The following is a 114,046-nucleotide window of genomic DNA, read 5'->3' on the forward strand; positions in this document are numbered from 1 at the left end:
AGCTGCAGTGGGGAGACAGGCATGAAGGGATCACGATATTGTTAAGCCCACCATGGACTAAAACCTAATCAATTAATGGAGAGCAGCAGTTGACCATGATTAACACCACTTGCTAACGGTCCGCTTCAGCTGAAAAGCTGCCTTACAGCAGCTGCCGAATAAACCATCCCTTCAGATCGTTAGCAGTCCCCAGAAAAAGAAAAAGGCGAGGAGTAATCCTCGCCTTTTTGTCTGCACCGGGCCGCAGCCCGAATGCTTTCCGCTTAGAAGTGCAGCGGGCGCTTGTCGCAGGCCAGGGCGGCTTCGTGCACTGCTTCCGACAGGGTCGGGTGGGCGTGGCAGATGCGGGCCAGGTCTTCGGAGGCGCCGCCAAACTCCATGGTCACCACGGCTTCGGCGATCAATTCGGAGGCATTGGGGCCGATGATGTGCACGCCCAGGATGCGGTCGGTCTTGGCGCAGGCCAGCATCTTGACGAAGCCGGTGGGGTCGCCCATGCCCAGGGCCCGGCCGTTGGCCAGGAAGGGGATCTTGCCGACCTTGTAGGCCACGCCGTCAGTCTTGAGCTGCTGTTCGGTCTTGCCGACCCAGGCGATCTCGGGGCTGGTGTAGATGACCCAGGGGATGGTGTCGAAGTTGCAGTGACCGGCCTGGCCGGCCATCAGTTCGGCAACCATGACGGCCTCTTCCATGGCCTTGTGGGCCAGCATGGGGCCGGACACCACGTCGCCCACAGCCCAGACGCCGGGCAGGTTGGTGCGGCAGTGGCCGTCCACTTCGATCTGGCCGCGCTCGTTGAGCTTGAGGCCGATCTTTTCGGCGTTGAGGCCGTCGGTGTTGGGCACGCGGCCGACGGAGACGATCAGGCGCTCCGCATCCAGCTTCTGTTCCTTGCCGTCCTTGTCGGTGTAGGCGATGGAAACGCCCTTCTTGCTGACCTTGGTCTCGCCCAGCTTGACGCCCATCTGGATGTTGAGGCCCTGCTTGGTGAACAGCTTGAGGGCTTCCTTGGCCACGTCCTGGTCGGCGGCGGCGAGGAAATCGGGAGAGGCTTCCAGGATGGTCACTTCGGAACCCAGACGACGCCACACGGAGCCCATTTCCAGGCCGATGACGCCGGCGCCGATGATGGCCAGCTTCTTGGGCACGGACTGTTGTTCCAGGGCGCCTTCGTTATCCAGCACGATTTTCTGGTCCACGGCGATGCCGGGCAGATGACGGGCCTTGGAGCCGGTGGCGACGATGACCTGCTTGGCCTCGACGACTTCGTCGCCGACCTTGACCTGCCAACCGGCGCCGCCCTGACCGACGAAGGAACCGTGGCCGTTGAGCTGGGTGACCTTGTTCTTCTTGAACAGGCCCTTGATGCCGGAGGTGAGCTGGGTCACCACGGCGGTCTTGCGGCCGATCATGGTGGGCACGTCGATCTTGGGCGCGCTCACCTGGATGCCCTGGGCGGCGAAGGCGTGGCCGGCTTCCTCGAACAGGTGGGAGGTGTGCAGCAGGGCCTTGGAGGGAATGCACCCCACGTTCAGGCAGGTGCCGCCGAGGCGGGGCTCACCCTTGGGATCGGCGTAGGGATTGGATTCGCAGCAGGCGACGGAGAAGCCCAGCTGGGCGGCGCGGATGGCAGCCACATAGCCGCCGGGGCCGCCGCCGATGACGAGAACGTCGAATTGTTTGGACATGGTCAGAACCTTTCGTTCATGAAAAGAACGCAGAGGGCGAAGGCTGGTGGCCCCGCGGCTCTGCGTTCCTTGGATCAGTCAGTCAATGCGCATTAAACGCCGAGCAGCAGGCGGGCGGGATCTTCCAGGGCTTCCTTCATGGTCACCAGACCCAGCACGGCTTCGCGGCCGTCGATGATACGGTGGTCGTAGGACATGGCCAGGTAGTTGATGGGGCGCACCACCACTTGACCGTTCTCGACCACGGCGCGGTCCTTGGTGGCATGGATGCCGAGGATCGCGGACTGGGGCGGGTTGATGATGGGGGTGGAGAGCATGGAGCCGAACACGCCGCCGTTGGAGATGGAGAAGGTGCCACCGGTCAGTTCTTCGATGGAGATCTTGCCGTCCTTGGCCTTCTGACCGTATTCGGCAATCTTCTTCTCGATGTCGGCGATGGACATCTGGTCGGCATCACGCAGGATGGGCACCACCAGACCGCGGGGGGAGCCCACGGCGATACCGATGTCGATGTAGCCGTGATAGACGATGTCGTTGCCATCGACGGAGGCGTTCAGGATCGGGTACTTCTTCAGGGCAGCCACGGCGGCCTTGACGAAGAAGCCCATGAAGCCCAGACGCACGCCATGTTCCTTCTCGAACTTGTCGCCGTACTGCTTGCGCAAGGCCATGACCGGGGCCATGTTCACTTCGTTGAAGGTGGTGAGGATGGCGTTTTCGTTCTTGGACTGCAGCAGGCGCTCGGCGATGCGGGCGCGCAGGCGGGTCATGGGAACGCGCTGTTCCGGACGGTCACCCAGGGGGATGGACACGGCAGGGGCAGCCACGGCGGGCGCGGCGGCCTTGGCCTGGGCGCCCACGGCATCTTCCTTGGTGACACGGCCACCACGGCCGGTGCCGGAGACGTCGGCGGCAGCGATGCCCTTCTCGTCCAGGATCTTGCGGGCGGCGGGGCTGGCGGTGCCGGCAGCAGCAGCCGGAGCAGCGGCAGCAGCCACCGGGGCCGGCGCGGCAGCGGCGGGAGCAGCGGCGGCAGCCGGAGCGGCGCCGGCGGCAGCCTTGGCTTCGGTGTCGATCTGGGCGATGACTTCGCCGGAAACCACGGTGTCGCCGTCGCCCTTGATGATCTTGACGATCACGCCGGCATCGGGAGCGGGCAGTTCCAGGACCACCTTGTCGGTTTCGATATCGATGAGGTTCTCATCGCGGCTGACAGCTTCGCCTGCCTTCTTGTGCCAGGACACCAGGGTGGCTTCGGCAACGGATTCGGACAGTTGCGGGACTTTGACGTCGATAATCATGATCTACGTTTCCTTTGTCTCTCGGTTTTAGTTCAGTTTGCCCAGTGCTTCTTCCAGCAGGGCTTTTTGTTGCTCCACGTGCTTGGCCAGGTAACCCACGGCCGGCGCAGCAGCAGCAGGACGGGCCACCACGTGCAGGGTCTGACCCTTCTTCAGGGCGACTTGCAGGCGGTGAGCCTTGGCGTACCAGGCACCCTGGTTCAGGGGCTCTTCCTGGCACCACACCAGTTCCTTGGCGTTGGGGAACTTGGACAGTTCCTCATCGAAGCGCTTGTCGTCGAACGGATACAGCTGCTCGACGCGCAGGATGGCGATGTTCTCCAGCTTGCGTTCCTTGCGGGCGGCCACCAGGTCGTAATAGACCTTGCCGGCGCAGGCGATGACACGGGTGACCTTCTTCGCTTCCAGCTTCTCGGTTTCGCCGATGATGGTCTGGAAGGTGCCGTTGGCCAGCTCGTCCAGGGAGCAGGAAGCGCTGGGGTTGCGCAGCAGGGACTTGGGCGTCATCACCACCAGGGGCTTGCGCTGCTTGCGCACCATCTGGCGACGCAGCAGGTGGAAGATCTGGGCGGCGTTGGAGGGGTAGCAGACTTCCCAGTTGAACTCGGCGGAGAGCTGCATGTAGCGTTCCAGGCGGGCGGAGGAGTGCTCCGGACCCTGGCCTTCGTAGCCGTGGGGCAGCAGCAGGGTCAGACCGCAGGCACGACCCCACTTGGCCTCGCCGGAGCAGAGGAACTGGTCGATCACCACCTGGGCGCCGTTGGCGAAGTCGCCGAACTGGCCTTCCCACACCACCAGCTCATTGGGCTCGGCGGTGGCGTAGCCGTATTCGAAGGCCAGCACGGCCTCTTCGGACAGCACGGAGTCGAAGCTCTGGAAATTGCCCTGGTCTTCCTGCAGGTTGGCCAGGGGGATGTAGGAACCGGCGTCCCACTTTTCCCGGTTCTGGTCGTGCAGCACACCGTGACGGTGGAAGAAGGTGCCGCGACCCACGTCCTCGCCGGAAATGCGCACGCCGTAGCCCTGGGCCAGCAGGGTGGCGTAGGCCAGGTTCTCGGCCATGCCCCAGTCCACCGGCAGCTTGCCCTCACCCATCTGGGCCCGGTCTTCGATGATCTTCTTGACGCGGGAGTGCATGGTGAAGTTTTCGGGAATGGCAGTCAGGCGCTTGGCCAGACGCTGCAGTTCCTTCTTCGGCACCTTGGTGTTGCCGAGCTCGGTGTACTTCTTGTTGGTGTAGGGCGCCCAGTCGTTGGCGTGCTGACGCTTGTAGTTGGACAGCACGGGGTCGGACAGCAGCTTGCCCTGGTCCAGGGCGGCGCGGAAGTCCTTGATGATCTGGTCGGGACCGTCGGCGGAGAGCACGCCCTGGGCCACCAGCTTGTCCGCATACAGCTTGCGGGTGCCGGGGTGGGCCTGGATCTTCTTGTACATCAGGGGCTGGGTCACCATCGGCTCGTCCTGCTCGTTGTGGCCGAGCTTGCGGAAACAGATGATGTCGATGACCACGTCCTTCTTGAAGGTCTGACGGAATTCCAGGGCCAGCTGGGTGACCAGGGCCACGGCTTCCGGATCGTCGCCATTGACGTGGAAGATCGGGGCTTCGACCATCTTGAAGATGTCGGAGCAGTACAGGGAGGAACGGTAGTCCCGGGGATCGGAGGTGGTGAAGCCGATCTGGTTGTTCACCACGACGTGCACCGTACCGCCGGTGCCGTAGCCGCGGGTCTGGGAGAAGTTCAGCATTTCCTGGTTCACGCCCTGGCCGGCAACGGCGGCATCGCCATGGATCAGGACGGGCAGGATCTGGGCCTTGGCCGCATCGTCACCGCCGCGACGACGCTGGCGGGCATAGACGGAACCTTCCACCACCGGGTTCACGATTTCCAGGTGGGAGGGGTTGAAGGCCAGGGTCAGGTGCACCGGACCATGGTCGGTGGACACGTCGGAGGAGAAGCCCATGTGATACTTCACGTCGCCGGAGGACAGGTCCTGGGCCTTCTTGCCTTCGAACTCGTCGAACAGCATCTTGGGCGCCTTGCCCAGGGTGTTCACCAGCACGTTGAGGCGGCCGCGGTGGGCCATGCCGATGACGATTTCCTGGACGCCGGTGGCGGCGCCGGTGCGGATCACTTCGTCCATGGCGACGATGAGGGACTCGCCGCCTTCCAGGGAGAAGCGCTTCTGACCCACGTAGCGGGTGTGCAGGTAGCGTTCCAGGGTCTCGGCCACGGTCAGGCGGTCGAGCAGGCGCTTCTTGCGCTCGGGCGTGTAGTTGCCATTGCCGCGGCTGGGTTCCAGGCGCTCCTGCAGCCAGCGCTTCTGGGCAATGTCGCTCATGTACATGTATTCGACGCCGATGGAACCGCAGTAGGTTTCCTTCAGCGCCTCGATGATCTGGCCCAGGGGAGCGCGATCGGCGCCGAACTGGAAGGAGCCGGTATTGAAGGGCTCGTTCAGGTCGGCGGGCGTGAAGCCGTAGAAGGACGGCTCCAGTTCCTGGATTTCGGGGCGTTCCTGGCGCTTGAGCGGGTCCAGATTGGCCCAGCGGTTGCCCAGGAAGCGGTAGGCATTGATCAGCTGCAGGACGGCAACCTGCTTCTTGTCGTCAGCGGCGGCCACCACGGTACGCACCGGACCCCGCTTGCCCTGTTCGGCAAAGGCGGCGATCACGGGGAAGTGGGGAACATCGCGGGCAGCGGCACCCGGCTGCTGGGCCAGCTTGTCGAAGTATTCGCGCCATTCGTCGGGAACGGACGCGGGATTGTCGAGGTAGTTCTCGTACAGCTCCTCCACGAACGGGGCATTGCCGCCGAAGAGGTAGGAGGTGCCGAAGTTTTGCATCATCATGGCAATCACCTGTGGTGTGGTTTTATTGTTGGAACGTCTGTCTCTCACTGCAATCGGCGGAATTTTCCGCCGACCATTGAAAAAAAGGGCGGCCACGCCGCCCCTTTTCTCGTCTTACTTACGGCTGGCCAGCGGCGCGACGTCGCGCTTGGCGGCGCCGATGTACAGCTGACGCGGACGACCGATCTTGTATTCCGGATCGGTGATCATCTCTTCCCACTGGGTCATCCAGCCCACGGTACGAGCCAGGGCGAAGATGCAGGTGAACATGGAGGTGGGGATACCGAGGGCCTTCTGCACGATGCCGGAGTAGAAGTCCACGTTCGGGTAGAGCTTCTTCTCGACGAAGTACGGATCTTCCAGGGCGATCTTTTCCAGTTCCATGGCCAGCTTGAACAGGCGATCGTTTTCCAGGCCCAGTTCCTTCAGAACGTCGTTGCACACCTGGCGCATCAGCTTGGCGCGGGGGTCGAAGTTCTTGTAGACGCGGTGACCGAAGCCCATCAGCTTGAAGGAGTCGTTCTTGTCCTTGGCGCGGGCGATGTATTCGCCGACGCGGGAGACGTCGCCGATCTCTTCCAGCATCTGCAGGCAGGCTTCATTGGCGCCGCCGTGGGCAGGGCCCCACAGGCAGGCGATACCGGCGGAGATGCAGGCGAAGGGGTTGGCACCGGAGGAGCCGGCCAGACGCACGGTGGAGGTGGAGGCGTTCTGCTCGTGGTCGGCGTGGAGGGTGAAGATGATGTCCAGGGCGCGGACCAGCACGGGGTTCGGCTTGTAGGTCTCGCAGGGGGTGCCGAACATCATGTGCATGAAGTTGGCGGTGTAGTCCAGGTCGTTGCGCGGGTACATGAACGGCTGACCGGTCGTGTACTTGTAGGCCATGGCAACGATGGTGGGCATCTTGGCGATGATGCGGTTGAAGCTGATGCTGCGATGCTCGGCATCGGAGAAGTCCATGGCTTCATGGTAGAAGGCGGACAGAGCACCGACCACACCGACCATCACGGCCATGGGGTGGGCGTCGCGGCGGAAGCCGCTGAAGAACTTGGCCAGCTGTTCGTGCACCATGGTGTGGTTCTTGATGGTGTCTTCGAAAGCGGTCTTCTGGGAAGCGTTCGGCAGTTCGCCGTTCTTCAGCAGGTAGGCGACTTCCAGGAAGTTGCAGTTTTCGGCCAGTTGCTCGATGGGATAGCCGCGGTACAGCAGCTCGCCCTTGTCGCCATCGATGAAGGTAATCTTGGATTTGCAGCTGGCAGTGGACAGGAAGCCGGAATCGTAGGTGAAGAGACCGGTTTTGCCGCCCAGGGTACGAATGTCGATACAGTCGTTGCCGTGGGTGGGAGACATGATCGGGAAATCGACCGGCCCTTGGCCTTCGATATTGAGAGTAGCCTTGCGTTCGCTCATTTTGCAGCCCCTGTGGTGGTGGTTGTCATCACTACTTTTTTAGCGAAGGACGAGGCGCCATGGTGGCGCCCCTTCCTTACTCAGCACTTACGCAATTTGGCCAGTACGGCAGCCTCATGCGGGTCGGAAAGTTCCTTGCCCCCAACAATCAGGCCAAGGAAATCCCAATCTTCTAATTCCGCCAGCTTTTTGAAGGCTTCGACCTCCGGTTCCGTCAGCTTGTCGAATTCCTGGTCGAGGAATTTGGTCAGCGTCAGGTCCAGCTCCAGGAGGCCGCGGCGGATGCAGCGCCAGCGAAGGCGCTCGTATTCAGCACGATCCATTAAACAGCACGCCGAACCATCATTTCCTTGATCTTGCCGATGGCCTTGGTGGGGTTCAGGCCCTTCGGACAGACATCAACGCAATTCATGATGGTGTGGCAACGGAACAGGCGATACGGGTCTTCCAGGTTGTCCAGACGTTCATTGGTGGCCTGGTCGCGGGTATCGGCGATGAAGCGGTAAGCAGCCAGCAGGCCGGCCGGACCGACGAACTTGTCGGGGTTCCACCAGAAGGACGGGCAGGAGGTGGAGCAGCAGGCGCATAGGATGCACTCGTACAGGCCGTTCAGCTCTTCACGCTCTTCCGGAGACTGCAGACGCTCGCGCTCGGGAGGAGGATCGTTGTTGATCAGGTACGGCTTGATGGAGTGGTACTGCTTGAAGAACTGGGTCATGTCCACGATCAGGTCGCGCACCACGGGCAGACCGGGCAGGGGCCGCAGCACGATGGGCTGGGGCAGCTCGTCCACGTCGGTGAGGCAGGCCAGACGGTTCTTGCCATTGACGTTCATGGCGTCGGAACCGCACACGCCTTCGCGGCAGGAGCGGCGGAAAGCCAGGGAATCGTCCTTGACCTTCAGGCGCACCAGAGCATCCAGCAGCTTCTTGTCGGACTGTTCCAGTTCGACGGTGATGTCCTGCATGTAAGGTGCGTTGTCCTTATCCGGATCGTAGCGATAGATCTTGAATTGAACGGTACGTTTGGTATTGGCGCTCATTTGCGTAATTCCTTCCTGGCCTTAGTAGGTCCGCTTGGCGAGAGCGATGGACTCGACGTCGGCAGACATCGGCTGCAGGTTCACCGGCTTGTAGTCGAGGCGGTTGCCTTCGGAGTACCACAGGGTGTGCTTGAGCCAGTTCTTGTCGTCGCGGCCGGCCGGGGTCTCGGCGGTATCCAGGGCATCGTCGCGCACGTGGGCGCCGCGGGATTCCTTGCGGGCTTCGGCGGAGATCATGGTGGCCTTGGCCACTTCGATCAGGTTGTCCAGTTCAAGGGCTTCGGTACGGGCGGTGTTCCAGACCTTGGACTTGTCCTTGATCTCGGTGGTCTTGGCCCGTTCGGCGACCTTCTTGATTTCCTCGACGCCAGCCTTGAGCAGGTCGTTGAAGCGGAACACGCCGGCATGCTTTTGCATGGTGCGCTGCATGGCCAGACGGACTTCATGCACGCTCTCGCCGTTCTTCTGGTTGTCCAGACGGGCGATACGGGCCAGGGAAACGTCGGCGGCGTTGGCCGGCAGGGGCTTGTGGGCGCGGGGATTGCCCTTCAGGTCTTCCACCACGGACTCGCCGGAGGACTTGCCGAAGACCAGCAGGTCCAGCAGGGAGTTGGTGCCCAGGCGGTTGGCGCCATGCACGGAAGCGCAGGCACATTCGCCGGCGGCGTAGAAACCGCCCACGGGAACGGACTTCTCGTCGCCCTTCGGCACAATGACCTGGCCCTTGTAGTTGGTCGGAATACCGCCCATCTGGTAGTGGCAGGTCGGCACCACGGGGATCGGGGCCTTGATGGGATCCACACCGGCAAACTGGATGGAGATTTCACGAATGCCGGGCAGGCGCTTCATGATGGTCTCGGGGGACAGGTGGGTAATGTCCAGCAGCACGTGATCCTTGTCGGGACCGCAGCCGCGGCCTTCGTTGATCTCGGTCACCATGGAACGGGACACCACGTCGCGGGAGGCCAGATCCTTCAGGTTGGGGGCATAGCGTTCCATGAAGCGCTCGCCGGAAGCGTTGCGCAGAATGCCGCCTTCGCCGCGCACGCCTTCGGTGATCAGCACACCGGCACCGGCCACGCCGGTGGGGTGGAACTGCCAGAATTCCATGTCTTCCAGGGGGATGCCGGCACGGGCAGCCATACCGACGCCGTCACCGGTGTTGATGAAGGCATTGGTGGAAGAGTAGTAGATGCGACCGGCACCGCCGGTGGCGAAAATGGTGGCCTTGGCGTGGAAGATGTGGACTTCGCCGGTTTCCATTTCCATGGCGGTCACGCCCAGCACGTCGCCGTCTTCGTCACGGATCAGGTCCAGGGCCATCCATTCCACGAAGAACTGGGTGTTGGCCTTGACGTTGCGCTGGTACATGGCGTGCAGCATGGCATGACCGGTACGGTCGGCAGCGGCACAGGAGCGGTTCACCGGCTTCTCGCCATAGTTCTGGGAGTGGCCGCCGAAGGGGCGCTGGTAGATTTTGCCGCTGTCCAGACGGTCGAAGGGCATGCCGAAGTGTTCCAGTTCCACGACCACTTCGTTGGCCTTCTTCACCATGAATTCGATGGCGTCCTGGTCACCGAGCCAGTCGGAACCCTTGACGGTGTCGTACATGTGCCAGTGCCAGTTGTCCTCGGTCACATTGCCGAGGGAGGCGGCCACGCCGCCCTGGGCGGCAACCGTATGGGAACGGGTGGGGAACACCTTGGACAGCACGGCGGTCTTGAGACCGGCTTCGGAAACTTGCAGTGCGGCGCGCAGACCGGCACCGCCGGCACCCACGATCACCACATCATACTTATGCACGGGGATAGTCATTACTTACAGTCTCCACAGAATCTGAGTGGCCCAGCCGGCGTAGCCGAGCAGGGCGAAAATGGTCAGGACATGCAGCACCAGGCGGATGCCGGTGGGCTTGACGTAGTCCATCCAGATGTCACGCACGCCGATCCAGGCGTGGTAGAACAGGGAGATGAAAAACAGGAAGGTAATGAACTTCATGAAGCCGTTGGCGAACAGACCGCGCCAGGCTTCGTAGGTATTGGGGCCGATAGCACCGACGGCGGCCAACAGGATGACGGAATAGACGGCCATGATGACGGCCGTGGCGCGCTGGGCAATCCAGTCCTTCAGGCCGTAATGGGCGCCAACAACAATGCGATTTACCATAGCAGGGCAACTCCCAGGATGACGGTCAGCGCGATGCTGACGGCGAAGACGATCTTGCTGGTCAGACGGGCGGATTCGAGATCAACGCCCATGTGCACATCCAGGAACAGGTAGCGGATACCGGCACAGAAGTGGTGACAGAAGGCCCACAGCAGGCCCAGCAGGATGATCTTGACCAGGGGATGGGCTGCGACGGCCTTGAAGGTGGCAAACGACTCGGGCGTCGCCAGGCTGCTTTGGAACAGCCACAGCAGCAGGGGCAGACACAGGAACAGGCCGGCGCCGCTGACGCGGTGGAGAATGGAAAGAATACCCGGTAGGGGCAGGCGGATCGTTGTCAGGTCCAGATTTTTCGGACGCTTCTTTTTGATACTGAGTTCTGCCATGAACGTCATCCCTCTTGCTTGTTGCGAAACGGCGACTGAACTGCCACCGCACCCTTATGAAAGTTATAAATTATAGTGTTTTTCGACTTCCCTTTGTTTCCGAATTTCCGTTGCCGCCGACCTCCTTGCCTCAGCCTAGTTCATTCAGATAATGGTGTTTCTGGGTCGAGTAAAAGCCGCGGCGCCACTCGACCGGCTTGTTGCCGTAGGTAAATGCCACCCGCTCCACCAGCAGCAGGGGACTACCTTCCGGCACCCGCAGCAAATCCGCATTGCTCTTGTCCGCAGCCACGGCACGAATGCGCTCTTCGGCGCGGATCATGCGCACGCCGTAACGGGACTCGTACATGCTGTAGAGGGATTGATCGCTGCCCTTGAGGATTTCCAGGGAGAGATCGGGAAAGAGATCGCTGGGCACATAGATTTCGTCCAGCACCACCGGCTCGGCATCAAAGCTCAACAACCGGCGCACGATGGTGATGGGCTTGCCGACTTCGAGACCGAGAACCCGCGCCACATCCTGACCGGCCTTGGCACGCCAGCATTCGATGGGTTCGCTGTGGGATTGCTGCAGGCCGCCTTCGTTGGGAACGAGGCGCAAAAAACGGAAGAAGGAACGGGGATCGTTGTGGGTGGCGACGAAAGTGCCCTTGCCCTGACGACGCACCAGGAGATTTTCGGCAGCCATCTCGTCGATGGCCTTGCGCACCGTTCCCTGACTCACACCAAAGCGCAACGCCAGCTCGGATTCGCTGGGAATGGCATCGCCGGGACCCCACTCCCCCGCTTCCAGGCTACTCATCATCAACTCCTTGATCTGACGATACAAAGGGCTGAAGGTGGGCGACAGTGACGTAACTTGGCGGGTCATAATCTGGTTATTTCAGCACAAAAAACGTCAATAGTCTATTCTAATACTTACATCTTATATAAGACATAAGTTGCAACATTGACACCCCGGAAACGAGGGCATACTATTTCAAAGCTTGGCGCGGAGAGCCTGCGCCGGCGACGAATTCACGAATTTTGTTCAACGACTGTACTCACAGGAGTCGCACCATGTCCAAAGCCCCCATGCGCGTAGCCGTTACCGGCGCCGCCGGCCAGATCGGCTACAGCCTGCTCTTCCGCATCGCCTCCGGCGAAATGCTCGGCAAAGACCAGCCCGTCATTCTGCAGCTGCTCGATCTGCCGCAAGCCCAGCAGGCCGTCAAGGGCGTGATGATGGAACTGGAAGACTGTGCTTTCCCGCTGCTGGCCGGCATGGTTGCCACCGACGACCCCAACGTCGCCTTCAAGGATGCCGACGTCTGTCTGCTGGTGGGCGCCCGTCCCCGCAGCAAGGGCATGGAGCGTGCCGACCTGCTGACCGCCAACGGTGCCATCTTCACCGTTCAGGGCAAGGCCATCGCTGAAAACGCAAAGGAAGACGTGAAGGTCCTGGTGGTGGGCAACCCCTGCAACACCAACGCCTACATCGCCGCTTCCGCCGCCAAGAAGGTTGGCCGCACCAACCCCCGCAACTACCACGGCATGCTGCGCCTGGACCACAACCGCGCCCTGTCCCAACTGGCTGCCAAGACCGGCCGCGCCGTTTCCTCCTTCAAGCAGATGGTCGTCTGGGGCAACCACTCCCCCACCATGTACGCCGACTACCGTTTCGCCACCTCCAACGGCGACAACGTCAAGGGCCTGGTGAACGATGCCGTGTGGAACAACGACGTCTTCCTGCCCACCGTGGGCAAGCGCGGCGCCGCCATCATCGAAGCTCGGGGCCTGTCCTCCGCCGCTTCCGCTGCCAATGCCGCCATCGACCACGTGCGTGACTGGGTCCTGGGCTCTTCCGAATGGGTCACCATGGGCGTGCCTTCCGACGGCTCCTACGGCATCCCCGAAGGCGTGGTGTACGGCTTCCCCTGCGAGTGCAAGAACGGCGACTACAAGATCATCCAGGGCCTGGAGATCGACGAGTACAGCCGCGGCAAGATGAACGCCACCCTGGCCGAGCTGGAAGAAGAGCGCGCCGCCGTGGCTTCCATGCTGTAAGCAACAGCAAGCCACTTGCTGCAAAGGCCGCGGTAAAATGCCGCGGCCTTTTTCTTTGGAGCTTTGCCCATGACCCTGCGTCATCCCAACGACGTTCTCTTCGCCGGTGAAAAGCCCTTCCCCGTCCTGCCTGTGGTGGACCACTACGCCGGATCGGAAAAGCTCATGAAGAAGGCCCTGCAGCTGCAGCAGGAACTGGCCCATAACAACCAGCCCGTTTTCGACATCACCTGCGACTGCGAAGACGGTGCCCACGCCGGTGCCGAAGCCGAACATGCGGAAATGGCCGCCGGCCTCATCAGCGGCAGCGACAACCGCTTCGGCCGGGTCGGTGCGCGCATCCACGACATCACCCACCCCCACTGGCGCCAGGATCTGGAAATCCTGGTCTACCACGCCGGCCAGCGCCTCGCTTTCCTGACCATTCCCAAGGTTCGCTCCGTCGACGATGCGCGGACCCAGATCGATGCCCTGCGCAGCATCGAGGCCCAGTGCCGAATCAGTCGCCCCATTCCGGTCCACGTGCTGATCGAAACCCACGGCGCCCTCAAGGACGCCTGGGAAATTGCCGCCCTGCCCGGCGTCGAAAGCCTGGACTTCGGCCTCATGGACTTCGTCTCCGGCCACCACGGTGCCATTCCCGGCAGTGCCATGAAGAGCCCCGGCCAGTTCGACCACCCCCTGGTGGCCCGGGCCAAGGCCGACATCGCCGCCGCCGCCCTGGCCAACGGCGTGGTGCCTTCCCACAATGTCACCACCGAAATCAAGGACACGACCGTGGCGGCCGACGACGCCCGCCGTGCCCGCCGGGAGTTCGGCTATCTGCGCATGTGGAGCATCCACCCCAACCAGATCATGCCCATCGTCGAAGCCATGCGCCCCGACTTTTCCGAAGTGCAGGAAGCCACGGAAATCCTGGAAGCCGCCCAGGACAAGGACTGGGGCCCCATCCAGCATGCCGGCCGACTGCACGACCGGGCTTCCTACCGCTACTACTGGGAACTGCTGCAGCGGGCCCAGGCCACGGGCATGGACATCCCCGCCGGCGCCGCCCGGCGGTTTTTCAGCCAAAGCTGACAGGCATCAAAGCGCATCGAGCATCGGGGCTCCTATTCTGGAGCCCCTTTTCATGTCGGGCCGGCCAGTTGCCGCTGCCTGGCCCAAGCGGACACACCATCGTGAAATTTGCCGAACACCCGCTGTGGCTGGTGGGCTTTCGCCCCTTCTTCGCCCTCGCCTGCCTGGCTGGCCTGAGCCTGCCCTTGCTGTGGGCCGCCGTCTTTTCCGGCGCCCTCGCCCTGCCTGCCGCCTCCATTACCCCGCTGCAATGGCACGCCCACGAAATGTTCTTCGGCTTCGGCTGGGCCGTCCTTGGCGGCTTCCTGCTCACGGCCACGAAAAACTGGGTCTCGGTGCGAGGCCATCACGGCGCTTCCCTGGCCTACCTGGCTGCCGCCTGGCTGCTGGAACGGGTGGTCATGGCCACCGCCGGGTCATGGCCCGGCTGGCTGTTCCACCTGGGCAGCAACCTCTTCATCGGCAGCATCATCGTCATGCTGCTGCATACGCTGATCCGCTACCGGGCCCAGGACAGCTACCGGGACAACTACTATTTCCTGCTGGTGCTGCCGGCCTTTCTCGTGGCCAAGCAATTGCTGCTGCAGCCGGAGACCTTCGCCATCGGCGTCGGCATCACCCTGGGCCTGTTCCGCATGGCCTTCCTGGTGATGTTCGAACGGACCCTGACCCAGTTCATGAAAGGCGTGTTCCAGGTCGCCATCCTCCGCCATCCGCGCCTGGATGGCGCCATCAAGGGGCTGGGGCTGCTGCTGGTGCTGCAACCCCTGCTGCCGGCGCCGGCCGGCGCCGTCCTGGCCCTGCTGCTGGCCGCCCTGCTCCTGCTGCGCCTGGCATTCTGGAAGCCCCTGCTGGGTCTCAGCCGCATCGACATCGGCGTCATGTACCTGGGCTATCTGGCCATCACCGCCCAACTGCTGCTGGAGAGCCTGCATTACTTCAGCCCGGTGCCCTGGATCGGCTCCCTGTCGCTCCACGTATTCACCTTCGGCGCCATGGGCCTGGTGATTCCGGCCATGCTGATCCGCATCGCCAAGGGACATACCGGCCGCAAGGTGGTCTTCGAGACCCTGGACAAGCTGGCCCTGGGGCTGATGCTGCTGGGTTTTGTCCTGCGCATCGTCATGCCCCAGTTTTTCCCGGCAGCCTATGTGCATTGGATCTATCTGGCTGCCGCCTGCTGGCTGGGCTGTTTCGGCCTGCTCGGCTGGCGCCTGATCCCCTTCCTGCTCGCTCCCCGGGTGGACGGCAAGGTGCATTAGCCTGGAAGGGCGCCATGGCGCCCTTCCAGGCCGAGGCGGCCCACTAGCCGCGGTAGCCGCCGGCCTTCAGCATCCGGTCGTACAGCACCACATTGACCGTCGCTGCCAGGTTCATGCAGCCGTGGGTCGGGATGTAGACGATATCCTGGCACCAGGAGGTGACGTTCTTCCTCAGGCTGCCATCCTCCGGGCCAAAGATGTAGAAGGCCCGCTCCGGGTGGCGGTACTCGGTCAGGGGCTTGGCCTCCGGCACCAGTTCGATGGCCACCGGCACACAGCCCAGGGGGATCACCTGCTGCAGATCGTCCACGCCGATCAGGGGCAGCTGCTGATGCACCTGCTTGGTGTCGGTGCAGAATTCCTTGGCCGTGTCATAGCGCTTGCCGGTGTAGAAAACCGTATTGACCCCATAGCAGCCGGCAGCCCGCATGATGGAGCCCACGTTGCCCGGGCTTTTGGGGTTGTACAGGCCGATGCAGGAATAGCCGCTGCAGGTTTTGATGGCCTGCTTTTTGGTGATGATTTCCATTGTTTCCCTTAACACGGCAAAGCCGGCGACTGGTCATGGCGCCGTTGCCCGGAGCCGGAGCATAACCGATCCCGGCCGGCATTCCATAGCAGTCAGCCGTGCCACCGTGGCTGCCAACAGCGGGATCGGCACGCCAAAGGAAAGGTGTCGCTGCAAAAAAAAACGGCCCCGCCGAAGCGGGGCCGCATCTCCTCGTGTTGCTTCCTTTGGTTTTGTCTTGCGCCGTACCGCTCAGACGGTAACGGTTTCCGCCACTTCCACGAACTCGGGGATCTGGTCGAAGTTCATGTAGCGGTAGATGTCGGCAGCCTTGGCGTTAACCACCTGGATGTATTCCATGTACTCGGCCACAGTCGGGATCTTGCCCAGCAGGGAGCACATGGCGGCCAGTTCGGCGGAGCCCAGGTATACCCGGGTGTCGATGCCCAGACGGTTGGGGAAGTTCCGGGTGGAAGTGGACATGGCGGTGGAACCCTTGCGGATCTGGGCCTGGTTGCCCATGCACAGGGAGCAGCCCGGCATTTCCATACGGGCACCGGCCTTGCCGAGGACGCTGTAATAGCCTTCTTCGGTCAGGATCAGGGCATCCATCTTGGTGGGCGGAGCGATCCACAGGCGGGTCGGAATGTCGGACTTGCCATCCAGCACCTTGCCGGCAGCGCGGAAGTGACCGATGTTGGTCATGCAGGAGCCGATGAACACTTCGTCGATCTTGTCGCCGGCGACTTCGGAGAGGACCTTCACGTCATCCGGGTCGTTGGGGCAGGCGACGATGGGTTCCTTGACGTCGGCCAGATCGATCTCGATCACGGCGGCGTACTGGGCATCGGCGTCGGCCTTGAGCAGGGTACCGTTGGCGATCCACTCTTCCATGGCCTTGATGCGGCGCTTCAGGGTACGGGCGTCCTGGTAGCCTTCGGCAATCATCCACTTCATCAGGGTGATGTTGGAGCGCAGGTACTCGACGATCGGCTCCTTGTTCAGGGCGATGGCGCAAGCAGCGGCGGAACGCTCGGCAGCGGCGTCGGAGAGCTCAAAGGCTTGTTCCACCTTCAGATCGGGCAGACCTTCGATTTCCAGGATGCGGCCGGAGAACACGTTCTTCTTGCCCTTCTTCTCCACGGTCAGCAGGCCCTGCTTGATGGCGTACAGGGGGATGGCGTTGACCAGATCGCGCAGGGTGATGCCGGGCTGCATCTTGCCCTTGAAGCGCACCAGCACGGATTCGGGCATGTCCAGGGGCATCACGCCGGTGGCGGCAGCGAAGGCCACCAGACCGGAACCGGCCGGGAAGGAGATGCCGATGGGGAAACGGGTGTGGGAGTCACCACCGGTACCCACCGTATCGGGCAGCAGCAGACGGTTCAGCCAGGAGTGGATGACGCCGTCACCAGGACGCAGGGCAACGCCGCCGCGGGTGCTGATGAAGGAAGGCAGTTCGCGGTGCATGCGCACGTCCACCAGCTTGGGATAAGCGGCGGTGTGACAGAAGGACTGCATCACCAGGTCGGCAGAGAAGCCCAGGCAAGCCAGGTCCTTCAGCTCGTCGCGGGTCATGGGACCGGTGGTGTCCTGGGAACCCACGGTGGTCATCTTCGGTTCGCAGTAGGTGCCGGGCAGGATGCCCTTGCCTTCCGGCAGACCGCAGGCACGGCCCACCATCTTCTGGGCCAGGGAGTAGCCCTTGCCCGGATCGTTGGGCTGCTGGGGCAGGCGGAACAGGGTGGAAGGAGCCAGGCCCAGGGCTTCGCGGGCCTTGGTGGTCAGGCCGCGACCGATGATCAGGGGAATGCGGCCGCCGGCGCGCACTTCGTCCAGGATCACGGGGGTCTTCAGCTGGGCTTCAGCGATGACGGCACCGTTCTTCAGGGCGGTGACCTTGGCGGTGGCCTGGTCGATCTTCAGCTCGATCTCGTCGCCCATGTCCATCTGGCCAACGTCCAGCTCGATGGGCAGAGCGCCGGCATCTTCCATGGTGTTGAAGAAGATGGGAGCAATCTTGGAGCCCAGGCAGACGCCGCCGAAGCGCTTGTTCGGCACGAAGGGGATGTCTTCGCCGGTGAACCACAGCACGGAGTTGGTGGCGGACTTGCGGGAAGAACCGGTACCCACCACGTCGCCCACGTAGGCGATCAGGTTGCCCTTCTTGGCCAGGGCTTCCAGTTGCTTGACGGGACCGCGCTCGCCAGCCTTGTCGGCTTCGATACCCGGACGGGGGTTCTTCAGCATGGCCAGGGCATGCAGGGGGATGTCAGGACGGGACCAGGCATCCGGAGCGGGAGACAGGTCGTCGGTGTTGGTTTCGCCGGTGACCTTGAACACGGTCAGCTTCTGGGAAGCGGGGACTTCGGGACGGGAGGTGAACCACTCGGCATCGGCCCAGGACTGCATCACGGCCTTGGCGTTGGCGTTGCCACCCTTGGCCAGCTCGGCCACGTCGTGGAAGAAGTCGAACACCAGCAGGGTCTTCTTCAGGCCTTCGGCGGCCACGGCGCCGACTTCGGCGTCGCCCAGCAGGTCGATCATGGGCTTGACGTTGTAGCCGCCGAGCATGGTGCCCAGCAGTTCGGTGGCCTTGGCGCGGGAAATCAGGGCACAGGAAAGCTCACCCTTGGCCACCTTGGCCAGGAACTCGGCCTTGACCTTGGCGGCATCATCAACACCGGCGGGAACACGGTAGGTAATCAGCTCCACCAGGGCCTGCTCCTCGCCCTTGGGCGGGTTTTGCAGCAGGGCGACCAGATCCTTGGTCTGGGCGGCGGACAGAGGCAGGGGGGGGATACCGAGTGCGGCACGCTCGGCGACGTGTTGGCGGTAGGCTTCAAGCACGGCTGGTTCCTCTCGACAGGTGGAATTCAGTGATCTGGGGACAGGGGAGCTGCCCGAAATACGCAACTGCATTCGCAGTCGCCGGAAGCTCCTTAAGTCTTATATATGATATCAGACATCACAGCGGATTTGTGCGACGCCAGAACGCAAAAAAATAGCGCAATACGGGACAAAGGAACAGGGGCGCCGATCAGCGGGCGGACTGCTGCTCCCGGCGACGATGGGCGCGCACCGCCGGCACCAGCAGGCCCGCCAGCGCCAGGAGCAGGAGGGCCAGGGGCCAGCGCACGGGCTGGTTCCATTCCCGCTGCCGGGCCACCCGGTCGGCGCCATCGACGCGCTGGTACTTGAGGGTGTTGTTGCCCACATCCGTGGGCTTGCGGTTGTAGAGCCAGCGGTGGCCGAGGGTGTAGTTCTTGGGGTGGAAGCCGAAGACCCAGGGGGCATCCTGCTGCACCAGATGCACCATCTGGCGGATGATCTTTTGCCGCTCAGGCCCGTTCTCCATGTTCTTCATGCGTTCGAAGAGGCGGTCGAACTCCGGGTTCATGTAATTGGCGGAGTTCTCTCCCCCGTGCTTGACCCGGGTTTCGCTGCCGTGCAGCAGGAAGAAAAAGTTCTCCGGATCCGGATAGTCCGCATTCCAGCCCAGATAGAACATCTGCACCGCGCCCTTGCGCAGCTTCTCCTGAAAACGGTTCCAGTCGGTGGAACGGACCACCAGCTGGATATCCAGCTTGGCGAACTGGCGGGTCAGCCAGTCCAGCCGCGACTTGTCGCCCATGCCGCCGCCGGTAGTGTCCAGATTCAGCACCAGGGGTTCACCGGTGCGGGCGTTGCGCCCGTTGGGCCAGCCGGCCTCGGCCATGAGGCGGCGGGCGCTCTCGATGGACTTGCGCCTGGGAGCGCCGTCCCGCCAGTCGTAGACCACCGGATTGATACCCCCCTGCCCTTCCTCGAAGCCGAAGATTCCGGGCGCCAGGGGGCTCATGGCAGGAATGCCACGGCCATTCATGAAAATGGAAATGAACTCTTCCTGGTCGATGCCGATGGAAATGGCTTGGCGCAGCTTGCGCCCCCCATCGCCCAGGCCGCCGACCAGGCTGTCCTGCATGTTGAAGCCCATGTAGAAAATGGAAGCCCGGACGCTGGTGAGGAGGCGGATGCCCTTTTCCTGCATTTCCTCGGTGAGCTGCACATCGCCCCCCACATTGAGGCGCACCGCCTGATCGAAACTGTCGGAGGAAATCCCCGAAGCGTCGTAATAGCCCTGGAGGAACTTGTTCCAGTAGGGAATGCTTTCCTTCTCCCGGGTGAACACCACCTTGTCGATGAAAGGCAGCGCCTTGCCGCAATCCGCCAGCAGGCCCTTCTCCCGGTCACCCGGATCACCTTCACAAGGATAGGTTTCCCCGTGGAAATTGGGATTGCGCTCCAGCACCATGCGGCTATTGGGATTATTCTCCGTCAGCATGTAGGGGCCGGTGCCGACCGGATACCAGTCCAGGCTCAGGTTCTTTTCCGCCATGCCGGGCTGGCTGTAAAAGCGGTCCGCCTCCCGCGGCACCGGGGCGAAGAAGGGCATGGCCAGCCAGTAGAGGAACTGGGGATACTTGCCCTTGAGGCGAACCCGCCAGGTATAGCGATCCACCTTCTCCACCCCGGCGAGGGGATAGCGGTCCAAGTCCAGCCACCCGCCTGCCGGCGCTTTGGCCGCTTCGGCCTGCAGGATCTTGCCCAGCGCGGCCAGGCCTTCGATGCGTTCGGCCATCATGCCGAAAATGGGGGAATGGAGACGGGGATGGGCCAGGCGCTTCATCTGGTAGATGTAATCGTCGGCCGTCAGCTCGCGGCTGCCGGTCTCGGCAAAGTCGGCCAGGCGCCGTACATCCTGCAGCTTGAGGGGATCGAGATCGCCATAAACGGGGGTGCCGTCGGCCTTCAGGGCAAAGGCCGGATGGGGCTGGTAGCGGATGCCGGGTTTGATGCGGATTTCGTACACGCTGCTGGCAATCAGGCTCTCGTCGGCAGTGGCCGGCAATTGACGGCCGGCGGCATCGTAATAGCGGGGCACCGGCACGCTCTCGGCCGTGGCGGGAATGAGGGTGTAGGGACGCTTCAGATAGTGGTACTGGAGCGGCGGCTCGTAGATCTGGCCGGTAAAGACGCTCTCGTCCTCGGCGTAGGACTGGACCGGGTCCAGGTGTTTGGGGCGCTCGGTGAAGGCCGAATAGAGCACGTTGCGACCGGCTTCCGCCACAGGATAGGGGTCGTTCCAGGGGCCTTCACCGCATCCGGCCAAAAGCAAGGGGAGCAGGGAAACCACGAGGGAGACGATCCCGGAAAGAGAGCCTTTGCGCATGGCCCGGAGTTTAGCGGAAGCGCCTGCGAGCGTCATTAAGGAGCCCCCGGCCCTTAACCTCCCGTGACGCACTGCGGTAAAATGCGCCCCGTTTCCGCTATAATCCCGCGGACTTTCAACTTAGGGGCATGTATGGGCTTTCTTGCCGAAAAACGCATCCTGATCACCGGGCTGCTCTCCAAGCATTCCATCGCCTATGGCATCGCCAAGGCTTGCCATCGTGAAGGCGCCCAGCTGGCTTTCACCTACCAGAACGAACGCTTCCAGGAGCGGGTCGCCAAATTTGCCGCCGAGTTCGACAGCACCCTGGTGCTGCCCTGCGACGTCGCCAGCGACGAGGAAATCACCAACCTGTTCGTCGAACTTGGCAAGCACTGGGACAGCCTCGACGGCCTGGTCCACTCCGTTGCCTACGCGCCGTCCGAATCCCTGGAAGGCGACTTTCTCGATGCCATTTCCCGCGATGCCTTCCGCATCGCCCATGACATTTCCTCCTACAGCTTCCCGGCCCTGACCAAGGCCGCCCGCCCCATGCTGAAGAAGGCCAACGGCTCCGTGCTGGCCCTCTCCTACCTGGGCGCCGAACGCACCATGCCCAACTACAACGTGATGGGCCTGGCCAAGGCCAGCCTGGAAGCGGCCGTGCGCTACATGGCCACCAGCCTGGGCCCCGAAGGCATGCGCGCCAACATCATCTCTGCCGGCCCGATCAAGACCCTGGCCGCCTCCGGCATCGGCAGCTTCGGCAAGCTGCTCTCCTACAACTCCCACCACGCCCCCCTGCGCCGCAACGTGACCATCGAGGAAGTGGGTAACGCCGCCGCTTTCCTGCTGTCCGACCTGGCCAGCGGCATCACCGGCGAAGTGCTGTACGTGGACGGCGGTTTCAACACCACCGCCCTGGGCAACGCCGAACCGATGGGCGCCTGACGAGAAAGCCCTTCTCCGGCGGCCCGTCAGCCGCCGCAATAAAAAAGCCGACCGTTTTCACGGTCGGCTTTTTTGTGCCTCGGATAATGCGGATCAACGATCCTTGTTATCCTCCAGGGCGGCCTTGTTCACTTCGACCTTGTAGCGGGCACGCAGGCCAGCCAGGTAGGCGGCGAAATCTTCCTGGGCCACCAGGGAGGTGTATTCCTTCTGCAGTACCTTGCGCTTGCCTTCATCGAGGGACGAGGGCTGGCTGACCTTCATGATCTTGTACAGCACATAGCCCCCGTTGTTGGGGAACTCCACCCCGGTATAGGCAGGCAGCTTGCCGGCGTCGGCTTTGAAGATAGCCTGCAAGGCCGCAGGCGGCACCTGGCGGCTGCCTTCCATGCGCGACACATTCTTCACTAGAGCCCAGCCCAGCTTGTCCTCGCCGGCCTTCAACTGGGCCAGCTTCTCCTCGCCGGCCTTCTTGGCCAGGGCGTTGCTCTCCTGGATCTTGAGGATTTCCTCAATCTGGCCCTTGACCGTATCGAACGGCTTCAGGCTGGCCGGCTTGTGTTCGACGATACGGGCAGCCACCAGGGTGTTGGGGGCGATTTCAACAGCTTCGGTATTGCGCTTGTTCTTCAGCACATCTTCGCCGAAGAGGGCGGCCAGCGCCTTCTCGTTGCCCAGGACTCCGGCGTTCTGACCGCCGCGACGGGAGAACCAACCTGTCTGCTGCAGCGGCAGCTTGAAGCGGTCCGCCGCCGGCTTGAGGCTGTCGGACTGTTCATAAACCGTGTTGCTGAAGGCCTCAGCCGCTTCGGCAAACTTGCGGGAGGCTGCCTGACGCTTCAGTTCGGCTTCGATCTCCGGCTTCACCTCGTCCAGGGTTTTCAGCTTGCCGCCCTTGATGCCGGTGACCTTGATGATGTGGAAACCGAAATCGGATTGAACCAGGCCGGACAGTTCGCCTTCCTTCTGGCTGAAGACCGCATCCTCGAAAGGCTTGACCATGCTGCCCTTGCCGAAGAAGCCCAGATCGCCACCCTTGCTGGCAGAACCGGGATCCTTGGATTCGCGCTTGGCGATATCGGCGAACTTGGCGGGGCTCTGCTGCACTTCCTTGAGCACGGCTTCGGCCTTGCTCTTGGCCTGGGCCACGTCGCTGCCGCTGGGAATAAGGATGTGGCTGGCGCGGCGCTCTTCGGACTGCTGGTAGCGGTCCTTGTGACCTTCATACCAGGACTTGATCTCTTCCGGCGTCACGACCAGCTGGGCCAGCAAGGCATCGACCGACAGCTGCACGAACTCGGCCCGCACCTGCTCCGGAATTTCGAAGCTGGCCCGGTTTTCCTCATAGAACTTCTGCATGGCCTCGGCACTGGGCTTAGCCTGGGCCGCAAACTGCTCGGGCACAATACGCAGCTCTGCCACTTGCCGCTCTTCCGCCTGAATGCGCAGCATGGCTTCCGCGGCTGCAGCCGCCACCATGCCCGTATCGCTGACGGAGCCGACCAGCTGCTGCAGCGTCAGATCCTGACGCAACTGGGCTTCGAAACCGGTCTGGGTCAGACCCTGGGCCTTGAGGGCGGTTTCGTAACGTGCGGCGGAAAACTTGCCGTCTTCCTGCAGGGCGGGAATCTTGCTGATCACATCGCGCAGCAGGTCGTCGCTGGCCATGAGGCGGCGCTTATTCGCCTCCAGCAGCAGCACCCGCTGATCCACCAGGGAATTAACCACCGCCAGGCGAGCCTCGGGAGACTCCATCAGCGCCGGATTGTAGTTGGGTCCCAGGGCACCCCGGAGCCGCTCCTGCTGGTTGCGCCAGGCCTGCTGATACTGCTGCAGGGTGATGGGCGTGCCACCGACAGTCGCCACATCGCGACTGTCGCCCGCATTGCGGATGTAGGATTCGACCCCCCAGAAAGCGAACGGCAGGGTGATCAATCCGAGAAATACCTGAACGATGCGTTTGTTGTTGCGGACGGCGTCAAACATAAGAAGGCTTCCGTTGTTTGGCTCACTGAAATAAAAAAAGGCGAACTTTCGTTCGCCTTTTTGCTTACTGGCGGAGTGGACGGGACTCGAACCCGCGACCCCCGGCGTGACAGGCCGGTATTCTAACCGACTGAACTACCACTCCTGACTAACTCTGTACGCTCTTTTTCTGGTGGGTGCTGACGGGATCGAACCGCCGACATCCAGCTTGTAAGGCTAGCGCTCTACCAACTGAGCTAAGCACCCGTGCCGTTTGGCTAAGCGCGAAAGACCGTTAGTTTACCGCATCCTTGAGCGCTTTACCAGCGCGGAACTTCGGCACCTTGGCTGCCTTGATCTTGATGGTGGCGCCGGTGCGCGGGTTGCGGCCGGAACGGGCAGCACGCTTGCCAACATAGAAGGTGCCAAAACCCACCAGGGTCACCATGCCGCCCTTCTTCAGGGAAGTCTTGACGGCACCGATGGTGGCATCAAGCGCACGGCCGGCTGCAGCCTTGGAGATATCCGCAGACTTGGCGATTTGATCGATCAGTTCAGATTTGTTCACGTAAGCCCCCTTACATAAAGGTTGTTAACAGGAAAGTCCTGCACGCACTTTTATAACAAGCCGGAAAACCTTGTGTCAAGCGGTTTCTAGCCGATTTGGGGGATATTCTGAGGGGGTGTTGCCATGCCGGAAGAATTGCATCCGGCATGGCAAAAATGGCATCAGTGGGTGATGACGCCGGAATTGGCGGAATCATCCGCCTGGGCGGCGACCGGCGCCGCTGCTTGATCTACAGCTGGCAGAGGCTCGGGCATGCGCTCCAGGGCGTGCTGCAGCACCTGGTCGATCCAGCGCACGGGAACGATCTCGATCTTGCCCTTGATGCTGTCGGGAATCTCGGTCAGGTCCTTGACGTTCTCTTCCGGGATCAAAGCCTTCTGCAGGCCGCCGCGCACCGCGGCCAGCAGCTTTTCCTTGAGACCGCCGATGGCCAGCACCTCACCCCGCAGGGTGATTTCGCCGGTCATGGCCACGTCGCAACGCACCGGAATGCCGGTCAGCACGGACACCATCGCCGTGCAGATGCCGATGCCGGCGGAAGGACCGTCCTTGGGAATGGCGCCTTCGGGCAGGTGGATGTGGATGTCGGTCTTCTGGTAGAAGTCGTCCTTGATGCCGAGGGACTGGGCCCGCTGGCGCACCACGGAAACGGCCGCCTGGATGGACTCCTGCATCACCTCGCCGAGCTTGCCGGTCTTGATGGTATTGCCCTTGCCCGGCAGGGCGGCGGTTTCGATGGTGAGCAGTTCGCCGCCCACTTCGGTCCAGGCCAGACCGGTCACCTGACCCACCTGGTTTTCCTTTTCCGCCATGCCGAAGGTGTAGCGGCGCACACCGAGGAACTTGTCCAGATTGCGTGCCGTGACGGCCACCTTGGTCTGGCTCTTCTTCAGCAGCAGGGTCTTCACCACCTTGCGGCAGATCTTGGAGATTTCACGCTCCAGGCTGCGCACGCCGGCTTCCCGGGTGTAGTAGCGGATGATGTCGCGCAGGGCGCTTTCGGCCACGGCGATCTCGGTCTTCTTCAGACCGTTGTTCTTCATCTGCTTGGGCAACAGGTAGCGCAGGGCGATGCTGACCTTCTCGTCTTCCGTGTAGCCGGAGAGGCGGATCAGCTCCATCCGGTCCAGCAGCGGGCCGGGGATGTTGAGGGTGTTGGCCGTCGCCACGAACATGACCTCGGACAGGTCATATTCCACTTCGACATAGTGATCCACGAAGGTGGAGTTCTGCTCCGGGTCCAGCACCTCCAGCAGGGCGGAGGAAGGATCGCCGCGGAAGTCCATGCCCATCTTGTCCACCTCGTCGAGGAGGAACAGGGGGTTCTTCACCGCCACCTTGGTCATGTTCTGCAGAATCTTGCCCGGCATGGAACCGATGTAGGTACGGCGGTGGCCGCGAATCTCGGCCTCGTCCCGCACGCCGCCAAGACTCATGCGCACGAACTTGCGGTTGGTGGCCTGGGCGATGGACTGGCCGAGGGAGGTCTTGCCCACCCCGGGAGGTCCGACCAGGCACAGGATCGGCGCCTTGAGCTTGTCCACCCGCTGCTGCACGGCGAGATACTCGAGAATGCGTTCCTTGACCTTCTCCAGACCCCAGTGGTCCTTGTCCAGAATCTTCTGGGCTTCGGCCAGGTCCTTGGAGACCCGGGTCTTCTTCTTCCAGGGCAGCCCCACCAGGGTCTCGATGTAGTTGCGCACCACGGTGGCTTCGGCCGACATGGGCGACATCAGCTTGAGCTTCTTCAGTTCAGACTGGGCCTTGGCGACGGCTTCCTTGGTCATGCCGGCAGCCTTGACCTTCTTTTCCATCTCTTCCAGGTCGGCCCACTCTTCGCCTTCGCCCAGTTCCTTCTGGATGGCCTTGACCTGTTCGTTCAGGTAGTACTCGCGCTGGCTCTTTTCCATCTGGCGCTTGACGCGGCCGCGGATGCGCTTCTCCACCTGCAGGATGTCGATTTCGGACTCGAGCTGGGTCAGCAGACGCTCGATGCGCCCCTTGATGTCGAACAGCTCGAGGATTTCCTGCTTCTGTTCGAGCTTGAGCGGCAGATGGGCAGCGATGGTGTCGGCCAGTCGGCCGGCCTCTTCGATGCCGGCAATGGAGGTGAGGATTTCCGGCGGAATCTTCTTGTTCAGTTTGACGTACTGGTCGAACTGGGCAATCACGGCCCGACGCATGGCCTCCACTTCATGGTTGGGGCCGTCTTCGCCGGCGATGGGCGTGGCGGTGGCGAAGAACATGGTCTGCTGGTTGTCCACCGCCGTGATGCGGGCGCGCTGGGTGCCTTCCACCAGCACCTTCACGGTACCGTCGGGCAGCTTCAACATCTGCAGGATGTTGGCAACGCAACCGATCTCGTAGAGGTCCTCGGGAGCGGGATCATCCTTGGCAGCGGACTTCTGGGCCACCAGCAGAATGCTCTTGCCGGCCTCCATGGCGGTTTCCAGAGCCTTGATGGACTTCGGGCGCCCCACGAACAGGGGAATAACCATGTGGGGGAAGACCACCACGTCCCGCAGGGGCAGCAAGGGCAGATCCACGGGCTCGGAAGGTAATAGGGTAATGCTGGACATGGTGAGTCCTTATGAAAAGCAATCACCCCTGAAGATAGGGGCGATGGAAGGATTCTTCAAGCCCGGGGAGTCACCAAATTTGGCGACTCCCCGGCTTGCAGGCAATGCGCGGGATCAGTTGGAGCCGGAAACCTTGGGCTGCTCGGCGTAGATGAGGATGGGCTTGGCTTCGCCGGAGATCATGCCTTCGTCGATCACCACCTTGGAGACATTGTCCATGCCCGGAAGTTCATACATGGTTTCCAGGAGCACGCCTTCCAGGATGGAACGCAGGCCCCGGGCGCCGGTCTTGCGCTCCAGCGCGCGGCGGGCGATGGCAGTGAGGGCCGCGGGACGCACTTCCAGTTCGGCACCTTCCATGGCGAAGAGCTTCTGGTACTGCTTGATCAGGGCGTTCTTCGGCTCGATCAGGATTTCCACCAGGGCAGCTTCGGACAGTTCGTCCAGGGTGGCGATCACCGGCAGGCGGCCGACGAACTCGGGGATCAGGCCGAACTTGATCAGGTCCTCGGGCTCCACGGTGCGCAGCACTTCGCCGACGGCCTTCTTGTCTTCCTTGCTCTTCACTTCGGCGCCGAAACCGATGCCGCCGCGGGTGGAACGGTTGCGGATGACCTTTTCCAGGCCATCGAAAGCGCCGCCGCAGATGAAGAGGATGTTGGCCGTATCCACCTGGACGAAGTCCTGGTTGGGATGCTTGCGCCCGCCCTGGGGCGGCACGCTGGCCACGGTACCTTCGATCAGCTTGAGCAGGGCCTGCTGCACGCCCTCACCGGAAACGTCCCGGGTGATGGAGGGGTTGTCGGACTTGCGGGAAATCTTGTCGATTTCGTCGATGTAGACGATGCCCTGCTGGGCCTTCTCGACTTCGTAGTCGCACTTCTGCAGCAGCTTCTGGATGATGTTTTCCACATCCTCGCCAACGTAGCCGGCTTCGGTCAGGGTGGTGGCATCGGCCATGACGAAGGGCACGTTGAGCAGGCGGGCCAGGGTCTGGGCCAGCAGGGTCTTGCCGGAGCCGGTGGGACCGATCAGCAGGATGTTGCTCTTGGCCAGTTCCACGTCATCGGCGCTCTTGCCCTGATGGCGCAGGCGCTTGTAGTGGTTGTACACGGCCACGGAGAGGATTTTCTTCGCCACTTCCTGGCCGATCACGTACTGGTCCAGGATGCTGCAGATTTCCTTCGGCGTCGGCAGGTCGTCCTTGCCGCCCTTGCCGCCGACGTCACCAGCGATCTCGTCGCGGATGATGTCGTTGCACAACTCGATGCACTCGTCGCAAATGAACACGGACGGTCCGGCGATGAGCTTCTTCACCTCATGCTGGCTCTTGCCGCAGAAGGAGCAATAAAGCAGCTTTTCGGCGCTGCCGCTTTTCTTTTCCGTCATATGTCGTCCCCTGCCTTATTTTGCTTCCTGGGCGTCGGCACGGCTGCTCAGAACCTTGTCGATCAGGCCGTATTCCATGGCTTCGGCTGCAGAAAGGAAGTTGTCGCGATCCGTATCCTTCTCGATACGATCCACGGGCTGGCCGCTGTGCTTGGCCATGATCTCGTTCAACTTGGCACGCAGGGAGAGAATTTCCTTGGCGTGGATTTCGATGTCGGAGGCCTGGCCCTGGAAACCGCCCATGGGCTGGTGAATCATGACACGGGAATTGGGCAGCGCAAAACGCTTGCCCTTGGCCCCGGCGTTGAGCAGGAAAGCGCCCATGGAGGCAGCCTGGCCCATGCACAGGGTGGAGACGTCGGGCTTGATGAACTGCATGGTGTCGTAGATGGACAGGCCAGCGGTCACGGAACCACCCGGGGAATTGATGTAGAAGAAGATGTCCTTGTCGGGATTGTCTGCTTCCAGGAACAGCAACTGGGCCACCACCAGGTTGGCGGAGGCGTCGTTCACCGGCCCGACCAGGAACACGATGCGTTCCTTGAGCAGGCGGGAATAAATGTCAAAAGCCCGTTCACCGCGGCCGCTTTGCTCAACCACCATGGGGACCAGCCCCAGGGCTTGGGGATCCCACTGGCTGCCGTTATCGATCTTCATGCGCATCCTCTGTTTTTTGGTTGGGGGAGTCGAAGGTTTGGGACGTTGCGGTGACTTATTATGACGCAGGGGCCGCAAAAACTTGCAGCCCCCACGTTACTTCTTCTGCGGATGCGAAGCGCGTCTTAGGCGCGGCGACCCATCAGTTCGTCGAAGTCGGCGGTCTTGTCGGTAACCTTGGCCCGTTCCAGGACCCAGCTTACCACGTTATCTTCGACCACGACGGCCTCGACCTCGGCCAGACGCTGGGGCTGGGCGTAGTACCACTTCACCACTTCGTCCGGGTTCTCGTAGGACTGGGCAGCCTCTTCCACCATGGCCTTGATCTGCTCGGGCTTGGCGTACAGGTTTTCCACCTTCACCAGCTCGGCCAGCACCAGACCCAGGGTGACGCGGCGCTTGGCCTGTTCGCCGAACCACTCGGGCTTGACCGGCAGGTCCTTGCCCTTGAAGCCGCGGGCTTCCATGTCAGCCTTGGCGGCCTGCATCAGACGCTCCACTTCGCCTTCGATGAGGGCGTTGGGCACGTCGATGGGGTTGGCCTTGAGCAGGGCTTCCATGACCTGATCCTTGGTCTGGGCCTGGATGCGCTTCTTCACTTCGCGACCCAGATTGGTCTGGATCTCGGCGCGCATCTTTTCCACGTCGCCGTCGGCGATGCCCATCAGCTTGGCGAATTCGGCATCGACCTCGGGCAGCTTGGCGCCCTGGACTTCCTTGACGGTGATCTCGAACTGCACAGACTGGCCGGCCAGGTCCTTGGAGAAGTAGTCAGCCGGGAAGGTCATGTCGAAGGTCTTGGACTCGCCAGCCTTGAGGCCTTCCACGTTGTTCTCGAAATCGGCCAGCATCATGCCTTCGCCCAGGACGAAGGGGTAATCGGTGGCCTGGCCACCCTGGAAGGCAACGCCGTCCTTCTTGCCCAGGAAATCGATGACCACGCGGTCGCCCTTGGCGGCGGCGCGCTCGGCCTTGTCGAAGGTGACGCGCTGCTTGCGCAGGATGTCCAGGGTCTTGTCCACTTCGGCAGCGCCGACTTCGAAGGACAGACGCTCCACGTCGGTGGTGGAAACGTCGCCCAGGGTGATTTCGGGATAAACCTCGAAAATGGCGGAGAATTCCAGCTGGGTGTCGCTCTCGGTCTTCTTGGCCTCGATGCGGGGATAGCCGGCCACACGCAGCTTCTGGGCGGTCACGGCTTCGCCGAAGGCCTTGTCCACAGCGTCGGCCAGGGCTTCGTGGCGGGCCTGGGCACCGTACTGCTGCTTGACCATGTTGAACGGCACCTTGCCGGGACGGAAGCCGGGCAGCTTGACGCTCTTGCCCATGCGCTTCAGACGCTCGTCCACGTCCTTATCCAGATCGGCGATGGCAACGGCGATATCCAGGCGACGTTCCAGGGCGCTGGAGACTTGGGAATTCTCTTGCATGCGTTTTCCTTAGTGACAACAAGGGCAGCCTAGGCCGCCCGATCCGTGGTGCGAGAGAAGGGACTCGAACCCCCACGCCTTGCGGCGCTGGAACCTAAATCCAGTGCGTCTACCAATTCCGCCACTCTCGCGCAAACGAGCTATTTTACCCGAGTTGCCTCTATACTGTAAGCCTTGCCCCACGCCGCGAATCCGCTGGGGCCGCAACCGCCAGAGACGACGCCGGCCTGGCCCGGCAAGCGTCCGCCACGACCGCATGCCCATGCCCGTCGATCACTACGAAAATTTCCCTGTCGCCTCCATCCTCCTGCCCCGGCACCTGCGCCGCCCGGTGGAAGTCATCTACCGTTTCGCCCGCAGCGCCGACGACATCGCCGACGAGGGCGAGGCCGGCGATGCCGAGCGCCTGCAGGCCCTGGCGGCCTACGGCGCCGAACTGGAGCGCATCGAGGCCGGCATCACCCCGGAAACGCCCCTGTTCCAGGACCTGGCCCCCATCCTGGTGGCCCACGATCTGCCCCTGCAGCCTTTCCACGACCTGCTCTCGGCCTTCGCCCAGGACGTCACGGTCAAGCGCTACGCCGATTACCCCGCCCTGCTCGACTACTGCCGCCGCTCCGCCAACCCGGTGGGGCGCATCATGCTGCACCTGTTCGAAGCCGCCACGCCGGAAAACCTGGCCCACTCGGACGCCATCTGCACCGCCCTGCAGCTGATCAATTTCTGGCAGGACGTGGCCGTGGACTGGGAGAAACAGCGGGTCTACCTGCCCCAGGAGGACCTGCTGTGCTTCGGCCTCGACGAAAAAGCCATCGCCGCCGGACAGGTCGACGAGGCCTGGTGCTCCCTCATGGATTTCCAGGTGCAGCGGGCCCGCCAGCTGATGCTGGACGGCGCCCCCCTGGCCCTGGACCTGCCCGGCCGTTTCGGTTGGGAAATACGCCTGACGGTGGAAGGGGGCCTGCGCATCCTGGAAAAAATCGGGCAGGTAGGGGGCGACGTTTTCCGCCGGCGCCCCCGCCTCGGCGGCGGCGACTGGTTGCTCCTGGCCTGTCGTGCCGCCCTCTTCCGCCACGGATGCCGCTAGAATCCCGCCCATGAATCCCCACGACTACTGCCAGCAGAAGGCAGCCGCCAGCGGCTCCTCCTTCACCATCAGCTTCACCCTCCTGCCCCGGGAGAAGAAACAGGCCATGACCGCCCTCTACGCCTTCTGCCGGGAGGTGGACGACGTGGTGGACGAAGTCGAGGACCCCCAGGTGGCGGCCATCAAGCTGGCCTGGTGGCGCCAGGAGGTGGAGCGGCTCTACGATGGTACGCCCCAGCACCCGGTGGCCCAGGCCCTGACTGAGGTGATCAAGACCATTCCCCTGGACAAGGAACTGCTGCTGGAAATCATCGACGGCATGGAAATGGACCTGACCCAGGCCCGCTACGCCGACTTCAAATCCCTGCAGCTCTACTGCTACCGGGTCGCCAGCGTGGTGGGCCTGCTCTCCGCCGAAATCTTCGGCATGACGCAAAGGGCCACGCGCAAGTACGCCCACGACCTGGGCATGGCCTTCCAGCTCACCAACATCATCCGCGACGTGGGCGAGGATGCCCGCCGCGGCCGCATCTACCTGCCCATGGACGAACTGCAGCGCTTCAACGTGCCGGCGGCGGACATCCTCAGCAGCCGCCCGACGGAAGCCTTCGCCGCCCTCATGCAGTTCCAGATCGAACGGGCCCGTGGCTTTTACGAGCAGGCCTTCGCCGCCCTGCCGGCGGCGGACCGCCGCCAGCAGAAGCCGGGGCTGGTGATGGCCGCCATCTACCGCAGCCTGCTGGAAGAAATCGCCGCCGAGCCCGGGCTGGTCCTCACCCACCGCATTTCCATCCCGCCCGGACGCAAGGCCTGGCTGGCGCTCAAGGCGTGGATCAAGGGCTGACGCCGTCCGGCACCGGGGCACCGGCCCGGGTCGCCATTGTCGGCGCCGGCTGGGCCGGCCTGGCCTGCGCCGTGGCCCTGGTCCGCCAGGGCATCCCCGTCAGCATCTTCGAATCGGCGCGCCAGCCGGGCGGTCGCGCCCGCCTGGTCCAGGTCGAAGGCCTGGCCCTGGACAACGGCCCCCACCTGCTCATCGGCGCCTACGGCGCCACCCTGGAACTGATGGGCCAGATCGGCAGCGCCGGGCACCTGCGCCGGACGCCCCTGGCCCTGCTGACGCCACCCCACTTCAGCCTGCGCCTGCCGCGCCTGCCCGCCCCCCTGCACCTGGCCTGGGGCCTGCTCACGGCCAAAGGCGTCGGCCTGGGCGAGAAGTTCGCCGCCGCCCGCTTCATGCAAGCCCTCAAGGCCGGCGGCTACCGGCTGCCCGCCGACTGCAGCGTCAGTGAACTGCTGCAACGGTACCGCCAGGGCCCCCGGTTGACCCGCTTCCTGTGGGAGCCCCTGTGCCTGGCTGCCCTCAATACCCCGGCCGCCGCCGCCTCGGCCCAGGTCTTCGCCAACGTTCTGCGCGACAGCCTGGGCGGCCCGGGAGGCGCGACGGACATGCTTTTGCCGACCACCCACCTGGGGGGCCTCGTCCCTGAACCCGCTGCAACCTGGCTGGCTGAAAAAGGCCAGCCGGTGCGCCTCTCCAGCCGGGTACGCCGCATTTCGGCCAGCAGCGCGGGCTGGCGGCTGGAGTGGGAAAACGAAGGGCAGACGGGCAGTGCCGAATTCAGCCAGGTGGTGCTGGCCACCGCCCCCCAGCACGGCGCCGCCCTGCTGCCGCCGGCACCGGCCCTGGACGCCCTGCGCCGGCAACTGGCCGCCTTCGCCTACGAGCCCATCGCCACGGTGTATCTGCAGTACGACGCAGACGTGGCCCTGCCCTTTCCCCTGCTGGGCCTGGCCGGGCCTATCGGCCAATGGGTCTTCGACCGGGGCCCCCTCGACGGCCACCGGGGCCTGCTGGCCTGCGTCCTCAGCGCCCACGGCCCCTGGGAAGCGCTGGCCCCCGAGGCCCTGGCCCAGTCCCTGCACCGGGAGCTGGAAAGCGCCCTCGGCCGCCCCCTGGCGCCACCCCGCTGGCAGCGCACCATCCGGGAGGCCCGGGCCACCTTCGCCTGCCGGCCCGATCTGGAGCGCCCCGCCAACGCCACGCCCATGCCCGGCCTGTGGCTGGCCGGCGACTACACCGCCGGCGACTATCCGGCCACCCTGGAAGGGGCCGTGCGCAGCGGCCATACGGCCGCCCGTCTGATCGCCGCCAACCTGGCTTAAGTGCCCCGCCTCAGGGCCGGCCGGGAAGCCGGGGCAAGTCGCCCGGCACCGCACACAGGCGCTGCACCATGGCCGCTTTTGGCACCTCCACCTCTCCCGCCTCGTAGGCAACCACCTGCAGCCCCTGCTGCCGGCAGACCTCCAGCAATTCCCCCGGCTGCAGCAGGAAATCCGGCCGGCTCGGCTTGCCGAAACGCTCGTTGCCCGCCATGAAGGTCTCGTAGAGCAGCATCCCTCGGGGCGCCAGGGCTGCCGCCAGCAGGGGCCACAGGGGCCGGTGCAGATAGTTGGTGACGACGATGCCGTCAAAGCGGCGTCCGGCCAGAGGCCAGGGAGCACCTTCCAGGTCCGCCGCCAGGGCTTCGATGCCCGGCAGCCCCGCCAGGGCAGCAATAGCTTCGGCATCCCGATCCACGGCCGTCACCGCCAGGCCCCGGGCCGCCAGCCAGCGGGCATGGCGGCCGCTGCCGCAGGCCAGGTCCAGCACGCTGCCGCCGCCGGGCAGGAGGTGGGCAAAACGGGTGATCCAGGAGGATGGCGGCAGGACGGAAACAGGGGCGGACATGGGAGCTCCGGACGAAGGCTGGGCGAAAGCCGGGAGCAAGGGCTCCGGCCAAATATGGTGCAATGCAACATGGCGTACGGGTGAAACAGGGCGCGCCCGAATCAACCCCGGCAAGCGGCCGGCAATCGGCCCGACAGGCAGACTATAGGTTTAATTGTCACTTTCCTGACCTGGATCAAACGGCAACCGGGGGCTGCGGTTTTCCCCATGAGACACCTTCTGACTTTTGTGCTAGATTTTTGCGTCGCACAATATCAAACTGGAACTCGAATCAGCACCGGCCAAGCCGGGCTGGTCCAAAGCTCGGGGACAAGTCATGCACGAAGAAGAACACTACCTTACCAGCCTGTTCGAACCCAAGTCCGTCGCCGTCATCGGCGCCTCGGACCGGGAAAACTCCGTCGGCAACATCATCTACCGCAACATCGTGGCCGCCGGCTACAAGGGCCGCCTCTACCCGATCAACCCCAAGCACGACACCGTGCAGGGCGTACAGGCCTACAAGTCCATCGAGGAGATCGGCGCCCGCGTGGACCTGGCCGTGATCGCCACCCAGGCCCGCACCGTGCCGGCCATCATCGAGCAATGCGGCCGCAGCGGCGTCAAGAACGTGGTGGTCATCACCGCCGGCTTCGCCGAGGCCGGCCACTCCGGTGCCGCCCTCGAACGCAAGATGGTGGAAATTGCCCGCAGCTACGGCGTGCGCATCCTGGGCCCCAACTGTCTCGGCCTGATCCGCCCGGTGCAGGGCCTCAACGCCACCTTCGCCAACATCTCCGCCAACCCGGGCAACCTGGCCCTGGTCTCCCAGTCCGGCGCCCTGTGCACCGCCATTCTCGACTGGGCCAAGGTCAATGACGTGGGCTTCTCCTCCGTCATTTCCACCGGCGGCTCCGCCGACATCGATTTTGGCGAGATTCTCGACTACCTGGTTTACGACAACCGCACCCACTACATCCTCATGTACGTGGAAGGCATCCGCAACGCCCGCCGCTTCATGAGCGCCATGCGTTCGGCCGCCCGCATCAAGCCCATCCTGCTGCTCAAGGCCGGCCGTTACGAATCCGGTTCCGTCGCCGCCCAGGTGCACTCGGGCATGGCCCTGGGCTCCGACGCGGTGTTCGACGCCGCCCTGAAGCGGGCCGGCGTGGTGCGGGTGCGCAACATCGGCCAGCTGTTCTACGCCGCCAAGGGCCTGGCCTCCAAGTTCCGCCCCGACGGCAACAAGCTGCTGATCATCACCAACGGCGGCGGCCCCGGCGCCATGGCCGCCGACCGGGCCGCCGAACTGGGCATCCCCCTGGCCGACCTGTCCCAGTCCACCATCGCCTCCCTCAATGCGGTGCTGCCGCCCACCTGGTCCCACGCCAACCCCATCGACATCGTCGGCGATGCCACCCCGGAACGCTACCGGGACGCCATCCTGGCCGGCACCCAGGACCCGGAGGTGGACGGCATCCTGGTGATGCTGACGCCCCAGGCCATGACCCAGCCCGAGGAAGTGGCCAAGGCCGTGATCACCGCCAGCGAGACCTGTACCAAGCCCATCGTCGGCTGCTGGATGGGCGAACAGCAGACCTACCCGGCGCGCAAGATGCTGACCGAAGCCGGCATTCCCGCCTTCCGCATGCCGGAAACGGCGGTGGACCTGTTCTCCCATCTGTCCACCTACTACCGCAACCAGAAGCTGCTGCTGCAGACGCCGGAACCCATCTCCCGCCAGGCCAAGACCGCCACCGAAGGCGCCAAGATGCTGATCGAGGCGGTGCTGTCGGAACGGCGCAAGGTGCTCTCCGAAATGGAGTCCAAGTCCGTGCTGCGGGCTTTCAAGATTCCCGTGGCCCAGACCATGGTGGCCCGCACTCCCACCGAGGCCCTGCTGCTGGCCGAGCAGATCGGCTTCCCGGTGGTGATGAAGGTGGATTCCCCCGACCTGCCGCGCAAGTCCGAAGTGGGCGGCGTGCGCCTCAACATCATCTCCGCCGCTGCCGTGCGCAATGCCTACCACGACATTCTCGACACCGTGGGCCGCAACGCCCCCAGCGCCCGCATCAACGGCGTTTCCATCGAGCCTTTCGTGGCCCGTCCCAACGGCCGGGAACTGAAGGTGGGCGTGATCCGGGACCGGGTCTTCGGCCCCGTCATCACCTTCGGTGTCGGCGGTGCCGAGTGCGAGGTCTTCAACGACACCGCCGTGGCCCTGCCGCCCATGAACAGCTACCTGGTGGAGGACCTGATCCGTTCCACCCGGGCCGCCAAGATCCTGGGCGACTACCGCAACATGCCCGCCGCCAACATGGAGGCCCTGGAGGACGTGCTGCTGCGCATCTCCCAGATGGTGTGCGAACTGCCCTGGCTGCAGGAGCTGGACCTCAACCCCCTGATCGTCGATGAAAACGGCGCCATCGCCGCCGATGCCCGCATCGTCATCGACTTCGCCCCCTCATCCGGTGACCGCTATTCCCACATGGCCATCCACCCCTACCCGGCCCACCTGGTGGAGGACTGGGTCCTGCCCGACGGCCAGGTGGTGGTGATCCGCCCCATCCGTCCGGAAGATGCGGAAATGGAGAAGGAATTCGTCGCCCACCTGTCCGACGAATCCAAGTACTTCCGTTTCATGGACACCCTGCGGGAGCTGACCCAGTCCATGCTGGTGCGCTTCACCCAGATCGACTACGACCGGGAAATGGCCTTTGTCGCCGTCACCGAGGAGGACGGCAAGGAAGTCCAGGTGGGCGTCTCCCGCTTCGTATCCAACCCGGACGGCGAGACGGTGGAATTCGCCCTGGCCGTGGCCGACGGCTGGCAGAAGCGCGGCGTCGGCCGCAAGCTGATGAGCGCCATCATCGAGTGCGCCCGGGCCAAGGGCTACCGGGCCGTGGTGGGCGACGTGCTGGCCCTCAACTCCAAGATGTTCAAGCTGATGACCAGCCTGGGCTTCACCATCCACCCCCACCCCGAAGATCCGGCCGTGAAGCGCGTCATCAAGCCCCTCACCGACTGATCCGCGCGGCGCCCCTCAAAAGGGGGCGGGGTCCGGGCCGGACCGCCACCAGGGACGGCCCCGGAAATCCCTGCCCTCGCCAACAAAGCAAAAGGGCCAGGCATCACGCCTGGCCCTTTTGCTTGGTATGGTTGCCGTAACCGGCTTACTTGCTGTTCACATCGTAGGGGTAGGACTTCTGGGCCACCTTGGCGGCCTTGAAGCCTTCCTGCTCTTCCTGGGGCAGTTCCTTGTCCCACCAGATGGCCCGGCCCTTGCGCTGGTCTTCCACCCACTCCGGGTTCTTAGCCAGCATTTCGCGCATGAATTTGGTGTGATCGGATTCGTACAGGGCCATGCCAGGGACTCCCAATGATTGGAGGGTTGAACGCAAGGCCTGGATTATAGCCCAACTCCCCGGAAATTCTGCGGCCGCCCCCGTGGGCCCGCCCCGCCTTGACACTGGCGATTTCATTACGTTAACGTCAACGTCAATAAACAATATAAAACGCGTTACGCGATCCGGGCAGGGGGGAGTCGGGCCGTCGTCGGCCGCTTCTCGATCTCAGGACCACCTGACCACACAGGCCGGTCCGTTCTCCCTGTTCTGTCGCGGGTTGTACCGGAGCAATCCGGCGTTGCCTTTTCACACTGAACGACAAAACAGAGGAGAACAAGTTGTCTGCTACTGAAGCCTTTCTCAAGGCCCGCGACTTCCTGCTGGCCCACCGCACCGACTACACCACCGCCTACAACGGCTTCCAGTGGCCCCAGCTGACCGAGTTCAACTGGGCCCTGGACCACTTCGACGTCATGGCCAAGGGTAACGACAAGCCCGCCCTGTGGATCGTTGAGGAAGACGGCACCGAGCACAAGATTTCCTTCGCCCAGATGTCCGCCCGTTCCAACCAGGTGGCCAACTGGCTCAAGGCCCAGGGCGTCAAGCGAGGCGACCGCATCCTGATGATGCTGGGCAATGAAGTGCCCCTGTGGGAAACCATGCTCGGCTGTATCAAGCTGGGCGCCGTGCTGATTCCCGCCACCACCCTGCTCACCCCCGAAGACCTGCGCGACCGCCTGGACCGGGGCCAGGTCAAGCACGTCATCATCGGCGCGGCCCACACCGACAAGTTCACCGACCTGGCCGGCGACTACACCCGCATCTGCGTCGGCGGCGAACCCGCCGGCTGGAAGTCCTTCAAGGACAGCCACACCACCTCCGCCGAGTACACCCCGGATGCCGCCACCAAGGTTTCCGACCCCCTGCTGCTGTATTTCACCTCCGGCACCACCTCCAAGCCCAAGCTGGTGCTGCACACCCACCAGAGCTACCCGGTGGGCCACCTGTCCACCATGTACTGGATCGGCCTGCAGCCCGGCGACATCCACCTCAACATTTCCTCCCCGGGCTGGGCCAAGCACGCCTGGAGCTGCTTCTTCGCCCCCTGGAATGCCGGCGCCTGCATCTTCCTCTACAACTACAGCCGCTTCTCCGCCAAGTCCATGCTCAATGTGCTGGAGAAGTACCAGGTCACCACCATGTGCGCTCCCCCCACCGTGTGGCGCATGATGATCCAGGAAGACCTGGCCGCCTATAAGGGCCGCCTGAAGATCCGCGAACTGATCGGTGCCGGTGAGCCCCTCAACCCGGAAATCATCGAGCAGCTGCAGAACGCCTGGAACATCACCATCCGCGACGGTTTCGGCCAGACCGAAACCACCGCCGAGATCGGCAACACCCCGGGCCAGCCTCTCAAGCCCGGTTCCATGGGCCGCCCCCTGCCGGGCTACCAGGTGGTGCTGGTGGATAGCGAAGGCAACGAGGCTGCCGAGGGCGAGATTTCCCTCAAGCTCAACCCGCGCCCCCTGGGCCTGATGGTGGGCTACTCCGGCGACGCCGAGAAGACCGCCGAAGTGATGCGCGACGGCGTCTATCACACCGGCGACGTGGCCACCAAGGACGAGGACGGCTACATCACCTACGTGGGCCGGGCGGACGACGTGTTCAAGGCCTCCGACTACCGCATCTCCCCCTTCGAGCTGGAATCCGTGCTGATCGAGCACCCGGCCGTGGCCGAGGCAGCGGTGGTTCCCTCCCCCGATCCGGTGCGCCTGGCCGTGCCCAAGGCCTACGTCATCCTGCGCAACGGCGAGAAGCCGTCCAAGGAACTGGCCAAGGACATCTTCACCTTCCTGCGCGCCAACCTGGCTCCCTACAAGCGCATCCGCCGCCTGGAGTTCTCCGACCTGCCCAAGACCATCTCCGGCAAGATCCGGCGCGTCGAGCTGCGGGCCAACGAGGCCAAGCGCCGCAATGCCAACGAAAAGGGCGAGTGGGAATTCTTCGAGGAAGACTTCCCCGACCTGAAGGGCTGAGCCCCCCCGGCTACGGCAAAAAAACGGCGGACCCGCGGGTCCGCCGTTTTTCATTCAGGACTGTTCCGGTCTACTGGAACACGATGGGCTGGGCGGCACCGGCACAATAGTCGGCGAGAAAGTCGTCCACGGTTTCCGTGTCCGTCCCTTCGCCCACCACTTCCCGGATGGCCCGGTGGAACTGCTCCGCCCGCACGCCCTGAATGAACAGGGAGCGGTTCCCGGTCTTGTCTACCAACTCGAAACCGTACTGGGCCGGGTAGGCCAGAACCGAATACTCGTCGCTGCTGTAGAACGTGTCCATGATCGGGTCCTCTCGTGTTAAAACGAAGGGCGGCCATTCATCCTTTCCGCATCTTCATCTCCCACATGGGAGTGCCACCCGCCGTTTTCAAGAGTATGAACCTTCCCGGGGCGAAAAAGTGCCCCGCCCCGGTGTTTTCCCCAGGTCGGGGCGTTACACTGCCGGCTCATCCCGAGGAGCCGACCATGCCCTGCCGCTGCGCCTGGGTCAGCGATGACCCGCTCTACCAGCATTACCACGACACCGAGTGGGGCGTGCCCCTGCGGGACCCCGCCCGGCTCTTCGAATTCCTCCTGCTGGAAGGGGCCCAGGCCGGTCTCTCCTGGATCACCGTCCTGAAAAAGCGGGAAACCTACCGCCTCGCCTTCGACCAGTTCGATCCCCGGCGCATGGTGGCCTACGACGAGGCCAAGGTGGCCAGCCTGCTGGCGGACCCGGGCATCGTGCGCAACCGGCTCAAGGTGGCCGCCTTCATCCAGAACGCCCGGGCCTGGCTGCAGCTATGCGAGGAAGAAGGCGATGCCGCCGCCTACCTGTGGCAGTTCGTCGGCGGCGCGCCGCGGCAGAACCGCTGGGCCAGCATCGCCGAGGCGCCGACCCGCACCGCCGAATCGGACGCCATGAGCAAGGCCCTGGCCAAGCGCGGTTTCAAGTTCGTCGGCTCCACTATCTGCTACGCCTTCATGCAGGCCACGGGCATGGTGAACGACCACACCACCGACTGTTTCCGCCACGCCGAAGTGGCGGCCACGACCTAGGCCCGGCGGTCACGCCGCTGTCATGTGGGGGTGCTAAAAAAGGAAGCCCCCCAACCAGGAGACAGCCGCCATGTACGACCTGCAACCCGCCACCGCCGCCCTGCACCAGGGCTCCCTCAACGCCTTCTCCAGCATCGCCGGCCTGCTGCTCGATTCCGGCCACCGCACCCTGGACATCTGCAGCGCCGCCCGCCAGGACCTGCTCGAATCCTTGCAGGCGGACGATGGCGCCCTGCCCCGCCTGGACGCCGGCAAGACCGGCGACACCCTGCACCGCCACTCCCTGGCCCTGACCCAGGAAGGCCTGGGCGCCCTGATGGCCCTGCAGGAAGAGGCCATCCGCTTCTTCGAAGGCCACAGCCACGGCCTCAGCGCCTTCGTCGCCCACAGCATCGAAAAGGCCGGCAAGGGCCTGCCGGCGGAAATCCTGCCGGCGGTGAACCTGTTCCAGCAGAGCGTCACCCAGCTGGACCACACCCTGGGCCACCTGGCCGCCAACGCCTCCCACACCGCCGCCCAGGCGGCCACCCAGATCGAGGCCAGCCTGGCCGAGGAAAGTGCCGCGAACGAAGACAACGGCAGCAAGCCCCGCAGCGCCTCCCGCCGCAAGGGCGCCTGAAACACCGCACCGGGCGCCGCCAGCAGCCGCGCCCGGCGCCCCGCTACAGGCCGCCGGGCGGAGCCGCCGCCGCCCGGCTACAATAGCGCCCCGCCCTTTCTCCCAGCGCTCCCCATGTCGGCATCCCAGAAACTCGGCAACACCACCTTCCACGGCCTCGACGCCGTCCGCCTCACCCTGCCCGACGGCAGCACCGCCGTCATCAGCGCCTTCGGCGCCCAGGCCCTGTCCTGGGTCCCCGCCGGCGGCGGCGAGCGCCTCTATCTCAGCCCCCAGGCCGACTTCGGCGGCAGCGTCCCCATCCGTGGCGGCGTCCCGGTGATCTTTCCCCAGTTCGCCGAGCGCGGCCCCCTGCCCAAGCACGGTTTCGCCCGCACCGCCACCTGGACCCTGGAAGAGTGGCGCGAACAGCCGGAAGCGGAAGAAGGCGGCTTCGCCTGCGCCGTCTACAGCCTCACGGCCGACGACGCCAGCCGGGCCCTGTGGCCCCACGACTTCCGCGCCGAGCTGACCGTGGCCCTGACCCGCGACCGCCTGGACATCGAACTGGAAGTGGAGAATCCGGGCAGCGAACCCCTGGAATTCACCGGCGGCCTGCACACCTATCTGCGCGTCAAGGAAGTGGAGAACGTCACCCTCACCGGCCTCCACGGCAGCCGCCGCCAGCTTCCCGGCAGCCAGGAGACCAAGGTCGAGACCGGCCCGGAACTGATGGTGGATGACGAGGTGGACCAGGCTTATCTGGACGTGCCCCGCCCCCTGCTGCTGAAGGACGGACGCCAGGCCCTGGCCATCGCCAGCGAGGGCTTTCCCGACGTGGTGGTGTGGAACCCCTGGGAACACCGCTGCGCCAGCCTCAAGGACATGCCGGCCAACGGTTTCCGCCACATGCTGTGCGTCGAGGCCGTGGCCGTGGGCAAACCGGTGGTGGTGGCCCCCGGCGCCTCCTGGTGGGGCCGCCAGACCCTGGTGACCCTGGACGCCTGATCCCGAAAAACAGGCAGGGCGGAGAGGCAATATCCACGGACCTCTCCACCTGCATCAGGCCAAGATGGCCGTCCCTTCTGCCGTTCCGGCCAGGCCTCTGAACCGGGCCTGGCCAGTCACACAACAGCCCCATCCCTGCGATGACCGCTGAGGCCTCTGTGGCCCGGCGACTCCAGTTTTTTCAAACCTGGCGCCGCCCCACCCCCAGAGCCGTCAGCACGGCGATGGACTGGAGGATGGCCACCCCCACCAGCACGCTGGCGAAATGGCCGGCATCGAGCATGGGCCCGAACAGCAGGGGCGACAGGGCCAGCCCCGTATCCAGCCCCGAATAGACGAAACCGTAGACCCGGCCGAAAGCCTGCTGGCCGAAACGGGCCGCCGCCGCCCGGCGCACCAGCAGGTCCCGGGAAGGGCCAGCCAGGCCGTTGCAAAAGCCGATGCAGGCCATCAGCAGCGGCACCAGGGCACCAGGCACGGCACCGCTGGCCAGCAACAGGGCCAGCAGGGCCGCCGTGGACAGGATCAGGGCGATGCGCCGGTCGTGGGCCATGGCCTTGCCGGCGAGAAAGCCGCCCAGGGCCATGCCGCCGGCCCCGCCCAGGAGAAAGGCGGTGATGGCGCTGGCCGCCAGGCCCACGGAAAGACCATAAACCTGCTGCAGCACCGGCGAGCCGAAATTCTGGAAGGCGCCGAAGGCGGTGGTGGTAAACAGGAAGAAGCCAAAGCACAGCCACACGGGGCCGCAGCCAAGGAAGGCGAAGGGGGAGCCGGCAGCCCCGTCGTGCCGGCTTGCTCCATGGGGCGGATCGGCCAGCAGATGGCGGAAGCAGACCAGCAGGCCGAGGGCCAGCAGGGCCACCGCGCCGGCGCCCAGGGCGGCGCCGCGCCAGCCGGCCAGGGCCGCGATGCCGGTGAGGAAGGCCGGTGCCGCCGCCCAGCCCAGGTTGCCGGAAAGGCCGTGAATGGAGAAGGCATGGCCCAGGCGGGCCGCGGAAACATGGCGGTTGAGCAGGGTGAAGTCCGCCGGATGGAACACCGCATTGCCCAGCCCCGCCAGGCCGGCAGCCAGAAACAGGCCGGCATAGCTGTGGGCCAGGGCCAAAGCCACGCCGGCGGCCGCCAGGCAGGAGACGCCGAAGAACAGCACCCGCCGCTCCCCCAGCCGGTCCACGGCGAAGCCGGCCAGGGCCTGGCCGATGCCGGAAACGACGAAGAAGAGGGTCATGGTGGCCCCCACCTGGGTGAAGCTGAGGCCGAACTCCTGCATCAGCCAGGGAAAGAGGGGCGCCAGCAGGAGATGGAAGAAATGGGAGACGCCGTGAGCGAAGCCCACCACGCTGATGGTGGCGTATTCGCGCCGGCGCTGCAGTCTGGCGGTCTCGCCTGCTTCAGCGCCGGCAGGGGCGGCAGTCGTGTCGGTGACGGCGGCAGCGAGCGCCACAGGTTCGGGGGATGCCACGGCGGCGTTGCTATCGGTACCCATGGGCCCGGCTCCTGATGATGGAAAACAGGCTGGCATGCTAACCCTCCCGCCCCCTGGCAGAAATGCGCCAGACGGACAATAATTATCGTAATCCGGCCAGCCGTACTGCTGACCGTACCGCCCCGGGCCGGCGCTGGCCCGGCCCCAGCACCAACCCGCTCCGGCCCGATTCCAGCCGGCAGATGCCGCCCCCAACCCGCTCCCTCCGGAAGACGCCCATGCCCGCCGCCCAGCCGCGCCTGCCCTACGATCCCTGGCCCCGCCGGCCCCCCAGCGCCGCCGAGCCGGTCACGGTGAACCTGCGCAAGGCGCCGGCCGACGTGGAAATCCCCTGGCACAGCCACGACTGGGCCCAGCTGGCCTACCCCATCGCCGGCACCATCCGCCTGGCCACCGCCGACATGGCCTGGATCGTGCCGCCCCTGCGGGCCATCTGGATTCCGCCCCAGGTGGCCCACACCGTGGTCATGCTGGGCCAGGTGGAGCTGCGCACCCTCTACGTGGATGCGGCGGCGGCCCCCCTGCCCCTGGATTCCTGCCGGGTGGTGGAGATCTCCGACGTCATGCGGGCCCTGAGCGAGGCCCTGGCTGCCAGCCCTGCCCCCGCCGAACCCCGGCGCGGCCTGATGACGGCCCTGCTGGTGGAGGAGATGCGCCAGGCCAAGCCCCTCTCCCTGGGCCTGCCCCTGCCCCGGGACCGGCGCCTGATGGCCCTCTGCCAGGCCCTGCTCGACCAGCCCGCGGCGGACCTCAGCCTGGAGGCCTGGGCCGCCCGGGTCGGCGCCAGCAGCCGCACCCTGGCCCGCCTCTTCCAGAAGGAGCTGGCCATGCCCTTCGGCGCCTGGCGCCAGCAGCTGCGCCTGTCCCGGGCCGCCGCCCTGGTGGCCCAGGGCCGCAGCCTGGGGGCGGTGGCGGCGGAACTGGGCTACGCCAGCCCCAGCGCCTTCTCTGCCATGTTCAAGCGGGCTTTCGGCCAGTCGCCGCGGCAGTTTTTCCGCCAGTAGCTGCGGCTCCTGTTACACACTGTATCAACCTGGATCAAATGCCTGGCCTAAACTTGTTGCATTGCAACATTCAACAGGCGCAGAATCGACCTCATCCCGAAGCCGTATCGCCTGAGGAGCCAGCCATGAACGCCATTGAACGCCAACAACTGACCTCCCTCCTGCAGCGACTGAGTCATGTGCAGTCGCAGCAAACCGAGGTGGAAATCGAATCCGTCATCCGCGAGGCCTGCGCCGGCCAGCCCGAGGTGGCCCGCCTCCTGGCCCAGCAGGTCCTGGGCCTGGGCAACACCGCCCACGCCCCCTGCTTCCACTGCGCCCCGCCCGAAGGCAGCTACGCCTTCGAAGCCGCCGGCATCCCCCACCAGCACTGAGCCGGAGCCGCCCCCAGCGGCGGCTCTTCGCCCCTTCGCTTCCCTTCTCCCGGCCCCGCCCAGGGGCCGCGCCGGGCCTTAGGCCGGCACTTCCAGGCTGTCGCCGGTGAGGAAGAACTGCCCGCCCGCCACGTAATGCAGGGTGCGCAGTTCCTCCGCCGCGAACAGCCAGCGGCCGTCCCGGAAGGCCCGGTCATCGGCCCAGGCCGCCACCACCTCGGCCAGGAAAAGGTCGTAGGCCTGCTGGTTGTGAGCTTCCGGCAGCACCCGGCATTCCAGCCAGGCGGCACAGCCCTCCACCAGGGGCGCCCCCACCTTTTCCGCCGGCGCCGTGGCCAGCCCCAGGCGCGCGAACTTGTCCCCGTCGCGGCCGCTGCAAGAACCCACGGCCACCACCGCCCCGGCCAGGGCCCGGCCGGGAATGCCCAGCACGAATTCACCGGAGCCTTCCACCAGGCCCCGGGTATGGGCGCCCTTGTCGATCACCACCGCCACCTTGGGCGGCGAAAAATCCAGGGGCATGGCCCAGGAGGCCGCCATGACGTTGCGGCGTCCCTGGTTGGCGCTGCTGACCAGGGTCACGGGGCCGTGGTTGAGCAGCTTGTAGGCCTGGGACAGGGGAACGGCGACACGCATCTTTTTCTCTCCAAGCAGGATGGCTACGGGAGCCTCAGTGGCCGCCCCGGTATTTCAGTTCGCCGGCCTCGACGGCAAAGCCCAGCCAGTTCTCCGGCGGCGGCAGGGGGCAGGTGGCGAAGGGGGTGAAGGCGCAGGGCGGGTTGTAGGCCCGGTTGAAGTCCAGCAGCACCTTGCCGTCCTGAGGCGGCGGGCAGCGCAGGAAACGGCCGGCGCCGTAGGTCAGGCGGCCGCTGCCGGCATCGCGGAAAACGAAGAAGACGCCCTCCTCTCCCGTTTCCATGGGCAGCAGGGCCACCGTCTGCCCGGCGTGGTCGAACACCGCCCGGTGCCGCACCGTCACCGCCTTCAGTTCGCCGGTCACCGTCGGCACTTCCATGGTGACAGGCTCGGCAAGGGTTTCCCAGGCGGCCTCGATGGACCAGGCCGGCGTATAGGGCAGGCACTCCAGCCCGGCGAAGGGCCGCTTCGCCTGCCACTCCAGATCCCGCAGGCGCACCGCCAGACGGCCTTCCCGCTCGATGATGAAAAACTGGTAGGTGCCGCTGCGCACCGGCGTCGGCTCCCCCTGGGCATCGGTCTGCAGGGCCTGGACCCCGCCGCCGGCGGGCTCCCAAGTGATGCTGGTGCCCTGCCAGCGCAGCAGCCCCAGGCGCTCCGGACCGTCGGGCAGGCGCACCAGGCAGTCGGCGCCGGCACCCACGGCGTTGTCGCCGGGTTCCAGCCAGATGAGGCCGATCAGGCCGGGCCAGCCTTGCGGCGCATCCAGTTCGGCCAGGCGGCGCTGGCACCAGCGCTGGTGCCGGGCCGCCGGGGAAGCATCGGTGGGATCAGCTGTCATGGGGCAGGCTCCTCAAAGAAAAACGGCCCGATGCCGGGAAGCATCGGGCCCTTGGGCACAAGGTGGGTCAATCCTTCCGGCACACCGCGTAGCAGGCCATGATGCCCTGGGGGGCGCCGTAGTTCTGGGGATTGGTATCGCCGATACCTTCCTTGGCGGAGAGGTTGATATGGAAATCCCCCTCCACCCAGGTGAAGCCGCTGGATTCATGAATGCGGCGCAGGGCGGCGGGCGAATAACGGAAGTTGTCTTCCGGGCTGGGATGGTAGGGAAAGAGGAAGGGCGCCGAATTGATCAGGTAGCCGCCCTTCTTGACGATCTTGTAGAGGGCGTCGGAAACCTTGTAGGGATTCTCCACATGCTCGAACACCGACACCATGATCACGGTGTTGAAGGTGTCCGCATATTTTTCCGGCAGTTGCTCGATGTAGGGGTCCCCGTACTCCGGGTTGGCGATGACGTAGGCCGGGTCGATGAAGGTCCAGGGACGCTCGATCCGCACATAGCGGTCGTTCTGCACCGGGTGGGGCACCTTGATGGACCACTTGTGGCCGTCCAGGTCCAGATCCAGGGCCAGGGCCTTGGCCATGGAGATATCGTAGTCGGCGATGCTGGGAGCGATCAGCCCCCCGGCATCCAGCAATGGGCCCTGCAGGCCGTAGCGTGCGTGAAGGGTGCGGATCAGGTCGATATCTTTTTTGAACATGGCGTCTCGCGGAAAGGATGGGGACATGAACGGCTGACGGCCCCTATTCTAGCCTTGCCGCCCCGGCACCGGCATAGGCAAGCCTAGAGGCGGAAGCGCCGGGCCAAATCGAAGGAGTTGCGTACCCCGATGTCGCCGCTGTGGGCCCTGAGCCAGTCTTCGGCGGCGGCGTAGCCCAGGTCGTGGAGCTTTAGCAGGAAGGGCCAGTCGGCCGCCACCTTGGTTTCGGAGCCGAACTGGTGCAGCAGGTCGGCCGCCTCGATGAGATGGAAATGGGTCTGCAGGATGCGTTTTTCCAGCCCCCCCGCCTCCAGGCCCAGGCGCTCGGAGAAGTCGATGACGTTGGCGAAGAGCAGCATTTCCCGCAGCACGCTGGTGTTGAAGGCCAGCTCCATGGCCCGGGCGCGGATTTCCTCCACCGTGGTCGGCACCTCGCCGTAGGTGGGCGGCGCCAGCAGCACCAGCAGGATTTCCGGACTGTCGCATTCGTAGAACAGGGGGAACACCGCCGGGTTGGCAGAATAGCCGCCGTCCCAGTAGGGCTCGCCGTCGATTTCCACGGCGTGGTGGATCATGGGCAGGCAGGCCGAGGCCAGGGCCGCCTCCACGCTCAGTTCGGCGTTGCGGAACAGGCGCAGCTTGCCGGTGTTGGCGTTGGTGGCGGCGAGGAACAGGCGCACCGGGCTGTGCCGGCGCAGGCCCTCGAAATCCACCCGCTCCTTGAGCAGCTGGCGCAGGGGATTGAAGTTGAGGGGATTCAACTGGTAGGGCGAAAGGTACTGGGTCCAGTTGAGCATCATGCGGGTGGCCGGCATCAGGGCCAGGCCTTCGCCGCCCTGCACCGGCATGGAGAGATCCAGAGGCACACTGTCGGCGATGGCCTGCCAGAACTCTTCCAGGGCCAGGCGGGCCCACTGGGGACCGCCCTTCATCAGGCCGTCGGCCAGCACCAGGGCGTTCATGGCGCCGGCGCTGGTGCCGCTGATGCCGTCGAAGCCGTAGCGCCCGTCCGCCAGCAGGCAGTCGAGCACACCCCAGCTGTAGGCGCCGTGGGCGCCGCCGCCCTGGAGCGCCAGATTGAGGGCCAAACCCGTGCTGCCTGCTGCCGTCTGCTGAACTGCCATGTCTGCTCCTCGGATTGACTGATGGGTTCCCGGCTAGGATACTTCGCCCGGCGCCGCGGCGGCGCATCTTGCCGCTTTTTGACGGGCGCCCTCGGCGGGGCCGCAGCCTTGCCGACCTTTCCCGAATCGCTCTGCCAGGATTTCCCCATGCTGCAAAAGCTCTCCTCCTTCCCCGGCGTGCCCGGTCCCGTGGTCATCATCGTCATGGACGGCTACGGCCTGCCCAAGACCGACGTCGGCAGCGCCATCGCCGCCGCCAGGAAGCCCACCCTGGACAAGCTCTTCGCCACTTGCCCGAACATCCGCCTGAAGGCCCACGGCACCGCCGTCGGCATGCCGTCGGACGACGACATGGGCAATTCCGAAGTGGGCCACAACGCCATCGGCGCCGGCCAGGTGTACGCCCAGGGCGCCGCCCTGGTGGCGGGCGCCATCGCCGACGGCAGCATCTGGCAGGGCCAGGCCTGGCAGGAGATCGTCGCCGGGGCCAAGGCCGGTCGTGGTGTGCTGCACTTCATCGGCCTATTCTCCGACGGCAACGTGCACAGCCACATCGACCACCTCAAGGCCATGGTGCTCCAGGCCAAGGCCGAAGGCGTCAAGACGGTGCGCATCCACGCCCTGCTGGACGGCCGCGACGTGCCCGAGACCAGCGCCCTGGAATACGTGGAGCCCTTCGAGGCTTTCCTGGCGGAGATTTCCGACCCATCCTTCGACGCCCGCATCGCCTCCGGCGGCGGCCGCCAGGTCATCACCATGGACCGCTACGAGGCCAACTGGGCCCTGGTGGAAGCCGGCTGGAAGACCCACGTGCTGGGCCAGGGCGAGCAGTTCGCCAGCACCGCGGAAGCGGTCAAGGCCCTGCGCCAGCGCCATCCCGGCACCATCGACCAGGACCTGCCGCCTTTCGTCATCGGCGCCAATGGCCAGCCCGTCGGCACCATCGAGGACGGCGACGCCGTGGTCTTCTACAACTTCCGCGGCGACCGGGCCATCGAAATCACCCGGGCCTTCGAGGAGGCGGATTTCGACAAGTTCGACCGCGTCCGCACGCCCAAGGTCACCTACGCCGGCATGCTGCAGTACGACGGCGACCTGCAGCTGCCCAAGCGCTTCCTGGTGGCCCCGCCGGCCATCAAGGACACCATGGGCGAGTGGTTCGCCAAGAGCGGCGTGACCCAGTTCGCCTGCTCCGAAACCCAGAAATTCGGCCACGTCACCTACTTCTGGAACGGCAACCGCTCCGGCAAGTTCGAGGGCGAGACCTACCAGGAAGTGCCCAGCGACGTGGTGCCCTTCGAGCAGCGGCCCTGGATGAAATCCGCCGAGATCGCCGACGCCATGATCGCCGCCCTGAAGAGCGGCCAGTACAAGACCCTGCGCTGCAACTTCGCCAACGGCGACATGGTGGGCCACACCGGCAACTTCCGCGCCGCCACCCTCTCCGTCGAGGCGGTGGACCTGGCCCTGGAGCGCATCCTGCCGGTGATCGACGCCATGGGCGGGGTGGCCCTGATCACCGCCGACCACGGCAACGCCGACGAGATGTTCGAGCTGGACAAGAAGACCAAGCAGCCCCAGCTCAATGCGGACGGCTCCTTCAAGGCCAAGACCGCCCACACCCTCAACCCGGTGCCGCTGATCCTTTACGACAACGTCAGCGGCGGCAAGCTGGCCCTGAAGCAGACGGAAAGCGCCGGTCTCTCCAACATCGCCGCCACCGTGGCCAACCTGCTGGGCTACGAAAAGCACGCCAAGTGGGACGAGAGCCTGCTGCAAATCCGCTGATCCCACGGCATCGACGCAACAAGGAAACGGCGGCCCCAGGGCCGCCGTTTTGCATTGGCCCTTCTTGACGCAGCGGCTGGACGCCCCGTGGCACAGGGGTATGATGCTGGGCCATGGACAAGCTCGAAGTCTTCAACACCCTGGCAGCCGGGGTCGGCCACGGCGAACTCGCCTTTCCCACCAGCGCCCAGGTGGCCATCAAGGTACGGCAGGCCTTGGACGATCCGGAATGCCACATCGAAGCTGCCGCCCATCTGGTGCAGGCCGAGCCCCTGCTGGCGGCCCGGGTGGTGGCCATGGCCAACTCGGTCACCTACAACCGCGCCGGCAATCCCGTCACCGACGTGCGCACCGCCGTCGCCCGCCTGGGCTTTCGCACCGTGCGCGCCCTGGCCATGGCCCTCATCACCCGCCAGCTGTCCGGCAGCCCCAGCGACCCCGCCTTGCAGACCATGGCCGCCCAGCTGTGGCAACACACGGCCCATGTGGCCGCCCTGGCCCACGTCATCGCCCGCCGGGTGACCAAGGTGGATGGGGAAACGGCCATGTTCGCCGGCATCGTGCACGAGGTCGGCGGCTTCTACCTGCTGTCCCAGGCCAAGCGCCAGCCCGGCCTGCTGGATGGGGATTTCGACGCCTGGATGGAAGGCGGCGAAATGATCCTGGGCCGAGCCGTACTGCAGGTGCTGGAAGTGCCGGCACCGGTGCAAGAAGCCATCGAGGCCTACTGGGACGGCTTCCTCGCCATCCCGCCCCACTCCCTCGGCGACACCCTGCTGCTGGCCGAGGAACTGTGCCCCGTGCCCTCGCCCCTGCACCGCTTCAACAGCCGCGGCGCAGCCACGGGCGGTACCGACATGGGCGCCGGCGCCAATCTGGACATGGTGCTGGGGGAGGAAACCCTGAGCGGCATCCTGGCCGAAGCGGCGGAAGAAGTGGGCTCCCTCACCGGCGCCCTGCAGTTCTGACGACTTTCCAGCCGCCGGCAACATAGCGCCCCCATTCCCCCATCCTCTGGAAGCCGCACCCGGCGGACTTCCCAGCCATGCCATGCCGGAGATCGCCTATCCGCGAGCCTCTCCGGCCACCCCATCCAAGCGGCCATGAAAAAGCCGCCGACGGCCAGGCCGCGGCGGCTGCTTTGCTGCGGCGGCAACGCCGCCCCGCGAGACCCTCAGACCAGGGTCAGGGTGACGTCGATATTGCCCCGGGTGGCGTTGGAATAGGGGCAAACCTGATGGGCCTTGGCCACCAGGTCCTCGGCCGCCTGCCGCTCCAGGCCCGGCAGGGCGATGCGCAGTTCCACCTCGATGCCGAAACCGGCGGGGATGACGCCGATGCCCACCAGGCCCTCGATGCTGGCCTGGGCCGGGAAGGCGATCTTGTCCCGGGCGGCAACGAATTTCATGGCGCCCATGAAGCAGGCCGAATAGCCGGCGGCGAAAAGCTGCTCCGGATTGGTGCCGGCACCGCCGGCCCCGCCCAGCTCCTTGGGCGTACTCAGGGACACCTCCAGATGGCCGTCGGCGCCGACGGCACGGCCGTCACGGCCGCCGGTGACTTGGGCCTGGGCCCGGTACAGCACTTTTTCGATCGACATGGTCTTTCTCCTAGAAAAGTGGGAACTGCCTGCGACGACTTCGGAACGGTCCGGGCGCATCGCCGCCCATGAAAATATCAAGCATCGCTATTGAATCGCGCGCTATATATTTGCCGGAAGAAAAGGGCCGCGAGGCCCTCTTGTGCCGGCGCTTTACGCCTAGCCAACCTTCAACCATAGGCCTGCAGCCGCCGGCGCAGGTCGTCCAGTTCGCCCTTGAGCCGGCCCAGTTCGTCGGTGGAACAGGCGGCGGCGCAGAGCATGGCGGCGGGCACGGCCTCGGCCTGGCGACGCAGATCCCGCCCCGCCTGGCTCAGGCTCACCACCACCTGGCGCTCGTCGCTGGCGGCCCGGCTGCGGCTGAGCAGGCCCGCCGTCTCCAGGCGCTTCAAGAGGGGCGTCAGGGTGGCCGAATCCAGGCCCAGGGGCTCGCCGATCTCGGACACGGTGAGGCCGTCCCGCTCCCACAGCACCAGCATCACCAGATACTGGGGATAGGTCAGGCCCAGGGGGCCCAACACCTTGCGATAGACCTTCTGCATGGCCAGGGTGGTGGCATACAGGCTGAAGCAGAACTGGTTCTGCAGCAGCAGGGAGGCCGGGCTTGGCGCGGTGGCGTTGTTGGGCTTGTCATCCATGGCGCCCATATTAAATAGCGCGCTATTTAATTGCAAGCACTTTTTATTACCCTCCGGACGCCAGGCTCCCCAGCCAGGCCAGCACCGTCAGCACGGCCAGGGCGCCGCCCCGGGTGCACCAGGGCGGCCGCCAGGCCAGCAGGAACACCAGGCCGGTGGCCGCAGCGGAGAGCAGGCCGATCCACAGCACCACGCCCTGGGCCGCGCCCCAGCCCGCAAGGCAGGGCGCCAGGGCCAGCAGGCAGCCGCTCCAGCCGGCCAGGCGCAGGACCCGGCCCCGCCCCGGCGTCAGGGGATGGTGGTAGCGCTGCCGGTAGTGGCGGGCCATGCCCAGGCACAGGCCCAGCATGCCCAGATAGGCCAGGCCGAGACTGGCGGCGGCGTGCAACCAGGAAATGTTCATGCTGCCTCCTTGGCCGCTGCGGCGGCAAAACGGCGGCTCACCCGCCATCCCAGATAGACCAGGGCCAGGCCGCCGACGAGAGCGGTCAAATCCACCCCCAGGCGCATGGCATCCAGCAGCCCCGGGGCGCCGGCCACGTCGCACAGAGGCAGCAGGGCCCAGGCCAGGCCGGCGGCGTAGAGCTGCCCGCGCCAGGCCGCGCCGGGGGGACGCAGGCCGGCATGGACCAGGGTCAGGGCCCACACGGCGAAGAAGGCGCCGATCTCCCAGGCCGCCCGCTCCGCCAGGTCCGCCGGCAGCAGCCGGTTGGCCCAGAGGAAGGCGGCGCTGGCCAGCATCACTCCGGCCACGGTGGCCACGTTGAGGCTTTCAATGGCGCCATAGACCCGGGCCGTGGCGGCCCCGAATTCATGGCCGGGACGCTTGCGCCGTTTGATGGTGAACAGCACCAGCCCCACCGCCATCATGGCGGTGCCGGCCAGGCCGGAGAGGAAATACAGCCACTGGGCCGGATAGCCGCCGAAATGGACCAGGTGCAGCCCCACCTGGGTGCGGAAGGCGTAGGCCACCGGGTTCCACTCGGTCTGCCGCCCCAGTTCCCAGCCGCTCACCGCGGCGAAGGTGATGTGGTCGGCCACGGCGCCGAGGCGGTCGTCCAGATGGCGCATGAACTGCACCGTGGCTTCCCGGTCGCCGGGGGCGCGGATGCCGATCCAGCCCACATGGCCGGCGCCCAGCACCGTCTCCGCCTCCTGCAGCAGGGGCGCCAGGGACGGCAGGGGCGCCGCCACGCCCGCCGGCCGGCGCTCGAAGCTGCGCACCACGTCGCCCCGGGGGCCGCCGGCCTTGCCGTCGTAGAAATGGTAGGTGGCGGCGGGCAGGTAGCTGTCCACCAGGATCACCACGCCGGTATAGGTGATGAGCAGGAGAAAGGGCAGGCCGAGGACGCCGAGGACGTTATGGGCGTCCAGCCAGCTGCGCTGGGCCGAAGACTGGGGGCGGAAGGTGAAGAAGTCCTGGAAGATTTTCTTGTGCACCACGATGCCGTTGATCAGGGCCGCCAGCATCACCAGCCCCACCAAACAGACCACGGCCCGCCCCACCTTGCCCGCATCCAGTTCGGCGTGGAAGTGGGTGAAGAAATGGCCCCCTTCCGTGGCCCGCACCGGCAGCACCTCGCCGCTTAGCGGATGCAGGACTTCCTCCCGGGTCTGCTCCCGGCTGCCCCAGACGATGCCCACCGCCGGCTGGCGGGACGAGGGCATCTGCACGCGCCAGATGGGCGCCCCCTCCCCCACCTGACGCAGGCGCGCCTCGGCCACCGCCAGGGCCCGGGCCGGCTCGGCCGGGGCATGGCGGATTTCCGGGCGCATCCAGTGGCTGATCTCCGGCTCGAACACGGCCAGGGTGCCGGTAAAGAAAATGGGCACCAGCAGCCAGCCGAAGAGGAGACCGCTCCAGGTGTGCAGCCAGGACATGGACTGGGTGAACGTGGGGGCCTTCATGACAGCACCTTTCCCAGGTAGCCGAGGCCGGCCAGCAGGGCCGCCAGGGCCAGCAGCCAACCCCAGGCCCGGGCGGCGCTGGAGGCGGCAAAGGCCCACAGCAGGGCCAGCAGCAGGGGGACGGGCAGGATCTGGCCCATGAGGAACCACAGGCTGACCCGGGCCAGGGGCAGCCACACCCCCAGGGCGAAGACCAGGGCCCAGGCGGCCGCGTAGCCCCCCAGGCCGGCCGCCAGAACGCGGCTCAGGACCTGGGTCCAGGATTGGTAGATACGCATGGCAATGCATCCGAAAAGGGACCAGGGGCCCCGGTTGGCGAAGGAAAGGGCGAACACGGCAATGGGCGGCCTCAGGGCGCCATGGCCTCGGGATCGCCGAGGAAGGCCAGGGCCCGGGTCAGGGAGGGCAGGATCACCGAGCCGTGGTTCTCCCCGGCCAGCACCTCGTAGCGCACCGGCCCGGCCAGGCGGGCGCCGCCGGCCAGCCACAAGCCCATCTCCCGGGCGTCGGTGACCATGGGGCGGCTGGCCAGGAGGCGGGCCCGGGGCGAATCCGGGTTGTCGCTGGGCGGATCGTCCTCCCGGGCGCCGACGGTGATCAGCACCTGGGCCTGGCGGCGGGCGCCGGCGGCCAGTTGCTCCCGCTCCAGGCGCAGGTAGCGGTCGCCGTACCAGACCGAGGGACTGGCGGCGACGTAGGTGTGGAAGGCCTGGGGCCGGGTGAACAGCACGTGCAGGGCGAACAGGCCGCCGTAGGAATGGCCGAACAGGCCCTGGCGCGCCGGATCCACCGGGAACTCGGCGGCGATGAGGGGCTTCAGCTCCTCCTCGATGAAGGCCAGGAAGCGGTCGGCACCACCCTGACGCTCGCCGCCCCGCTCGGATTTGGGCCGGCCGGGCGGCAGGGGCGGCGTGTAGTCGTCGGCCCGGGCCGTCACCGCCTCGTCGGCGGACCCCGGATAGCCGATGGCCACCACCAGGGTGGGCGGCACGCCAGTGACGGCGGCACGCTCGGCCATGCGCCGAGCCACCACCGACAGGGTGGGAAAGGCCGTATTGCCGTCCAGGGCGTAGAGCACCGGGAAGCCGGCGGCAGGGGCGGCCCCGGCCGGCTTGGCGACGAAAATCCGGTAGGTACGGCCGGTATGGCGGGACGTCACGTCCCGCTGCAGGGACTGGGGCAGTTCCACCGGACGCCAGGCGGCCTCGTCGCGAGCCAGGGCCGGGCTGCCGCCCAGGGGCAGCAGGGGCACCAGCAGCAGGCCCAGGAGAAGGCCGCGGCCCAGGCGCAGGGACAACAAGCTCATAGATTGCATGGATGCCTCGAAAAAAAGAGCCCCCGGCCATTGCCACGGCCCGGGGGCGGGAGGAACGGACTCAGAAGTCCACCGAGGCCGACAGGCTGACGCTGCGGGGCGCGCCGATGGTGGCCATGGAATAGCTGTCGGAGAAGCTGCCGGAGAAGTAGTTCTTGTCGAAGACGTTGTTCACGTTGGCGCGGAACACCACCTTCTGCTCGGCCACCCGGGTCGTGTAGCGGGCGCCCAGGTCCAGGATGGTCCAGGCCGGCAGCTGGTGGGTGTTGGCTGCGTTCAGGTAGAACTTGCCGTTGTAGGTCAGGCGGCCGGTCAGGGTCAGGCCGTTCACCCAGGGCGTATCCCATTCGGAGCCCAGGGTGGCCTGCCACTCGGGCACGCCGATGGCGGTGTTGCCGTCATAGGTGCCGTTCTGGGTGCGGGTCAGCTCCGCCTTGGTATAGGTGGCACCGCCCAGCAGGCGCACATTGCGGCTCACCTCGCCGAAGGTGTTCCACTCGATGCCGCGGTGGCGGCGTTCCTGGCCGTCAGTGTAGGCATTGCCCACCTTCATCATGCCCGGCTTGGTCAGTTCGAAGAGGGAGACGGTGTTGGCAAACTTGCCCGCTTCCCACTTCACCCCCACTTCCTTCTGCTCGGTCTTGTAGGGGGCGAAGGTATGACCGTAGTTGGTGGCGGTAACGTCGGTGACCGTGTCGCCCTTGCTCAGGCCTTCGATGTAGTTGCCGTAGAGGGACACCGGTGCCGCCCAGGGCTTCACCACCAGGCCGACGGAGGGCGTCACGGTGCTCTTGTCGTAGCTGGAGGTCTGCACCCCGGTGGTGCCGTTGAAGTTGCGGGTGCGCACCCGCTGGTCCCGCAGGCCCAGGGTCAGCAGCACCTTCTCGTCGAGAAAGGAGAGGGTGTCGGCAATGGCCAGGCTGGTCAGGGTGGTTTCGCCGGTCTTGCGCGCGCTACGGGGCAAGGTGCCGACGTTGGCCGCCGCCGGGTTGTAGATGTTGGAGGCGAAGCTGGTGCCGGACTTGGTCAGGGAACCGCTTTCCTGCAGCAGGCCGGAGGTGCTCACCACCACGTCGTGGCCCACGTCGCCGGTCTTGAAGCGGCCCTTGAGGCCGATCTCGGAAGCGACGGAATCGCTGAAGCCGTACTGGCCGGTGAGCACCCCGGTGAAATTGCCGTTGGCCTGGATGTTGCGGGCGTGGGTGCCGTTGATGAAGCCCCAGTAGTCGTAATGCTGGGTGCCCAGGGAGCCGTAGACGGAAAGCTTGTCGTTGATCTCGTAGTCGGCCCGCAGCATCAGGCCCATGTTCTCCAGGGTGCCGTAGGCGCCGGGGAACAGGTTCTGCTTGGCATCGGGCGCGCTGAGGGGGGACGGCAGGGAATCGGCGAACCAGTAGGCGGAGGCCGGCGTGCCGCCCTTCATTTCCTCCTTGCTGTAGTAGAAGTCGCCGGACAGCACCAGGGCCTCGCCCCGGTAATCGGCGCCAACGGAGAGGAAGTCCCGCTTCTTTTGCTGGCCGTCGGTGGTGGTGTCCCCTTCCCGGTGGGCTGCATTGACCCGCAGGCCAATCTGCTTGGTGGGGCCGAAGCGGCGGCCCAGGTCCAGATGGGTGCCGATCTGGGAATCGGAGGTGTAGTCCACGGTCACCCGGGTCAGGGGATCGTCCGCCGCCCGCTTGGTCACCAGGTTCACCACGCCGCCGACACCGCCGCCGGGAGGCATGCCGGTGAACATGGCGCCGGGGCCCTTCAGCACTTCCACCCGCTCCAGGAACTCCACCGGCACGTGGCCCTGGGGCGTCATGCCGAAGAGGCCGTTTACCGACAGGTCGCCGGCGAAAACGTCGAAGCCGCGCAGGCGGAAGTTCTCGTAGAGGTGGCCGGCGGAAACGGTGTAACGGGCGGAGGGCTCGTTGGCCAGCACGTCGGCCACGGTGCGGGCCTGCTGGTTTTCCACCACGTCGGCGGTATAGGCGGTGATGCTGAAGGGCGTGTCCATCACGTCCCGGTTACCCAGCATGCCCAGGCGGGCGCCCCGGGCCACCTGGCCACCGGCGTAGGGGGCCGGCAGGGAGAGATAATCGCCGCTGGCGGTGACCTTCACTTCCGGCAGGGCAGCCTCGCTGCGGGCCGGCAGGCGGCGCAGGGTGTAGGTGCCGTCGCTGCCGGGCACGGCTTCCAGGCCGCTGCCGGCGAGGAGTTTGACCAGGGCCGCATCGGGGGCAAACCAGCCGTCCAGGGCCGGGGCGGTCTTGCCGGCCACCAGGCTGGCATCCACCCCCAGCAGCAGGCCGGTCTTGGCCGCCAGCTGGGACAGAGCCTGGCCCAGGGGCTGGGCCGGCTGTTGCAGGTGGATGCCGGCCTTGCCGGCGGCCGGGTCGGCCCACAGGGGCCCGGCACAGCAGAGGGCGAGGGCCAGGGCGGTGAGACGGAAGGCGGGCCGGGCCTGTCGGCGGCCGGGGCGCTGGGCTGGTTGGGACATGCAGACTCCTGAAAAGACGGTCGAAAAAAAGTGGCTTTCACTTTCCATGACCGGCGAGAAACGGAATCGGGCAGTCCCCAGGCAAAATATTTTTAATAATTTTCAGGTACGGACCCGGATCAGCCAGCGGGAGTGGCGCTCCACCCGCAGGGGCAGCACCTCGGCCAGCAGGCGCAGGGCCTTGTCCACATCGTCCGCCGGCAGGGCGCCGGTAAAGCGCAGGCGGGCCAGATCGTCGCCGCTGGCGTGCAGGTGGCCGGGGAAATAGCGGTTGAGCTGGGCCAGGACCTCGTCCAGGGGAGCGTTGTCGAAAATCAGGCGGTGCCGCTCCCAGCTGTCGGCCGCCGGTGCCGCCGCCAGGGGCTCGGCCGTGCCGCCCGGCCCCAGGCGCAGGGCCTGGCCCGGCCCTAGGGTGACGCTGGCGCCGCCGCGGGCGGCCCGCACGGCGACGGAGGATTCGATGACGCTGACCAGGGTGCCGTCGCCGCTGCGATCCACCACATAGCGGGTGCCCAGGGCCTGGGCCGTGCCCTCCTCGCTCACCACCCGGAAGGGGCGGCCCGCCGGATCGTGGGCGACCTGGGCCAGGACCCGCCCGGCCAGGAGGCGCACCCGGCGCTCCGTGCCGGAAAAATCCAGATCCACGGCGGAACCGCTGTCCAGGGTCAGGCGGGAGCCGTCCGTCAGGGTCAGTTGCCGCACCTCGCCGATGCCGCTGCGCTCGTCCGCCAGCCAGTGCTGGCCGTGACCCAGGAACAGCAGACAGAGGCCGAGCAGGGAGGCGGCCCCCAGCAGCAGCGGCCGGCGGGCCGGGGCGGCCCGGGGCAGGGGCTGTTCCAGGGCGTCCCACATCAGGCGGATCTGGCGGAAGGTCTCCTGGTGACGGGGGTCGGCCCGCAGCCAGGCCTGGAAGTCCCGCTGCGCCTCGCCGCCGGCACCGCCCTCCCCCGTCTCCTCCAGTTCGTCGGCCAGGCGTACCACCCAGGCAGCCGCGGCCTCCCTGATGGCGGCCAGTTCCTCCCGCTCACAGGTGGCCATAGAGCCTCCCGTGGCAATGGGCCAGGGCCTTGGCCAGATACTGCTTGACGCTGCTTTCGGAGACCTGCAGCTCGGCGGCGATAGCGGCGTAGGAAAGGCCTTCCAGCCGGGCCAGGAGGAAGGCGCGGCGCGGATTTTCCTCCAGTTCCTCGGAGAGCATGAGCAGCACCTGGCGTAGCAGCTGGCGCATGGCGACGATGTGTTCGGGGCTGGGCTCGCTGTCCGGCTCCAGGAGCAGGACCAGGGCCTGCAGGGTTTCCCGCTCCACCCGGGAGCGCTGGTGCAGGTTGATCAGCAGGCGGTTGGCCGTCACCAGCAGGTAGGCGCGGGGCTCCCGCAGGGCCGGCATTTCCGGCAGGGCCAGCAGCTTGAGGAAGGTGTCCTGGGCCAGGTCGGCGGCGTGGTCGCGGCAGCCCGTCTTCTTTCTCAGCCAGCCGAACAGCCAGCCGTGATGGGACCGGTAGAGATGGTCGACAGATTCGGTCGAAGAAGCGACGTGCATGCAGGAACTCCGCGGGAAAGCCAGGTGGACGGAAAACGTGGCTGGCGCGGAGTAAGGCACTCACTGCTGGCTAGATGCGAATTATTCTCAAATATGTAGCAAGATGCAAGCGCCGCCCGGGGGGCCGACTCCCGCCGCCATCGGGGCCGGGGCATCGGCGGCACCTGGCACCGTCCCTCCCCGCCTCTTGTTCGGAAGGCATCCAGGCCCCAGAATAAACCGACGTCATCAGCCACCGCGTCACTCACCGGGACCCCACCAGCCATGAATGCTCCAGCCAAGATTCCCGCCGTCGAGGCCCCGGGCGCCGACATGCCGCGCTGGCTGCCCCATGCCCTGGTGGCCCTGATCATCGCCACCCTGGTGGTGTCCCTGGCCGCCATGGCCATCTGGGAGGAGCGCATCCGCTATCGGGAGCGGGCCGAGGTGGCGACCCAGAACGTCTCCCACATGCTGGACCTGCACCTGAGCAGCGTCTTCGACAAGATCGACGTGGTGCTGCAATCGACGGTGGCCCAGTACCAGGAGCAGCTGGCCGGCGGCAAGGTGCGGCCCCTGGAACTGAAGCTCTATCTGGAACGGCAGCAGGCCCTGGTGCCCGAGATCATCAGCCTGCGCATCATCGACCGGGACGGCGTGGTGCGCTACGGTGCCGGCATTCCCGGCGGCGGCCCGGTCAACCTGGGGGACCGGGAGTACTTCCTGCGGGCCCGGGACGGCAGCGCCAGCGAACTGATCATTGCCGGTCCCCTCATGGGGCGCATTGCAAAGCAATGGGTGGTCACCCTCTCCCGCCGCATCGAGGCCCCGGACGGCACCTTCGCCGGCGTGGTCTATGCCGCCATCCCCACCGTGCATTTCGAGCGCATCCTCGCCTCCGTCAGCCTCGGCCCCCAGGGCGCGGGTTCCATCCGCACCGCCGACCTGGCCCTGGTGCACCGCTATCCGAGCACCCGCAACGCCGTCGGCAGCCGGGAGGTTTCCCAGGAGCTGCTGGACATGCTGCGCCGGCACCCGACGGACGGCCAGTACCTGGCCCGCACCAGCCTGGACGGCGTCGAACGCAACAATGCCTACCGTCGCCTGGAGTCCTACCCCTTCTACGTCATCGTCGGCATGGCCAGCCGGGACTACCTGGGCGGCTGGCAGGAGCACAGCCTGATCCTGGGCGGCCTGGCGGCCCTGGCCGTGCTGGCCATCGGCCTGGCCGCCTGGCTCATGTACCGCTCCGCCGAGCGCCTGCGGGCCGACCTGGCGGTGCGCAAACGCATCGGCACCGAGCTGGAGACCCTGCTGGAGGAACGCACCCGCCTGGCCACGGAACTGGCGGAGCGGGCCGACGAGGCGGAGGCGGCGAACCGGGCCAAGAGCACCTTCCTGGCCAAGATGAGCCACGAACTGCGCACTCCCCTCAACCACATCATGGGCTTCACCACCATCCTGCAGCGGGAAGTCCAGGGCCCCCAGGGCCAGGACCATCTGCACAAGGTGGAACAGGCCTCCCAGCGCCTCCTGGAACTGATCAACTCCATCCTCGACGTCTCCAGCATCGAGAGCGGCAAGATCACCCTGGCCCTGCGCGACTTCGGCCTGGCCGAGCTGCTGGAGGAGGCCCGCCAGGGCCTGGCCGAAGCGGCGGCGGCCAAGGACATCGGCGTCCAGGTGGTGAGCGACCCGGCCCTGCCGGCCCGCCTGCACGGCGACCCGGAGCGCATCCGCCAGGTACTCAACGGCCTGCTCGACAACGCCATCAAGTTCTCCGAACAGGGGCCGGTGATCCTGCGGGCCCACCGGGTGCCCAGCGACGACGGCAACGTGCGGGTGCGTTTCGAGGTCAGCGACCAGGGCATCGGAGTCGCCCCCGAACTGCGGGACAACCTCTTCCAGATCTTCAACCAGGGCGACAATTCCAGCACCCGCCGCTACGGCGGCGCCGGCCTCGGCCTGGCCCTGTGCAAGCGCCTGGTGGCCCTGATGCTGGGCGAGATCGGGTGCACCTCCGCCCCAGGCGACGGCAGCACCTTCTGGTTCACCCTGCCCCTGGGGGCGGTGGACGAGAACCCCGGGGTTCTCGGCGCCGGCGACTGGCAGCGGGTGCGCCACGTGCTGGCCGAACTCGAAGCCCTCCTGGCCGCCGACAACTTCCAGGCCCAGACCCTGTGGAAGCGCTACACCCCCCTGCTCCACGCCGCCCTCGGCCCCGGCGCCCGGGCCTGCGACGAGGCCATCGACAGCATCGACTTCGACACCGCCCTGCGCTGCCTGCGGGAGGCCCGCCGCGCCGTGCCCGAGCTGCGGGACCCGGCCCACTGAAATACCGCCGGGCCGGTTGCCCTCCGGCACCCTGCCCCAGGATCAAGCAAGCACGCCCATCTCCGGCATGGGTCGGCCACAATGGCCGCCCCATCTGCCTCCCCGGGCATGCCCCGGGGGAAAATCCGGCGCAAAAAAAAAGCGGGCTAGGCAGCCCGCTGTGTGTCGTCCCCGGCCGGACCCGGCGCTTCCCCGGGAATGGGCAGGCTGAAGAGGCGCTTCAGGCGCACGCATTCCGGATTGAGGCTGCCGTCCTCCAGCAGGGCCGGAAACTCCCGGCACACCGAAGGCCGGTTGTCGTAGATGCCGCAGCGATTGTCCGCCTGCAGGGCGATGCAGCGCCCCTCCCCCGACTCCGTGCCCTTCATGCAGGCGCGGAAAGGCGTCAGGGACGACGTCAGGGCTTCCGGCACATAGCCGCCGGGCTGGGTATCCAGCTCCCCGTGGTAGAAGGAAACGCGAAAGAACTTGCAGCAACAGCCGCAGCCGACGCAGGGATGGTCGTTCCCCGCCATGTCGTAGAAAACCCGGTCGTCCTCGGTGCGAATGCTGATCTGGGGCATGTCGTTCTCCCGGCCCGCCCGGGCCGGCACAAGCAAAAGATGGATGGAAATGGCCCCCGCCGCACCACCTCCGTTGCCCACCGTGGGTTGGCAACCGGACAAGAGGGCCGGGGACGGGCAGTTTAAAAAAACTCGGCGCCCTTGGTAAGCCCCCCGACACATCCGCCACATCACGACACTCGGGGCCGGCCCGCAGGCAGCAAGACGGCGATGTCTACGTCAGGCGCGGCACCACCTGCATTGGTGCATCGTCGCCGGTATCCGCCTCACTCCCACCCCCGTTCATATGCCATTACAATATCCAAACTAGATACCTGCCACAGCCAGAGCGAATCTGCTCCAGCCTGGCCATCGCCACATCCTTTGGGGGAAGACATGAAATTCCTGCAACGTTTCGGCATCGGTGCCGCCGCCCTGCTCCTGCTGGCCTGCCTGCCCGGCTGTTACAGCCATTCCCTCGACTCCCAGGGCAGGGCAAATGGGATATTTGCCCTGCCGGACGAGGTGTTGAAAGCGCACGGCATACTGAAAGAGCAGCTGGCCGGCAGCGCAAAGCAGCGCTTCGAGCAGGAATGGGAACGGCGCCTGACCCTACGGGCCCTGAGCTGCGCCAAGAATTACGATCCGTCCCGACATGCCTCCCTCGATGAGGAACGGGGAAAGCTCAACGACCGGACCTGCTTTCGCGAGCAGGATGAATCCATCGGCCAGTGGCTGGTCCTGCTGCGGGTGGGCCTCGAACTGGCAAAGCCGGCCCTGCGCCCCGTTCCCGCTGCAGCGCCCCGCTTCATCGCCAGCGAAGAAAGGCTGAACGGAGGTGCTTTTGCCCAGGAGGCCGGCGTAGCAGCCCTGGCCGGAGCGAATAGAACGCTGCAGGTGGTGGACTTAGGATCGGGCCAGCGGATTCTCAAGGACAAGCTGACCGATAACGCGAAAGTCCAGATCTCCTTCAACGGTCGGATAGTGATGAGCAACAAGGGCAGCCAGCAGATAAGCTTCCGCAACGCCGAAAACGGCGACGAGATCGGCCAGCTGTCAGGCATCTCCAATGGTGCCCTGGTCTGGCTGGACCGGGAACGAGCTGTCTATTCCCGCGAAATCAATAAGCGGCAGCGGGCCCTGCTGGTGAACTTCCGCGACGGTAGTGAAACGGAACTGCCTCACTCCAGGGTCATGGCCGCCTTCAGCGTACCCAACTCCCCAGGGCAGTACATTCTTTACACGGACAAGGGCATGTCCAAGATGGAAGTTACCAGCCGAGACGGCAACACCTCGGTTGCCATCGTCGGTGAGGACCAGCGGGCATACAACAACTGGGGGCGGGCGCCCCCCGCCCAGACCGCGGACGGCAGATTCCTCGTTGCTCCCGCGCAGGCCGGGCTGACGGTACTGGATACGGAAAGCATGAGCACCAAAGCAGTGGACCTGGGACCGGGAAGTTCGGTCCAGATGGTTGTCGCCACTGAAGACGCGGACAAGGTCATGCTGCGGCTCATCACTCCCGCCTCCGCCACCTCCAGCCCTTACCGGGACTATCTCTACACCCTCTCGGCTGGAAACCTGACCCCCCTGGAAAGCCCGGCCAGCGGTGATCTGACCTACGTGCCGGCACTCAAGGCCCTGTTGGTATTCAACAACGACCGGATCACGCGCTACGAAGCCGTGGCGGCTGGCGACCCCATTGGGGTGGACCAATTCGCTGCCGACCGGCGCATGGCCCAGATACAGCGCCAGATGGATTCCATGCAATATCCTCTCCCACCTGAATCTGGCACTTTGTCTCTCTCCCGGCCCCAGCCTCCTGCTCCGCCATCCGCCGGCTCGGCGCCAGTGTTGGCCGGTCTGCCGGGCAACGCCAGAATCGAAGCCATTGGCGTCTACCAGGGCATCCGCTCCCCCCGGCAAAGAGCGGGTGAAGTGCCGGCCATCCCGGTCCGGGTGCACAACACCGGACGCCCCCTGGTACTGGTGCTGAGTTCCTACGAATCGGTGACGTGGCAGGTACAGGCGGACGCCGGCGTAAAGATCGTTGCCGTACTGCTCAGCGGCTACAAATCATCAACTGTTCAGGGCACGGGCGATGCCCGCATCATGTCCCTGGGTACCCACTACGCCTACGAACCGACCGGAACACAGTACGAGGAGTTATCCATGGCCGTGCTGCGAACCACCGGCAGGCGTATCCACAACATGCAGGGCGCCTACGAAGGACGGGAATTCGCGATCCGCAGCAACTGAACCTTCCCCGAAAAAAAAGGCGGCACCGGATTGCCCGGTGCCGCCTTTTTCTTTGCAACCAAGGTCAATGCCGGAGCTCAGCCCTTGGCAAACCGCATCACCCCGCCCTCGTCGCAGCTGACCAGGATGGTGTCCTTGGGGCCGAAGTTGCCTTCGAGAATCTGCTTGGCCAGCGGGTTCTCGATGTGCTGCTGGATGGCCCGCTTCAGCGGGCGGGCGCCGAAGATGGGGTCGAAGCCGGCCTTGGCCAGTTCGTCCAGGGCGGAATCGGCCACCTCCAGGCGCATTTCCAGCTGGGCCACGCGCTTTTCCAGATAGCCGAGCTGGATGCGGGCGATGTTGCGGATGTTCTTCTCGTCCAGGCTGTGGAAGACCACGGCCTCGTCGATGCGGTTGATGAACTCGGGGCGGAAGTAGCTCTTCACCTCGCCCATCACCGCCAGCTTGATCAGCTGGTAATCGTCGCCGGCCATCTGCTGGATCATCTGGCTGCCCAGGTTGGAGGTCATGACGATCACGGTGTTCTTGAAGTCCACCGTGCGGCCCTGGCCGTCGGTCATGCGGCCGTCGTCCAGCACCTGCAGCAGCACGTTGAAAACGTCCGGGTGGGCCTTTTCCACCTCGTCCAGCAGGATCACGCTGTAGGGCTTGCGTCGCACCGCTTCGGTCAGGGTGCCGCCTTCCTCGTAGCCGACGTAGCCCGGAGGCGCGCCGATGAGGCGGGCCACGGAGTGCTTCTCCATGAACTCGCTCATGTCGATGCGGATCAGGTGCTCTTCGGAATCGAAGAGGAACTCGGCCAGGGCCTTGCACAGCTCGGTCTTGCCGACGCCGGTGGGGCCGAGGAAGAGGAAGGAGCCGTAGGGCCGGTTGGGGTCGCTCAAACCGGCGCGGGAGCGGCGGATGGCGTCGGACACCAGGCGCACGGCCTCGTCCTGGCCCACCACGCGCTGGTGCAGGCGATCTTCCATTTTCAAGAGCTTGTCCCGCTCGCCCTGCATCATCTTGGAGACGGGGATGCCGGTGGCCCGGCTCACCACTTCGGCGATTTCCTCGGCGCCCACCTGGGTGCGCAGCAGCTTGTTCTGCTGCTGTCCGCCTTCGCTGGCTTTCTCGGCCACCTTGAGCTGGGCTTCGAGCTGGGGCAGTTTGCCGTATTGCAGCTCGGCCACCTTTTCCAGCTTGCCTTCGCGCTGCAGCCTGGCGATCTCGGCCTTGATCTTGTCGATCTCTTCCTTGACGTGGGCGGCGCCGTGGACCTGGGCCTTCTCGGCCTTCCACACTTCTTCCAGGTCGGAATATTCCTTCTGCAGCTTGGCGATTTCGTCCTCGATCAGGCCGAAGCGCTTCTTCGAGGCTTCGTCCTTCTCCTTCTTCACCGCTTCCCGCTCGATCTTCAGCTGGATGATGCGGCGGTCCAGCTTGTCCATCACTTCCGGCTTGGAGTCGATTTCCATCTTGATGCGGGCGGCGGCCTCGTCGATGAGGTCGATGGCCTTGTCCGGCAGGAAGCGGTCGGTGATGTAGCGGTGGGAAAGTTCTGCCGCGGCGACGATGGCCGGGTCGGTGATGTCCACGCCGTGGTGCAGCTCGTACTTCTCCTGCAGGCCGCGCAGGATGGCGATGGTGGCTTCGACGGAAGGCTCGTCCACCAGCACCTTCTGGAAGCGGCGCTCCAGGGCGGCATCCTTCTCGATGTACTTGCGGTATTCGTCCAGGGTGGTGGCGCCGATACAGTGCAGCTCGCCGCGGGCCAGGGCGGGCTTCAACATGTTGCCGGCGTCGATGGCGCCCTCGGCCTTGCCGGCGCCGACCATGGTGTGGATTTCATCGATGAAGAGAATGATGCGGCCTTCATCCTTGGCGATGTCGTTGAGCACGGCCTTGAGGCGCTCCTCGAACTCGCCCCGGTATTTGGCGCCGGCCAGCAGGCCGGCCATGTCCAGCACCAGCACCTTCTTGCCCTTCAGGGTTTCCGGCACCTCGTCATTGACGATGCGCTGGGCCAGGCCCTCGACGATGGCGGTCTTGCCGACACCGGGCTCGCCGATCAGCACCGGGTTGTTCTTGGTACGGCGCTGCAAAATTTGAATGGCGCGACGGATTTCGTCGTCCCGGCCGATGACCGGGTCCAGCTTGCCCTGGGCGGCCCGCTCGGTGAGGTCCACGCAGTATTTCTTCAGGGATTCGCGCTGGCCTTCGGCCTCCTGGCTATCCACGCCCTGGCCGCCGCGCACGGCGTCGATGGCGGCTTCCAGGGATTTCTTCTCCAGGCCGTATTGCTTGGCGATGCGGGAGGTTTCACCCTTGTCGCCGGTCAGGGCCACCAGGAACATCTCGGAGGCGATGAACTGGTCGCCCCGCTTCTGGGCTTCCTTGTCGGTAAGGTTGAGCAGGTTGGTCAGGTCGCGGCCGATGGTGACGTCGCCACCGTGGCCTTCCACCTTGGGCAGGCGGGCGATGGCCTGCTCCAGGGCGGTGCGCAGGGGCGGCACGTTGACGCCGGCCCGGGCCAGCAGGGAGGCAGTGCCGCCGTCGTCCTGGTTGAGCAGGGCCAGCAGCAGGTGGGCCGGGTCGATGAACTGGTTGTCGGCGCCGATGGCCAGGCTCTGGGCGTCGGCCAGGGCCTGCTGAAATTTGGTGGTGAATTTGTCGAAGCGCATGGGAGCTCCTTTCCGATGGATTGACCGGAAGATGGGGGCACTCCCTTTGATTTCAACTACCTGGCTGCCCTAATTGCAGGGCCGCGCTTCATGGCCGGCGGCAGCCTGCAGCCAGCGGGCCTCCAGTTCTTCGGCCGGCAGGGGATGGGAAAACAGATAGCCCTGGCAGGTGCGGCAGCCGTTTTGCAGCAGGATGCCACGCTGCTGGTCGGTCTCCACCCCTTCGGCCAGGATGTCCATATCGAGGTGCTGCCCCAGCTCGATGATGGAGGCGACGATGTTGGAACTGACCGGGTCGTCGGCAATGTCCCGGATGAAGCTGCGGTCCAGCTTCAGGGTGTGCAGGGGGAAGCGCTTGAGGTAGGAAAGGGAGGAATAGCCGGTGCCGAAATCGTCGATGGCAAGCCGGATGCCCATGGCCTCCAGGGCTTCCAGCTTGGCGTCCACCTGGGCCGAATTGTCCATGAGCAGGCTTTCGGTGATTTCCAGCTCCAGGTAGCGGGGCGCCAGGCCCGTCTCCGCCAGGATGGCGTTGATGCGCTGCAGCAGGTCGGCCTGGCGGAACTGGCGGGAAGAGAGATTCACCGCCACCCGGCGGATCGGCAGGCCCCGCGCCACCCACTGCTGCATCTGGCGGCAGGCCTGGCGCAGCACCCATTCCCCCAGGGGCAGGATCAGGCCGGCTTCTTCCGCCAGGGGAATGAAGCGGGCCGGCGGCACCAGTTCGCCACCGGGAAGGCGCCAGCGCACCAGGGCCTCCACCCCCTCCAGGCTGGCGGTGCGAAGATCCACCTGGGGCTGGTAGTACAGCAGGAACTCCTCCTTTTCCAGGCCCCGGCGCAGGGCCGCCTCCAGGGCCAGGCGGGCATCCGCCTGCCGGGTCTGGACTTCGCTGTAGAAACGGAAGGTGTGGCGCCCCGCCGCCTTGGCCTGGTAGAGGGCGGAATCGGCATGCTGGATCAGGGTGGTGGCGTTGTCCCCGTCCGCCGGATAAAGGCAGATGCCGATGCTGGCGCCGACGTAGACCTCGCTCCTGTCGTCGAGACGGAACGGTGCCGCCAGTTGCTCCAGAAGCTTTTCCGCCACCACGGCGGCCCGTTCCGGGGTGGCCGCGGTTTCCAGCAGGAGCAGGAATTCGTCGCCGCCCAGGCGGGCCAGGGTGTCGCTCTCCCGCAGGCAGGGCCGCAAGCGCTCGGCCACGGCACAGAGCAGGCGGTCCCCGGTCGGATGGCCGAGGCTGTCATTGACGTCCTTGAAGCGGTCCAGGTCGAGGAAGAGCACGGCACCGCTGCCGCCTTCCCGGGCCGAGAGGCTGAGGGCATGCTCCAGGCGGGCCAGGAACAGGGTGCGGTTGGGCAGGTCGGTCAGGGGATCGTGGTGGGCCAAGTGCAGCAGCTTCTGCTCGGAGCGCCGGATCGGCGACAGGTCGAGAAACACGCCCACATAGCTGACCGGCTGGTGCGCCTCGTCGCGCACCGTGCTGATGGTCAGCCATTGGGGATAGGTTTCGCCGTTCTTGCGCCGGTTCCAGATTTCCCCCTGCCAGTGGCCGCTCTCCAGCAGGTCGCGCCACAGCTGGCGATAGAAGGCGCCGTCCTGGCGGCCCGACTTGAGCAGGCGCAGGTTGAAGCCCTGCAGTTCCGCCTCGCCGTAGCCGGTGATCTGGCAGAAGGCCGGATTCACCGCTTCCACCCGGCCCTCCAGGTCGGTCACCACGATGCCCTCCCGGGCGGCGGAGAAGACGGCGGAGGCCAGGTTGAGGCGATGCACGTAATCCCGGCAGGCCGCCAGCTCCCGGGGAGTGCCGCTGCGGTAGAGCAGCAGGTAGAGCACGGCGGCGCTGCTCCCCAGCACCAGCACGGCGGCACCGCCGTCGGAGAGGCCGGCCGCGCCCTGCAGCACGGCCAGCAAGGCGCCGCCGGCGCACAGGTAGAGCAGCACCAGGGGCCAGGCCTGGCGGTGCCCGGGGCGCAGCAGGGGATTGGCGCAGCAGGCCGGCGCCGAGGATTTCGGCGCCGGGCTCAAAAGAGCTCCACCAGGCCGCCGGCCGGCGCCTTGCTGCTACCGGTGATGCTGGCATAGAGGCCCTGCACCAGCTGGTCCAGGGGTTCCTCCCGGGGGTGGCAGGCCTCCAGGGACTCCAGGGATTCGAGCTGCAGCACCAGGGACTGGACGTAGTCCTCCATGCGCAGCATGCCCTCCTGGATGCGTTCGATCTGCTGCCGGGTGATGTCCTGGAACTGGATGCTGCTCATCACCTGGAGAATGGCCTGATCCAGCATGGCGGCACCGTCGCAGATCAGGCGCACCGAATTGGCCTCGCCGCTGATGGCCTGCTGGATGCCCTCGGCCAGTCCTTCCAGCTGGGCGGTGATGGCCTGCAGGGAAGTACGTTCCGCGTCCACGTGGGTGCCGGCCAGCTTGTGTTCGAACTGGGACTGGATGCTCTGGGCCATGGCCGAGATGCCGGCATGGATCTGGGTGGCGGCCTGGTCCACCTCGCCCGACAGCTTGCGCACCTCGGTGGCCACCACAGCGAAGCCGCGCCCCGCCTCCCCGGCCCGGGCCGCCTCGATGGCGGCATTCAGGGCCAGCAGGTTGGTCTGGCCGGAAATGTGCCGGATCACCTCCACCAGGCCGCCCAGGGCCCGGGTTTCGCCGATGACCCGGCTGGTGCGCTGCTGGTCCTCCGCCGATTCGCTGACCCGCTCTTCGATGTACTGCTCGAGACGGGAGATGACGGTGCGGTTGTGGGCCATGCGGGCCTCGGTGTCTTCCGTCAGGCGGGCACTCAGCTCGTCGGCCTGGGACACCATCTGCTTGAGGTCGCCCATGGTGGCGTCCAGGTTCTCGCACTGGACGATGATGTCCCGCGCCGCCCCTTCGGTGATCTGCACCAGCTGACCCAGCTGCTCCCGCGTCAGCTCGCCGACCCGCCCCACTTCCCGCACCCGCCCGGCCAGTTCGGCGGCGCAGGCCAGGCGCTCCCGGGAGCGCTGCTGCAAATGCTCGGCCGCCACCCGGGAGCCGAGCAGGAAGTCCCGGTAGAACAGGCGGGAGATGGCGTAATGGACGCAGAAGGCAACGACCACGATGCACATCGAACCCAGGGTATCCACCACCCGGTCCGACAGGCCCAGGGAATTTTCGGCAAAGCGGTGAAAGGCTTCATGGCCGCCATAAACGGCGGCCCCCGTGGCGGCGGCGATGGACAAAAAGGCCAGGATGCCGCGCTTGAAGAGGCGTGATGCTTCCAATGATTCCTCCAGGGAGCTGTTGTTGTCCCGCATCCACGGTCGTGGTGATGGTTCCTGGAGTTGCGCGCCGGGATGGGGTGGTTTGCGGCTGCCACGAACATGGCCGGCAGCCCTGCTGGCCGCCACCGATTCCAACCAGGACGAATTTATGACGCTTTGATTCGCCCCGGTATCACCCGGGACCTGATTCCCCTATCACCTTCCTGCCGGAGGTCTGTCGTCGTTGCAACTACAGCCTGCCGGGGAAAGCTCGAGCCGTACGGGATGGCCCTAAAAGGGGGCCGGCGGGCTGGCGATGAGGCGGTTGTTGATGGCGTAGAGGGTCAGTTCGGCATTGTTGCGGATGCCCATCTTGGCCAGGATGCGGGCCCGGTAGGTGCTGATGGTGTTGGGGCTGCGGTGCAGGGTTTCGGCGATCTGGGAAACGGAGCGTCCGGCCGCCAGCAGGCACATCACCTGGTACTCCCGGTCGGAGAGGTTCTCGTGGGGCAGGCACTGGCGCCGGCCGCTCACCTCCAGGGCCAGCCACTCCGCCAGGCGGGCGCTGACATAGGTGCCGCCGGCGGCCAGCTTGCGCACTGCCCGCACCAGTTCCTCCGGTGCGTTTTCCTTGTTGAGAAAGCCGCTGGCACCGTTCTTCAGGGCGCGCATGGCCAGGTGCTCCTCCGAGTGGATGCTGAAAATGAGAATGGGCATGGCCGGCGCGATGCGGTGGATTTCCGGCAGGGCCTCCAGGCCGTTGCGGCCCGGCAGGTTCACATCCAGCACCAGCACGTCGAAGCTGCGCTGTCGCAGCAGCAGCAGGGCCTCGTCGATGGTGCCGGCCTGGGCCGCCACTCGCATGTCGTGTTCCTGGTCGAGGATCTGGCTGATGCCCCGGCTGACGACGGGATGGTCGTCAATGACCAATATTTCCAATATCCGTCTCCCTTGTTATGAGTGGAACGAGAACCCGCACCCGGGTGCCCTCGATTTCCGGGCGGGTGGCGATGTGCACCTCGCCACCGCATTGGGCTGCCCGCTCCTTGATGCCCAGCAAGCCCAGGGAATGGCCGTGGGCGGGCAGCATCGGCATCCCCCTGCCGTTGTCCCGCACCTCCAGCAGGACCCGGCCGTCGGCCAGGCCCAGGCTCACATCGATGCGGTTGGCCTGGGCATGGCGCGCCACATTGGTCAGCAGTTCCTGGCAGATGCGGAACAGATGGGTGGCCAGGACATCCGGCAGCTCCAGGCGCTCCCGGGGCACCACCACGTTGCAGCGGATGCCCAGGCGGCGGCGGAAATCGTCCACCAGCCACTCGACGCCGGCCCCCAGGCCCAGGGTATCGAGGATGCCGGGGCGCAAATCCCAGGAAATGGTGCGCACGGCGCGCAGGGTGTCGTCGATGAGGCGGCCGACCTCCTGCAGCCGGGTCTTTTCCTCCGCCTGTCCGCCCAGCAGGCGGGCCCGCAGCCAGGCCATCTCCAGCTTCAGCACGGTCAGGCTCTGCCCCAACTGGTCGTGGATTTCCAGGGAGATGCGGGAACGCTCCTCCTCCCGCACCCGCTGCAGGCCTTCGTTGAGGGCCCGCAGCTGGTCCCGGGAGCGCATCAGTTCGGCGTCGGCCTGCTTGCGGGCACTGACGTCGTGGATGTAGCCATGCCAGATGACGCAACCGTCGTCCTCCAGCCGCGGCACCGCCTTGCTCTCCACCCAGCGCACGCCCCCCTGGGGATGATGCACGCGGAACTCGCAGTGCCAGGGGGCCATGGTCCGGGCCGACTCCAGCACCACCGCCAGCACCCGTTCCTGGTCGGCGCCGTGGATGCGGCTGAGGACCGGCCCCAGGTCCTCCGTCAGGTCCTCCGGCCGCAGGCCGAAGATGTCCACCGAGCCCTGCATGGCGTAGGGAATGCAGAAAGTGCCGTCGGGCCGCAGCTTGATCGAATAGATGACCCCGGGCACCGAGGCCGCCACCCGGGCCAGCTTGTCCTGCAGCATGAGGCGCTGCCGCAGGCCCTCTTCCGCCTGGCGCCGGGCGGTGATGTCCATGTGGATGGTGACCAGGCCCTGCAGGCCCGAACCCAGGGGCGTCGCCTGCAGCAGATACCAGCGCTCGCCGGCAGGACCATGGCAGGGATACTCGATGCTGGCCACCGGCAGCCTTTCCTCCAGCACCGCCTGCATGCCGGCCAGGGCTTCCGTCGCCGAAGCCTCGGGAAAGGAGCGGCGGCAGACCTCGAAATAGTTGAGTCCCACCCCTGCCGCCAGCTCCTCGCCGGCGCCGTTGCCGAGGGCGAACTCGGACCATTTGCGGTTGGTGCGCAGGATGTTGCCCTCCCGGTCCAGCACCGCCACGGCCACGTCGAGGGAATTCATGATGGCGTTGGTGAGAATCTCGTTGCGGCTGGCCAGGGCCTGGCTGCGCCGGTTCTCCGTCACGTCCAGCAGGGTCCACTGCAGGTAGCGCTCGCTGTCGAGAAAGACCAGGTCCACCGAGATCAGCAGGTGGCGCACCTGGCCGTCCGGGCGGCGGATGGAACGCTCGCTCTGGTAACCCCGTCCGTCGATGAGGATGGAGGCCAGGGCCACCTCCCGCTGCTGGGGCGAGCCCCACAGATGCAGGGCGAAGGACGTCATGCCGATGACCTCCTGCCGCTCCAGGCCGTAGATATGGAGAAAGGCGGGATTCACGTCCACCAGGGAGCCGTCGGCCACCCGGCAGAGGGCGATGCCCGCCGGGCAGGTGCGGAAGATGGTGGAGAAGCGGGCCTCGCTCTCGCGCAGGGCGATTTCCACCTTCTTGCGCTCGGTCACATCCTGCAGGGTGCCCATGGCCATGGCCCCGCTCCGGCGCCGGCGTTTGCCGCCACGGCCGGGCAGACCGGAGGAGAGGGAGAGATGACGCAGGCCCCGGTGCGAGTCGCCAACGCGGAATTCCACCGTCCCCGGCGCCGCCGTCGTCGGCGGATGCAGCCAGATGCGGCGGATGCGCTCCCGGTCTTCCGGCACCACGCATTCGAGGAATTCGGCCAGACGCGCCGCCCGGGTCGGCAGGCCCAGCAGCAGGCTGGCGCGGCCGTCGAGGAAGATGCGGTCCTGCTGATGCTCGTAGCACCAGATGCCCAGGTCCGACGATTCGAGGGAGAGGTGCAGCAGCCGCCCCAGGTTGAGGGAGGACAGCAGGCGGGGAATGGTTTCCCGGTCGAGCAGCAGCAGGCTGCAGGACCACCCGATGCCGACCAGAATCAGCGCAGTCAGGAAGTCCGGCCAGATTCCTCCCATGATTCCTTCCTCCAGCATGTCCTAGTCGCTAATGGCGCCCCCCTTGCCGCCCGCCCTGACCGCTCCTCCCGGAGATAGGCTGAGATTCGGCGGCAATGGAACTGAGCCCAGAAAAAGGCCGGTGTATTCTTGTTGTGAACAAACGATGTATTGCGCTACGTCCTGTTCCCCTCCCCCACGCCTTGCTGGGGACCACAGGAGCTTCCATCCGTACGCTGCAACCCATCCGGACCGGATTGAGGCAGAACGTCGAGGCAGCATCGGCCCTGGACCTACCGACCAAACTCACCATTTTAGGGCGCCGGACCTGGCCCACCTATCAGGAGCCGATTCATTTGTGTGTAGCGAAAATCGTTATTGTATATGGCGCTTTTCACTACATCCCCAGCTTTCGCGCCCCTATTCCCACGGCATCCTGTTTTTAGAACATCGGCGTAGGACAGGCGCCTAATCGTCGTTTCCGGACAGCGGCGTTTGTCGGGACGGGCCCAGTTTCGGCTAGAATCTCCGCAGCAGATTTGCTCTGCCTTAAAAAAACAACGAGCAGGCATGCCGTCCGGGCGCCTGTGGAGGAAGACACCATGACTACCGGAAAACCCGTTTCCATTCGTACCAAGTTCCTCTGGCTCACCGGCATCACGGTCCTGAGCCTGGTGGTGCTGTTCGCCGTGGTGCTGGCCACGGAAAAATCCCTGCTCATGCAGGATCGCCAGGAAAAGGTGCGCAACCTGGTGGAAGTGGCCCACGGTCTGGTGGCCCACTACGACAAGCAGGTCCAGGCGGGCAAGCTGAGCAAGGAAGAAGCCCAGCAGGCCGCCATCGCCGCCATCAAGGACCTGCGCTACGACAAGATCGAGTATTTCTGGATCAACGACCTCAACGACCTGATGGTGATGCACCCCATCAAGCCGGAGATGGACGGCAAGAAGCTGGACCAGCTGAAGGACAAGGCCGGCAAGTACCTCTTCCGCGAATTCAACGAGACGGTGAAGAAACAGGGCGCCGGCTTCGTCGACTACCTGTGGCCCAAGCCCGGCTTCGAGGACCCGGTGCCGAAGATCTCCTACGTCAAGGGCTATGAGCCCTGGGGCTGGGTCATCGGCAGCGGCATCTACACCGACGATGTGAACGCCATCTTCAAGCAGGAAGCCATCAAGTTCCTCATCTGGGGCCTGGCCATCGGCGGCCTCATCAGCGTCTCCCTGTTCCTGGTGCGGCGCAGCCTGCTGCGCATCCTGGGCGGCGAACCCCACGAGGCCACGGTCATCACCAAGCGCATCGCCGCCGGCGACCTGACGGTGGACATCCGCACCGAGGCCGGCGATTCCACCAGCCTCATCGCCAGTATGAAGGAAATGCAGGAAACCCTGCGCAGCATGATCGGCAGCATCGTCGGCGGCGCCGAACAGCTGTCCACCGCCGCCGCCCAGCTGATGCGGGCCTCCGAGGAAGTCACCGGTTCAGCCCGGGAGCAGAGCGAATCCGCCGCCTCCATGGCCGCCGCCATGCAGGAGATGACCGTGAGTATCGACCAGGTGGCGGAAAACGCCCGGGAAGCCCACGCCATCAGCACCCAGTCCGGCGACTATTCCCAGCAGGGCACCGTGGTCATCCACAACGCCGCCCAGGAAATGCGCCAGATCGCCGAAGCGGTGCAGGCCTCCTCCTCCATCATCGAAGAGCTGGGCCGCCAGTCCGACCAGATCACCTCCATCGTCAACACCATCAAGGAAATCGCCGACCAGACCAACCTGCTGGCCTTGAACGCCGCCATCGAGGCGGCCCGGGCCGGGGAACAGGGCCGGGGCTTTGCCGTGGTGGCCGACGAGGTGCGCAAGCTGGCCGAACGCACCAGCCTGTCCACCCAGGAAATCGCCGACACCATCAGCAAGATCCAGGCGGGCACCCGCAACGCCGTGGCCAGCATGGAACTGGGCGTGAATCAGGTGGACAAGGGGGTGGAACTGGCCAACGAGGCCGGCGAATCCATCAACAACATCCGGGACGGCGCCCAGCGGGTGACCCAGGTGGTGAACGACATCACCAATTCCATCAAGGAACAGAGCACCACTTCCAGCGACATGGCCCAGAGCATCGAGCGCATCGCCCGCATGTCCGAGGACAGCGCCAACGCCATCGCCCACACGGCCGAGGCGGCGCGCCACCTGCAGGAACTGTCCCTGGAACTGCACGGTTCGGTGAGCCGCTTCAAGACCCACTGAGGCGACACCGCCGACCACGCCAAGGCCGCCTGCGGGCGGCCTTTCTCATGGGGCAGGCCAAAGGCTCCCAATGACTGAAGCACCACCCCACCCCGTGCCCGCCATGGTCGTCCGGCGTCGGCCGGAGGCCGGCACCCCCCCATGAAAAAGCCGCCTGACGGCGGCTTGATCAATCCCTGTGACGGCCATCAGCCGCCCGAGCGTTATTGGCCAGTATCTGCAGCAGGCTCTCCAGCAACGGCAGGTGCCCCGGCCTCGGTGGGGGCCGACGACACCACAGCTGGTACCGTACCGGTGGGTTCCTCTGCCATTGCAACCGCCCCGGTTGCCAATCCCAGCTTGCCCTGCAACTCGGCCGCACAACGCTTGGCGATCTCCCGGGAAGCATTCTGCAGGGCGCCGAACTCATCCCGTTCCCATTCTTCCTGGGGCATCTTCTCCCCGTATTCGCCCTGGCAGGACTCCTTGAAGTAGATCGTGTCGCTTTCCTTCTGGTAGAGCTGCACGCTGACGTTGTAGCGCAGGGTATAGTCGCTCGACAGCATGGAATAGTCGAGTTGCCACTGGGGCTGGGAAACGGTCAGTTGCAGGTCGGCGGCAGAAGCACTGCGCTCAGCGCCGGCGGTGGCGATATTCAACTGCGGCACCTGGGACAAACTGGCCAGGAGTTCTTGGCTGACAGCCAGGACCGGCCCCTCCTTCGCCACCTGAGCCCGAGGCTTGGCCGCCTGGGCCTCGGCGGCGCTGATGACAGCACTATTCACGTTCTGGCTGAAAGTGGTGGCTATCTGCATATTGGCTTGCATCTGCTGGGCACTCGCACCCGGGTTGGTTGTGCCCGAGGCCATGGCACTACCGGCCACCAAGCCGAGCAGAAAACCGCCGACCTCGGCTCCCTTGGAGCGGATATGGAGCAGATTTCCCTGGACCTTGAATACCACCGGAGCTGAATGCAATTTTTCCAGCAGGGCGTCACCCTGCAGAGGTTGGCTGGCGGGACCGAACAGGCCCGCAGCGGCAGACTGGCTGAAGGTAACGGCGAAGGCGATACAGGAAGCGGTAAGAGAAAAGCGGTTCATGGCGGGGTGGCCGCGGCAGCGAAAGCGGCGGCAGAACAATTGGACCCGGGCATCATATCAACTCATGACATTTGCACAATTCGGGAACAAACGGACTTGCCGGACCCCGGCGACGCCACCCCAGGCAACAACGAAACCCGGGCTGGTGGCCGTGAACAAAAAAAAGCCGCTGCAGATTTCGTCACTCCCTGGAAAGGAAGACGGGACGGGCATCCCGGGCATGGCATGCCGGAGAGCGGCGTCCTGCCTGTCTCCTGGAGTGGCTTATTTGCCGCCCTTCTCCCAGCGGGCGGCGGCGGAGTCGTCCGTTTCCCGGGCGTCCACCCAGCGGGCGCCGGCGGGGGTCACTTCCCGCTTCCAGAACGGGGCCCGGGTCTTCAGGTAGTCCATGATGAACTCGCAGGCGGCGAAGGCCTCGCCCCGGTGGGCGCTGCTCACCGCCACCAGGACGATCTGGTCGCAGGGCTGCAGGGTGCCGACCCGGTGGATGATGCGGGCGCCGAGGATGTCCCAGCGCGCCCTGGCCTCGGCGACGATGGCCTCCAGGGCCTTTTCCGTCATGCCCGGGTAGTGCTCCAGGGCCATCTCGGAAACGCCGCTGCCCTCGTTCATGTCCCGCACCAGGCCGACGAAGGCGGCCACGGCGCCGACGCCGGGCTGGCCGGCGCGCAGGGCCGCCACTTCGGCGGACAGGTCGAAATCCTCTTGCTGCACGCGGACGCTCATGATCGCTCCTTCAGGGAATCAGCCGCATCAGCCGCCGGTGACCGGCGGGAAGAAGGCCACTTCGTCGCCGTCGTGCACCGGGGTGTCGGCCCGGGCCATGTCCTGGTTCACCGCGAAGCGCAGGTTCTTGGTGGTCAGCAGTTTTTCCCAGTCGCCGCCCCGGGCCGCCAGGTGGGCCCGCAGGGCGCCCACGTCGAGCAGGTCGAGGGGCGGCGAGACTTCCTCGGCGGCCGTGCCCAGGGCTTCCCGCAGGCCGGCGAAATAGAGCACCTTGATCATGACGGAACCTTAGCCCAGGAGTTCGGAGAAGGAGAGGAAGCGCACGGTGTCGCCGGCCTGGATCACCTGCCCCGGAGGATTGTCGATGAGGCCCGTGGCTTCCACCAGGGAGGCCATGACCCCGGCGCCCTGATGGCGGTAGAGGGCCACGGAGCCTTCGGCGGTGAGGCTGGCACGGAGGAATTCGCGGCGTTTGTCGGCCTTCTTCCACTCGCCGGCAGCCGGGAGGGAGTAGGCCCGGGGGGCCACCTCGGTAGCGCCCTGGCTGCGCAGGATGAAGGGCCGCACCAGCATGAGGAAGGTGACGAAGGCGGAGACCGGGTTGCCCGGCAGGCCGATGAAGGCGGCGCTGCCCTGCCCCGCGCTTTCGCCTTCGCTGCGGCGCACTTCGCCGAAGGCCAGGGGCTTGCCCGGCTTGATGGCGATGCTCCACAGGTTGAGGCTGCCTTCGGCTTCCACCGCCGGCTTGACGTGATCTTCTTCGCCCACGGAGACGCCGCCGCAGGTCACCACCAGATCGGCGGCGTCGGCGGCTTCGCGCAGGGCGGCCCGGGTGGCTTCCAGGCTGTCGGGCACCTGGCCCAGGTCTTTCACTTCGCAACCCAGGCGTTCCAGCAGGGCGACGATGGCGAAGCGGTTGGAGTTGTAGATGGCCCCTGCCGGCAGGGGCTGGCCCGGCATCACCAGCTCGTCGCCGGTGAAGAAGGTGGCCACCCGCAGGCGGCGATACACGGGCACTTCGGCCAGGCCGACGGAGGCGGCGAAGGCCAGTTGGGCCGGCCCCAGGCGGGTGCCGGCGGCGAGGATGCGGGCGTCCTTGGCCACATCTTCCCCGGCCCGGCGGATGTTCTCCCCGGCCTTGGGCACGTGCTGGAAATTGATCCGGCCTTCGCCGGCATGCTCGCAGCGCTCCTGCATGATGACGGCGTCGGCGCCGGGAGGCACCGGGGCGCCGGTGAAGATGCGGGCGGCGGTGCCCGGTTCCAGCGTCGTGCCGACGGAACCGGCGGGAATGCGTTGGGAGACCGGCAGCACGGTGCCGGGCACGGGAATGTCGGCGGCGCGCACGGCATAGCCGTCCATGGCGGAGTTATCCAGGGGCGGCACATTGACCGTGGAGGTCAGGTCCTGGGCCAACACCCGGCCGGCGGCGGCCTGGGTGGGCAGCCAGCGCACTTCGCTGACGGGCTTGGCAGCGGCCAGCAACTGGGCCAGGGCGTCTTCAAAACTGAGCATGGGCGTCATCCTTGGAGTCTTGGCTTTGCATCATCGCTGTGGGTGCTTGAAATAGTCCATGACGAAAGCGGCCACCGCTTCCGCATCATTCACATCGAGCACCGGCAATGCGGTGTGCACCGGGCTGTCGGTGGCCACGGCGACGATGTGGGGATTTTCAGGATACAGGGGCGCCTTGCCGTTGGCGGCCCGATACACCTCGATTTTCGGGATGGCTTCCTGCTTGAAGCCTTCCACCAGCACCAGGTCGCAGGGGGCGAAGCGGGCCAGGTGTTGGGCCAGGGTCGGCTCCGCCTCTTCCCGCAGTTCGTGCATGAGGGCCCAGCGGCTGCCGCAGGTGACCATCACCTCGCCGCAACCGGCCTGCCGGTGGCGGTAGGAATCCTTGCCCGGGGTATCCAGGTCGAAACCGTGGTGGGCATGCTTGATCAGGGAGACTTTCCAGCCCCGGGCGATGAGCCGGGGAATGACCTGCTCCACCAAGGTGGTCTTGCCGGAGCCGCTGGTGCCGGTGAAGCCGAAAACCCGAGGGGGACGCACTTCCTCCGCCATCACTTTTCCTCCCGGCAGGGCACGGCGAAGACGGCGGCAAAACCGCCGCCGGCGGTGCGGAAATTGGTGGTCTGGCCCTGGTAGAGGCGGGCCGCGGCCAACTGCACCTGGCCCTGGTAGGCATAGGCGCGGATGTCCAGCTTCAGGTGGGCGTGGCTGTCGCCGGCGGCGGGGCCGGAGAAGACGCGGCGCTCCGAGGGGGGCACCAGGGCCTGGGCCACGTAGGCGGTGCCGTCGTCCTGGCCGGCGGCGAGGATTTCCTCGAACACCCGCTTGGTCAGCTTGTCGCCCCGGTAGGCGGCGCGGCTGCCGAAACCGGCGGCGGGCTTGAAGAACCACTGCTTGCGCTGGCTCCACCACTGTTCCCCCTCCGCCGCCCGCACCAGGCGGGTGGGGGGAATGGTGGCGGCGAAGATGCGGCGGCAAGCCTCGGGCACTGCCAACTCGGCCAGCCGCTGCGGGTCGGAGAGCAGCACCAGGTTGCGCTTGTCGGCAAAGAGGGCGTGGGCCCGGGGATGGGGCGTGACCACCGCGGCACCGGCCAGGTAGGCCTCTTGCAACGGCGCGCTGGCCGGCTCTTCCAGGGCGAAGTCGGTTAGGCGGTTATAGACCAGGTCCACCGGCTGGCCGCCGTGCCACAGCACGCCGTCCCGGTAGGTGAATTCGCCGGGGTCGGCCACCACGGCAGCGATGCCGGCGGCTTCGAAGAGGCGGCGGAACAGCTCGAACTCGGGGGCCAGGTACTGCTCCGCCGGCGCCGTATCGACGATGGCGATGCGGCGCAGGGGCGCATCGCCCCGGGCCAGGCGCCATTCCTCGCGGAACATGGCGAGGAAGGCGGCTTCCACCCCGCCGGCCTCCGGCAGGAAGTGGCTGACGGTGGCGCAGCAGGCGCGCTGGGCCCGGGCCAGCTTGGCGTTGAGCAGGCCGCCGCCGGCGTTGGTGTTGATCTCGATGAGGCGGGGACCGTCCACGGTGAGGTGGAAGTCGTAGCCGAGGAAGACGCCGGCGTTGGGCGGGGCGAAGCTGGCACTCTGGGGTGCCCAGGCCAGCACCGCTGCCTGGTAGGCCGGCAGGCGCACCACCTCGTCCACCGCCGCGGCCAGTTCGGCCATGGCTTCCAGGTGGGCCTCGCCGACAAAGACCATGGTGTCGGAAAAGAGGTGGGGCCGGCTCTCGCGCAGCGCCCGGTAGAAATCGCCGTTGCCCCCCTCCCCTTCCAGCTGGGCCTCAAGGGCGGCGTGGTCCAGGGCCAGGCAGGCGCAGTCCCGGTTGAGGTGGGCGGCGGCCTCCCGGCAATCCGGGGAAAGCTCGTCGAGGCGGGGAACGGGAGGCAGGATGGCGGCCGTCATGGGATCAATTGGGCTGGAGGGCGGCATAGAAATCCAGGACTTCGATCAAATCCCGGGTCCGCTTCATGGGCGGCAGGCTGCGCCAGACGCGCTTGCCGTAGGGTTTGGTGATGAGCCGGGGGTCGCAGATCATCAGCACGCCCCGGTCCGTCTCGTCGCGGATGAGGCGGCCGGCGCCCTGCTTGACGTTGATCACGGCCCGGGGCAGCTGGTATTCCATGAAGGCGCTGCGGCCTTCCTTTTCCATCTGTTCCACCCGGGCTTTGAGCACCGGGTCGTCCGGCGGGGCGAAGGGCAGCTTGTCGATGACCACCAGGGAAAGGGCCTCGCCGCGCACGTCCACGCCCTCCCAGAAGCTCTGGCTGCCCACCAGGACGGCGTTGCCGAGGCGGCGGAAGCGTTCCAACAGCTCGGTCTTGCTGCCTTCGCCCTGGAGCAGCAGGGGCATTTCCAGGCCCTCGTCCTCCAGCTTGGCGGCCAGCAGTTCGTGGGTGCGGCGCATGGCCCTGAGCGAGGTGCACAGGAAGAAGGCGCCGCCGCCGCAGGCCTTGAGGGCGGGCCAGGCGGCCTCCACCACGGCTTCGGTGAAGCCGGGCAGGTTGGGATCGGGAATGTCCCGGGGGGCGTAGAGCACGGCCTGCTGGCCGTAGTCGAAGGGGCTTTCCCAGCGGGCCGATTCGGCGTCCCACAGGCCCAGCTCGTTGCAGTAGTGGGAGAAGTCGGCCTGCACCGCCAGGGTGGCGGAGGTGAAGATCCAGGCCCGGGGATGGCCGTCCAGCTGCTTGCGGAAGAGGCGGGCCACATCCAGAGGGGTGGCGTTGAGCTGCAGGGAATGGTTGAAGGCCTCACCCCAGCGCACCACCCCGGGCTGCTCCTGGCGCCACTGGACGAGGCGCTGCAGCAGTTCGCCGTTGCGCCGCCAGCAGTTCTCCAGGCCCTCGCTGCGCTCAGCCTGGTTTTCCAGGATGGCGTTGAGCAGCTCCAGTTCCTTTTCCAGGTTGGCAAGGCCGTCGAGGAACTGGGCGTTGCCCTCGAGCTGGCCCCAGGCGTAGCGGGCCGGCTCCACGGCGACGGTGAGGCGCAGGTCCTTGGCGGCCTTGTCCACGATGCGGGTGGCCTCCTGCAGGTCGAGGCAGTCCCGGGCGCTGGCCAGGCCCTCGCTGCGGGCGTCCCGGGCCAGGTCCAGGACCTGGGAGGTGGAGAAGCTGTCGCCGAAGAAGAGGCTGGCGGTTTCCGGCAGCTGGTGCGCCTCGTCGAAGATCACCGCGTTGCAGGCCGGCAGCAGTTCGGCCATGCCTTCGTCCTTGAGCATGACGTCGGCGAAGAAGAGGTGGTGGTTCACCACCACCACGTCCGCCGAGAGGGCTTCCTTGCGCGCCTGCAGGACGAAGCATTCCTTGTGGTGGGGGCACTCCTGGCCCAGGCAGTTCTCCCGGGTGGAGGTGGCCATGATCCAGGCCGTGGCGTTTTCCGGCACGTCCAGGCACTCGGCCTTGTCGCCGCTGCGGGTTTCCTTGGCGAAGCGGGCGATCTTCTGGATGTAGGCCACGTCCTCCCGGTTCTGGAAGCGGCCGTCGAGCAGGGAGCGGTCCAGGTGGTAGGGGCAGACGTAGTTGGCCCGCCCCTTGAGCAGGGCCACCTTGACCGGGGCCTTGAGGGCGGCGCGGACGGTGGGGATGTCCTTGTTGAAGAGCTGGTCCTGCAGGGTCTTGGTGCCGGTGGAGACGATCACCTTGCCGCCGGAAAGCAGGGCCGGTACCAGGTAGGCGTAGGTCTTGCCGGTGCCGGTGCCGGCCTCGGCCACCAGCATGCGGTTGTCGGCGATGGCGGCGGCGATCTTCTCGGCCATCTCCACCTGCTGGCTGCGGGTGCGGTAGCCGGGGATGTTGGCGGACAGGGGGCCGCCCGGCTCGAAAACGGCGGCGGTATCAGCGACGAGATGGGGAGAGGCGAGCATGGAGGCGGGACCGAAACAGGGTGCCAATGCTACCAGAAAGCCGGCCCGCCGCCTGCGCCGGCCGCAGGGCCGCACCCGGCGCCGGCCTTGCTCCCCGGGCTGCCGGGCAAAGCGCCGGAGGCCGGCGCCGTCCGGGTTTCCCCACGACTGCCGCATATAACTATAGTAATATTCACGCTCGAAATTCCGCCGCCGTTCTCCGTGTCTCTGGTCATCAACGAAAAATCCCTCCCCCGCCTGCAGCTCATCGGCATGCTGACCCTGGTCCTGGTATTCACCCTGGGCCTGGGCATCCACTTCACCCTGCAGCACGAGCGGGATTTCGAGGCCAGCCTGGCGGCCCTGGAGGCGGAAACCCTGGCCCAGCAGCAATCCCTGCTGGAAGCCGAGGTGGATTCCAAGCGCAACTACCTGGAGTTCGTCCGCTCCCGTACCGAATCGGTGCTCAAGACCAGCCTCAAGGTCCAGGTGGACCAGGCCCTGGCGCTGGCCGAGGCCATTTATGCCCAGGAAAAGGGCAAGCACCCGGAAAAGGAAATCCGCCGCCTGGTGGTGGAGGCCCTGCGCCCCTTGCGTTTCTTCGACGGCCGGGGCTATTTCTTCATCGACGACCTGGCCGGCAACTGCGTCCTGCTGCCCACGGCCCCGGGCCGGGAAGGTAGCTCCCTGCTCGACAACCGGGACGACAGCGGCCACTACATCATGCGCGGCCTGATCGAGGCGGGCACCCGGGGCGACGGCTATTCCCGCTACCGCTGGTACGCCCCCGGCAACGAGAAGGAAATGGCCGACAAGATCGCCTACGTGCGCCGCTTCGAGCCCTTCGGCTGGCTCATCGGCGCCGGCGACTACCTCTACCAGATGGAGGCGGACCTGCAGCGGGAGGCCCTGGAGCGACTGCGTTCGGTGCGCTTCGCCCACGACGGCTACCTGGCGGTGCTGCACGAGAACGGCAACATCCTCATCACCCCCGCCAACCCGGGAATCGAAGGGCGCCGCCTGGAGAGCCTGGGGGGCAGCGACGAACAGCGCACCATCGCCCGCATTCTCGACCTGGCGCGGCAGGGCGGCGGCCCCATCCGCTACGACTGGATCAACCCGGCCACCGGCAAGCTGTCGCCCAAGCTCTCCGTGGTGCGGCCGGTGGAATCCTGGGGCTGGGTGCTGATCGCCGGGGTCTACCTGGACGACCTGCAGGAAGACCTGGCGCGCCGCCGCAGCTCCCTGGAATCGGGGGTGCGCCAGCACATCAGCACCACGGCCCTGGTGCTGGCCGTCGCCGCCGGCGCCACCCTGCTCTTCTCCTTCTTCTTCTCCGGCTGGCTGGCCCGCCTCTTCCGCCAGTACCGGGAGGACCTGGACAGCCGCAATGCCCAATTGCTGGAAAACGCCCGGGAACTGAAGCTGGCGGCCCAGGTGTTTGAGAGCGGCAACGAGGGCATGGTCATCACCGACTGCAGCAACCGCATCGTCACCGTGAACCAGGCCTTCACTCGCATCACCGGCTACCGGCCGGAAGAGGTGGTGGGGCACAATCCGTCCATGTTCTCCTCGGGCCGTCACGATGCGGATTTCTACCGCCAGATGTGGCGCCAGTTGCAGGAGACCGGCGCCTGGTCCGGCGAAATCTGGAACCGGCGCAAAGACGGCTCCTTCTTCCCCGAGTGGCTCAACATCAGCTGCGTGCGGGATGACGGCGGCCAGGCCAGCCACTACATCGCCGCCTTCTCCGACATCACCGAACGCAAGGCGGCCGAGGCCCAGGTGCGCCACCTGGCGGAGTACGACGCCCTCACCAACCTGCCCAACCGGGTGCTGCTGCAGGATCGCCTGGGCCAGGCCATCGCCGCCGCCCGGCGCTCCGGCACCTGCCTGGCCCTGCTCTTCCTCGACCTGGACCGCTTCAAGAACATCAACGACTCCCTCGGCCATGCCGTCGGCGACCAGGTACTTTGCCTGGTGGGCGAGCGGCTGGTGGCGGCGGTGCGGGCCAGCGACACCGTCAGCCGCCAGGGCGGCGACGAATTCGTGGTGCTGCTGCCCCAGTTGGAAAGCCCGGCCCAGGCCGCCAGCGTGGCGGAAAAGCTGCTGCACACTCTGGCCACGCCCCTGGCCATCGACGACTACGAGCTGGCGGTGACGCCCAGCATCGGCATCGCCGTCTTCCCCGAGGACGGCGAGGATGGCGACACCCTGCTGAAGAACGCCGACGCCGCCATGTACGTGGCCAAGGAAAGCGGGCGCAACAACTACCAGTACTTCACCGCGGCCATGAACGCCCGGGTGTCCCAGCGGCTGCTGCTGGAAAACAACCTGCGCCAGGCCCTGGCGCGCCAGGAGCTGGCCCTGCACTACCAACCCCAGTACGACCTGCACAGCGGCACCCTGGTGGGCTGCGAGGCCCTGCTGCGCTGGCGGCAGCCGGAGCAGGGCCTGATCCCGCCGGACCGCTTCATCCCGGTGGCGGAGGAGACGGGCCTGATCCTGCCCATCGGCCAGTGGGTGCTGCGGGAAGCCTGCCGCCAGGCCCAGGCCTGGCAGGACGCGGGCCTGCCGCCCCTGGTGGTGGCGGTGAACATTTCCGCCGTACAGTTCCGCCAGGCCAACCTGGCCGCCCTGGTGCAGGAAGCCCTGGCCGCCAGCGGCCTGTCGCCCTGCTGGCTGGAACTGGAGCTGACCGAATCCATGCTCATGGAAGACGGCGAGCGCCACACCCAGACCCTGGCCCAGCTCAAGGCCATGGGCATCCGCCTGGCCCTGGACGACTTTGGCACCGGCTATTCCAGCCTGGCCTACCTGAAGCGCTTCTCCCTGGACAAGCTGAAGATCGACCGCTCCTTCATCCGCGACCTGCCCCAGGATGCGGAGGACGCCGCCATCACCACCGCCATCATCGGCATGGCCCGGGACCTGGGCCTGGAAACCCTGGCCGAAGGAGTGGAGACGGAACAGCAATGGTCCTTCCTCGCCGAGCGGGGCTGCGCCCAGATGCAGGGTTTCCTCCGGGCCCGGCCCATGCCGGCGGACGAGATCACCGCCCTCCTGGGCCGCCACGGCAGCGCCACGCCCGCGAACGACTGAGGACGCCGCAGCGGCACCTGCCCCGGGAGGCAGGCGGGACGGACCTGGGCGCCGCCCCATGCCGGAAACGCCCTTCCCTGCTGGGTTTCAGGCAGATCGTTGGTGGCGCGCCGCTTTCCGCGACGTCCCGCCATGGACGAAATCAAAGCCCCAAGCCGGGGCGTTTGCGGGCGGATTGCGCGTAGAATGGCGGGTCCATTTTCAGACCCATCCCATTGCCCATGTGGTTCAAGAACCTGCAAATCTACCGTCTGCCCGCAGGCTGGAAACCCAGCCCCGAAGCCCTGGAAACCCAGCTGGGCCGCAACCGTTTCAACCCCTGCGGTCCCATGGACCCGCAAACCAAGGGCTGGCTGCCCCCCACCGACGAGCCCGCCCTGGCCCACGCCCAGGGCCCCTATCTGCTGCTCTCCCTGGCCGTTGAACACAAGCTCCTGCCCTCCTCCGTGGTCAACCAGACCGCCCAGGAACGGGCCGAGGAACTGGCCGTGCAGCAGGGCTATCCGGTGGGCCGCAAGCAGCTCAAGGAACTGCGCGAACGGGTGCGCGACGAACTGATGCCCCGGGCCTTCACCCGCCGCCGCCGCACCAGCGTCTGGATCGACACCGCCGGCGGCTGGCTGGTGGTGGATGCCAGCAACGCCTCCAAGGCCGAGGAAGTGCTGGAGATGCTGGGCAAGTCCCTCGACGAATTCCCCCTCACCCGCCTCAACACCACCATGTCCCCGGTGGCGGCCATGACCGACTGGCTGGCCGGCGGCGACGCCCCCGGCGCCTTCACCATCGACCGGGACTGCGAACTGAAATCTCCGGTGGAGGAAAAGGCCGCCGTGCGCTACGTGCGCCACACCCTGGAAGGGGACGACGTGCGCCAGCACATCGCCGCCGGCAAGCTGCCCACCCGCCTGGCCCTGACCTGGAACGACCGCATTTCCCTGATCCTCACCGAGAAGCTGGAAGTGAAGCGGGTCGCCTTCCTCGACGTGGTCAAGGAAGAGGCGGAAAAGCAGGCCGAGAACGCCGCCGAGCAGTTCGAGGCCGACCTGGCCCTGATGAGCGGCGAATTCTCCCGCCTGCTGCCGGCCATCGTGGAGGCCCTGGGCGGCGAGCAGCCCCTGCAATAAGTCATTGAATTCAACGGCCCCCTTGAAAAGGAGGGGGCCTGTCGGGTTAGAATCGCCCCCTATGACCAAATCCGAACTCGTTGCCGATCTGACGGGCAAGCTTCCCCATCTGACCACCCGGGATGTGGACTTTGCCGTCAATCTGATGCTCGACGCCATTGCCGAAGCGCTGACCCGGGGCGACCGGGTGGAAATCCGCGGTTTCGGCAGTTTCTCCCTCAACTACCGTCCGGCCCGCCAGGGCCGCAATCCCAAGACCGGTGAACAGGTGGAAGTCCCGGCCAAGCACGTGCCCCACTTCAAGGCCGGCAAGGAACTGCGGGAACGGGTCCAGGAAGCCGCCGAAGCGGCCGCCCGGGATCAGCGCCTGCGCCAGGCCGCCTGAACCCCGCAGCACCCCGCCACACCGATCCACACACCCATAACACTCGAGACAGACCATAAAAAAAGGGGCGGCCCACGGGCCGCCCCTTTTGCATGCTGCTAGCGCAACGTTCAGTCGCGCTCGCCGGTGAAGGCCATCAGCAGGTTCAGCAGGCTGACGAAGACGTTGTAGATGTCCAGGTACACCGACAGGGTGGCGACGATGTAGTTGGTCTCGCCGCCGGTGACGATGCGGCTGATGTCGTAGAGGATGTAGGCGGAGAAGAGCATCACCGCGGCAGCGGAGATGGTCAGGGCCAGGGCCGGGATCTGGAAGAAGATGTTGGCCAGGGCCGCCAGCAGGATCACCACCATGCCGATGAAGAGGAACTTGCCCATGAAGGAAAAGTCCTTCTTCGTCACGGTGGCCACGGTAGCCAGGGTGAAGAAGATGGCACCGGTGCCGCCGGCCGCCATGGCGATCAGGGAACCGCCATTGGAGAAGCCCAGGGCCACCTGCAGGATGCGGGACAGCATCAGGCCCATGAAGAAGGTGAAGCCCAGCAGCAGGACCACGCCCATGCCGCTGTTCTTGGTCCGCTCGATGCCCCACATGAAGCCGAAGGCGATGCCGAGGAACAGCAGGAAGGAAATCATCGGGCTGCCGGCGAAGAAGGAGAAGCCCATCTGCACGCCGACCATGGCCCCGATGACGGTGGGGATCATGGAGAGGGCCAGCAACAGGTAAGTGTTGCGCAGCACCTTGTTCTGGGTGGCAAGGCCGGCCTGGGTGCCGGCACCGGTCATTTGATACTGGGGAAGCATGGAGTCCTCCAAAAGAACGAGTTGGTTTTTGTTAACGGCTAAGACTAACCGGGCCCCGGCAAAGTTGCAAACCTGGGAGCCCCCCTTACACACCGTTACAGAAAGGCATTCCGGGCGGTCACGCCGGCGCCGCCAAAAGGGCCGCCGGCCTGTGCTATGATTGCGCCCCACATCGCCCTCCGGCCCGCTGTCCTGCAGGCTCCCGGCGACTGCGGAGGCTTGGGTGAGTGGTTTAAACCAGCAGTCTTGAAAACTGCCGATGGGCAACCATCCGTGAGTTCGAATCTCACAGCCTCCGCCACTTTTTCCTCCCCCTGCCGTCACGATCCAGCAGCCCGTGCAAAAAGGGCTCGGACGACGTCATTGCATCAATCAAGCCGCGGTATCCCGCCAGACGCTCTGCCGACCAAGCCGGCCCCAAATCTGCCCCAAATTTTCCCTGCCACCCCGCACACCGTGAAGGCGGGAATGACCTGACTCAGGGCGCGGAACGGACCGCCTGCAGGCCGGCGATGGCGCCGCTCCAGACGACGCTGCAGCGCCGCTCCGCCGCCTCTTCGCAATGGCGAACCGCCTGGCGCTGGGCCTCGTTGAGGTCGGCGAAACCGAAGGTGAGGAAGGAGCGCCGGTCGCCGGCGTGATCCGGCTCGGAGCGGGCCAGGACATAGAAGCCGGCCTGGGTCACGGCCAGCGTCACCTGACAGTTGGCGGCACCGCAGTTGGCCAGGGCCCGCCTGCGGGCGTCCGGCAGGCCGGCGCTGCTGCGGGAGAAGGCAGCCTGCACCTGGTTCTCCGCCCGCACCACGGCCTTGGTGGTATCCAGCGCGCAATCCCGACGGGGGGCCTGGCGGTTGCACAACTCCAGGGCCGCCAGATTGGCTTCCAGTTGGCTGTCGCGGGTGGCCCAGCCGCTGGCCTCGCCGCTGCCGGCCGCATAGGCCGAGGCGCCGGCCAGGGCCCCGGGGGAAGCCAAAAGAATCATCATCGCCGGCACCAGCCGACCCACCACGCTGCCTGTCACTGCCCATCTCCCAATAGAAATCCGCACCGCTGCCAGATTACCCCTGCCAGCTTACCCGTTCACCCCAACTCGGAACCAGCGGCCGCTCCGTACGCGCCTGCGCCGGGGCAAGCGGTGCAATGCGGAGCGCGCCAGTTCTAGCGAAAAAACCGTCGCCGCGTATCCGCTCCCGGCCACAGGGCGACGGCCCGGCAGGTCCAGGCTAGTCGCTGCTGCCAGAACGGGTGCCTTTCCTGCCGGCGGGGGCGGCGATCTCGTTGCGCCGTTTGACGGCGCCGCTGAGGTCCTCCATCTGTTCCAGCCAGAGCAGGGTGTCCGCATAGGACATGAAGCGCTGCAGATAGTCCGGTGACACCTCCTGCATCAGTTGCAGGGCCCGCAGCACCAGCAGGTGGGAATTGAGGGGGCCGGCGTTTTCCGGCGCCTGGGCCAGGGCCTGGGCCAGCTGCTGCTCGGCGCTGAGACGGGACCAGGTGCTGCGGAAATAGCGCAGGGACTTGAGTTCCCGGGCCGGGGAGACCGTGCCGGAAGGGGCCTCGCCAGTGCCGGTCGCCACGGCCGGTGCGGCGACAGGAGTTGCCGGCGCCCCCTCGGGAGCCGCAGGCGGCGGTTCCGCCGCGCCTCCCTGCCCTGCCCCATCGCCCAGGCCGGCCATGTACGCCAGCAGGCCAGCCAGGGGGCCCGGCCCGGCGAAGGCATCCAGGGCCCCAATGCGGCGGGTAAGGCCGGCGAGGTCGCCGGCAGCGAACAGGGCCTGCAACTCGTCGGCTGCCTGAGGATGCCGCGCCGCGGCCCGGGCCAGGGCCTCGGCGGCGGACTGGCGGGCGGCGGCAAGACGCCGGCCGTAGGCGTCCATGGCCGCCTGCAGCCGGGAGGCCAGCCCTTCGGCAACGCCCCCCCGGTACGTCCGGCTGCGGCGGGCCAGGGCTTCCAGGTAGCGCAGGCCGACCGGGTCGAAGCCGGCGGCGCCCTGTTGCCGCAAGTCTTCCAGGGCCGCGTGGCCGGCCGTGGGCGGCAACGGCACGGTGCCGGCCGGCGCGCCCGGGGCGGCCTCAGTCATGGGGCTTGCTGCCGCCATTGGTGGTCCTGGGCACCGGCGCCATTTCGACACGCCGGTTGCGGGCCCGGTTCTTGGCGTCCACATTGGGCGCCACCGGCTGCTCGGAGCCGAAGGCGGCGGCGAAAACGGCGGACGAGGGCACGCCTTCGTCGATCAGGGCCCGGGTCACGGTCAGGGCGCGCTGGGCCGACAGCTCCCAGTTGTCGTCGAACTGGCGGTTGCTGCCCTTGACCGGCATGTCGTCGGTGAAGCCGCTGACCATGAGCATCTCTTCCCTCGCCCCAAGGTAGGCGGCCAGGGGCGCGGCCAGGCTCTTCAGCACCTGCCGCCCCTCGGGCTGCAGTTGGTCGGAGTTGAGGGAGAACAGCACGCTGCCGCTGATGCCGATGCGCCCGTTGTTGAGGGTCACCCGGCCCGAGGCCAGGGGAATGGCCAGGGCCTTTTCCAGGGCCATGCGCCGCTGTTCCTCGACCTGGCGCTTTTTCACCTCGGCCTCCAGGGTGCTGACCAGCTCCAGCTGGACGCCCAGCACCCCCACCAGGATCAACACGAAGGCGCCCAGCAGACCGGCCATGAGGTCGCCGAAGACGGCCCACACGGGGGCCGTCTGTTCGACGCTGGCGTCCACCTCCTCCATCAGCCCACCTCGCCGGCGACGGCGGCCGGCCGGGCGGAGAGGCCCTGCAGGTCATCGACGATGCGCTTCTGGGACATGATGCTGAGGTCGATGATTTCCCGGGCCTGGGCCACGTAGTAGGCCAGCTGCTCGTCGCTGCGGGCCATGCTCTTGTCGAGGGAGCCTTCGAGGCGCTGCAGGTTGGCCACCAGCTTGTCGTTGGATTCGGCGAAGCACTGCACGGCATGGCCGAAGGCCTCGCTGAGGCTGGCCACTTCCACGGCGCTGGTGGTCATCTGGGAGGCCACGTCGATCATCCGGGCCGACTCGCCCCCCACCTTGTCGGTGAATTCGGCGCCGACCCGCTCCAGCATGGCGGCGGCGGAGGAAACCAGGGCGTCGATGGCGCTGCGCTGTTCCACCGAGGCATGGTTGATGGCGTCGAGCAGGCCGTTGAGGGTTTCCATGAGACGGCGGCGCTCTTCCAGCAGTTCGTTGTCCCGCACCATGCTGCCGGAGAGCTGCTGGCGCAGTTCGCCGATGACTTCGGCGGCCACCCGGGGCGCCTCGGCGGCGGTCTGCATGAGCCGGGCGATTTCGTTGATGGTGTCGCTGGCGTGGGCCTGGGCGTTTTCGCCGATCTGCCGGGCGGTCTGCTCCAGGGTGGCGCAGATCTGCTGCTGCTGGGCCAGGGTCCGGGCCCCGGCTTGCTGCCACTCGCCCTGGAGGGAGGCGGCCATGGCCTGCAGGGACTGGGCCAGGGCCTGCTGCCGCTGGGCATCCTGGGCCGCCAGGTCGGCCTGCAGGCTGCGCAGTTCGCCGATCACCTGGGTCACCACCCGGGGCGTCTCCGCCGCGGCCTGCATCAGCCGGGCCACTTCGTCGATGGTGCGGCGGGCGTGCTCTTCCGCATTGGCGTTGAGGCTTTGGGCGCTGGCCTCCAGGGTCCGGCAGATCTGCTGCTGCTGTTCCAGACCGCGTTCGCCCGCCTGACGCCATTCCTGCTGCAGGCTGGCGGCCATGCCTTCCAGGGACTGCTGCAGCGCCGCCTGGCGCTGGGCTTCCCGGGTCGCCAGATCGGCCTGCAGGCTGGCGTTGTCCTCACGGACACCGGACAGCAGGGTCGCCGTTCCCTGCTCGAAGGCGGCTGCCAGGGCGGCCACCTGGGAGGTGACGCCGGCGGCCACCCGCTCGTGCAGGGAGGTGGTTTCCCGGGCGATGCCGGCCATGGTGGCTTCCACCACCGGCTGGATGGCGGCGCCGGCGGCCCGGGCGCTGTCGCTGAGGCTGGCCTTGAGGGAGGCATCGACGGACTGGGCCAGATTGCCATAGACCTCCCGCACGTCCCGGTGGAAGGCTTCCTGGCTGGCGGCCAGACGCTGGTGCAGTTCCAGACTGTGGCGCTCCATCTGGGCCATCATGGCCTGCAGCTTGTCGGCCACCTCGGGCAGGGACTGGGACTGGGCCTGCAGGGCCTTGAAGGTTTCCTGGCGCTGGTGCACCAGGGAAAAGCCGCGCAGGCTGGTAGCGATGCGGCTGTCCAGCCCCTGGGCGGTGAGCAGGCGCTGGCGCCGGCACAGGGAGGAGATGAGGCCCAGCATGGCGGAGGCGGCAACGCCGGCGACGGAGGTGCCGAAGGCCAGGCCCAGGCCCTTCACCGGCGCCGCCAGGGAGGCGCGGATGGTCTGCAGGTCGGTGGTGCTCTCCAGGGCCAGAACGGCGCCGTTGAGGGTCACCACCATGCCGAGGAAGGTGCCGAGCATGCCGAGCATGACCAGGAGGCCCACCAGATAGGGCGTCACCGTGGGGCCGGGCAGGCCGGGCCGCTCCCCCTCGATGCGCAGGCGCACGGCGCTCTGCAGGGAGGGATGGACCTGCACCAGCCAGTCCGCCAGGTGTTCCAGGTTTTCGGGAATGCGCTCCAGGGCCCGGGCCAGGCTCTCCGTGGCCTGGTGGAAGCGCAGCAGTTCCAGGGCGCCGGCGCAGTACACCACGCCGATGATCAGGGTCATGCTGAATGCCAGGGGATGGGAGGCCATATAGCCCACCCCTACCCAGCAGACGGCGATCAGTCCCACCGCAAAGGCGGCCAAGCAGAAATTTCGGTTCATTGCGACTTGCTTACCTCATTGCCAAAAGCCTCCACCAGTCCCAGGACCGGTTGCAGGCGAATCTCCAGTTCCGCCAGCAGCACGCTCTGCAGATCCTTGCAGAACACCGCCAGCCAGCCTCCCGGCTGCATCCAGCGCGCCACCCCGTCGGCCTGGGAGGAAGCCTCCAGGGCCGAGGCGTAGGCGTCGCGCAATTGTTCGAAGCGTTTTTCCAGCAACAGGGGCACGTTGAGGAACAGGTTGCGCTCCCGTTCCGCCAGGGCCTTTTCCAGGACCCCGTCCAGCCCCGACAGCTGGCGCAGGGACGGGGAGCCGCCCTTGAGCGCCTCCCGCACCTGGGCCCGCAGCTGCACCAGGGCCGCCTCCATCTCCCGTTGCTGGGCCAGGTAGTAACGCCGGTAAGGCAGGTACTTGCCGCCGCTTTCCAGGGTGGCGCCGGCTTCCGGCACGGACAGCTTGATGCGGGCCTTGCCTCCGCCCCCCTGGGTGATGGCATCGCGCAGGGCCGCCTGGGCCCGGGCCACCAGGGCAGCCACCTGGTCCGCCGCCCCCGCCGCCGTCCCGCCCGGTCCCTGGCGCAGGGAAGGATGGAGGGCGCCGGAAAGGGCGATGGCGTGGTTGAGGTCCAGCCACTGCCCCAGCCGTTCGGCGAAGGACGGCTTGCCACGGCTCTCCGCCCTGGCATCGCCCCGCTCCCCGGCGTTGAAATCGGCGAGCAGGCGCACGAGCCGTGAACTGTTGAAATTGGTACGCGACAAATACGTCTTCACTACGGCGATGGGTTGTACCAACGGATTGCCGGAAGCGGTGCCCGCCGGGGGCCCGGCCCTTCCTCGATCCACCAAGTTGCCGGCGGCGCCCCTAGGCCGCCAGGCGCCGGGCAAGCCAGGCGCCGATGTCCGCCACCTCTTCCAGGCAGACGGAATGTTCCATGGGATAGAGGCGCCATTCCGGCGCCAGACCCCATTGTTCCAGCCAGTCCCGGGCCTGCAGGCCCAGGGCCGGCGCCACCACGCCGTCGTCGCTGCCGTGGGCGGCGAACACCGGCAGTTCCCGGTTGGCCGGGCGCAGCTCCCGGCGCACCAGTTCCGGCGCCGGCAGGTAGGTGGACAGGGCGATCAGTCCGCCCAGGGGCTCGGCCTGGGTCAGGGCCGTGGTGTAGGCCACGGCGCCGCCCTGGGAAAAGCCGGCAAGGAAAATGCGCCGACTGGGAATGCCCGCCGCCACCTGTTCGCCGATCAGCTGCCGCACCGTTTCCCGGGAGCGCTGGAGACTGGCCTCATCCACCTCCCGGCTGCCCGGGGCCAGGGACAGGATGTCGTACCAGGCGCGCATCTCGTAACCGCCGTTGCAGGTGACGGGCATGTAGGGCGCGTGGGGAAAGATGAAGCGGCCGGGCAGTTCGGGCGGCAGCCCCAGTTCGGGGATGACGGGCACGAAATCGCTGCCGTCGGCACCCAGGCCGTGCAGCCAGATAAGGGCGAAGGTCGGCGCGGAACCGGTATCGATCTGGATCGGGGCGTCGTTCACGGGCACACGGCGGGAAAGAAAACGGGGACGCCGGGTCAGTCCCGGCGCACCGCGTCGGCCCAGCAGTTGGGCGTTTCGTAGAGGCGCACCTGCTGCAGGCGCAGATGGTTGCTGTAGCTGTCCTGATAGACCGCATCGAGAATGCGGAAAGCCGTTTCCGACAGGTTTTCCGCCGTGGGAATGCAGTCCAGCACCACGGTCTTGTGGTCCGGCAGGGTCTGCAGGAATTCCACCACCGCCTTGTCCCCGGCATAGACCAGGAAGGCGTGGTCCCACACATCCACCACATGGGCCTTGGCCAGGGCCTTGACGTCGGAGAAGTCCATCACCATGCCGTTGGCCGGATCGCCGTCCTTGCTGATGATGTCGCCGGCCAGGGTGATTTCCAGGACGTAGCGGTGCCCGTGTAGATGGCGGCACTGGCTGCGGTGATCGGGAATGCGATGGCCGGCATCGAATTCCAGGCGGCGGGTGATTAGCATGCTGGGGAGGTGTTTTTGTAAGCCGCTGATTATATCATTGGCCACCAGCCCGCCCCGCCGCCGCTGCCGGGCGCCTCTCCGGCCCGGCCCCAGCCCCGCTCCGGCCATTCTTCAGCCACTGTCCGACCGCCCATGGAATCCCCTGCCCAGCCCCTCAGCGTCACCGACCATCGCCGCGACAGCGCCGGTCTGACCTACGTCTATCCGGTGGTATCGCGCCGGGCGGGCGGCATTTCCGTCGGCATCAACCTCAATCCCAACAACGCCTGCAACTGGGCCTGCGTCTATTGCCAGGTGCCGGATCTCACCCGGGGCGGCCCGCCGCCCATCGACCTGGCCCAGCTGGAACGGGAACTGGACGCCATGCTGACGGACCTCCTGCAGGGCGATTTCATGCAGCGGGCCGTGCCGCCGGAAGCGCGCCGGCTGATGGACATCGCCTTTTCCGGCAACGGCGAACCCACCAGCGCCCCCGAATTCCCGGCGGCGGTGGAAGCAGTGCGGCGCCAGATCGAACGGCACCAGCTGCAGGGCCGCATCGCCCTGCGCCTGATCACCAACGGCAGCCTGCTGCACCGGCCCGAGGTCCAGGCCGGCATCGGCCGCCTGGGCGAAGCCGGCGGCGAGGTCTGGTTCAAGGTGGACCGGGCCACGGTGCCGGGCATGGAGGAAATCAACGGTACCCGGGGCGATCCGGGCAAGGTCCTGGCCAATCTGCGCCGCTGCGGCGAACTGGCCCCCACCTGGGTCCAGACCTGCCTCTTCCGCCGCGACGGCGCCGCACCAGCGGAGGCCGAGCTGACGGCCTACCTGGAGCTGCTGGCCCAGGCCGGGGAACGGCTGCGCGGCGTCCATCTCTACGGTCTGGCCCGCCCGTCCCTGCAACCCGGGGCCAAGCGTCTCGAGCGCCTCAGCCCGGCGGAACTGGAGGCGGTGGCCGTGCGTATCCGCGCCCTGGGCCTGCCGGTCACGGTCAGCCCCTGAAAAACGGCACGGCAGACCCCAAAAGAAAAAGCCCCTGCAAGCAGGGGCTTTTTTTACAGCAGGGTACCGATATGAATCAGGCGGCCTTCTTCTGCTTGGCCTTGGCGGCCTTCTTCAGGTTCTTCAGGGTTTCGGGTTCGAAAGCCTTCAGGTACTCGACCACTTCGATGTCCTCGCGCTTGATGCGCTGGATATCCACCTGCTCCACGTGCACCAGGCGCAGCAGTTCGCGCACGGGCTTGGGCATGTTGCGGCCGCTCTCGTAGCGGGAACCGCCGCTCTGGGTGACGCCGATCTTGGACCAGAATTGCTGCTGGTTCAGGCCCAGCTTGCGGCGGATTTCGCGGGGGTCGATCTTTTCAACCAGTTTGACATTGCTCATGGTGTGTTCCTCTCGAATATTGGGGTGTCAATCTGCTCTGGCAGAGCCGTTTCGGCGCCAAACTGCTTGCCGAAGGCCATGTTCTGGGACACCCAAAACATATCACCAAAGTCATAGTACGTAAGTATAGGCCATTCACATATATTTGCAAGTGGCATGAATCAAAAAATCACTAAGGGATTTCACTTAGTTGGCCTAACCGAACACCCTACTGTTAGGCACGCGGTTCAGATAGAATCACGGGTTTTCTTACTCCGCTCAATTGGATAACGAATGGCGCTGATAGTTCAGAAGTACGGCGGCACGTCGGTGGGCTCGACGGAGCGCATCAAGAATGTGGCCAAGCGCGTGGCCCGCTGGAAGGCAATGGGCCACGATGTGGTGGTGGTGCCCTCGGCCATGTCCGGCGAAACCAATCGCCTGATCGGCCTGGCCAAGGAAATCTCCGCCACCCCCTCCCCCCGGGAACTGGATGTGATCGCCTCCACCGGCGAACAGGTGACCATCGGCCTGCTGGCCATGGCCATCCAGGAAGAAGGCCTCAAGGCCAAGAGCTACACCGGCTCCCAGGTGCGCGTGCTGACCGACAGCACCTTCACCAAGGCCCGCATCCTGCAGATCGACGACGAGCGCATGCGCAAGGATCTGGCCGAAGGCAACGTGGTCGTGGTCGCCGGTTTCCAGGGCGCCGATGAAAACGGCAACATCACCACCCTGGGCCGCGGCGGCTCCGATACTTCCGCCGTCGCCCTGGCCGCCGCCCTCAAGGCCGACGAATGCCAGATCTATACCGACGTGGACGGCGTGTACACCACCGACCCCCGCGTCGTGCCGGAAGCCCGCAAGCTGGACACCATCACCTTCGAGGAAATGCTGGAAATGGCCAGCCTCGGCTCCAAGGTGCTGCAGATCCGCTCCGTCGAGTTCGCCGGCAAGTACAAGGTAAAACTGCGCGTCCTCTCCAGCTTCCAGGATGAAGGGGAAGGTACGCTGATCACTGTTGAGGATGACAAGAACATGGAACAACCGATCATTTCCGGCATCGCCTTCAATCGCGACGAAGCCAAGCTGACCGTGCTGGGCGTGCCTGACCGTCCCGGCATCGCCTACCAAATCCTCGGCCCCATCGCCGACGCCAACATCGACGTGGACATGATCATCCAGAACGTCGGCGTGGACGGCACCACCGACTTCTCCTTCACCGTCAATCGCAGCGAATACACCAAGGCCATGGCCGTGCTGGAGCAGGTCAAGCAGCACGTCGGTGCCCGCGAGATCGTCGGCGACAACAAGACCTGCAAGGTTTCCGCCGTCGGCGTCGGCATGCGCTCCCACCCGGGCGTGGCCAGCCAGATGTTCCGCACCCTGGCCGAGGAAGGCATCAACATCCAGATGATCTCCACCTCCGAGATCAAGATTTCCGTCGTCATCGACGAGAAGTATCTGGAACTGGCCGTGCGCATCCTGCACAAGACCTTCGGTCTGGACCAGGCGTAAACGGCGCCGCCCAGTTATTTGCAGCCCCGGCTGCAAAGTAGTTTGACCCGGGCCGGCTAACCCGTTAATATGCCGGCCTTCCGGAGACGTGGCCGAGAGGTCGAAGGCACTCCCCTGCTAAGGGAGCATACGGGCTAAAACTCGTATCGAGGGTTCGAATCCCTCCGTCTCCGCCAGCCTTTCCTGCAGTAAAAAAGGCTTGGCAAATGAAGCGTGTTTTTATACAATCTCGCTTCTTTGCGGAAAGTAGCAAAGAAAGTAGTAAAAAGTTGCAAGACAGCGCGCCCGTAGCTCAGCTGGATAGAGTACTTGGCTACGAACCAAGGGGTCGGGCGTTCGAATCGCTCCGGGCGCGCCATCAAGCATTCAGGCCAATCTTAGGATTGGCCTTTTGCTTTTTCAGGCCCCGTTTTTCCCTTCTCCCCCCCTTCCCGCCGAAGCTGAAAAAAATCGTCCGGAACCCCTGGCGTTTTTGTTCCGAATCCGTATAATGCGCACCTTCTGTTGCGCGCCCGTAGCTCAGCTGGATAGAGTACTTGGCTACGAACCAAGGGGTCGGGCGTTCGAATCGCTCCGGGCGCGCCATTCAGATAAGCAGGAAAGCCAAGGGTTCAGACGTCAGCGCGTCTGGGCCCTTTTGCTTTTCCGGGCGCCCCCGGCGCCACTTCTGCACCACCGGCGATGCAATCACCGCCCTGCCCGGCGAAGCGGGCTTCGCTGCCGCAGCCAAGCCGCCGACTGCGGCGATCACAGCCCCTCCCGCACCACCGCCGTCAGGCGAAATATTTCCTTACAAAGTGCTCCTGCAGGACGGCGCCAGGCTCCGTATACTTCGCCCGCCAGGTAGCCAGGATTTCCGCCATCCCAGCCCCCCAGCCCATAACAAGACTCGGCCGATGCATCGGCCTTCACTTTCCCCATCGAGAGTCCTGCCGCCATGGTGCTGTCACCTAACGCCCTGCCCTTGCCCCGCCTGCGCCCCCTCCTGCCGCTCCTGCTCGCCGCCCTGCCTCTGGCCGCCGCCGCAGCGGAAGCAGAGGCCCCCACAACCAAACCCGCCAGCAGCCAGAAGGATGGCCGCACCCTGGGGGAAATCGTGGTTTCCTCCACCCGCCTCGACGACACCGAGCAACGCCGTTTCGCCACGGCCGCCAAGATGGTTTTCGGCCGGGAGGAACTGGACCGCTACGGCGATTCGTCGGTGGGCGACGTCCTGAAGCGTCTGCCGGGCGTCACCATGTCCGGCACCCCGGGCCGGGGCGGTGACATCCGCATGCGGGGTCTGGGCAACGGCTACACCATGATCCTGCTCAACGGCGAGCCCGCGCCCCGGGGCTTTTCCCTGGACAGCATCCCGCCCGAACAGGTGGAGCGCATCGAGGTGATGCGGGCCCCGGTGGCGGAGCACAGCGCCCGGGCCATCGCCGGCACCATCAACATCGTCCTGCGGGAGGACTTCGCCCGCAAGCAGAACGACTTCCGTCCCAGCCTCAACCTGGAGAACGGCCGCCTGCAGCCCTCCGTCTCCCTGCAGCGCAGCGACACCATCGGCAACTTCGGCTACAACCTCAATGCCAACCTGATGCACCGGGACCAGGACAGCGAAGTGGCCACCACCACCAGCGCCCGCAACCTGGCCACCGGCATCCCCATCCTGCAGCGCCTGGAGGAAAACCGCAGCCATACCGTGGCCGACGGACTGCACCTCTCCTCCCGCCTCAACTGGAAGCTGGACGGCGGCGACAGCCTGAGCCTCAATCCCTTCCTGGCCCAGAACCAGAGCGCCACCACCGGCAACACCCAACTCACCCAGAGCGTCGGCGCGGCCCCCTATGCCAATGCCAGTTGGCGCACCGAGAACGAGAGCACCATGCTGCGCCTCATGGGCAACTGGAAGCATCGCCTGGACGGCGGCAGCAAGCTCGACATCCGCTTCAACGGCGGCCTGGCCAACAGCGACAGCACCACCGACCGGCGCGAATACGATGCCGGCGGCGCCGTGGCCCACACCCACTGGAACAGCACCAGCATCCGCGACAGCAGCTTCAGCACCGCCGGCAAGCTCTCCCATCCCCTCAACCGGGAGCACAACCTGGCCTTCGGCTGGGAACTGGAACGGGGCCAGCGCAAGGAGAGCGCCACCACCGTGCAGGATGGCGCCCTGCAACTGGCCCAGTTCGGCAGTGACCTGCAGGCCAGCACCAGCCGCCTGGCGGCCTTCGGCCAGGACGAGTGGGAAGTCTCGCCCCTGTGGTCCCTCTACGGCGGCCTGCGCTGGGAAACCATCCGCACCCGCAGCGAGTGGGCCGCCGGCTCCGCCAGCAACGACAGCAGTGTGGCCAGCCCCCTCTTCCACAGCGTCTGGCGTTTCACCGAGGAGAGCAAGGACCAGATCCGCCTGGGCCTGACCCGCAGCTACAAGACGCCGACCCTGAACCAGCTGGTGCCCCGGCCCAGTCTCTCCAGCACCTATCCCACCAGCGGCGCCAACACGGTGGACAAGGCGGACAGCGCCGGCAACCCCAACCTCAAGCCGGAACTGGCTTGGGGCCTGGACCTGGCCTTCGAGCATTATCTGGCGGAAGGCGGCATCCTCAGCGCCAGCCTGTTCCAGCGCAACATCGACAACCTCATCCGCAACGTCACCTCTCTGCAGAGCGTCAGCTGGTCGCCGGTGCAGCGCTGGGTCACCACGCCCCAGAACATCGGCAGCGCCACCACCCGGGGCATCGAGCTGGAAGCCAAGTTCCGCCTGCCGGAACTGCTGGCCGAGGCCCCGCCCGTGGACATCCGGGCCAACCTCAGCCGCTTCTGGTCCGAGGTGGAGGGCATCGCCGGCCCCAACAACCGGCTCGACCAGCAACCCACCTACAGTGCCAACCTGGGGGCCGACTACCGCCTGCGCAGCCTGCCCCTCACCATCGGCGGCAACCTCAACTGGACCCCCGCCTACACCGTGCAGCAGAGCAACACCCAGACCTACACCCAGCAGCTGAAGCGGGTTTACGACGTCTATGCCCTGTGGCAGGTGCAGCCGGACACCCGCATCCGCTTTTCCGCCGCCAACCTGCTGCAGGCGGATTACGACACCGGCGCCACCTACCTGACCGGCAGCACGGAGCAGTCGGTGCAGAGCAGCACCCGCACCTACCGCATCTTCTCGGCCCGGCTGGAGATCAAGTTCTGACGCGGCCCGCAGCCCGGCGATCGACCTAAGTCATTGATCGTATTGGCCAAGCGGGAAACCCCCGGACTACCGGCAAGGGCCGGGGTCCGCTTCCCGCCGCCGGCACGGTGCCTCCGCCCCCGTTTTTTTGCACCAGATCGGGGCAGGAAAAATCCATCCCGCAGTCATCCCAATCCGGGGGAAAGCCCCATCCCTGCTGAATTTCCAGCAAATCAGGCTAGGCAGCTTCGTCCCGTTATGCCAGAATCCCTGCCGAGCGCGGAATCCCGCGTCACCTTCGAAACCAAGGAGATTTCTGAATGAACAAGAGCGATCTGATTGACGCTATGGCGGCTGGTGCCGACCTGAGCAAAGCTGCTGCCGGCCGTGCCCTGGACGCAGCCATCGAAGCCATCACCAAGGCCGTCGCCACCGGCGACAGCGTGACCCTGGTCGGTTTCGGTTCCTTCAAGGCCGTCAAGCGCGCTGCCCGTACCGGCAAGAACCCCAAGACCGGTGCCACCATCCAGATCCCGGCTTCCACCAGCCCCAAGTTCTCCGCCGGCGCCGCCTTCAAGGCTGCCGTCGCTCCCAAGAAGAAGTAATCCTTCTTCTCCGGAAAGAAAAGGCCGCCCAAGGGCGGCCTTTTTGTTTGACCGGGGCCGGCAGCGACGGCCCCTGGCCAGCCCCTACTGCAGGCTGAAGTCCACGCGCCCGCCCACCGGCGCCCCCTTGGGTGCTTCGCCGCCCACCTTGGGCGACAGCAGGAACAGGCGCTCGGCCGCGATACCACCCTTCTCCACCAGCCAGGTCTGCACCGCCGTGCCGCGACGCTGGGCCAGCTGGCGCATCTCCTCTTCTTCGGCGGGAATGTTGGCGAGCATCAGGGCTTCCATCTCCGCCACCGGCAGGCTCTTGGTGAGGCCGATGAAATTGCGCGGCTTCTTGAAGGACTCCTCCTTGTAGGCCTTCTCCAGGTAGCGCGGATATTCCTCGGCGCTCACCGTGACCGCGGCGATGCTGCCGGAGGCCTTGCCGCCCTTGGCCTGCTCGGCCAGCTTCTGGGCCCGCACCTTGCGCTCCAGGATGGCGCGCTTGAGGCCTTCCTGCTCCGCCGCCGGATCGGCCGTGCCGGTGATTTCCAGTTCCAGGGCCGGACGTTCGCGCAGGGCCTTGGCAATGGTCTCCAGGCGCTTTTCCACCTCCGGGGTGATGCGTGCATGGCCGGCATCGAAAGCCACGTAGGAGAGTTCCTCGCCGCCGCCGAAGAGGGAGGACAGCAGGGTGAAGGGCGAAGTCACCGCCTTGGTCAGCAGGTTGAGGATCATCTTGCCGACGATGCCGCCGATGGAGAACTGGGGATCGTTGAGGGAGCCCTGCACCGGCAGGTTGAGATCGATCTCGCCCCGGGAGTTTTTCAGCAGCGCCACCACCAGGCCGATGGGAATGCCCAGGGCGTTGGGGCTCTCCACCTTGTCGCCGAAGGTCAGCTGGTCGATGAAGATCTTGTTCTGGGCCTGCAGCTCGCCCTTCTCCACCTTGTACTGCACATCCACCGAGAGCTTGCCCTTCTCGATGGTGTAGCCCAGGTAACGGCCCGAATAGGGCGTGAAGGAGGACATCTCGATGCCCCGGGCTTTGGCCTGCACATCCAGGGCGATTGGCGAGCCCAGGGGATCGATCTTGCCGGAGATATCCAGGGGCGCGGTGCGGTCCACCTTGCCCCGGATCAGCAGCTCCGCCGGCTTGCCCGCCGCCAGGGTGCCGATGCGGCCCGACAGGTCGGTCAGGTTGGCGCTGTAGTTGGGCTTGATGAAACGGTCGGTGAAGTTGATGTTGCCACCGGCCAGCACCACCTTGCCGATGCGGATCTGGGGTGCCGGCCCGGCGGGCTTGGCCGGGGCAGCGACGGGGGCAGGAGCTGCAGCCGGCGTCGCCGGCACTGCGGCGGCGGAAGCGGCAGGCGCAGCGGCGGCGGGCTTGGCGCCTTCGTCCTGGCGCACGATGTCCTGCAGGTTGAGGCGGCCTTCGGGCGACAGGATGGCCCGGGCGTAGAAGCTGGTGATGGCGATCTCGCTCACGGCAAAGCGGGGCGGCACGCTGCCGGCCTCGACCCCGGTCAGGCGCAGACTGCGCCAGCGCAACAGGTCGGTGGCGTTGAGCTTGTCCAGCACGTTGAAGTCGGTGAGATTGACGTCGCCGTCGAAGGCCACGCCGGGAGCGGCTCCAGCGGCCCCAGCCGCCACCTTCAGCTTGCCCTTCACCGTCAGGTCGCCCTTGGTCAGCAGGGCGTTCAGCTGCTCCGCCGCCAGCCCCTGCAAGGCCACCAGATTGACCTGTTCCAGATCCAGCTGCAGATCGGCAGCCAGGGGGGCGAGGGCGGCCGCCCCCTCCACCTTGAAGCGTCCCTGTTCGTTGATGCGAGCCTCGATGCCGATCTGGCTGCGACTGCCGGCGGCGGAGGAAAGACCGGCCACATGGAGGTCCAGGCCGTCCACGCTGAGGGGCGGCACCTTCTCCAGATTGTCGTCCGTGTAGCGCAGCTTGCCGCCGCCGACCCGCACCTGGGCCACCTGCCAGCCCCAGGGCGCCGGCACCTTGGCTGCCCCTGCCGTACCACCCACCTTGGCCGGGGCCTTGGCAGGTGCTGCCTTGGTCGGGGCCGCCGGCGTGGGTGCCAGGGCGGCCAGGGACTGCAGCAGATCCACCTCGCCGCCCTTGAGGCGACGTACCCCGGCCTGGGGATTTTCCAGGGTGATGCCGGCCACCTTGGCCTGACGGCTGACCAGATTGACCGACACCCCATCCAGCGTCAGGGCGGAAAAACCGAGGAAGGGCTGCTTCTCGCCGTCCCGGGAGAAGGCCAGATCCCGCACTGCCAGCTTCAGGTCCACGCCCTTGGCGTCATCCAGGGTAGCCCGCTGGATGCCCAGCTGGATGGCTCCCACCTGCAGCCCCACCTTGTTGCCCTTGGCGGCGACACCCTTGATGCCCAGGTCGCCGCTGAGGCCGACGCTGGGGGCCTGGCCCTCGGCCTGGCTGAAGGTCACCGCCAGATCGCCTTCCAACTTGGCGGCCGTGACGGTCAGGGGAATGTTGGCGGGAATGTAGGCATCCACCCCGGCCAGGTCGAAGTCCCGGATTTCCACATCCACCACTGCATCCTTGCCCGGGGCGAAGGGACGCAGCTTGCCGCCGAGGGACAGGGGCGCACCATTGAGCTTGGCGGCGAAATGGGGTTCGACGAAGGATTCCACGGTGCCCGGCGTGTTGGCCAGGAAGGGAATGCCCAGGGCCAGGTCGGTGATGTGGTGGCTGACCTTCACCGGCCGGTCGTCAAAGTCGATGCGGCCGCCCTCGACGGCGATGTTGGCCACGGAGAATTTCGGCGGCGGCCCCTCGGAGGGCTTTTCCGTCCATTTCTCGATCAGGTCCGAGATGTTGTAGCGGTTGCCCTCCTCCCGCACCAGGTGCACATAGGGCCCCACCAGCTTGACTTCGCTCACCACCGGGATGCCCCGGGCCAGGCTCATGGAGGAGACATTCACGTGCAGGCTGTCGAAGCCCAGCAGGCGCTGTTCCGCCGGCACGCTGGCATCGGCGCCGCGCTGCCCCACGGCAAAGCCGCTGATGGTGGCCGACAGGGTGTAGGGGGAAACCTGGATGCGCTCGATGCGCACCGGCCGCTCGAATTCCTCGGCCAGCAGGGATTCCAGCTTGGCCTTGGCAAAGCCCGGCAGCCAGAAATAGCCGAGGAGGCCGAACAGCACCAGGAAGATGCCCAGACCCCAGGCTCCCTGGCGCACCCGCCGGTGGCGGGCGAAGGCTTGCAGGCGGGGTTGCAGGTGTTGCAGGCCGGCCTGGAGCCGGGTGGAGAGATCGTTGTTCTGTCGGGGTGCGGAGGCAGTCATGGCAATGCTCTTTTCTTATGGTGTAACGCCAGTTTATTACGACGAATGGGAAATCCGGTACGACCTTGGTCACATCCGGGAACTGCCCGGCCAAATTCCCGACTAATTTACTAGGACATAAACCAGCTCAAGGGAGGCCGTCCATGGACGCCGGCGACAAGTATTCGGTGGAACGCATCACCTGGTTCAAACGCTGGACGGACAAGCTCTTCTCCTTCCGTCTGACCCGTCAGCCGTCCTTCCGTTTCGTCCCCGGCCAGTTCGTGCGCCTTGGCCTGCCCCTCACCACGGCCCCCGACAGCCCCCTGGCCTGGCGCCCCTACTCCATGGTTTCCGCCGCCTACGACGAGCATCTGGAGTTCTATTCCATCGCCGTGCCCGACGGCGAATTCACCTCCCGCCTGGCCCGCCTCGGGGTCGGCGACCGGGTGGCGGTGGACCGCCAGGCCTGGGGCCACCTCACCACGGATCGCTTCCAGGGCGGCCGGGACCTGTGGCTGCTGGCCACCGGCACCGGCCTGGCGCCCTTCCTCTCCATCCTCAACGACCCGGCGGTGTGGCAGCAGTACCAGCACATCGCCCTGGTGCACAGCGTGCGCGATGGCGCCGAACTGACCTACCGGGACTGGCTCGCCGCCCTGCCCGGCCACCCCCTGGTGGGAGAACTGGCCGACCGCCTGCGCTACCAGCCGGTGGTAACCCGGGATGGGGCTGCCCCGCCCGGCACCCTGAGCCGGCGCATCCCGGCCCTGCTGGCCGACGGCAGCCTGGAAGCGGCCCTCGGCCTGGAGATCGACCCGGCCCACAGCCGCCTCATGGTGTGCGGCAATCCGGCCATGGTGGAAGACACCCGCCTGGCCCTGGAGGCCAAGGACTGCCGCCTCTCCAAGCGGGGCCAGCCGGGTCAGGTGGCCCTGGAAAATTCCTTCTAGGCGGTCATGCCGTCGTCACGGCGGCTATGGCACACTGAACGGCAGCCCTTTGCCCAAGGAGACTTCCATGCAGGTCGGCGTACCCAAGGAAATCAAGGTCCACGAATACCGGGTCGGCCTGGTGCCGGCCACCGTCCGCGAACTCACCGCCCGGGGCCATCAGGTGCTGGTGGAACAGGGGGCCGGCCAGGGTGTCGGCTACGACGACGGCGCCTATGCCGCCGCCGGTGCCACCATCGTGCCCGATGCGGCTTCTGCCTGGCGTGCCGATCTGGTGGTCAAGGTGAAGGAGCCCCAGCCGGCCGAATTCCCCTACCTGCGCCCGGAACTGACCCTCTTCACCTACCTGCACCTGGCCCCGGACCCGCGCCAGGCCCAGGCCCTGGTGGATTCCGGCTGCACCGCCCTGGCCTACGAGACGGTCACCGACGCCGTCGGCGGCCTGCCCCTGCTGGCGCCCATGTCGGCGGTGGCCGGGCGCATGGCGGTACAGGTCGGCGCCCACTGGCTGGAAAAGGCCCAGGGCGGCCGCGGCGTGCTGCTCGGCGGCGTGCCCGGGGTACCGGCGGCCCACGTGGTGGTGCTCGGTGCCGGCGTCGTCGGCAGCCACGCCACCCGCGTCGCCGTGGGCCTGGGGGCCGAAGTGACGGTGCTCGACCTGTCCCTGTCCAAGCTGGAGGCCCTGGACCGGGAGTACCCGGGCCGGGTGCGCACCGTCGCCGCCACCCGGGAGACCATCGAAGCCTACGCTGTCCGCGCCGACCTCCTGGTGGGCGCCGTGCTGGTGCCCGGCGCCGCCGCGCCGCGTCTGGTGGACCGGGACCTGGTCGGCAAGATGAAGGCCGGCAGCGTCATCGTGGACGTAGCCATCGACCAGGGCGGCTGCGTCGAGACTTCTCGCCCCACCACCCATGCGGACCCCACCTACGTCGTGGACGGGGTCATCCACTACGGCGTCGCCAACATGCCCGGCGCCGTGCCCCGCACCTCGGCCCAGGCCCTCAACAACGCCACCCGGCCCTTCGTCCTGGCCCTGGCCGACAAGGGCTGGCGGCAGGCCACGGCGGACGATCCCCACCTGGCCGCCGGCCTCAACGTCAACGCCGGCCGCATCGTGCACGGGGCGGTGGCCGCCGCCCTGCAGGGCAATCCGGGTTGAGCCCGGCCCTCACCAAGGGGCTATGACCCTGGTCATAGCCCCGGGGAACTAGCCCTTGATCCGCCCCTCGAAAAGGAGAAAGTCAAACCCATCAACTCCGGTGCGATGCAAGCCATCCGAACCGGCGGATCACTCCCCGAGCTGTAGAGTGCGGCGGCGCCCCCGGCCCCGCATACCGGGCCCCTGGAGGTAGCGGCATGAGCAGTCCAACCGAGGCAGGCAACGCCACATCCCGGACGCCCCGGGAGCACTCCTTTGCCCCCCCTGATTTCCAGGCCCTCTTCGAATGCATCCCCACCCCCTGCCTGGCCCTGGACCCGGAACTGCGGGTCATCGCCGTCAGCAGCGCCTATACCGAGGCCACCTTGACCCGGCGGGAGGACATGCTGGGGCGGGACATGTTCGACATCTTCCCGGACAACCCGGACGATCCCGCCGCCGACGGCGTGCACAACCTGCGGGCCTCCCTGGAACGGGTGCTGCAGACCGGGCAGCCCGACCTGATGCCGGTGCAGAAATACGATATCCGGCGCCCGCCGGAACAGGGCGGCGGCTTCGAGGTGCGTTACTGGACGCCCATCAACACCCCGGTGCTCGATGCCGAGGGACGGCTGCGCTACATCATCCACAAGGCCGAGGACGTCACCGAGTTCGTCATGCTGCGGGAACAGAAGCTGGAGCAGAGCCGCATCACCGACTCCCTCCGGCAGCAGGCGGAAAAGATGGAGGCGGACATCTACGCCCGCTCCAAGACCATCGCCGAAAACAACCTGCGCCTGCACCAGGCCAACGCCGAGCTGGCCCGGCTCTACGAGAAGACCCGGGAACTGGATGAACTGAAGACCCAGTTCTTCGCCAACATCAGCCACGAACTGCGCACCCCCCTGACCCTGATCCTGGGCCCCGTCGGCAAGCACCTGGCCGACCCGGACCTGGCGCCCGCCCTGCGGCGGGACCTGGAGGTGGTGGAACGCAACGCCCGCATGCTCTACCGGCACGTCAACGACCTGCTGGACGTGGCCAAGCTGGAAGCCGGGCGCATGGTCATGCACTACACGGAGGGCGACCTGGCGCACCTGACACGGGTCATCGCCTCCCACTTCGATTCCCTGGCCGAAGGCCGCCGCGTCCGCTACGTCGTGACCACGCCGCCGGACCTGACGGCCCAGGTGGATGCGGAAAAGTACCAACGCATCCTGCTCAACCTTCTTTCCAACGCCTTCAAATTCGCCGGCGACGGCGGCGCCATCCAGTTGCGCCTGACGGCGGCCGGCGGGCAGGCCCGGATCGAGGTGGAGGACAACGGCCCGGGCATTCCCGAAGCCATGCGGGAGCAGGTATTCGAGCCCTTCCGCCAGGTGGAGGGCGGCAGCAGCCGCCACCACGGCGGCACCGGCCTGGGCCTGGCCATCGTGCGGGAACTGGCCCAGCTCCATGGTGGCAGCGTCCGTATCGATGCCGCCCCCTCCAGCGGCGCCCTGTTCACCCTGGAACTGCCCCTGCTGGCGCCTCCCGGCACCCAGTTGCAGGCCCAGGGCGAAGCCCTTCCCGGCGACCTCAGCCGCCAGGCCCTGGAAGAACTGCAGCCTCCCCCGGCACTACCGGAACACCGCCAGGGCCGGGCAGATGCGGCCCTGCCCCTGGTACTGGTGGTGGAAGACAACCCGGACATGAACGCCTTCATCTGCGAGGCCCTAGGCCGGCACTACCGCGTCGCCTCCGCCCGGGACGGTCAGGAAGGCCTGGAAATGGCCTGTCGCCAGACACCGGACCTGATCGTCAGCGACGTCATGATGCCCCGCCTCAGCGGCGACCGCATGGTCCAGGCCCTGCGCCAGGAGCCGGCCCTGGCCGGGGTGCCGGTGGTGATCCTGACCGCCAAGGCCGACGAGGACCTGCGCATCCGCCTGTTGCAGGACAGCGTGCAGGACTTCCTCAACAAACCCTTCTCGGTGGAGGAATTGCTGGCCCGGGTGAGCAGCCTCCTCACCGAACGGCTGCAGGCGGCGGACCTGCTGCGGCAGAGCGAAAAGCGCTTCCGCGCCACCTTTTCCCAGGCCGCCGTGGGCATGGCCCATGTGGCGCCGGATGGGCGCTGGCTGCTGGTGAACCAGCGCCTCTGCGACATTATCGGCTACCCCCGGGAAGAACTGCTGGGCCGCACCTTCCAGGAAATCACCCACCCGGACGACCTCTACAGCGACCTGGAACAGATGCATCGGCTGCTGGCCGGCGAGATCGACAGCTATGCCATGGAAAAGCGCTACCGTCACCGGGACGGCCACCTGGTGTGGATCAATCTCACCGTCTCCCTGGTGCGGGCGGCGGACGGCAGCCCGGAGTACTTCATCGCCGCCGTGGAGGACATCCAGCGGCGCAAGGAGGCGGAAGGGGAAATCCACCGTCTCAACGCCGACCTGGAGCGACGGGTGGAAGAGCGCACCGCCGAGCTGCGGGCCGCCAACCGGGAACTGGACAGCTTTGCCCACGCCGTTTCCCACGACCTGCGGGCGCCCCTGCGGGCCATCACCGGCTTCAGCCGGGCCATCATCGAGGACCACGGCACCGCCCTGCCGGCGGAGGCCCGGGAGTTCCTCGACCACATCATCGCCTCGGGCCAGCAGATGGGCGCCCTGATCGAGGGTCTGCTGACCCTCTCCCGCAGCAGCCGGGAAGAACTGCGGCGGGACGACATCGACCTCTCCGCCCTGGCCCGGCGCATCCTGGAGGAACTGGCGCGCAGCGAGCCCGGGCACCGGGTGGCCTGGCAGGTGGAAGACGGCCTGGTCGCCCGGGGCGACATCCGCATGATCGGGGTGGTGCTGCGCAACCTGCTGGGCAACGCCTGGAAATACACGGCCCGCACTGCGGCACCCCTGATCCGGGTGCATGCCCGGCGCCAGGAAAAGCAGATCCAGTTCTGTATCGCGGACAACGGCGCCGGCTTCGACATGGCCCAGGTGGGCAAGCTGTTCCAGCCTTTCCAGCGGCTGCACCGGCAGGACGAATTCCCCGGCATCGGCATCGGCCTGGCCACGGTGCAGCGGGTGGTGCATCGCCACGGCGGCAGCATCGAGGCCCGGGGCGAAGCCGGCCACGGCGCCAGCTTCTGCTTCACCCTGCCCCTGCCGGAAAACGAGCCGGCCCCGCCAGCCCCGTCGACTCCAGCGGCCCCCGGCTAAGGCGCCGGCACGGCGGCTCAGCGGCCGGAGAGGGCGTGGCCCAGCATGGGGCCCATGCCCGCCATCACGGTCTGGTTGGCCTCTTCCATGGCCGCCAGGGCCTGCAGGGATTCCTCGGTGCGGCCGGCGTAGTGCAGCTCCAGGGCCTGGCGTGCCCGCTGGTGCACCGCCCGGTGGGGCGATTCCAGGGCGCTGTAGCCGGGCAGGCGGGCAAAACGGGCCTTCACTTCCGCATCGTAGTACCAGCGTCCCAGACGGCACTCGGTCTCGTCCGGCACCTGCTCCGGGCGCAGGCCGGAGATGCCGAGAAAGACCTTGTACACCTCCAGCTTGAGGCTCAGTTCCTCCAGATTGGCCAGTTCCACATTGGCCAGCAGGGCGGCGCCGTCCACACTGGCCTCCATGGCGGCGGAGAGGCCCTGCAGGGCTTCCATGCTGCGCATGGCCGCCTCGCTGTCGGCGGCGAAGCGGGCCGCATTGCCCGCGCCGGCCTGCATGGCGTCATGGGCGGCGCCGGTTTCCGTCTGGATGGTGGTGACCAGGGTGCCAATATCCACCGTGGCCCGGGTGGTGCGCTCCGCCAGCTTGCGCACCTCGTCGGCCACCACGGCGAAGCCCCGGCCTGCCTCGCCGGCCCGGGCCGCCTCGATGGCAGCGTTGAGGGCCAGCAGGTTGGTCTGGTCGGCGATCTCCTTGATCAGCTGAACGATGCCGCCGATCTCCCCGGCCCGCCGGGCCAGGTCTTCCACCCGCCGGGAGGAGTGGCCCAGGTGCTCCACCAGGGAAGTGAGGTTGCTGGCGATGCGGGCGAAGGATTCCCGGTTGTGCAGGGCCTGGCCGGCAGCTTCGGCGGCGGAGAGCTTGTCCTGGTTGAGGTGGCCGGCGAGGCCGACGAAGGACTGGCTGACCCCGGCCAGGGAGGCGCCGAAGGCATCCAGGCTGCCGAACACCCGGCCCAGGCTCTGGCGTTCCTGCTCCAGGTTTTCCGCCTGCTGCCGCCACTGTCCGGCCTCGGCCTCAAGGCGTTGGATTTCTGCCCGGGCCTGCTCGTCCCGGGCCGCCCACTGCCGCACTTCCTGCTCCAATTGCGCCAGCCGCCGCTGCTTTTTGCCCCACAACATGATGCTCTCCTGAGAATATCCGACAAAATTTGTCGGGATTTAATAGTTGAGCATTTTACTCGGCTATACCCCCGTGCATTTGATCCAGGCTAAAAACGGCTCCGCCCATTTATTATTCCTATAAAGAATAAACAAAAGACTATTAAGTCTTTTTAACGCTTAAGCAGATGACCTAAAGTTCGGCCATCCGCTCCCAACCCAGGAGAACACCATGACCCGCCGGAACGCCTGCCCTCCTTGTCGAATGTGCCCGACACCATCCGCCAGACCCAGCTTCCGCCCATGGCGCAGTTCATCAAGCACATCACCAGATTCCGGAGAACACCATGCCCCTGACCGATCTCGTCCATTACCTGAACGACCGTAACCGCAGCCAGTACGGCCCCCACCTGAGCCCCGGCGACTCCCTCAGCCTCGCCCACAACCGGGTCACCGGCCGCTTTGCCGGCCTCACCCTGGACAGCGCCTTCCAGCCCATCACCGACGCCCGCAGCGGCCAGGTTTCCGGCCACGAAGCCCTGCTCCGCGCCACCGCTGCCGACGGCAGCCCCCTCGCCCCCGAAGCCGTCTTCGTTTTGCCCACGGACGGGGAGGAAATCGTTTTCCTCGACCGCCTGGCCCGCACCGTGCACGCCCTCAACTACCTGCTGCAGACCAAAAGCAGCGGCGGCGACCTCTACCTGAACATCCATCCGCGGCACCTGCTGGCCATTTCCGGCGACCACGGCCTGGTCTTCGAAGCCATCCTCAAACGCCTGGGCCTGACCCCGGAGCGGGTGGTGCTGGAAATCCTGGAAAGCGCCATCGACGACTCCGGTCGCATCAAGGAGGCGGTGGCCAATTACCGTTCCCGGGGCTACCGCATCGCCATCGACGACTTCGGCCGCCACCATTCCAACTTCGACCGCCTGTGGCAACTGGAGCCGGACGTGGTCAAGCTGGACCGCAGCCTCATCGTCGAGGCCGGCACCAATCCCAAGGCCCGGCGCGTGCTGCCCCGCCTGGTGGAAATCGTGCACGACCTGGAGGCCCGGGTGGTCTTCGAGGGCATCGAGACGGCGGACCAGCTGGCCATCGCCATCGACGCCGGCGCCGACCAGCTGCAGGGCTACTACCTGGCCCGCCCGGCCCGGGAATGCCTGCCCGCCCGCCATGCCCTGCTCGACACCGGCATCGCCACGCCCTTCCCGGCCGCCGCTGGCAGCCCCCCTGCAGCTCCCGGCCCCCACGCGGGCTTCGACCCGTTGCCGGAACATCAGCGGCAGGCCGCCTGAACGCCGCCCCTCGAGTGTCGGCTTGTCCAATATATAGCCAAACGAACTATTTAAATCTTAATTCATTATTTTTCGGTTATTAGCCAGCTTTCCTATAGTGGCACCGTCCATTCACGAATCGAGCCAGGAGCTTCCATGAAAAATACCCGTACCTCCCGCTTCCTCAAGCGCCTGCCCCAGCGTCTGCTGGCGGCCCTGGCGGTGGCTGCCGCTGCAGCCGGCGCCCAGGCCGAGACCCTCAAGGTGGGCCACCTGCCCGTCACCGGCCATGCCAAGTACTTCGTCGCCCAGGAACAGGGCTTCTTCAAGAAGGAAGGCCTGGAGGTGGAACTGGTGGAATTCCAGAACTCCGCCGACGGCATCAACGCCGTCATCGCCGGCAAGCTGGACGTGGGCACCTTCGGCACCACCGCGCCCCTGCTGTTCTACTCCAAGGGCTCGGACATCAAGATCATCGGCGGCATCATGGGCCAGGACGCGGCCCTGGTGGTCAAGCCCGAGCTGGCCGGCACCATCCGCAGCCTCGCCGACCTCAAGGGCAAGAAGGTCGCCACGGTGCGCCTGGCCTCCGGCGACGCCGTGCTGCGCGGCGCCCTCAAGGACGCCAAGATCAACTGGAAAAGCGACCTGCAGATCTTCGAACTGAAGAACCCGCCCGCCGTCATCGAGGCAGTCAAGTCCGGCCAGGTGGATGCAGGCCTGGTGTGGGGTCCCCATGACCTGCGCGCCGAACAGCAGGGCCTCAAGGTGGTGGTGCGCTCCGGCGA

The 114,046-nt window shown here is 66.2% G+C and carries 92 protein-coding genes and 7 tRNA genes (2 of these 99 cut by a window edge); 36 read left to right on the forward strand and 63 right to left on the reverse strand.

What is annotated here, in order from left to right; all coding sequences use genetic code 11:
• Window positions 1-68 carry the end of a hypothetical protein gene (locus tag ACLSSQ_RS10665; RefSeq protein WP_416242660.1) on the forward strand. It extends 805 nt beyond the left edge of the window, so the window shows 68 of its 873 coding nt (coding positions 806-873); its start codon lies beyond the left edge, outside the window; its stop codon occupies window positions 66-68.
• A 195-nt stretch (window positions 69-263) separates the two neighbouring features.
• Here ACLSSQ_RS10665 and lpdA read toward each other — a convergent pair whose 3' ends face one another.
• The 10 genes from lpdA to ACLSSQ_RS10715 form a co-directional block, all read right to left on the reverse strand.
• Window positions 264-1,688: a dihydrolipoyl dehydrogenase gene (gene lpdA / locus ACLSSQ_RS10670; protein ID WP_152089365.1), complete on the reverse strand. Its 1,425-nt coding sequence runs from the start codon at window positions 1,686-1,688 to the stop codon at window positions 264-266.
• Window positions 1,689-1,780: 92 nt separating this feature from the next.
• Window positions 1,781-2,989, reverse strand: coding sequence for a 2-oxoglutarate dehydrogenase complex dihydrolipoyllysine-residue succinyltransferase (gene odhB / locus ACLSSQ_RS10675; RefSeq protein WP_014237275.1), 1,209 nt, complete (start codon window positions 2,987-2,989; stop codon window positions 1,781-1,783).
• Window positions 2,990-3,016: 27 nt separating this feature from the next.
• Window positions 3,017-5,839, reverse strand: a complete 2,823-nt coding sequence (locus ACLSSQ_RS10680) for a 2-oxoglutarate dehydrogenase E1 component (protein ID WP_416242661.1) — start codon at window positions 5,837-5,839, stop codon at window positions 3,017-3,019.
• A gap of 114 nt (window positions 5,840-5,953) precedes the next feature.
• A complete protein-coding gene (gene gltA / locus ACLSSQ_RS10685) occupies window positions 5,954-7,249 on the reverse strand; it encodes a citrate synthase (protein ID WP_014237273.1) in 1,296 nt (431 codons plus the stop codon).
• Between the two features lie 80 nt (window positions 7,250-7,329).
• The gene (locus ACLSSQ_RS10690; protein WP_014237272.1) at window positions 7,330-7,572 is read right to left on the reverse strand and encodes a succinate dehydrogenase assembly factor 2; all 243 of its coding nucleotides are present in this window, start codon (window positions 7,570-7,572) and stop codon (window positions 7,330-7,332) included.
• Window positions 7,572-8,291 carry a succinate dehydrogenase iron-sulfur subunit gene (locus ACLSSQ_RS10695; protein ID WP_014237271.1) on the reverse strand — a complete coding sequence of 240 codons (720 nt, stop codon included), beginning with the start codon at window positions 8,289-8,291 and terminating at the stop codon, window positions 7,572-7,574. The genes ACLSSQ_RS10690 and ACLSSQ_RS10695 overlap by 1 nt, the downstream gene beginning before the upstream one ends.
• A gap of 21 nt (window positions 8,292-8,312) precedes the next feature.
• The gene (sdhA, locus tag ACLSSQ_RS10700; protein ID WP_014237270.1) at window positions 8,313-10,106 is read right to left on the reverse strand and encodes a succinate dehydrogenase flavoprotein subunit; all 1,794 of its coding nucleotides are present in this window, start codon (window positions 10,104-10,106) and stop codon (window positions 8,313-8,315) included.
• 3 nt (window positions 10,107-10,109) lie between these two features.
• A complete protein-coding gene (gene sdhD, locus ACLSSQ_RS10705; RefSeq protein WP_130458330.1) occupies window positions 10,110-10,457 on the reverse strand; it encodes a succinate dehydrogenase, hydrophobic membrane anchor protein in 348 nt (115 codons plus the stop codon).
• Window positions 10,451-10,843, reverse strand: coding sequence for a succinate dehydrogenase, cytochrome b556 subunit (gene sdhC / locus ACLSSQ_RS10710; protein WP_014237268.1), 393 nt, complete (start codon window positions 10,841-10,843; stop codon window positions 10,451-10,453). The genes sdhD and sdhC overlap by 7 nt, the downstream gene beginning before the upstream one ends.
• A gap of 130 nt (window positions 10,844-10,973) precedes the next feature.
• Complete coding sequence (locus ACLSSQ_RS10715) at window positions 10,974-11,714, reverse strand: GntR family transcriptional regulator (protein WP_014237267.1); 741 nt, start codon at window positions 11,712-11,714, stop codon at window positions 10,974-10,976.
• A 188-nt stretch (window positions 11,715-11,902) separates the two neighbouring features.
• Here ACLSSQ_RS10715 and ACLSSQ_RS10720 point away from each other — a divergent pair, with 188 nt between their 5' ends.
• The 3 genes from ACLSSQ_RS10720 (at window position 11,903) to ACLSSQ_RS10730 (ending at window position 15,228) form a co-directional block, all read left to right on the forward strand.
• The gene (locus tag ACLSSQ_RS10720) at window positions 11,903-12,889 is read left to right on the forward strand and encodes a malate dehydrogenase (RefSeq protein WP_130458329.1); all 987 of its coding nucleotides are present in this window, start codon (window positions 11,903-11,905) and stop codon (window positions 12,887-12,889) included.
• Window positions 12,890-12,958: 69 nt separating this feature from the next.
• Window positions 12,959-13,966 carry an HpcH/HpaI aldolase/citrate lyase family protein gene (locus ACLSSQ_RS10725; RefSeq protein WP_416242662.1) on the forward strand — a complete coding sequence of 336 codons (1,008 nt, stop codon included), beginning with the start codon at window positions 12,959-12,961 and terminating at the stop codon, window positions 13,964-13,966.
• A gap of 101 nt (window positions 13,967-14,067) precedes the next feature.
• Window positions 14,068-15,228: an NnrS family protein gene (locus tag ACLSSQ_RS10730; RefSeq protein WP_416242663.1), complete on the forward strand. Its 1,161-nt coding sequence runs from the start codon at window positions 14,068-14,070 to the stop codon at window positions 15,226-15,228.
• 43 nt (window positions 15,229-15,271) lie between these two features.
• On the opposite strand, the gene ACLSSQ_RS10735 is transcribed toward ACLSSQ_RS10730, so the two are convergent.
• The 3 genes from ACLSSQ_RS10735 to ACLSSQ_RS10745 all read right to left on the reverse strand — a co-directional run bounded on the left by ACLSSQ_RS10735 (window position 15,272) and on the right by ACLSSQ_RS10745 (window position 20,948).
• On the reverse strand, window positions 15,272-15,757 hold the full coding sequence (locus ACLSSQ_RS10735; protein WP_050804298.1) for an RNA methyltransferase: 486 nt from the start codon (window positions 15,755-15,757) through the stop codon (window positions 15,272-15,274).
• 231 nt (window positions 15,758-15,988) lie between these two features.
• Window positions 15,989-18,586, reverse strand: coding sequence for a bifunctional aconitate hydratase 2/2-methylisocitrate dehydratase (gene acnB / locus ACLSSQ_RS10740; RefSeq protein WP_205230246.1), 2,598 nt, complete (start codon window positions 18,584-18,586; stop codon window positions 15,989-15,991).
• Window positions 18,587-18,776: 190 nt separating this feature from the next.
• Entirely contained in the window at window positions 18,777-20,948 is a 2,172-nt protein-coding gene (locus tag ACLSSQ_RS10745) for an ABC transporter substrate-binding protein (protein WP_416242664.1), read from the reverse strand.
• Window positions 20,949-21,080: 132 nt separating this feature from the next.
• Between ACLSSQ_RS10745 and fabI the strand changes: the two genes are divergently transcribed.
• Entirely contained in the window at window positions 21,081-21,878 is a 798-nt protein-coding gene (fabI, locus tag ACLSSQ_RS10750; protein ID WP_014237260.1) for an enoyl-ACP reductase FabI, read from the forward strand.
• 93 nt (window positions 21,879-21,971) lie between these two features.
• Here fabI and ACLSSQ_RS10755 read toward each other — a convergent pair whose 3' ends face one another.
• From ACLSSQ_RS10755 to ACLSSQ_RS10795, 9 genes are all read right to left on the reverse strand, one after another.
• Window positions 21,972-23,864, reverse strand: a complete 1,893-nt coding sequence (locus ACLSSQ_RS10755; RefSeq protein ID WP_416242665.1) for a SurA N-terminal domain-containing protein — start codon at window positions 23,862-23,864, stop codon at window positions 21,972-21,974.
• A 68-nt stretch (window positions 23,865-23,932) separates the two neighbouring features.
• A tRNA-Asp gene (locus ACLSSQ_RS10760) sits at window positions 23,933-24,009 on the reverse strand.
• Between the two features lie 25 nt (window positions 24,010-24,034).
• Window positions 24,035-24,110, reverse strand: a tRNA-Val gene (locus ACLSSQ_RS10765).
• A gap of 28 nt (window positions 24,111-24,138) precedes the next feature.
• The gene (locus ACLSSQ_RS10770; protein ID WP_014237258.1) at window positions 24,139-24,411 is read right to left on the reverse strand and encodes an HU family DNA-binding protein; all 273 of its coding nucleotides are present in this window, start codon (window positions 24,409-24,411) and stop codon (window positions 24,139-24,141) included.
• Between the two features lie 161 nt (window positions 24,412-24,572).
• Window positions 24,573-26,990 (reverse strand): endopeptidase La, encoded by a 2,418-nt coding sequence (gene lon, locus ACLSSQ_RS10775; protein WP_130458322.1) that lies wholly within the window; start codon window positions 26,988-26,990, stop codon window positions 24,573-24,575.
• Window positions 26,991-27,104: 114 nt separating this feature from the next.
• Window positions 27,105-28,379 carry an ATP-dependent Clp protease ATP-binding subunit ClpX gene (clpX, locus tag ACLSSQ_RS10780; protein WP_014237256.1) on the reverse strand — a complete coding sequence of 425 codons (1,275 nt, stop codon included), beginning with the start codon at window positions 28,377-28,379 and terminating at the stop codon, window positions 27,105-27,107.
• Window positions 28,380-28,394: 15 nt separating this feature from the next.
• Window positions 28,395-29,036 (reverse strand): ATP-dependent Clp endopeptidase proteolytic subunit ClpP, encoded by a 642-nt coding sequence (gene clpP / locus ACLSSQ_RS10785; protein WP_014237255.1) that lies wholly within the window; start codon window positions 29,034-29,036, stop codon window positions 28,395-28,397.
• A gap of 125 nt (window positions 29,037-29,161) precedes the next feature.
• Window positions 29,162-30,466: a trigger factor gene (tig, locus tag ACLSSQ_RS10790; RefSeq protein WP_205230243.1), complete on the reverse strand. Its 1,305-nt coding sequence runs from the start codon at window positions 30,464-30,466 to the stop codon at window positions 29,162-29,164.
• 46 nt (window positions 30,467-30,512) lie between these two features.
• Window positions 30,513-30,597: transfer RNA gene (locus ACLSSQ_RS10795), tRNA-Leu, on the reverse strand.
• Window positions 30,598-30,728: 131 nt separating this feature from the next.
• Between ACLSSQ_RS10795 and hpnC the strand changes: the two genes are divergently transcribed.
• From hpnC to hpnE, 3 genes are read left to right on the forward strand one after another with little or no spacing between them, the layout of a single operon-like run.
• Complete coding sequence (gene hpnC / locus ACLSSQ_RS10800; protein ID WP_416242666.1) at window positions 30,729-31,553, forward strand: squalene synthase HpnC; 825 nt, start codon at window positions 30,729-30,731, stop codon at window positions 31,551-31,553.
• Between the two features lie 10 nt (window positions 31,554-31,563).
• The gene (gene hpnD, locus ACLSSQ_RS10805) at window positions 31,564-32,397 is read left to right on the forward strand and encodes a presqualene diphosphate synthase HpnD (RefSeq protein ID WP_416242667.1); all 834 of its coding nucleotides are present in this window, start codon (window positions 31,564-31,566) and stop codon (window positions 32,395-32,397) included.
• Complete coding sequence (hpnE, locus tag ACLSSQ_RS10810; RefSeq protein ID WP_416242668.1) at window positions 32,382-33,719, forward strand: hydroxysqualene dehydroxylase HpnE; 1,338 nt, start codon at window positions 32,382-32,384, stop codon at window positions 33,717-33,719. The genes hpnD and hpnE overlap by 16 nt, the downstream gene beginning before the upstream one ends.
• 10 nt (window positions 33,720-33,729) lie before the next feature.
• Here the strand turns inward: hpnE and ACLSSQ_RS10815 are convergent, their stop codons facing one another.
• Window positions 33,730-34,284 (reverse strand): class I SAM-dependent methyltransferase, encoded by a 555-nt coding sequence (locus ACLSSQ_RS10815; RefSeq protein WP_416242669.1) that lies wholly within the window; start codon window positions 34,282-34,284, stop codon window positions 33,730-33,732.
• 316 nt (window positions 34,285-34,600) lie between these two features.
• On the opposite strand from ACLSSQ_RS10815, the gene ACLSSQ_RS10820 reads away from it, so the two are divergent.
• Entirely contained in the window at window positions 34,601-37,291 is a 2,691-nt protein-coding gene (locus tag ACLSSQ_RS10820; RefSeq protein WP_014237249.1) for a bifunctional acetate--CoA ligase family protein/GNAT family N-acetyltransferase, read from the forward strand.
• 145 nt (window positions 37,292-37,436) lie between these two features.
• On the opposite strand, the gene ACLSSQ_RS10825 is transcribed toward ACLSSQ_RS10820, so the two are convergent.
• Entirely contained in the window at window positions 37,437-37,628 is a 192-nt protein-coding gene (locus tag ACLSSQ_RS10825) for a DUF3460 family protein (RefSeq protein ID WP_014237248.1), read from the reverse strand.
• Between the two features lie 320 nt (window positions 37,629-37,948).
• Between ACLSSQ_RS10825 and ACLSSQ_RS10830 the strand changes: the two genes are divergently transcribed.
• Window positions 37,949-39,646, forward strand: a complete 1,698-nt coding sequence (locus tag ACLSSQ_RS10830) for an AMP-binding protein (protein ID WP_416242670.1) — start codon at window positions 37,949-37,951, stop codon at window positions 39,644-39,646.
• Between the two features lie 70 nt (window positions 39,647-39,716).
• Here ACLSSQ_RS10830 and ACLSSQ_RS10835 read toward each other — a convergent pair whose 3' ends face one another.
• Window positions 39,717-39,950 (reverse strand): DUF3567 family protein, encoded by a 234-nt coding sequence (locus ACLSSQ_RS10835; RefSeq protein ID WP_014237246.1) that lies wholly within the window; start codon window positions 39,948-39,950, stop codon window positions 39,717-39,719.
• A gap of 185 nt (window positions 39,951-40,135) precedes the next feature.
• Here ACLSSQ_RS10835 and ACLSSQ_RS10840 point away from each other — a divergent pair, with 185 nt between their 5' ends.
• The 3 genes from ACLSSQ_RS10840 to ACLSSQ_RS10850 all read left to right on the forward strand — a co-directional run bounded on the left by ACLSSQ_RS10840 (window position 40,136) and on the right by ACLSSQ_RS10850 (window position 42,314).
• Window positions 40,136-40,708 carry a DNA-3-methyladenine glycosylase I gene (locus ACLSSQ_RS10840; RefSeq protein ID WP_014237245.1) on the forward strand — a complete coding sequence of 191 codons (573 nt, stop codon included), beginning with the start codon at window positions 40,136-40,138 and terminating at the stop codon, window positions 40,706-40,708.
• 70 nt (window positions 40,709-40,778) lie between these two features.
• Window positions 40,779-41,327 carry a hypothetical protein gene (locus ACLSSQ_RS10845; RefSeq protein ID WP_416242671.1) on the forward strand — a complete coding sequence of 183 codons (549 nt, stop codon included), beginning with the start codon at window positions 40,779-40,781 and terminating at the stop codon, window positions 41,325-41,327.
• Between the two features lie 114 nt (window positions 41,328-41,441).
• Window positions 41,442-42,314 carry a D-hexose-6-phosphate mutarotase gene (locus ACLSSQ_RS10850; protein WP_416242672.1) on the forward strand — a complete coding sequence of 291 codons (873 nt, stop codon included), beginning with the start codon at window positions 41,442-41,444 and terminating at the stop codon, window positions 42,312-42,314.
• 181 nt (window positions 42,315-42,495) lie between these two features.
• Here ACLSSQ_RS10850 and ACLSSQ_RS10855 read toward each other — a convergent pair whose 3' ends face one another.
• A complete protein-coding gene (locus ACLSSQ_RS10855) occupies window positions 42,496-43,800 on the reverse strand; it encodes an MFS transporter (RefSeq protein ID WP_416242673.1) in 1,305 nt (434 codons plus the stop codon).
• Window positions 43,801-44,018: 218 nt separating this feature from the next.
• Between ACLSSQ_RS10855 and ACLSSQ_RS10860 the strand changes: the two genes are divergently transcribed.
• The gene (locus ACLSSQ_RS10860) at window positions 44,019-44,804 is read left to right on the forward strand and encodes an AraC family transcriptional regulator (RefSeq protein WP_014237241.1); all 786 of its coding nucleotides are present in this window, start codon (window positions 44,019-44,021) and stop codon (window positions 44,802-44,804) included.
• Window positions 44,805-44,929: 125 nt separating this feature from the next.
• On the forward strand, window positions 44,930-45,178 hold the full coding sequence (locus ACLSSQ_RS10865) for a hypothetical protein (RefSeq protein WP_014237240.1): 249 nt from the start codon (window positions 44,930-44,932) through the stop codon (window positions 45,176-45,178).
• Between the two features lie 78 nt (window positions 45,179-45,256).
• On the opposite strand, the gene ACLSSQ_RS10870 is transcribed toward ACLSSQ_RS10865, so the two are convergent.
• The 4 genes from ACLSSQ_RS10870 to ACLSSQ_RS10885 form a co-directional block, all read right to left on the reverse strand.
• Window positions 45,257-45,814: a flavin reductase family protein gene (locus tag ACLSSQ_RS10870; protein ID WP_416242674.1), complete on the reverse strand. Its 558-nt coding sequence runs from the start codon at window positions 45,812-45,814 to the stop codon at window positions 45,257-45,259.
• 34 nt (window positions 45,815-45,848) lie between these two features.
• A complete protein-coding gene (locus ACLSSQ_RS10875; RefSeq protein WP_416242675.1) occupies window positions 45,849-46,655 on the reverse strand; it encodes a DUF1684 domain-containing protein in 807 nt (268 codons plus the stop codon).
• A gap of 67 nt (window positions 46,656-46,722) precedes the next feature.
• Window positions 46,723-47,361: a methyltransferase domain-containing protein gene (locus ACLSSQ_RS10880; RefSeq protein WP_014237237.1), complete on the reverse strand. Its 639-nt coding sequence runs from the start codon at window positions 47,359-47,361 to the stop codon at window positions 46,723-46,725.
• 83 nt (window positions 47,362-47,444) lie between these two features.
• On the reverse strand, window positions 47,445-48,485 hold the full coding sequence (locus ACLSSQ_RS10885; protein ID WP_014237236.1) for a patatin-like phospholipase family protein: 1,041 nt from the start codon (window positions 48,483-48,485) through the stop codon (window positions 47,445-47,447).
• Window positions 48,486-48,632: 147 nt separating this feature from the next.
• On the opposite strand from ACLSSQ_RS10885, the gene gpmI reads away from it, so the two are divergent.
• Both gpmI and ACLSSQ_RS10895 read left to right on the forward strand, forming a co-directional pair.
• Window positions 48,633-50,273, forward strand: coding sequence for a 2,3-bisphosphoglycerate-independent phosphoglycerate mutase (gpmI, locus tag ACLSSQ_RS10890; RefSeq protein WP_416242676.1), 1,641 nt, complete (start codon window positions 48,633-48,635; stop codon window positions 50,271-50,273).
• A gap of 113 nt (window positions 50,274-50,386) precedes the next feature.
• Window positions 50,387-51,241: an HDOD domain-containing protein gene (locus ACLSSQ_RS10895; RefSeq protein WP_416242677.1), complete on the forward strand. Its 855-nt coding sequence runs from the start codon at window positions 50,387-50,389 to the stop codon at window positions 51,239-51,241.
• A 206-nt stretch (window positions 51,242-51,447) separates the two neighbouring features.
• On the opposite strand, the gene ACLSSQ_RS10900 is transcribed toward ACLSSQ_RS10895, so the two are convergent.
• The 9 genes from ACLSSQ_RS10900 to ACLSSQ_RS10940 form a co-directional block, all read right to left on the reverse strand.
• A complete protein-coding gene (locus ACLSSQ_RS10900) occupies window positions 51,448-51,873 on the reverse strand; it encodes an organic hydroperoxide resistance protein (RefSeq protein WP_416242678.1) in 426 nt (141 codons plus the stop codon).
• A 170-nt stretch (window positions 51,874-52,043) separates the two neighbouring features.
• The gene (locus ACLSSQ_RS10905; protein WP_416242679.1) at window positions 52,044-52,511 is read right to left on the reverse strand and encodes a MarR family winged helix-turn-helix transcriptional regulator; all 468 of its coding nucleotides are present in this window, start codon (window positions 52,509-52,511) and stop codon (window positions 52,044-52,046) included.
• 46 nt (window positions 52,512-52,557) lie between these two features.
• Window positions 52,558-52,914: a DUF3325 domain-containing protein gene (locus tag ACLSSQ_RS10910; protein WP_014237231.1), complete on the reverse strand. Its 357-nt coding sequence runs from the start codon at window positions 52,912-52,914 to the stop codon at window positions 52,558-52,560.
• Window positions 52,911-54,419, reverse strand: coding sequence for a PepSY-associated TM helix domain-containing protein (locus ACLSSQ_RS10915; protein WP_416242680.1), 1,509 nt, complete (start codon window positions 54,417-54,419; stop codon window positions 52,911-52,913). The genes ACLSSQ_RS10910 and ACLSSQ_RS10915 overlap by 4 nt, the downstream gene beginning before the upstream one ends.
• Window positions 54,416-54,697, reverse strand: coding sequence for an iron transporter (locus ACLSSQ_RS10920; protein WP_165397437.1), 282 nt, complete (start codon window positions 54,695-54,697; stop codon window positions 54,416-54,418). The genes ACLSSQ_RS10915 and ACLSSQ_RS10920 overlap by 4 nt, the downstream gene beginning before the upstream one ends.
• Before the next feature lie 71 nt (window positions 54,698-54,768).
• Complete coding sequence (locus ACLSSQ_RS10925; RefSeq protein WP_416242681.1) at window positions 54,769-55,734, reverse strand: alpha/beta hydrolase; 966 nt, start codon at window positions 55,732-55,734, stop codon at window positions 54,769-54,771.
• 61 nt (window positions 55,735-55,795) lie between these two features.
• Window positions 55,796-58,216, reverse strand: coding sequence for a TonB-dependent siderophore receptor (locus ACLSSQ_RS10930; RefSeq protein ID WP_416242682.1), 2,421 nt, complete (start codon window positions 58,214-58,216; stop codon window positions 55,796-55,798).
• A 102-nt stretch (window positions 58,217-58,318) separates the two neighbouring features.
• The gene (locus tag ACLSSQ_RS10935; protein ID WP_014237226.1) at window positions 58,319-59,254 is read right to left on the reverse strand and encodes a FecR family protein; all 936 of its coding nucleotides are present in this window, start codon (window positions 59,252-59,254) and stop codon (window positions 58,319-58,321) included.
• Window positions 59,241-59,756, reverse strand: a complete 516-nt coding sequence (locus tag ACLSSQ_RS10940) for a sigma-70 family RNA polymerase sigma factor (protein ID WP_416242683.1) — start codon at window positions 59,754-59,756, stop codon at window positions 59,241-59,243. The genes ACLSSQ_RS10935 and ACLSSQ_RS10940 overlap by 14 nt, the downstream gene beginning before the upstream one ends.
• Window positions 59,757-60,020: 264 nt before the next feature.
• On the opposite strand from ACLSSQ_RS10940, the gene ACLSSQ_RS10945 reads away from it, so the two are divergent.
• Window positions 60,021-62,069: an ATP-binding protein gene (locus ACLSSQ_RS10945; RefSeq protein ID WP_416242684.1), complete on the forward strand. Its 2,049-nt coding sequence runs from the start codon at window positions 60,021-60,023 to the stop codon at window positions 62,067-62,069.
• A gap of 146 nt (window positions 62,070-62,215) precedes the next feature.
• Here ACLSSQ_RS10945 and ACLSSQ_RS10950 read toward each other — a convergent pair whose 3' ends face one another.
• Window positions 62,216-62,632, reverse strand: a complete 417-nt coding sequence (locus tag ACLSSQ_RS10950; protein ID WP_014237223.1) for a YkgJ family cysteine cluster protein — start codon at window positions 62,630-62,632, stop codon at window positions 62,216-62,218.
• Window positions 62,633-63,007: 375 nt separating this feature from the next.
• On the opposite strand from ACLSSQ_RS10950, the gene ACLSSQ_RS10955 reads away from it, so the two are divergent.
• Window positions 63,008-64,870 (forward strand): hypothetical protein, encoded by a 1,863-nt coding sequence (locus tag ACLSSQ_RS10955; protein ID WP_416242685.1) that lies wholly within the window; start codon window positions 63,008-63,010, stop codon window positions 64,868-64,870.
• A gap of 77 nt (window positions 64,871-64,947) precedes the next feature.
• Here ACLSSQ_RS10955 and clpB read toward each other — a convergent pair whose 3' ends face one another.
• The 5 genes from clpB to ACLSSQ_RS10980 all read right to left on the reverse strand — a co-directional run bounded on the left by clpB (window position 64,948) and on the right by ACLSSQ_RS10980 (window position 74,055).
• Window positions 64,948-67,533, reverse strand: a complete 2,586-nt coding sequence (gene clpB / locus ACLSSQ_RS10960) for an ATP-dependent chaperone ClpB (RefSeq protein ID WP_416242686.1) — start codon at window positions 67,531-67,533, stop codon at window positions 64,948-64,950.
• A gap of 69 nt (window positions 67,534-67,602) precedes the next feature.
• On the reverse strand, window positions 67,603-69,558 hold the full coding sequence (locus tag ACLSSQ_RS10965; protein WP_416242687.1) for a putative bifunctional diguanylate cyclase/phosphodiesterase: 1,956 nt from the start codon (window positions 69,556-69,558) through the stop codon (window positions 67,603-67,605).
• Complete coding sequence (locus tag ACLSSQ_RS10970) at window positions 69,555-70,790, reverse strand: methyl-accepting chemotaxis protein (protein WP_274412993.1); 1,236 nt, start codon at window positions 70,788-70,790, stop codon at window positions 69,555-69,557. Before ACLSSQ_RS10970 ends, ACLSSQ_RS10965 begins: the two co-directional genes overlap by 4 nt.
• Before the next feature lie 270 nt (window positions 70,791-71,060).
• Window positions 71,061-71,708 carry a response regulator transcription factor gene (locus tag ACLSSQ_RS10975; protein ID WP_014237218.1) on the reverse strand — a complete coding sequence of 216 codons (648 nt, stop codon included), beginning with the start codon at window positions 71,706-71,708 and terminating at the stop codon, window positions 71,061-71,063.
• On the reverse strand, window positions 71,689-74,055 hold the full coding sequence (locus tag ACLSSQ_RS10980) for a PAS domain-containing sensor histidine kinase (RefSeq protein WP_165397436.1): 2,367 nt from the start codon (window positions 74,053-74,055) through the stop codon (window positions 71,689-71,691). Before ACLSSQ_RS10980 ends, ACLSSQ_RS10975 begins: the two co-directional genes overlap by 20 nt.
• 581 nt (window positions 74,056-74,636) lie before the next feature.
• Here ACLSSQ_RS10980 and ACLSSQ_RS10985 point away from each other — a divergent pair.
• Entirely contained in the window at window positions 74,637-76,277 is a 1,641-nt protein-coding gene (locus tag ACLSSQ_RS10985) for a methyl-accepting chemotaxis protein (protein WP_014237216.1), read from the forward strand.
• Window positions 76,278-76,480: 203 nt separating this feature from the next.
• Here ACLSSQ_RS10985 and ACLSSQ_RS10990 read toward each other — a convergent pair whose 3' ends face one another.
• The 7 genes from ACLSSQ_RS10990 to ACLSSQ_RS11020 form a co-directional block, all read right to left on the reverse strand.
• Window positions 76,481-77,356: a hypothetical protein gene (locus ACLSSQ_RS10990; protein ID WP_416242688.1), complete on the reverse strand. Its 876-nt coding sequence runs from the start codon at window positions 77,354-77,356 to the stop codon at window positions 76,481-76,483.
• 264 nt (window positions 77,357-77,620) lie between these two features.
• Window positions 77,621-78,082, reverse strand: coding sequence for a molybdopterin synthase catalytic subunit MoaE (gene moaE, locus ACLSSQ_RS10995; RefSeq protein WP_014237214.1), 462 nt, complete (start codon window positions 78,080-78,082; stop codon window positions 77,621-77,623).
• A gap of 27 nt (window positions 78,083-78,109) precedes the next feature.
• Window positions 78,110-78,361, reverse strand: coding sequence for a molybdopterin converting factor subunit 1 (gene moaD / locus ACLSSQ_RS11000; protein ID WP_014237213.1), 252 nt, complete (start codon window positions 78,359-78,361; stop codon window positions 78,110-78,112).
• Between the two features lie 9 nt (window positions 78,362-78,370).
• Entirely contained in the window at window positions 78,371-79,597 is a 1,227-nt protein-coding gene (gene glp / locus ACLSSQ_RS11005; RefSeq protein ID WP_416242689.1) for a gephyrin-like molybdotransferase Glp, read from the reverse strand.
• Window positions 79,598-79,627: 30 nt separating this feature from the next.
• Complete coding sequence (gene mobB / locus ACLSSQ_RS11010; RefSeq protein ID WP_152089413.1) at window positions 79,628-80,149, reverse strand: molybdopterin-guanine dinucleotide biosynthesis protein B; 522 nt, start codon at window positions 80,147-80,149, stop codon at window positions 79,628-79,630.
• The gene (locus ACLSSQ_RS11015; RefSeq protein ID WP_416242690.1) at window positions 80,149-81,501 is read right to left on the reverse strand and encodes a hypothetical protein; all 1,353 of its coding nucleotides are present in this window, start codon (window positions 81,499-81,501) and stop codon (window positions 80,149-80,151) included. Before ACLSSQ_RS11015 ends, mobB begins: the two co-directional genes overlap by 1 nt.
• 4 nt (window positions 81,502-81,505) lie before the next feature.
• Entirely contained in the window at window positions 81,506-83,458 is a 1,953-nt protein-coding gene (locus tag ACLSSQ_RS11020; protein ID WP_130458284.1) for an ATP-dependent DNA helicase, read from the reverse strand.
• Window positions 83,459-83,659: 201 nt separating this feature from the next.
• On the opposite strand from ACLSSQ_RS11020, the gene ACLSSQ_RS11025 reads away from it, so the two are divergent.
• The 3 genes from ACLSSQ_RS11025 to ACLSSQ_RS11035 all read left to right on the forward strand — a co-directional run bounded on the left by ACLSSQ_RS11025 (window position 83,660) and on the right by ACLSSQ_RS11035 (window position 88,048).
• Window positions 83,660-86,539 carry an EAL domain-containing protein gene (locus ACLSSQ_RS11025; protein ID WP_416242691.1) on the forward strand — a complete coding sequence of 960 codons (2,880 nt, stop codon included), beginning with the start codon at window positions 83,660-83,662 and terminating at the stop codon, window positions 86,537-86,539.
• Between the two features lie 221 nt (window positions 86,540-86,760).
• Window positions 86,761-87,663 (forward strand): recombination-associated protein RdgC, encoded by a 903-nt coding sequence (locus tag ACLSSQ_RS11030; RefSeq protein ID WP_416242692.1) that lies wholly within the window; start codon window positions 86,761-86,763, stop codon window positions 87,661-87,663.
• A 61-nt stretch (window positions 87,664-87,724) separates the two neighbouring features.
• Window positions 87,725-88,048: an integration host factor subunit beta gene (locus tag ACLSSQ_RS11035; protein ID WP_014237206.1), complete on the forward strand. Its 324-nt coding sequence runs from the start codon at window positions 87,725-87,727 to the stop codon at window positions 88,046-88,048.
• Between the two features lie 110 nt (window positions 88,049-88,158).
• Here ACLSSQ_RS11035 and ACLSSQ_RS11040 read toward each other — a convergent pair whose 3' ends face one another.
• The gene (locus tag ACLSSQ_RS11040) at window positions 88,159-88,851 is read right to left on the reverse strand and encodes a Bax inhibitor-1/YccA family protein (RefSeq protein WP_416242693.1); all 693 of its coding nucleotides are present in this window, start codon (window positions 88,849-88,851) and stop codon (window positions 88,159-88,161) included.
• Window positions 88,852-89,064: 213 nt separating this feature from the next.
• Here ACLSSQ_RS11040 and ACLSSQ_RS11045 point away from each other — a divergent pair.
• Window positions 89,065-89,152: transfer RNA gene (locus ACLSSQ_RS11045), tRNA-Ser, on the forward strand.
• Window positions 89,153-89,329: 177 nt separating this feature from the next.
• Here ACLSSQ_RS11045 and ACLSSQ_RS11050 read toward each other — a convergent pair.
• The 7 genes from ACLSSQ_RS11050 to queD all read right to left on the reverse strand — a co-directional run bounded on the left by ACLSSQ_RS11050 (window position 89,330) and on the right by queD (window position 95,671).
• Window positions 89,330-89,836, reverse strand: coding sequence for a DUF4189 domain-containing protein (locus tag ACLSSQ_RS11050; RefSeq protein WP_416242694.1), 507 nt, complete (start codon window positions 89,834-89,836; stop codon window positions 89,330-89,332).
• A gap of 238 nt (window positions 89,837-90,074) precedes the next feature.
• Window positions 90,075-90,932 carry a DUF2894 domain-containing protein gene (locus ACLSSQ_RS11055; protein WP_416242695.1) on the reverse strand — a complete coding sequence of 286 codons (858 nt, stop codon included), beginning with the start codon at window positions 90,930-90,932 and terminating at the stop codon, window positions 90,075-90,077.
• Entirely contained in the window at window positions 90,925-91,569 is a 645-nt protein-coding gene (locus ACLSSQ_RS11060; protein ID WP_014237202.1) for an OmpA family protein, read from the reverse strand. The genes ACLSSQ_RS11055 and ACLSSQ_RS11060 overlap by 8 nt, the downstream gene beginning before the upstream one ends.
• Window positions 91,569-93,659 carry a hypothetical protein gene (locus ACLSSQ_RS11065; RefSeq protein WP_416242696.1) on the reverse strand — a complete coding sequence of 697 codons (2,091 nt, stop codon included), beginning with the start codon at window positions 93,657-93,659 and terminating at the stop codon, window positions 91,569-91,571. Before ACLSSQ_RS11065 ends, ACLSSQ_RS11060 begins: the two co-directional genes overlap by 1 nt.
• A complete protein-coding gene (locus ACLSSQ_RS11070) occupies window positions 93,656-94,417 on the reverse strand; it encodes a DUF3348 domain-containing protein (RefSeq protein ID WP_416242697.1) in 762 nt (253 codons plus the stop codon). Before ACLSSQ_RS11070 ends, ACLSSQ_RS11065 begins: the two co-directional genes overlap by 4 nt.
• 103 nt (window positions 94,418-94,520) lie before the next feature.
• Entirely contained in the window at window positions 94,521-95,189 is a 669-nt protein-coding gene (locus ACLSSQ_RS11075; RefSeq protein ID WP_416242698.1) for an alpha/beta hydrolase, read from the reverse strand.
• Window positions 95,190-95,224: 35 nt separating this feature from the next.
• The gene (queD, locus tag ACLSSQ_RS11080) at window positions 95,225-95,671 is read right to left on the reverse strand and encodes a 6-carboxytetrahydropterin synthase QueD (protein WP_416242699.1); all 447 of its coding nucleotides are present in this window, start codon (window positions 95,669-95,671) and stop codon (window positions 95,225-95,227) included.
• A gap of 132 nt (window positions 95,672-95,803) precedes the next feature.
• Between queD and ACLSSQ_RS11085 the strand changes: the two genes are divergently transcribed.
• Complete coding sequence (locus ACLSSQ_RS11085; RefSeq protein ID WP_416242700.1) at window positions 95,804-96,655, forward strand: radical SAM protein; 852 nt, start codon at window positions 95,804-95,806, stop codon at window positions 96,653-96,655.
• Between the two features lie 76 nt (window positions 96,656-96,731).
• On the opposite strand, the gene ACLSSQ_RS11090 is transcribed toward ACLSSQ_RS11085, so the two are convergent.
• Window positions 96,732-97,037, reverse strand: coding sequence for a helix-turn-helix domain-containing protein (locus ACLSSQ_RS11090; protein WP_014237196.1), 306 nt, complete (start codon window positions 97,035-97,037; stop codon window positions 96,732-96,734).
• A gap of 273 nt (window positions 97,038-97,310) precedes the next feature.
• Here ACLSSQ_RS11090 and ACLSSQ_RS11095 point away from each other — a divergent pair, with 273 nt between their 5' ends.
• From ACLSSQ_RS11095 to ACLSSQ_RS11120, 6 genes are all read left to right on the forward strand, one after another.
• Window positions 97,311-98,534, forward strand: a complete 1,224-nt coding sequence (locus tag ACLSSQ_RS11095) for an aspartate kinase (RefSeq protein ID WP_014237195.1) — start codon at window positions 97,311-97,313, stop codon at window positions 98,532-98,534.
• Between the two features lie 82 nt (window positions 98,535-98,616).
• Window positions 98,617-98,710: transfer RNA gene (locus ACLSSQ_RS11100), tRNA-Ser, on the forward strand.
• Between the two features lie 105 nt (window positions 98,711-98,815).
• Window positions 98,816-98,892: transfer RNA gene (locus ACLSSQ_RS11105), tRNA-Arg, on the forward strand.
• A gap of 150 nt (window positions 98,893-99,042) precedes the next feature.
• Window positions 99,043-99,119: transfer RNA gene (locus tag ACLSSQ_RS11110), tRNA-Arg, on the forward strand.
• Window positions 99,120-99,471: 352 nt separating this feature from the next.
• Window positions 99,472-101,721 (forward strand): TonB-dependent receptor plug domain-containing protein, encoded by a 2,250-nt coding sequence (locus tag ACLSSQ_RS11115; protein ID WP_014237194.1) that lies wholly within the window; start codon window positions 99,472-99,474, stop codon window positions 101,719-101,721.
• A gap of 299 nt (window positions 101,722-102,020) precedes the next feature.
• Window positions 102,021-102,305 (forward strand): HU family DNA-binding protein, encoded by a 285-nt coding sequence (locus tag ACLSSQ_RS11120; protein WP_014237193.1) that lies wholly within the window; start codon window positions 102,021-102,023, stop codon window positions 102,303-102,305.
• An 84-nt stretch (window positions 102,306-102,389) separates the two neighbouring features.
• Here ACLSSQ_RS11120 and ACLSSQ_RS11125 read toward each other — a convergent pair whose 3' ends face one another.
• The gene (locus ACLSSQ_RS11125; RefSeq protein WP_014237192.1) at window positions 102,390-105,611 is read right to left on the reverse strand and encodes a DUF748 domain-containing protein; all 3,222 of its coding nucleotides are present in this window, start codon (window positions 105,609-105,611) and stop codon (window positions 102,390-102,392) included.
• Window positions 105,612-105,754: 143 nt separating this feature from the next.
• Between ACLSSQ_RS11125 and ACLSSQ_RS11130 the strand changes: the two genes are divergently transcribed.
• The 3 genes from ACLSSQ_RS11130 to ACLSSQ_RS11140 all read left to right on the forward strand — a co-directional run bounded on the left by ACLSSQ_RS11130 (window position 105,755) and on the right by ACLSSQ_RS11140 (window position 110,884).
• Window positions 105,755-106,543 (forward strand): ferredoxin--NADP reductase, encoded by a 789-nt coding sequence (locus tag ACLSSQ_RS11130; protein ID WP_014237191.1) that lies wholly within the window; start codon window positions 105,755-105,757, stop codon window positions 106,541-106,543.
• Window positions 106,544-106,610: 67 nt separating this feature from the next.
• On the forward strand, window positions 106,611-107,702 hold the full coding sequence (gene ald, locus ACLSSQ_RS11135; RefSeq protein ID WP_014237190.1) for an alanine dehydrogenase: 1,092 nt from the start codon (window positions 106,611-106,613) through the stop codon (window positions 107,700-107,702).
• Between the two features lie 197 nt (window positions 107,703-107,899).
• Entirely contained in the window at window positions 107,900-110,884 is a 2,985-nt protein-coding gene (locus tag ACLSSQ_RS11140) for an ATP-binding protein (protein ID WP_014237189.1), read from the forward strand.
• Window positions 110,885-110,901: 17 nt separating this feature from the next.
• On the opposite strand, the gene ACLSSQ_RS11145 is transcribed toward ACLSSQ_RS11140, so the two are convergent.
• Window positions 110,902-112,005, reverse strand: coding sequence for a methyl-accepting chemotaxis protein (locus ACLSSQ_RS11145; protein WP_014237188.1), 1,104 nt, complete (start codon window positions 112,003-112,005; stop codon window positions 110,902-110,904).
• A 326-nt stretch (window positions 112,006-112,331) separates the two neighbouring features.
• Here ACLSSQ_RS11145 and ACLSSQ_RS11150 point away from each other — a divergent pair, with 326 nt between their 5' ends.
• On the forward strand, window positions 112,332-113,279 hold the full coding sequence (locus ACLSSQ_RS11150) for an EAL domain-containing protein (RefSeq protein ID WP_014237187.1): 948 nt from the start codon (window positions 112,332-112,334) through the stop codon (window positions 113,277-113,279).
• Between the two features lie 135 nt (window positions 113,280-113,414).
• Window positions 113,415-114,046, forward strand: partial view of an ABC transporter substrate-binding protein gene (locus tag ACLSSQ_RS11155; RefSeq protein WP_014237186.1) — the 5' portion only. The gene runs 415 nt beyond the window's last position; the window shows 632 of its 1,047 coding nt (coding positions 1-632); it begins with the start codon at window positions 113,415-113,417; the stop codon falls past the right edge of the window.

The sequence above is a fragment of the Azospira sp. APE16 genome (assembly GCF_047901315.1).
In the GTDB taxonomy this organism is placed as follows: Bacteria; Pseudomonadota; Gammaproteobacteria; order Burkholderiales; family Rhodocyclaceae; genus Azospira; species Azospira oryzae.

Coding starts and splice junctions, on each gene's coding strand:
- lpdA (WP_152089365.1), bottom strand. CDS start 1,688: ATGTCCAAACAATTCGACGTTCTCGTCATCGGCGGCGGCCCCGGCGGC.
- odhB (WP_014237275.1), bottom strand. CDS start 2,989: ATGATTATCGACGTCAAAGTCCCGCAACTGTCCGAATCCGTTGCCGAA.
- ACLSSQ_RS10680 (WP_416242661.1), bottom strand. CDS start 5,839: ATGATGATGCAAAACTTCGGCACCTCCTACCTCTTCGGCGGCAATGCC.
- gltA (WP_014237273.1), bottom strand. CDS start 7,249: ATGAGCGAACGCAAGGCTACTCTCAATATCGAAGGCCAAGGGCCGGTC.
- ACLSSQ_RS10690 (WP_014237272.1), bottom strand. CDS start 7,572: ATGGATCGTGCTGAATACGAGCGCCTTCGCTGGCGCTGCATCCGCCGC.
- ACLSSQ_RS10695 (WP_014237271.1), bottom strand. CDS start 8,291: ATGAGCGCCAATACCAAACGTACCGTTCAATTCAAGATCTATCGCTAC.
- sdhA (WP_014237270.1), bottom strand. CDS start 10,106: ATGACTATCCCCGTGCATAAGTATGATGTGGTGATCGTGGGTGCCGGC.
- sdhD (WP_130458330.1), bottom strand. CDS start 10,457: ATGGTAAATCGCATTGTTGTTGGCGCCCATTACGGCCTGAAGGACTGG.
- sdhC (WP_014237268.1), bottom strand. CDS start 10,843: ATGGCAGAACTCAGTATCAAAAAGAAGCGTCCGAAAAATCTGGACCTG.
- ACLSSQ_RS10715 (WP_014237267.1), bottom strand. CDS start 11,714: ATGACCCGCCAAGTTACGTCACTGTCGCCCACCTTCAGCCCTTTGTAT.
- ACLSSQ_RS10720 (WP_130458329.1), top strand. CDS start 11,903: ATGTCCAAAGCCCCCATGCGCGTAGCCGTTACCGGCGCCGCCGGCCAG.
- ACLSSQ_RS10725 (WP_416242662.1), top strand. CDS start 12,959: ATGACCCTGCGTCATCCCAACGACGTTCTCTTCGCCGGTGAAAAGCCC.
- ACLSSQ_RS10735 (WP_050804298.1), bottom strand. CDS start 15,757: ATGGAAATCATCACCAAAAAGCAGGCCATCAAAACCTGCAGCGGCTAT.
- ACLSSQ_RS10745 (WP_416242664.1), bottom strand. CDS start 20,948: ATGCGCAAAGGCTCTCTTTCCGGGATCGTCTCCCTCGTGGTTTCCCTG.
- fabI (WP_014237260.1), top strand. CDS start 21,081: ATGGGCTTTCTTGCCGAAAAACGCATCCTGATCACCGGGCTGCTCTCC.
- ACLSSQ_RS10755 (WP_416242665.1), bottom strand. CDS start 23,864: ATGTTTGACGCCGTCCGCAACAACAAACGCATCGTTCAGGTATTTCTC.
- lon (WP_130458322.1), bottom strand. CDS start 26,990: ATGTCCAGCATTACCCTATTACCTTCCGAGCCCGTGGATCTGCCCTTG.
- clpX (WP_014237256.1), bottom strand. CDS start 28,379: ATGACGGAAAAGAAAAGCGGCAGCGCCGAAAAGCTGCTTTATTGCTCC.
- clpP (WP_014237255.1), bottom strand. CDS start 29,036: ATGAAGATCGATAACGGCAGCCAGTGGGATCCCCAAGCCCTGGGGCTG.
- tig (WP_205230243.1), bottom strand. CDS start 30,466: ATGCAAGAGAATTCCCAAGTCTCCAGCGCCCTGGAACGTCGCCTGGAT.
- hpnC (WP_416242666.1), top strand. CDS start 30,729: ATGCCCGTCGATCACTACGAAAATTTCCCTGTCGCCTCCATCCTCCTG.
- hpnD (WP_416242667.1), top strand. CDS start 31,564: ATGAATCCCCACGACTACTGCCAGCAGAAGGCAGCCGCCAGCGGCTCC.
- ACLSSQ_RS10815 (WP_416242669.1), bottom strand. CDS start 34,284: ATGTCCGCCCCTGTTTCCGTCCTGCCGCCATCCTCCTGGATCACCCGT.
- ACLSSQ_RS10820 (WP_014237249.1), top strand. CDS start 34,601: ATGCACGAAGAAGAACACTACCTTACCAGCCTGTTCGAACCCAAGTCC.
- ACLSSQ_RS10825 (WP_014237248.1), bottom strand. CDS start 37,628: ATGGCCCTGTACGAATCCGATCACACCAAATTCATGCGCGAAATGCTG.
- ACLSSQ_RS10835 (WP_014237246.1), bottom strand. CDS start 39,950: ATGGACACGTTCTACAGCAGCGACGAGTATTCGGTTCTGGCCTACCCG.
- ACLSSQ_RS10840 (WP_014237245.1), top strand. CDS start 40,136: ATGCCCTGCCGCTGCGCCTGGGTCAGCGATGACCCGCTCTACCAGCAT.
- ACLSSQ_RS10845 (WP_416242671.1), top strand. CDS start 40,779: ATGTACGACCTGCAACCCGCCACCGCCGCCCTGCACCAGGGCTCCCTC.
- ACLSSQ_RS10850 (WP_416242672.1), top strand. CDS start 41,442: ATGTCGGCATCCCAGAAACTCGGCAACACCACCTTCCACGGCCTCGAC.
- ACLSSQ_RS10855 (WP_416242673.1), bottom strand. CDS start 43,800: ATGGGTACCGATAGCAACGCCGCCGTGGCATCCCCCGAACCTGTGGCG.
- ACLSSQ_RS10860 (WP_014237241.1), top strand. CDS start 44,019: ATGCCCGCCGCCCAGCCGCGCCTGCCCTACGATCCCTGGCCCCGCCGG.
- ACLSSQ_RS10865 (WP_014237240.1), top strand. CDS start 44,930: ATGAACGCCATTGAACGCCAACAACTGACCTCCCTCCTGCAGCGACTG.
- ACLSSQ_RS10870 (WP_416242674.1), bottom strand. CDS start 45,814: ATGCGTGTCGCCGTTCCCCTGTCCCAGGCCTACAAGCTGCTCAACCAC.
- ACLSSQ_RS10875 (WP_416242675.1), bottom strand. CDS start 46,655: ATGACAGCTGATCCCACCGATGCTTCCCCGGCGGCCCGGCACCAGCGC.
- ACLSSQ_RS10880 (WP_014237237.1), bottom strand. CDS start 47,361: ATGTTCAAAAAAGATATCGACCTGATCCGCACCCTTCACGCACGCTAC.
- ACLSSQ_RS10885 (WP_014237236.1), bottom strand. CDS start 48,485: ATGGCAGTTCAGCAGACGGCAGCAGGCAGCACGGGTTTGGCCCTCAAT.
- gpmI (WP_416242676.1), top strand. CDS start 48,633: ATGCTGCAAAAGCTCTCCTCCTTCCCCGGCGTGCCCGGTCCCGTGGTC.
- ACLSSQ_RS10895 (WP_416242677.1), top strand. CDS start 50,387: ATGGACAAGCTCGAAGTCTTCAACACCCTGGCAGCCGGGGTCGGCCAC.
- ACLSSQ_RS10900 (WP_416242678.1), bottom strand. CDS start 51,873: ATGTCGATCGAAAAAGTGCTGTACCGGGCCCAGGCCCAAGTCACCGGC.
- ACLSSQ_RS10905 (WP_416242679.1), bottom strand. CDS start 52,511: ATGGATGACAAGCCCAACAACGCCACCGCGCCAAGCCCGGCCTCCCTG.
- ACLSSQ_RS10910 (WP_014237231.1), bottom strand. CDS start 52,914: ATGAACATTTCCTGGTTGCACGCCGCCGCCAGTCTCGGCCTGGCCTAT.
- ACLSSQ_RS10915 (WP_416242680.1), bottom strand. CDS start 54,419: ATGAAGGCCCCCACGTTCACCCAGTCCATGTCCTGGCTGCACACCTGG.
- ACLSSQ_RS10920 (WP_165397437.1), bottom strand. CDS start 54,697: ATGCGTATCTACCAATCCTGGACCCAGGTCCTGAGCCGCGTTCTGGCG.
- ACLSSQ_RS10925 (WP_416242681.1), bottom strand. CDS start 55,734: ATGCAATCTATGAGCTTGTTGTCCCTGCGCCTGGGCCGCGGCCTTCTC.
- ACLSSQ_RS10930 (WP_416242682.1), bottom strand. CDS start 58,216: ATGTCCCAACCAGCCCAGCGCCCCGGCCGCCGACAGGCCCGGCCCGCC.
- ACLSSQ_RS10935 (WP_014237226.1), bottom strand. CDS start 59,254: ATGGCCACCTGTGAGCGGGAGGAACTGGCCGCCATCAGGGAGGCCGCG.
- ACLSSQ_RS10940 (WP_416242683.1), bottom strand. CDS start 59,756: ATGCACGTCGCTTCTTCGACCGAATCTGTCGACCATCTCTACCGGTCC.
- ACLSSQ_RS10945 (WP_416242684.1), top strand. CDS start 60,021: ATGAATGCTCCAGCCAAGATTCCCGCCGTCGAGGCCCCGGGCGCCGAC.
- ACLSSQ_RS10950 (WP_014237223.1), bottom strand. CDS start 62,632: ATGCCCCAGATCAGCATTCGCACCGAGGACGACCGGGTTTTCTACGAC.
- ACLSSQ_RS10955 (WP_416242685.1), top strand. CDS start 63,008: ATGAAATTCCTGCAACGTTTCGGCATCGGTGCCGCCGCCCTGCTCCTG.
- clpB (WP_416242686.1), bottom strand. CDS start 67,533: ATGCGCTTCGACAAATTCACCACCAAATTTCAGCAGGCCCTGGCCGAC.
- ACLSSQ_RS10980 (WP_165397436.1), bottom strand. CDS start 74,055: ATGGGAGGAATCTGGCCGGACTTCCTGACTGCGCTGATTCTGGTCGGC.
- ACLSSQ_RS10985 (WP_014237216.1), top strand. CDS start 74,637: ATGACTACCGGAAAACCCGTTTCCATTCGTACCAAGTTCCTCTGGCTC.
- ACLSSQ_RS10990 (WP_416242688.1), bottom strand. CDS start 77,356: ATGAACCGCTTTTCTCTTACCGCTTCCTGTATCGCCTTCGCCGTTACC.
- moaE (WP_014237214.1), bottom strand. CDS start 78,082: ATGAGCGTCCGCGTGCAGCAAGAGGATTTCGACCTGTCCGCCGAAGTG.
- moaD (WP_014237213.1), bottom strand. CDS start 78,361: ATGATCAAGGTGCTCTATTTCGCCGGCCTGCGGGAAGCCCTGGGCACG.
- glp (WP_416242689.1), bottom strand. CDS start 79,597: ATGCTCAGTTTTGAAGACGCCCTGGCCCAGTTGCTGGCCGCTGCCAAG.
- mobB (WP_152089413.1), bottom strand. CDS start 80,149: ATGGCGGAGGAAGTGCGTCCCCCTCGGGTTTTCGGCTTCACCGGCACC.
- ACLSSQ_RS11015 (WP_416242690.1), bottom strand. CDS start 81,501: ATGACGGCCGCCATCCTGCCTCCCGTTCCCCGCCTCGACGAGCTTTCC.
- ACLSSQ_RS11020 (WP_130458284.1), bottom strand. CDS start 83,458: ATGCTCGCCTCTCCCCATCTCGTCGCTGATACCGCCGCCGTTTTCGAG.
- ACLSSQ_RS11030 (WP_416242692.1), top strand. CDS start 86,761: ATGTGGTTCAAGAACCTGCAAATCTACCGTCTGCCCGCAGGCTGGAAA.
- ACLSSQ_RS11035 (WP_014237206.1), top strand. CDS start 87,725: ATGACCAAATCCGAACTCGTTGCCGATCTGACGGGCAAGCTTCCCCAT.
- ACLSSQ_RS11040 (WP_416242693.1), bottom strand. CDS start 88,851: ATGCTTCCCCAGTATCAAATGACCGGTGCCGGCACCCAGGCCGGCCTT.
- ACLSSQ_RS11050 (WP_416242694.1), bottom strand. CDS start 89,836: ATGATGATTCTTTTGGCTTCCCCCGGGGCCCTGGCCGGCGCCTCGGCC.
- ACLSSQ_RS11055 (WP_416242695.1), bottom strand. CDS start 90,932: ATGACTGAGGCCGCCCCGGGCGCGCCGGCCGGCACCGTGCCGTTGCCG.
- ACLSSQ_RS11060 (WP_014237202.1), bottom strand. CDS start 91,569: ATGGAGGAGGTGGACGCCAGCGTCGAACAGACGGCCCCCGTGTGGGCC.
- ACLSSQ_RS11065 (WP_416242696.1), bottom strand. CDS start 93,659: ATGAACCGAAATTTCTGCTTGGCCGCCTTTGCGGTGGGACTGATCGCC.
- queD (WP_416242699.1), bottom strand. CDS start 95,671: ATGCTAATCACCCGCCGCCTGGAATTCGATGCCGGCCATCGCATTCCC.
- ACLSSQ_RS11085 (WP_416242700.1), top strand. CDS start 95,804: ATGGAATCCCCTGCCCAGCCCCTCAGCGTCACCGACCATCGCCGCGAC.
- ACLSSQ_RS11090 (WP_014237196.1), bottom strand. CDS start 97,037: ATGAGCAATGTCAAACTGGTTGAAAAGATCGACCCCCGCGAAATCCGC.
- ACLSSQ_RS11095 (WP_014237195.1), top strand. CDS start 97,311: ATGGCGCTGATAGTTCAGAAGTACGGCGGCACGTCGGTGGGCTCGACG.
- ACLSSQ_RS11115 (WP_014237194.1), top strand. CDS start 99,472: ATGGTGCTGTCACCTAACGCCCTGCCCTTGCCCCGCCTGCGCCCCCTC.
- ACLSSQ_RS11120 (WP_014237193.1), top strand. CDS start 102,021: ATGAACAAGAGCGATCTGATTGACGCTATGGCGGCTGGTGCCGACCTG.
- ACLSSQ_RS11125 (WP_014237192.1), bottom strand. CDS start 105,611: ATGACTGCCTCCGCACCCCGACAGAACAACGATCTCTCCACCCGGCTC.
- ACLSSQ_RS11130 (WP_014237191.1), top strand. CDS start 105,755: ATGGACGCCGGCGACAAGTATTCGGTGGAACGCATCACCTGGTTCAAA.
- ald (WP_014237190.1), top strand. CDS start 106,611: ATGCAGGTCGGCGTACCCAAGGAAATCAAGGTCCACGAATACCGGGTC.
- ACLSSQ_RS11140 (WP_014237189.1), top strand. CDS start 107,900: ATGAGCAGTCCAACCGAGGCAGGCAACGCCACATCCCGGACGCCCCGG.
- ACLSSQ_RS11145 (WP_014237188.1), bottom strand. CDS start 112,005: ATGTTGTGGGGCAAAAAGCAGCGGCGGCTGGCGCAATTGGAGCAGGAA.
- ACLSSQ_RS11150 (WP_014237187.1), top strand. CDS start 112,332: ATGCCCCTGACCGATCTCGTCCATTACCTGAACGACCGTAACCGCAGC.